This is a genomic window from Pseudomonas sp. ICMP 3272 (assembly GCF_001466905.1).
Lineage (GTDB): Bacteria > Pseudomonadota > Gammaproteobacteria > Pseudomonadales > Pseudomonadaceae > Aquipseudomonas > Aquipseudomonas amygdali.
Window position 1 is genome coordinate 1 of record NZ_LKEK01000050.1, and the last position, 84,536, is coordinate 84,536.

Genomic DNA, 84,536 nt, shown 5'->3' on the forward strand with positions numbered 1-84,536 from the left:
GGACGCTCCGCGTCCTCTTGACGACGCAGAGCGTCGTGAACTGCACTCCCGCGCTGGAGCGTGAGGAACGATCACTTCAATTATCGTGCGACGCTCCGCGTCGCATGCCGTTTCTGGACGCTCCGCGTCCTCTTGACGACGCAGAGCGTCGAGAACTGCATTCCCACGCTGGAGCGTGAGGAACGATCACTTCAACTATCGTGCGGCGCTCCGCGTCGCATGCCGTTTCTGGACGCTACGCGTCCTCTTGACGACGCAGAGCGTCGTGAACTTCACTCCCACGCTGGAGCGTGAGGAGCGATCACTTCAATTATCGTGCGACGCTCCGCGTCCTCTTGACGACGCAGAGCGTCGTGAACTGCACTCCCACGCTGGAGCGTGTGGAACGAGAATCCCGACGATCGTGCCAACGCTCCGTGCAGTAGAGCCCGTCCACTAAAAGTTGACGGTGGCCGACAATCTTGCCGTTCTGGGTGCGCCCATGAATAGGTAGTCGTCACCCAGATACTCCCCGGCATCACGCCAGTAGCGTTTGTCGAAGAGGTTGTCGACGGTCAGGCGCAGGACCGTGTCGTAGCCGCTGATTCGGGTGCTGTAACGGCTGCCGATATTGAACAGTGTGTAGTCATTGACCTGCACGGAGCCTTCACGGTCAGCGTACTTGCTGGCGCTGTACTGCATCCCGCCGAGTAAGGCGAGCCCGGGCACCGGCAGGCTGTAGTCGGCTTGCAGGGTGCCACGGTATCTGGGCACGTTAAGGGCCTGATGATCGTCATAGGCCTCGGTGCCGCTGTCTTCAACGCGTGCCTGGATGGCCGCCGCACTGGCGGATATCTGCAGGCGGTCGGTCACCCAGCCACTCGCCCCCAGTTCAAGCCCGGTGTTTTTCTGCTCGCCTTGCTGCACATAGGTAAACGTGCCGTCATCGTTGGGCCTGGAATACTGGTAGGCCTGACGGGCCTGAAACACTGCTGCCGTCAGGCTTATACGCTGCCAGTCATACTTGATACCCGCTTCCAGTTGCCGAGACACGGTGGGCGCAAGGATTTCACTGGCATTGGTGGTGAACCACGCCGCTGTCCCGCCCAGCGACAGGCCTTTGCTGTAGCTGGTGTAGAGCGAAAGGTTGTCCACCGGTTTGTAGATCAATGCCGCCTGCGGCAGGAACACGTAACGCTCGGTGTGTCTGGCGTCGCTGCCATCTTCAGTAAACGCCTGCTCGTCGAGCCGCACCTGTCGCCCGCCCAGCACGGTTTGCCAGTGCTCGTTGAAACTGATCCGGTCGGTGATAAACAGCCCGTACTGACGGCTGTCCAGACGGCGCTCGGTATGTGGCAGCGTCATAGGCGACGGTGCCACCGATTCAGGCGACTCGTTGATCGTGCCCGAGCCGACGAATTCATTGAAGGTCCCGCGCGTGTCCACGGTGCGGCGGTAGGCGCTGGAGCCGAAGGTCAGCTCGTGCCCCAGTGATCCGGTATTGAACGTACCGGACATTGCCGCTTCGACCTCGTCGTTACGGCGCGTGTCGTCCGGGCTGCGGAAGTCGTAGATGTCGTAGCCACCCTCGGCGCTGAAGTGGTTGGGTACCGCTTCGGCTGCGCAGCTGGCCGAGCCGTAACAGCCCCACGCAAAGGCGCTGTAGTCATCAATGACCACGCGACTGCGCGACGCACTCAGGCTGCCCTTCCAGCTGTCGTTGAACCGGTATTCGAAACGCCCGTTCATGTTCAGCGAGTCGATGCCCACCGGGTTGGACCAGTTTTGATAGCCCAGCAGCTTGCGTGGCGAGGCGTCGTGAGGCAGCACCGTGCCGCCGAGCAATTGATAACCGGGCACCGAGCGCTGCTCTTTGCTCTGATACTCGATGTCGAGTTGCAGCAAGGCGCGCTCGCTGATATTCCAGTCGAAGGCCAGCGAGGCGAAATCACGCTGGCCATCGGCGTGCTCGACGTACGAGCGAATGTCTTCATGGGCCAGGTTGGCGCGCAGCCCGAACTGCTGTTCGCTGCCGAACCAGCCGCCGACATCGGTCGCGAGGTAGCGCTCGCCGTGTTCGTTGGTAGATACCGTTACCGACCGGACATCCTGCGCGCGCTTGGTCTGGTAGTTGATTACACCACCGGGCTCTGAAACGCCGCTCTGCAAGCCGGACAGCCCCTTGAGCAACTCGACCTGCTGCTTGTTCTCCAGCGCCACGTTCTGCTCGCCGGCAATGCTGCGGCCGTTGATGCGATAACTGTTGGCCGCGTTCAACGAGAAGCCGCGCACCACAAAGTTTTCGTAATAGCCTACCGGCGCATAGCCGTCGCCGACCGAGGCATCGTTGCGCAGCACGTCACTCAGCAGTTTTGCCTGACGGTCCTTGATCAGCGCTTCGCTGAACACTGAAACCGAGGCAGGCGTGTCCAGCAGCGAAGCCTGATCAAACCCGTAAATCGACGCCCGACCAGCTTTATAGTCGCTGGCACCTTCCTGTTCGCTGAACCCGGTCACGTTGACCGCGTCCAGAGTGAGCGGATCCGCAGCCATTAGCGGCGAGGCAACAGCCATGCCCAACGGTAACAATCGCCAGGCATGACGCATGGCAGGTCGGTAGGGCGTACTCATCGATCAGACTCCGCAAGGACAGGTGCCTGGACAGACGCGATGCACCTTCCGGCAGGGGGCCAACCTTTTACGTTCACCGCCGGTTTTTTTCAACCTTTACGTGACGGTCTGCCGGTAAACGAATGACGCGGAAAAACTCTACTTACGTATCAGGGGAAAGAAGCCACCGCAAAAAACGTAGCGCACCGGAATAATTAAGCGTGAATTAAGTAAGTGTGGCTAATCTGAATTCAACAAAACCGCTGAACCAATCAGCGTGTCACGAATCCATTGAAACAGATCAATCAGAAAGGAATACCCTATGAAACTTATGCCTGCCGTCTTCGCCGCTGTTGCCCTCACTGCTGTTGCAGGTGCCGCCCAGGCCGACGTTGGTCCCGATGAAGTGATCCGCCTTTACAAGTCTCAGGCATTGGGTGACTTTGAACAGTTCAACAAGCAGGCCGTTGCCAAGCACACAGGCTTCACGGTCCACGATACCGAGCTGGAAAAAGAACGCGACGGCCGCCTGGTCTATAAAATCGAACTGAAAGACGCCAAGGGTGTGGAATGGAACTACGACGTCGATGCCAAGACGGGCGAAGTGGTACGTGACGCAAAGGATAACTGATCCGACTGCCCTAACAGTTATCGCACCGAGAAACCATAAGAAAACTCCCACTACATTGTGGGAGTTTTCTTTTTCAAAGGTTTAACAGGCTATTATTGAGCCAACCCGACTTTCAGTAACTTACCCTCGTCTTCATCCGTCAACAAATACAAGTAACCGTCCGGCCCCTGACGCACATCGCGTATCCGCTGTTTCATGCCTTTCAACAGCCGTTCTTCATGAACGATCTTGTCGCCATCAAATTGCAGCCTGATTAATTCCTCAGTGGCCAGCGCGCCGATGAACAGATTGTGATCCCACGCCTTGAACAGGCTGTGGTCATAGAACGCCATACCGCTGATGCCCGGTGACACTTCCCAGACCTGAAACGGTACTTTTGTGCCTTCGACAAACTTGCCTTTGGCTTCCGGAATCGGCTCGCCCGAATAATTGATACCGTGGGTCGCAATCGGCCAGCCGTAATTCTGGCCACGTTCGATGATGTTCAATTCATCGCCGCCCTTGGGCCCATGCTCGTTGGTCCACAACGTACCGGTCCACGGGTTGAGCGCTGCGCCCTGCTGGTTGCGATGGCCGTAGGACCAGATCTCGGGCCGGACGTTTTTCTGCCCGACAAAAGGGTTGTCTTTCGGCACACTACCATCCGGGTAGATACGTACGATCTTGCCTTGCAGCTTGTCCAGGTCTTGCGCAGTAGGACGATCATTGTTTTCGCCAAGCGCGATAAACAGATAACCGTCGCGATCGAATACCATCCGCGCGCCGAAGTGGTTGCCCACCGATAGTTTTGGTTGCTGACGGAAGATGACTTCAAAATCTTCCAGACGGGTCATGTCTTTGGACAGACGACCACGCCCTGCCGCAGTACCCGCAGTATCTCCCTCGGCGGCGGTTTTGCCACTGCCTTCGGAGTAGGTCAGATAGACCATGCGGTCCTTGGCGAAGTCCGGGGAAAGCACAACGTCGAGCAGACCTCCCTGCTTTCTTGCCCAGACTTGCGGCACACCGGAAAGCGGCTCGGATAATTTGCCGTCCGCCGACACGATACGCAGGTTGCCGGAGCGCTCCGTCACCAGAATGCCCTGCTTGTCAGGCAGAAATGCCAGTGCCCATGGGTGATCCAGACCTTCGGCAACCGGGGTGACCGTGACGGTGCCTTGTTCGCTTTTGTAGGTTTCCGGGGCGGCGCTTGCCGTCAGCGGCAGGCTCAGAATGGCAGCAGCACACCAAGTGGCGATCAGGGTTTTTCTAAGCATGAGCGTTTCCTTATGCATTGAGTCGACGTCCCGCGATGAAACGGGCTCGCTTGGTTGAAGATTCAGTTGGCGCGGCTGGGGTCGGTTGTCGGCGTAGAGGGACGCGGAGCATTCTGGCGCGTGGGGTAGCCGTTGCCGATACCGCCGTTCTCCAGCGTAGGCCTGCGTACAGGCGGCGCAATATTGGAGCCGGGCGCGCGGGGCGTTATTGACTCGGTGCCCTGACGGCTGTTGGGATTTGAGCGCTTGATCGGGCTGTTATAGGGGTTGCTGCTGGCGCCGTTGTTGAGTGTGCTGTTTGGCAGTGTCTGCGCCTGAACAGCACTGATGCCACATGACGCAACCAGCACGCCCCCTACAAGATTGCGCAAAAAACTGTTCATCACTACCTCTTGGCAAAGGAGAAACTGCGGGGTAACCGTGAAGACTCAGGCCTTTGACGGCAGCCCAGGCCTCAGGTTCGACCCGACAGTGTCGATGAGCAAGCATAGCGGTGTGAGAGTTTGTAACAAGGATGGTCAAAGCGCATACCTTCAGCCATGCGCGACGCCACGCAGGCTTGGCCCTGGCGCAGGGCAAGGAAGCGCCACGCACAGGTCACACATCGTGGTTTGCGGGCGTATCTACGCCGACTTCAAAGGCATCCTGAACGTGAAGACAGTGCCCTGCTCTTGTGTCGAGCACACTTCAAGCGTACCGCCATGCGCCACGGCTATCTCGCTGGCGATATAGAGCCCCAGGCCTAGCCCGGCTTGCGGCTCGTCGGTGATTGGCCGTGAGTAAGGGAGGAACAACTGCGAACGAACGGACTCGGGTATCGGCTCGCCCTGATTGGTAACGCTGAGTAGAAACAGATCACCGCGCACGCCCGCTGTCACCTCGACCGGGCTTTGGGGATCGCCGTGACTGATCGCGTTGGACACCAGATTGGACAGCAATTGTGCGATCCGCTCGTGGTCGCAGCGAATACGCTCCAGCATCTTTATATCCGACTTGATCAGCCGGGACGGGTGAACGCGGCGTATCTCTGACACAACATGCTCAAGCGTTTCATCCAGCCCGTGTGCATCGTGCATGCTCAGCGGAATACCATGTCCCATGCGGCCACGGGCAAAGTCGAGCACGTCGTCGACCAGTTGCGAGGCGCGTTTGCCAGACGTCAGGATGTGTTGCACGACTTGCAGGGCCTTTTCATCCAGTGGCCGACGCAGCAGCAATTCGGCACTGGCATTGATGGCAAACAAAGGGTTGCGCAGGTCATGCCCCAGAACGGCGATGAACTGCTCGCGCAGCTCTGCCACCTCACGCTCGGCCAGAAGGTCTTCACGCACTTGCTGCAGGTTTTCTTCGGCCTCGATCTGCAGTGCCAGAAGACGCGCAAAAGACGCCATCATCGACTCGATGGGGGTACCCGTCAGCTTGGCGGGTTTGGGGTCCAGCGCACAGATAGTGCCGAAAAAGGTGCCATTGGAGAGGAAGATCGGCACCGATATGTAACTCTGGAAGTTGTATAACCGCGGCGTATGGTGCTCACAAAACAGCGGATCCTCAGCGACATGATCAATCACCACAGCCTTGTGGGAGCTGCGAATCTCGTGGCAGATTGTGCTGCTGAGTTCCAGCTCGCCGCCGGGTTTCAAACCAAAATCCAGCTTGTCCAGAACCGCGCAGGCCATCCAGGTACTTTCGGTGACACGCGCCACGGCGGCAAAGCCCAGGCCGGTTGATTCGGTGATGACTTGCAGGATGGCCGGAACCGCGCTGATCCGGCTTATCTTGGCTACATCATTTGAAATGGATTGCCGCATGGAGAACCTGTACCAGCCTTGAGGTAATAGCGCAGCGTTTAGTTTAGGTCTGTAACGATCATTGTGCACCCGTGAATACGCCACGTTGACCGAAAAAAACCTGGCCGCACGTTCACTCATGCAGGAGGGCGCGGGAAGGCCACCGTGAACGTTGTACCCTCCTCAACCGACGAGCGAACCGTCACCTCACCCAGATGGGCTCGAACAATCTCACGAACAATGAACAGGCCAAGCCCGACTGTGCGGGTTTCGTCACTGTCGCTGACCACCCGTACGACCGGTTCGTACAGGTCGTCCACCTTCTCCATCGGTATGGGTTCGCCGACGTTGTGCACCGACAGCTTGATCAGCCAGGTATCGAAGGACGACGTGATCAAAACCTCGCTGCCGTCCGTGCCATAGTTGATGGCGTTGCTCACCAGATTGCCGAGCATTTGCAGGAGACGATCCGGATCCGCCGAGCACGCACCCTGTCCTTCGCTGCGATGCGTCAGCACCCTGTGCGGGAAAACCTGGCGCAGCTCTTCGACGCCTCGGGCAACAACCGCGTGCAGATCGATAGCCTGAGGGACCACAGCAATACCGCTGCCGACGCGGGCATGAGTAAAATCCAGCAGATCCACAATCATGCGGTCGGCCCGATCAGTGGAGTGGTGGATGTGCCCGAGGATTCGTTCTTGTCGCGACTCGAGTTGCGTGCGCTCCAGCAGCCCGGCCGCCATCTTGATTGCCGCCAGCGGGTTACGCAGGTCGTGGCTGACGATGCCAATCATCTGCTCGGCAAAAATGGCCCGTATTTCAGCCTCGGCATGAGCCAGACGCAGGCGATTGCGTGCCGAGGTAAGTTCTGTCTGAACAGTCATCTGTTGCTGCAACAGCTCTTCGGCGATCTTGCGCGCAGCAAGCAGTTCACGTTCGTACTTGTTGCGCTCCTCGGCCATGAACACCGCCACTTCATGCAAAACCCCGGTCGGATGCTCGCGGCGTACGGCATTGAGCATCATGGGGATGGCGCGGCCATCGGCATGAATCAATTCGACCTTGACCTCGGCAATTGACCCCTGAGTCTGCAAGAGCGGTGCCCAGTGGGTTTGCAGGAAGACTTTGCCTGCCACATTCAACAGGTCTTGAAAACGGCGCCCTAGAACAGCTTCACGCCCAAGGCCCAGCCAACGGCAGAACGTCAGATTGGCACGCTCAATGGTGCCATTGGGCAAGGTAACCAACAGACCGCAGGCCGCATGTTCGTACAGGTCTTCTGTCACTGGCAGACTCACCTGTTCAACCGTCATGTGCAGCGCTCTCGTAAGACGCCAGAAACTGATTCATGGCGGTTATGCATTCCTGCGGCGCGCTCATGTGCGGGTAATGCCCCACGTTGTCGATCATGTGCAAGGTGCTGTCGGCAATGACACGGTGCAGGTACTCGCCAACCTGCACCGGCACCACCAGATCGTCACTGCTTTGCATGATCAGCGTCTTGCTTTTGAGTTTCGCGACATCGGCACGATGGTCGGAAAGGAAGGTCACGCGGGCAAACTGCCTGGCGATCTCGGCGTTGGTACGACAGAAGCTGCTGGCGAGTTCTTCACCCAGTTCAGGCCGGTCAGAGGCCCCCATGAGTGTCGGTGCCATGGTGCTCGACCAGCCCAGGTAATTGCTTTCCAGCGTCTCAAGCAACGAGTCGACATCGGCGCGAGTGAAGCCGCCCACGTAATCACCGTCGTTGAGGTAATGGGGCGATGGACCCACCATGATATGACCGGCGAACCGGCCGGGCGACTGAAGCTCGGCAAGCACTGCAATCATGCAACTGACCGAATGACCGACATGCACAACCGGGCCGTTTCCGGCGAACTCGTCGACCAGTTCCAGCAAGTCGCTTGCATAGCCCTTGAGCGACGCATATTTGTGCGGGTACCAGGCCGATACGTCAGAATCTCCGCTGCCAACCAGGTCGAACAGCACAACCTTGAAGCGTTCGGCAAAGTGCGGAGCCATGAAGCGCCACATGTGCTGATCGCAGCCGAATCCATGAGCAAAAATCAGGGTGGTCGGTCCGTCGCCCACGATATTGACGTTATTGCGCTGTTGGACCGACATATCGGGCTCCGAAAATAATCAGGCACACGGCCTGTTGTGCATACCGTAATGATGATGAGAGGAGATTATCACCGTTAAAGGCACACTAGTGGCACAAACAGCACTTTAAGTCCGGGGCGGAAGAAGATTATTGATCGATGATCAGGATCGGGCCATTGAGGCCTGAGCGTCGGCTAAGCGCGCTGCCTCGCCAGGCTGAGGATGTGTGACGCAGAACGTCACCAAAGGCATGTCAACGCAGAGCATTGGCACGGCAGGCAAGTATCGCGATGACTATTGTGTCAATTGCACTGGCCCGAGCCCGTTCTCGGGCTCATGACCTGGAGGTTTAACCCCCCTTACTCGCCGATATCTTCGTTCCACAACTCAGGCTTGCTGGCGATGAAGCCCTGCATCATGTGCTTGCAATCCTGGTTATCAAGCACCTCGATCTGCACGCCACGCGAGCGTAGCAGTTCCTCCTCGCCCATGAACGACTGGTTCTCGCCGACGATCACCTTGCGAATGCCGTAAAGCAGGATAGCTCCGCTGCACATCGCACAAGGAGACAGCGTGGTATAGAGCACCGCATCACGGTATACGCTGGCCGGTTGGCGGCCGGCGTTTTCGAGAGCATCCATTTCGCCGTGCTTGGTTGCACTGCCCTCTTGCACACGGCGGTTATGCCCCCGACCAATGATCTTGCCATCGTGAACAATGACCGAACCGATGGGGATTCCACCTTCCTTCAGCCCTAGTTGTGCCTCATCGATTGCAGCCTGCATGAATGCGTCCATGGTTTTGCCTCATATCATCGAATGGATGTCAGCGTTGCAGTGCTGCCTGAGCGTTGCCCAGCGCACGACTTACGAATTGTCCCAGCAGCTCCGAGGACCGGGCTTTCATGTCGGCGCTGACCTGGGTGTTTCTGGCTCTGAATCTGCTCACCAGGGAAGGCGAGTCCTCGCCCTGATTGAGCGAGCGCAATTCCTCGGCCGTAAATGAATGGGCATAGGCCGCTGCCAGATTGCGGTCCCATTGCGCTTGATACTCAGGTTGCAGGCGCTGCAACTCTTTTTGCACCAGTTCCTGAGCTTCGGTCTTGCCAATTGCCTGCACGATACCGGCAAACGTCGCTGTGCGCGAGGCGACCTGATAACCCAGCCAGGCCAGACCTTCGCCCAGATTTCGCTGTTCCACCAACGCCAGCGCCATGTCATCCGCTTCTTCGGCGTTGACCGGGTGCATCGCGTCCAGGCACAGGCAAGCCATAAGCGCCAGACAGGTCTGCCACGCACCTCGCGAGCCCTGGATGTGATCAGCCATGGCTCCTCCTGAGCATGAATTGACTGAGCCCTGAACTTAACAGCTCGGCAGGGCTTTACCACCCGGCACGTCGTATACCGGCCATTGATGACGTTATCAGCTATGCCACGTCCATGATCCTTGCAGCGCAACGGTCAAAGGCTGTGACTGACTTTGGCGGCAACATCGGCTGGCAACCAGGCTTTCCAGACCTCGGGGTGCTGCTTGAGGAACCTGGCGGCGGCGACGCTGGGGTCCTCATGTTTGTCACTCATTTCACCCAGTGTCCGGTTGAGCAGATCAATCGGAAAATCGACGTTTTTGAAGACACTCACCAGCTCAGGGTATTGCTTGCTGAATTCTGCCGACACACCGATAGACAGCGTCGCCGCCAGCGAAGAAGTGCCACGCGGGTTGGGGTTGCTGGCATCGGTCAGGGTTTTCCAGGCTTCTGCATCGAAAGCGGGCTCTTCCAGCTTGATCAGCTTGTACTTGCCCAGCAAGGGTGTGGGTGACCAGTAATAGAACAGCACTGGCTTGCCACGGCGGATGGCCGATGCGACTTCAGCGTCCAGCGCTGCGCCCGAGCCGGTGCGAAAGTTGACGAAGCTGTCTGTCAAGCCATAAGCCTTGAGCTTCTGGGTGTTGACGATCTCCGAGGTCCAGCCGCTCGGGCTGTTCAGAAAACGGCCCTTGTCGGGCGATTCAGGGTCTTTGAAAACGTCCTTGTAGCGCGCCAGGTCAGCGACAGACTTCAGATCGGGCGCTACTGGTTTGATGCCTTTGGCGGCATCGCCCTTGATTACGTACTCAGGCACCCACCAGCCTTCAGTCGCGCCTTTGACGATGTTGCCCAGGCCGAGCACCTTACCGTCAGCTTCAGCCTTGACCCACACCGGGCTGCGTCCTGTCCACTCTTCAGCGATCACCTGAATGTCATTTTTCGCCAGCGCAGTTTCCAGACTGACGGTGCTGCCGGGCAAGGTATCAGTACGGTAGCCATAGCCTTTCTCGACGATGGTACGCAGCACCTCGGTGATCAGGCTGCCACTTTCCCAGGTGAGCGCACCGAACTGGATAGGCGCGTTTTTTTCAGCCGCCCCTGCTGTCTGCCCAAGCAGCCCCAGCGCCAGAAGTGAACAGCCCAACAGTCGTGTTATCGATTTCATGCTCACCTCAAATGGCGCGGGAAAAAACGGGTCTGAACCTATCGACAGCAGCCCGTAGCGATTAGTTGTGACGGCTTTAGCCTCTGTATGATGCGAAGCCCACGTTCCGAGCCCGTCCGCGATGTCTGAAATCCGCTTTTACCCGTTACCCGATGCGTGCCGCCCGCTGTTGGGCAAGTTTTACCGTGAGCACCAGTCGTCAATGCGCGCGGCCGCCAAGGGACAGGCGTGGGTGGCAAAGGAGGCAGAAATCATCGGCGCCTTGTGCCTGACGCCCGTCGCTGAGGGGCATTGGCTGACCGGGCTGTTCGTGGCGCCCTCCATGCGCGGGAAAACAGTGGCGCGAAGCTTGATCGACGCAGCGCTGCAGCCGCTGAACGGGCCGGTGTGGCTGTTCTGCCATCCGGATTTGCTGGGGTTTTACCAGCTCGCCGGGTTTGAGACAGCACAACGTCTGCCACACACCCTTGGCGAGAAATTCATGCGCTACAGCCGCAGCAAACCGCTGATTGCGCTTTGTCGGGAAGCCTGACGGTTTTGCAGAGCGGTTAGACGATCATTCATCGGCATTGGGGTCCATGTCCGGGAACATTACGTCCATGAAGCCGAACTTGCTGAAGTCGGTAATGCGCGACGGGTAGAGACGACCAATCAGATGGTCGCACTCATGCTGCACGACCCGCGCATGAAACCCATGGGCAACACGCTCGATCGGCTGGCCATCAGGGTCGAAACCTTCATAGCGAATGCTCTGGTAACGATTCACCATACCCCGTAACCCCGGCACCGACAGACACCCTTCCCAACCTTCTTCCAGGCTCGGGTTCAACGGGGTAATCAGCGGGTTAAGCAGGATGGTCTGAGGGACAGCCTCGGCCTGAGGGTAGCGCTCACTGCGCTCGAAACCGAAAATGACCAGTTGCAGATCAATGCCGATCTGCGGTGCGGCAAGGCCCACACCGCCCACGCTGTGCATGGTCTCGAACATGTCGGCAATCAGCGTATTGAGTTCGCTGCTGCCGAACATGTCTGCGGGCACCGGAGGGGCGATGCGCAACAGGCGCTCATCGCCCATTTTCAGGATGCTACGGATCATGGCTGCGTTGTTCCTTGCCTAAAAAGCAATCTTGCCACAGAACGCGATCAGGTTTCGTCAGCCTTCTGCAGTGGCACCGAGTGATCGCGGCCCAGACCGGAAACATGCTGTTTGCCTGTTTCGCTGCTTTCCTCGCCCAGCCCGTCGCCTGCTTCCTTCTCGCCTGCGTCCTTGCCTTCGGCGGACATATGCTCGATCACCGCATTCATTTCAGCCCCAAGCAACAGCACGGCAGCCGAAATGTAAAAGTACAGCAGCAGGACAATGATCGCGCCGATACTGCCGTACATGGCGTTGTAATCGGCAAAGGTCTTGACGTAAAAACCGAAGGCCAGTGAAGCAACGATCCATACCACCACCGCCAGCACCGAACCTGGGGTAATAAAGCGAAACTCCTGTTTGACGTCAGGCATCACGTAATAGATCAACGCCACCGCAACCATCAGCAGAATGATGATCGCCGGCCAGCGCAGGATGGTCCACAGCGTCACGATGAAGTCTTCCATGCCGATCTGGGCTGCAATCCAGTTCATCACTTGCGGCCCCAGTACCATGAAAGCCGCTGCCGCGAGCAACATGCCGGCAATGCCTACGGTGTACAGGATCGAAAGCGGGAGGCGCTTCCAGATAGGCCGCCCTTCGACCACGTCGTATGCAGCGTTCATGGCACTCATCATCAGGCGCACACCCGCCGAGGCGGTCCATAGCGCGATCACGATACCGATGGACAGCAAGCCACCCTTGGACTGTTGCAACTGGTCGATGACCGGGTTGACCTGCTCGAGCGCCTGGGGCGGCAGGAGGAATTCCGATTGCAGCCGCAACCAGGAAAAAAAGTCCGGCAGGTGCAGAAAGCCGATCAATGCGATCAGAAACAACAGAAACGGAAACAGAGAGAACAGCATCTGATAAGCCAGTGCCGAAGCATAGGTCGACATCTCGTCGTCGAGGAACTCGTTGACGGTGCGCAACAGCACTTTACCAACTGGCAGTTGACGCAAATGGGGGAAAATCATGGCGCTTCCTCTCGCTCCCTTACTGGAAAACCTCACATCCTGAAAACCGGTACTTCATGCATGCAGTGTCCCGCATGTGGCGCTGAGATGCGAATACCGATGGCACATTGACTGGACAGGTCGTGAAAGGTTTCAGTCCCGCAGAGCAGAAAGCATAACGGCCATCCGTGGATGGCCGTTATCAGTCTTGCCTGATCCCGGCATGAAAGCGCCGGGACCACTCGACTCAAGCCTTGTCCACGCCCTTCTTGATCGCGTCCTTGGCTTTACCTTTGGCTTGCTGGCCTTCGCCTTTCAGCTCTTGCGCCTTGCCTTCAGCCCGCAGTTTGGTGTTGTCGGTAGCCTTGCCAACAGCCTGCTTGACGTTACCAACTGCTTCGTTGGCCATACCTTTGGCTTTATCGCTGGTGCTGCTCATCGTGAATCTCCTGGGTCTGAAGACCGCGCTGGAATCGGATGTCGTACTCGACAAAACGGTTGACCTGCGCCTGTTGCGAAGAGTTTCAACTATTTTCTGGCCGGCTGATGCCGCTCGTCTGCCATTTGCAATGGCGCGCTTTTCGCCCGCCGACGGCGAGTTTGCATCGAAGTTTGTGCGAGAATGCGCGCCACTGTTGTCCGGCAGGGCCGACACGCTGAACAAACCGATTCACAGGAACGTTATGAAACTTGATAAAAAGCTGGCCATTGCACGCAGAAACCAGGACCTGGGCGGCGCGGTGCTCGGCGTCAATAACACGCACTTCGCCGTGCTGGACCGAAAAAGAAACATCTGGTGGTTCGACCTGCCTGTACCGCGCCTGCAAGTTGGTCAGTACGAATGGCTGCACTTGCTGCTGCACACACCTGAAACCGACCAGTTGCTGCACCTGAAAGTGACCACGGTATTCATGCGTGATCACATGGAAGGCCTTGAAGTGCGCAATGCGGACAAACGCAAGCCGACCGTCAGTCTGGAGCTGAGCGCCGACAAGGATTCATTCCTCAAGGACATGCGCCCCAAGGGCAGCAACCTGGGTTTTGCCGCCTTCTTGCAAAAATAGCTGCACCAGCAGTCGCCACGTTCCCGCACGGCTCGGGATGAAAGTTGCCAATCGGCAACCTCATCCCGGCCTGCCGCTTCACGTAAACCGACGCACCGCCAGATACCCCGCCGTCCCGGCCAATGCCGATACCACCGTGCCCCACGCAAGGTCCACCAGCGCCAGTTGCGCAGGCCAGCCCTGCAAGGTGGCCCAGTTGGTCAGGTCATAAGTGCCGTAGGCAACCAGCCCCAGCAGGCCACTGAACAAGGTCGCACGGCTCAGTCGCTGCTCCCTGACCGCGGGCATTACGCCGAAAACCACAACGCCTGCCCCGTAGAGCAGATAGAACGCTATTGCAGGTCCTGCCACGGGCGTGGCAAGCATCAGCGGCCCGAGCCATTCACGGTAGGTCGGCCCCATGAGCACGCCAAGCCACAACCCGTCGAGGATCAGAAACGCCAGTAACGTGCCGAGGTAAGCGGTGAGTATTCTTTTCATGGGACGTCCTTGATGAAATTCCGGGCCCGGGCGATATATCAGACCAGGTCGATACGGTCAGCGTGAATCACGATCTGCCCCTGTTTGTACAACGCACCGATAGCTTTCTTGAAGTTACCTTTGCTGACCCCAAACAGGCCGCTGATGACCTGCGGATCGCTTTTGTCGCTGACTGGCAATGTACCGTTGTTCTCACGCAGCTTTGAGAGAATTTTCGAATTCAGGCTGCTCGCTGCTTCTGCGCCCACCGGCTGCAGGCTCAGGCTGATATTGCCGTCGGCACGGATTTCCTTGATGTAGCCCTTTTCCTGCTTGCCGGCGCGCATGAACTTGAACACTTCGTTCTTGTGAATCAAGCCCCAATGCTTGTTGTTGATAATCGCCTTGAAACCCATATCGGTCGCTTCGGCGACCAGCAGGTCAACCTCCTGGCCGACGCTGTAACTGGCCGGGGTTTTGTCCAGATAGCGATCCAGGCGCGCGGTGGCGGTGATGCGCCGCGTGTGCTTATCGAGGTAAACATGAACCACACAGTATTCACCGGCCTGCAAGGTACGCTTCTCTTCGGAGTACGGCAGCAACAGGTCCTTGGGCAGGCCCCAGCCGAGGAACACGCCGATGCTGTTGACTTCAACCACCTTGAGGCTGGCAAACTCACCGACCTGCACTTTGGGTTTTTCAGTGGTGGCGATCAGCTTGTCTTCGCTGTCCAGATAGATGAACACATTGAGCCAGTCTTCATCTTCAGTAGGAATATCCTTGGGGATGTACCGATTGGGCAGAAGGATTTCACCATCCTGCGCACCGTCCAGATACAGACCGAAGTTCGTGTGCTTGACGATTTGCAAGCTGTTGTAGCGCCCGATTAAAGCCATTTCCAGATACCCTCATTGCGTGGGCGGCATTCTACCCGACTTTAACGCCGGGTTCGCGCCGCGTGGCAGAAGGTGCCGACATGGCTTCCACTCGTCAGTTTCCCCGATCGAAACGGCTTGACGCGCTCGGGCAGCACAAAGGCTACCAGTCATAAACTTGTCTTTTAAAACAGAGTGTTAGATTTAAATCGCGCAGAGCCCAGGCAGCTCCGCCAAACGGCCGACCTCGGGCGAATGCCATATTTGCCAAGCAATAATCAAGCGTTTCCTGTACTCTGGCTGGCCGTATTACGTTTATGAAGGTAAATGGCAGCCATGCGTATCAAAGCATCCCACTCGAAAGCCAAACCCGCCCCAGCCGTTGAAACGAGCGATTCGATCAACGCGCAGATTGCAGCTTTCCTGAAGTCCGGCGGTGAAATCCAGCAAATTGCCAAAGGCGTGAGTGGCCAGACCTTCGCACCTTCCAAGCAGATCAATCTCGGTAAAAAGTAAAACCGCGCCCTGCCTGTCGATCTCTATGCGCCTTGACGCTCAAGGCGCTAGATTGACGATCCTTCGCTGGATATTCTTCCGGTCACGCTGCTACTCTCTCCTCTGATATCACTATGACCACGAGCTGGATCACGCTCTGGACGTTATCTTCTTTGTGGAATGCTCGAATGAAGAACTGGATGCTTTTCGGCGCACTTGTCTACCTTGGCGGCTGCGCATCGCACCACTGCGAAAACGGTCCCAATGACAGTCAGCTCACCGACAGCCCATGCCGGGCGGGGCATCTGCTTTATCAGAACGACATGCTCCAGGCCAAGTTGCTGATCAGCGAAGACGACCGCGAAAACTACGAACTGGCCGAAGCCATGTTGCGCCGTGCCGCACTTGACGACGCATCAGGCGAAGCCGAGTTCTATCAGGCCGTACTGTTGATCCGTCAGCAGGCCGATCAAAAACAGATTATCGAGCTGCTGCAGACTGCGGCAAAACACAAGCATCCACTGGCCATCGCCCTGCTCTCGCAACAGCTGAGCGTCAGCGACCCGAAACTTGCTGAACGTTACCAGGCCGAGTACTCCCAACTGGACGTCGCCAAGAGCGGCTACCCGTCGTTTCAACAGGCGCTGGTAGTGATTCGCGGCCTGGTCATCCCCTCGGCGCGCACCACTGCGGCTAACTGACACACAACGGATCGACGAACGGTGCGCCCTCGGCCAATTTCAACGGTATCCTTGCGAGGCTCTAGCTCGCGGCTTGTGTCGGCTCCTGAGCCATTTTCGATACGCCATCCCTGACCACACTCCTCGCAGATCAAGGAGTGAGCCATGCTCAGCCCTCGCTTACATGTGCTGTCTTTCAGCGCCATGCTTGTCTGTCAGTCCGTCTCTGCCCAGGTTCTGGAGCGGGACTTGGGCGACTTCGACCTGAAACTGGCAACTACGCCCACGCGCAGCATGGCGCAAGGCCTGGTGACGCCGAGCGGCGGCTCGGGCTCCTTTCATGGCGGGCTGGACCTGACCCACGAGAGCGGCTTCTACTTCGGCCAGTGGGCACCGAACATGGGGTTTGCTTCCGATTCCGGGATGGAACTTGACTCCTACATGGGCTTCAAGAAACCCTTCGATAATACCTTGGGCTATGAACTGGGGATGATTCGTTACAGCTACCCCGATACCAGCCAGATCGACAGTCACGAGTTCTACGCCGGACTGCGCATGCGAGACAGCCGCATCGGCGCAGCATTCAGTAACGATGTCGGCACACGCGACAGCACGGTATTTGTCGACCTGGGGGCTATCGAGCAACTGGGTGTGGGCGTGCGCATGCAGTACGCCAATCATCAGTTTGATACCCCGCAATCTTCCGCCGACGGCGGGTTGATCAACGGTTTCAACGACTGGTCGCTGAACCTGTCACGCCCCTGGCTGGGCATTGACATGAACCTCATCTACAGCGGCTCAAGCCTGAGCGGCGGCGATTGCAGTGTCTACAGCGGCCACAACGCTCGCTGTGAAGGGACGTTTACGCTCAAAGCGGTGCGCTCGTTCTTTTAAAGGCTCAAACCGGTTGAACTGCCAGACGCTACACTCCTCTACTGCACGTCAGTACGCCAAGGAGTTGTCATGCAGTCTTTATTCAAAGCCCTCATCACCCTGTTGATGACCGTTGCGCTGCTTGCAGGATGCAATCAGGTTGGACTGGCGTATCGCAATCTCGACGTCATCATCCCGTGGACGCTCAGCGACTACCTGGACATGAACTCGGAACAGAAAAGCTGGCTGGATGTGCGGCTCAAGCAACACTTGAGCTGGCATTGCAGTACCCAGTTGCCGGAGTATCTGACCTGGCTGGACAAGCTTGAGGACATGGTCAAAACCGACCAGATGACGTACGAGGGGCTGGAGGCCCGCACTCGCGAAGCCAAAGAGGCGATAGCGAAAATATCGAAGGAAATTACCCCGTCTGCTGTGGAATTGCTCTCGCGCTTTGATGACAAGCAAGTGCAGGAGATGCAGGAGTCGTTCGCCAAGGATCAGCGCAAACGTGAAAACAAATACCTTGAGCAACCACTGGAACGCCAGGTTACCGAGCGCGCCGACCGCATGCAAAAACGCCTGACGCCGTGGATCGGCAAGCTGAATCAGGCGCAGAAAGATCGAATTCAGGCCTGGTCCGCCTCGCTTGGCGAGCAAAACAAGGCGTGGATTGAAAACCGTACTCGCTGGCAGAACCTGTTTCTGGCTACTGTGCAACAGCGTCAGGCCAGCGATTTCCCGCAGCGCATCGCCGCACTGTTGCAAGACCGTGAGACCTTCTGGACGCCCGAATATCGCAAGGCCTATGACCAGACCGAGAAAGCGGCGATATCGCTGATTGTCGACGTTACCGCCATGAGCACACCGGAACAGCGTGCAAAACTGCTGAGCCGCATCGCCGACATGCGCAAGGACTTCACTGATCTGGATTGCCTGAAGTCACAACAGTGATCCGATAGCACTCCCACCATCGCGCCCACGCCCTCCTGCTATCGTGCCCATGCTCCGCGTGGGCATGCCTTTCCGGACGCTCTGCGTCCTGTCTTGATTGCGCGATACGGCGCAAAATCGTGACGCGGAGCGTCACCCAAGGCATTCCCACACGGGAGCGTGAGGAACGATCAGCAGCTAACGCGCCCATGCTCTGCGCCCAGACATGCGTGTGCGGTGCGGTGCAAAATCGCGACGCGGAGCGTCACCCACGGCATTCCTGCGCTACGACAACCATCTCACCACAACTATCGTGCGACGCTCCGCGTCGNTGCGTCTGGTGTTGAATCGGCACGCAGAGCATCTCGGGTATCAGGCAATCTGTGGCTTTTTAGCGATGGTGTCGAAGAGCGCGGGGTCAAGCGGGTCGCCTGCCTGCTCATTCAGTACCTGCCGTGGGTGATCATTTCCCGGAATGCTGCTGTCGATCAAAGAAAGCAGGCTTGCGCCGCGCTTTGTCAGCATGTAGCTCGAGCCATCACCGCCCTCCTCGCCAGGACGAGGTTCGATGTAACCGCGATTAAGCAGTGTCTCAAATTCAGTGGCTGTCGATTTGGCGCCGTCGTTCTGCACTTCGTGCAACAAACGCTCGATAAGGTCCCAGTTGTAAGTCATTTTTCTAAACCTCCGTCCAACATGGATTGATCGCCCATGACATCCAGCCACAGGCATACGACTCAGAAAATGTGACCTGCGGGGTTTGTCGCGGTTCAGAGAAGCTGCTGGAAGGTATAACGGGGGGTTGTTCTGCACAGGTGGCAGACAGAGGAGAAGCTGACCGCTCCCGCCTGCGCGGGAGCGATCATGGCAATCACTCGGCAGCCGGGGCCGGGGTGCTGCGTTTTTTCAGCGGCGCCATGCCGTCCTGGCTGACCAGATCGGACTTGGGACGGTTGACCGTCTTGCGCTTGGTCGGCCCCTTGGCCGCTGTCTTTTTCTTGTCGCCCTTGGCGTCAGTCTTTTTCTTCTTCACGCCTACAGCCTTGCCCGATGCCTTGACCTTCTTCGGCCCGCCGTAAGTGCCTTTGACTTCCTTGATGACACGACGCTCAAAGCTCTGCTTGAGGTAGCGCTCGACGCTCGACATCAGGTTCCAGTCGCCATGACAGATCAGCGAGATCGCCAGACCGTCGCTACCCGCACGGCCGGTACGACCGACGCGGTGGACGTAATCGTCACCGCTGCGCGGCATGTCGAAGTTGATCACCATGTCCAGACCTTCAACATCAAGACCGCGAGCCGCCACATCGGTCGCGACCATGATCTTGGCACCGCCCTGCTTCAGACGGTCGATGGCCGCCTTGCGGTCCTTCTGGTCCTTGTCGCCGTGCAGTACGAACGCTTTATATTCCAGTGCAACCAGACGGCCGTACAACCGATCGGCCATCGCCTTGGTATTGGTGAAGATAATGGCTTTCTGGTAAGTCTCGTTGGCCAGCAGCCAGTTGAGGACCTGCTCTTTGTGCACATTGTGGTCGGCGGTGATGATCTGGTGGCGTGTGCCGGAAGCCAGCTCACTGACGCTGTTCACTTGCAGATGCTGCGGATCCTTGAGCACCTTGCCGATCATTTCGCGCAGGCCGGCACCACCGGTAGTTGCGGAGAACAGCATGGTCTGCTCGCGACCTGCACATTCGCCGGCCAGACGCTCGACGTCTTCGGAGAAGCCCATGTCCAGCATGCGGTCGGCTTCGTCCAGCACCAGCACTTCAACGTGCTTGAGGTCGAGGTTGCCTGCGTTCAACTGCTCCAGCAGACGACCCGGCGTGCCGATCAGAATGTCCGGCACCTTGCGCAGCATGGCGGCCTGAACCTTGAAGTCCTCGCCACCAGTGATCAAACCGGCCTTGACGAAAGTGAACTGCGAGAAGCGCTCGACTTCCTTGAGCGTCTGCTGAGCCAGCTCACGGGTCGGCAGCAGGATCACCGCACGGATGTCGACGCGAACCTTGGCCGGGCCGATCAGACGGTTGAGGATCGGCAGCACAAATGCGGCGGTCTTGCCGCTACCGGTTTGCGCAGTCACCCGCAGGTCGCGCCCTTGCAGTGCGAGCGGAATGGCGGCCGCCTGCACGGGCGTAGGCTCGACAAATTTAAGCTCGGCCACAGCTTTAAGCAGGCGTTCGTGCAGGGCGAATTCGGAAAACACGGGTGCTACCTCGACGAAAAACAAAAATACAGCTGCATAGCGTAACGGTTTCGAGCGCCGGGGCCGAGTTTCTTTACCACCAAAGGCCGATTTTGTTTATAAATTGCCCGGTGAAGCACCGCCGCAAGCAGCACAATCGAACCGCTGAAGGTGATCAACCAGCACGCCTCAGCACACCGGCAGCACAATATCCACCACCAACCCACCGCCCGGCCGATTGCGCGCAGCAATCTGGCCACCGTGCATTTCAGCGGCACGCAGCGCGATGGCCAGGCCCAGACCGAAGCCTTGCGCGGTATTGTCGGGGCCACGCTCAAAGGGCTGAAAAATACGTTGCAGGCAATCGGCATCCACGCCCGACCCCTGATCAATGACATTGACCGTCAAGCCCGGCGGCTGCGCCTGAACATTGGCGACCACCACCACATCAGTGCCTACCGCCGTGTGGCGAACCGCATTACGGATCACGTTTTCGAAGGCCCGGTAAAGCAATTCGCTGTCGACCTGTGCCACAAAAGGTTCGGGGGCCTGCAGCCTGACCCGACACTGTTTCAGGCCAGCCTCGAACCCGGCGTCTTCGACGATGGCGGCCAGCAGGCTGATGACATCGACCGTCTCTCGCTCCAGGCTTTCGGCATCGCTTTGCATGCGCGCCAGGGTCAGCAGCTCTTCGATGAGTGCGTCCATCCGTTCCGACTCGCGTTCGATCCGTTCGAGCATGTCCAGTTGCGTCGGTGCCTGACGCAGCAACCCGATAGCGGCACTCATGCGCGTCAGCGGTGAACGCAGCTCATGGGAAATGTCATGCAATAGTTGCTGTTGAGAGTCGGCCATGACTTTGAGCTGATTGGCCATACGGTCGCAGTCCTCGGCCAGATCAACGATTTCATCGCGCCGTCGGCCCATATCGGGTTTCACCCTGGTGTCGAAGCGACCTCTGGCGACCTTGCCCATCGCCTCACGCAACTTAATCAGCGGTGCCACCAGATAGGCACTGAGGAACCAGCTGAACAGCGCACTCATGATGGTGCCGGTGATCAGCGGGTTAAGGTGGGAAGGCCGGTCTTCGTGGTTGGGTCGCTGGGTGGCCCTGATGTTTACAACTGCGCCCTCCCGCGTGTGCACGGCCAGTTCGAAACGGGGGTTATCTACCGGCTTGCCCGCCAGCAACCGGCCCTTTTCATCGTACAGCCCGACCCGGTCCTGCCCGTCAGGCTGCCAGGCATCGAGCAACGCCTGCCCTGCGGGAATGCCCGACTGCTGAAGCATGCGCACTTCGTTGTCGAATACGGTGCTGAACGAGGGATCACCCGGTCCCGACCGGGACAGCATGAACAAGCCCGCACCGACCATGAAAGTCATACTGGTCGCCAGCCAGAACGCCAGAAACAGCTTCCAGAACAACCGGCTCGGTCTCATGGCGTGATCAACATATAGCCCAGATTGCGCACGCTCTGTATCCAGCTCTGGTTATCGTTGCGCGGCCCGAGTTTGTGGCGAATGCTGCTGATGTGCACATCGATGCTGCGATCGTAGCGGGCCAGCGGCCGCCCCAGTGCGTTCATTGACAGGTTCTGCTTACTGACCAGTTGCCCGGCATGACGCGCCAGCTCCTCCAGCAGGCAGAACTCGTTGCCGGTCAACTCCAGCGTGACGCCCTGCCAGCGCGCTTCACGCTTGCCTGGCCAGAGCGTCAGGTCACCGGCCTGAATCACCTCTCTGACCGTCTCGACCACCGGCACCGCCCTCACCCTGCGCATGATCGCCCGCAGGCGCGCCACCAGTTCGCCCGGTGAACTGGGCTTGGGCACGTAATCGTCAGCGCCCAGTTCCAGCCCGGAAATACGGTCGATATTGTCGCCACGGGCCGTCAGCAGAATCACCGGCACCTGGCTTTGCGCACGGATCCTCCGCAGCACCTCAATGCCGGAGATGCGCGGCATCATGATGTCCAGCACGACGATGTCGTGACGCCCGGACAAGGCTTCAACCTCGCCCTCTTCAGCGCTGTTGGTGCAGGTCACGTCGAAGCTTTCACGGGTCAGGTACTGGCTGAGCATTTCGGTCAGCTCCCGATCATCGTCGACAAGCAATACGCGAGTCATGGCAGGCCCTTGATTGGTGGTTGCCGATTATCCCGGCGGCGCTGCGGCGTGTCAGCCAGGCCTGATGATCTTTACCTAACCTTACACCGCGTTAACCGTCCCCAACATGCCATCCCCCTATGCTGCGCAGCCAACAGCGCCCGCCGGACCGGCCCTTTCTGGCGTGTCATCGGCAGCGCTCAAATGCCTTTGTCGCCGCTTTCTGGAAAGGGTTTGATGATTTCTTCGCGTCTGCTTCTCTCGTTCTGCCTGTTATTCAGCGCCCCGCTGGTACACGCCGACACTTTTTCCATCTCGGACATCCGCGTCAACGGCCTGCAACGCGTGTCTGCCGGCAGCGTATTCGCTGCGCTGCCGCTCAATGTCGGCGATCAGGCCGATGAACAGCGTCTGGCCGACGCGTCGCGCTCACTGTTCAAGACCGGTTTCTTTCAAGACATCAACGTTGCCCGCGACGGCAACGTGCTGGTGATCAATGTCGTCGAACGCCCGTCCATCGCGAGCATCGAGATTATCGGCAACAAGGCAATCAGCACGGAAGACCTGATGAAGGGGCTGAAGCAGTCGGGGCTCAGTGAAGGTGAAATCTTCCAGCGCGCAACCCTGGAAGGTGTGCGCAATGAACTGCAACGTCAGTACGTTGCTCAAGGCCGCTACAGTGCCGCGGTCGATACCGAAGCGTTACCTGCACCGCGTAACCGCATCGCGCTGAAAATCACCCTCGATGAAGGCACCGTGGCGTCTATCCAGCACATCAATGTGGTCGGCAATACGGTGTTTTCAGATGAGGAGCTGGCCGACCAGTTTCAGCTCAAGACCAGTAACTGGCTGTCGTTTTTCAAGAACGATGACAAGTACGCCCGCGAAAAACTTTCCGGCGACCTGGAACGACTGCGCTCCTGGTACCTGGACCGCGGCTACATCAACATGGATATCAACTCGACGCAGGTGTCGCTGACGCCTGACAAGAAAGGCGTGTTCATTACCGTCAACATCACCGAAGGCGACCGGTACACCGTGGGCAGCGTCAAGCTGGGTGGCGATCTGAAAGTGCCGCAGGACCAGCTTGAACAACTGATTCTGGTTAAACCGGGCCAGGTGTTTTCGCGCAAGGTCATGACCGATACCACCAATCTGATCACCCGCCGCCTGGGCAACGATGGCTATACCTTCGCCAACGTCAACGGTGTGCCGAAAGCCAACGATGCCGACCATACCGTAGACATCAGCTTTATGGTCGACCCCGGCAAGCGGGCCTACGCAAACCGCATCAACTTTCGCGGCAACACCAAGACCGCCGATGAGGTACTGCGTCGTGAAATGCGTCAGATGGAAGGCGGCTGGGCCTCGACCTACCTGATCGACCAGTCGAAGGTGCGCCTGGAGCGTCTCGGTTTCTTCAAGGAAGTGAACGTCGAAACGCCAGCGGTCCCCGGCACCGACGATCAGGTGGACATCAACTACGCCGTCGAAGAACAAGCCTCGGGCAACATCACCGCCAGCGTGGGCTTTTCGCAAAGCGCCGGGCTGATACTGGGTGGCTCCATCTCGCAGAACAACATCCTCGGCACCGGCAACTTCGCCAGCCTTGGCATGACTCGCTCCGAGTATCAGACCAAGTACAACTTCGCGTTCACCAACCCGTACTTCACGCCTGACGGGGTGAGCCTGGGCTACAACGTTTTTTACAACGCCACTGATTACAGCAAGTATTACGATGACAGCGACGAGGTCTCCTACTACTCGCTCAACAGCGTCGGTGCGGGGGTCAACCTCGGCTATCCGATCAGCGAAACCTCGCGCCTGACCTACGGTTTGTCGATCCAGCACGACACCCTCGACCCCGGCAGCTACAGCGCCGACGAGATCTATGACTTCATCGAGCGTGAGGGTGATGCGTTCACCAACCTCAAGGCCAGCGTCGGCTGGTCGGAATCGACCCTCAACAAAGGCGTGCTGGCCACTCGCGGTCACTCACAAAGCCTGACCCTGACCAGCACCGTGCCGGGCAGTGACCTGCAGTTCTACAAACTCGACTACAACGGCCAGACCTTCCTGCCGCTCAGCGACACCACCTCGCTGCGCCTGCATACCAAACTCGGCTACGGCAACGGTTACGGCGACACCGATGGCCTGCCCTTCTACGAAAACTATACGGCGGGCGGCCAGGCCACCGTGCGCGGCTTCAAGGACGGCACGCTGGGGCCACGCAATACCCCCGCCACCGGCACCTACGCCAGTCAGGGGCAAATCTACTATTCCGACCGCGACACCGAAGCGCTGGGCGGCAACATCCTGATCACCGGCGGTATGGAATACCTGTTCCCGATGCCTTTCGTCAAAGACCAGAAATCCCTGCGCACCTCGCTGTTCTGGGACTTCGGCACGGTCTACGCGGACAAGTGCTACCTGAGTACCACGCAGAACTGCGGCAACATCAATATCGACCAGATGGCCAGCTCGGTCGGCGTCGGCGTGACCTGGTACTCGCCGCTCGGGCCGCTCAGCTTCGACCTCGCCGTACCGCTCAAAAAGCCTGAAGACGCCGAGACCCAGGTGTTCCAATTCTCGCTGGGCCAGACTTTTTGAGGCGGACCTTTTACAGCATGAACAAGGCGGTCTTTACCCAGCATTACCTGGCCCGGACCGCACTTAACATCCAGCCATTGAATACTGCCTGGCACCACGAATCAGTTCAGGAGCTGCTACATGAGCCGCGAAGTCAGGCAGATCACCCCCGATGTGCAGGAAATCATCCAGCACGCCCTGCGCACCCTGCTGGGCAAAGGTTTCGTCATCGCACTGTTCGGCAGCGAAGACGCCACCGGGGCGATGCATTACCACTTGCGCATCGACCACGACGCAACAGGTCTGGGCATCGAGCATCACGACCACGTCGAAGACGGTTTCATCGACGACATCTTTCTGCTGGCCACGCGCATGAAGGCCATGCTCAAACAACGTGAAACTCTGAATCGCATGCACGGCGGCAGCCAGGCTACGAGTCAGGTGCGGATGCTGACCTGGATCACCGAAGACAGCAGCCATACGGTGCTGCAAACAGCCGAGGACGCCGGGCGTGAATGTATGAGCGCGTTGCGGGAGCGGCGCATGGCGGGTTGATACGGGCTGCTCCGGCTAATCATGGTGACAAAAACTGTCCCTGTCGCTGTGTACTGTCATTTCCACACTCACCGGGGGAGATGACTGATGCAGCGGATTCAATACAGCAAATACGGAGGGCCGGAGTTGATGCGGCTCGATAATTTCGAGTTGTCCGCGCCCGGAAAAGGCGAGGTGGCTGTACAGGTAAAGTTTGCGGCTATTAATCCAATCGACTGGAAACTGCGCAACGGCATGATGAAGATCGTCACGGGCAACGCGTTTCCCCGGGCGATGGGCATGGACTTCTCGGGTACCGTCATCACGGTTGGCGCGGATGTCACTCGGCTCAAGGTAGGCGACGCGGTGCTGGGGCTTGCACGTTTCAAGGAAAGCGGCGCATTTGGTCAGGCGGTCGTGACAAAAGAAACATTTTTGGCTAAAAAACCCGAGTCGCTCTCTTTCGAAGATGCAGCCTGCATCGGCACGCCGGGCATCACCGCCTGGAATGGGCTGATCGACAAAGCGAAGCTGCAGGCAGGCCAGCATGTGTTCATCAACGGCTGCTCGGGAGCGGTCGGCGAAGCAGCGGTGCAGATCGCGCGTTACTTCGGCGCTACGGTTTCAGGCAGTTGCAGTGCCGGGGATTTCGACCGGGCGAAGGCGCTGGGGGTGCAGAATGTTTACGACTATAGAACCACCCACGTATCGGCTATTCCCGCACGTTTCGACGTGGTATACGACACCGCCGCCACGCTGACGGTATCGGAAGGCGTTGAGATGCTACGACCGGGCGGAGTGTTTCTGGACCTGAATCCTGGCCCCGGCAAGTTCATACGCGCCCTCTTCGATCGCAGGCTCAAGCCCATCATAGGTTCGCCACGCGTCGAGATTCTGGATAAGCTGGCCGAAGCCGCCAGCAGGGGCACCTTCAAGATTCCGGTGGGTGAAGTGGTTCCCTTGAGCAGCGCAATCACACTGATCAACGAACTTGAGAAAGGTCGCAAGCTCGGTGGCAAAGGTGTTATCGCGATGGAGTAGGCATGGCCAGAAGTCATCGTTTGTTTGAATTGATGCAAGCGCTTCGTCGGCATCGCAGAACGGTATCAGGCGCGTCTCTTGCGCAGGAACTGGGCGTTTCACTGCGCACCATCCGCCGCGATGTTGCGACCCTGCAAGGCATGGGTGCTGATATCGACGGCGAGCCGGGCCTGGGGTACATCCTCAAGCCCGGTTTTCTATTGCCTCCATTGTCGTTCACGGAGGAAGAAGTGCAGGCGCTGATGATCGGCGCGCAGTGGGTCAGTCGCCAGACGGACGACAAGTTCGCCTTCGCCGTAAAAAATGCCCTGGCCAAAATCAGCGCCGTTTTGCCTGTAGAGATGCGCCCGACACTGGAAGACGAAACGTTCTACATCAGCAAACCGCTCAGCGTTGCAACAACCATCGACCTGAGCGAAATTCGCCGTGCGCTGCGCGACCAGTGCAAGCTGAGCATCACGCTTTCGATAGAGCACGCGCCCAAGGACCCGCAGATCATCTGGCCGATCATGCTCGGCTTCATCGAGTCCAGGCGTCATTTGGCGGTCTGGTGTGAGGGCGACAGCCGTTACCGGGTGATCGACATGGATGACATCGCGCAGGCGCACGTGCTGACTGAACGCTACACGCGCAACCGCCGCCAACTTATCAAAGAGTGGCGAGCACTGGAGATTCTGCCGTGCAACGTCCGGGGCGAGACCTGCTGATACAAGCAGCCGCCCTCGCAATCTTCGCCCCGCCAGACACAGGCCGCGACCCGGTGTTTTGATCAAGCCAGCGTAATGACGAGCTTGCCGGTCACGCGCCCGGCGGCGCTGATCGCCTGAGCATTGGCAACTTCCCCGAGCGAAAAGGTTTGCTCGATACGCAGATCTAGCGCTCCCATCTCATACAAGCGCGCCGCTTCTTTAAACGCCCGCTCGGGATGGTCGAGCGATTTCGCGGAGAAAACCACGCCATGCTGCGGGGCCGACACATCAGAAATGGACACGACCCGGCTGGCATCACCGACAATGGCAACCAGTTCAGGCACGCTGCCAGCTCCGGCCAGGTCCAGCGCGGCATTGACGCCGTTGGGTTCCAAGGCCTGGACTCTGGCGGCCAGGCCGGGTTCGTAGGTGGTCGGCACAGCGCCCAGGCTGCGAAGGTACTCATGCTTGGGAGCACTCGCCGTACCGATCACGATGGCACCGCGATGCAGTGCCATCTGGATGGCGGCAGACCCGACACCACCTGCCGCGCCCGTTATCAGGAGTGTTTCGCCGGCTTTGATATTGACGTGATCGAGGATGCGGGTCGCAGTTTCAACAACGACAGGCAAACCACCTGCCACCTCGATTGGCATGTTGCGCGGCACAGACGCCCAACTTCTCAGGACTGCCTGTTCCGCCAGAGTATTTCGTCCGTAGCCGAAAACGACGTCACCGACGGCAAATCCTGAAACACCCTCACCGACCTCATCAATGATGCCTGCCGCCTCTGAGCCGACACCGGCGGGAAAGGTCACGGGCATGAAGTCATCAACATACCCCGCGCGTATTTTCCAATCGATGGGATTGACACCGACCGCCTGCACTTTAATGCGCACCTCACCCGGCCCCGCGTGCGGAGGGTCTATGTCGACGATCTTCAATACATCGGTGCCACCGTATTCGTTGAACTGAACGGCTTTCATAAGTAGTCCTCTTACTGCGTAAATAACTACCGGGACAGGATTCCCGTCGCTAGGCTGTGCATAAATTCGCTACAGCGACTTTTTGAAACAGATGCGGGCGAAATACCGCCGATGGCGGATGGGCCTTGGTGATCTCGCGGAAGTCAGGGTGTTTGAAAGCAGTGCGCCAGGACTGCGCAGACTCGAACACTGCGTAGTTGAGATACGTTGGGCTGTCTCCCAGCGCGCGATGCAGCTGCGTCGAGATGAAGCCAGGCTGTTTTTTCATGAACGCAGCGTCAGTTGCCCACGCGATGAGAAAGGCTGCTTCGTCCTCAACTGACATCGTGCAGACGTTGATTAATACGATGGGGGCAGCATCGATTCCCATCTGTTGGCTTAATGGAAACGACGGATCAAGCGGCTCAACACTGGACATGGTGATCTCCTCAATCAGCTACTGATTCGATTGCCAAGGCAACAACAGTCTCCGCTGCGTCAAGCGCTCATCAAGGGCTTTGCCTTGTCTGTGCCATGGTAAGTGGGGAGAGGGACAGTTTCTGTCACCAGGGTGCAGTGGCGGTCAGATTTGAAGTCGCAAAAGGCTGACGACGAAAAAGGCCCTGCTGTTGCAGGGCCTTTTGAAGTATTCAGGACGGGCTGATTACTTCAGGTTTTTCTTGAAGAACTCACCCAGCTTGTCGAACGGGGTGAGATCGACCCGATCATAAAGGTCCACATGCCCCGCGCCCGGTACGATAATCAGTTGCTTGGGCTGACCGGCCAGTTTGTAGGCCTCTTCGCTGAACTCCAGAGAGTGCGCAACCGAACCGGCAATGAACAGCATCGGGCGTGGCGATATCGTCTCGATGTCGTTGAACGGATAGAAGTTCATGAACTTGACGTTGCTGGTCAGCGTCGGGTGAGTGGTCAGTTCGGGGGACTGACCTTCAGGCGTGAACTCGCCCCGTGGCGTGCGATAGAAATCATAGAACTCGCGTTCGATCGGCCCGGATTTGTCAGTCAGTTTGTATACAGTGCCGCTGGTGTAGGCCGTATCGCCACCGCTGTATTCCACGTCGCGTTGCAGTGCCGCCTGCTCAATGATCTTCTTGCGCTGAGCCAGGGTTTGCGAATGTTTCAGACCATTGCGATTGGCGGCACCCATGTCGTACATGCTGACGGTGGCGATAGCTTTCATGCGCGGGTCGATCTTCGCGGCACTGATGACAAAGCTGCCACTGCCGCAGATGCCCAGGACCCCGATGCGATTCTTGTCCACAAAGGACTGGGTGCCGAGAAAGTCCACTGCGGCGCTGAAGTCTTCGGCGTATAAATCGGGTGAAACGGCGTTACGCGGCTGGCCTTCGCTCCCGCCTCAGGACGACAAATCCAGCGACAAAGTGATAAACCCCTGCTCTGCCAGTTTCTGCGCGTACAGATTGGCGCTTTGCTCCTTCACCGCCCCCATCGGATGGCCGACGATGATTGCCGGAGCTTTAACATTCGGGTTCGAGCCTTTGGGTATAAACAGGTTGCCCGCGACTTTCATCTTGTACTGGTTGTTGAACAGCACTTTTTGCGCAACGACCTTGTCGCTTGTGTAGAAATTATCAGCACCGTGAGACATGTCTGCTCCTGTCGCAGCGTATGAGCTTATTAAAAGCCCCAACATCAAAAGAAACTTTTTCATGGCGTGTTCCCTTGTTAAGTGATTGACCCGCGTTTTTTTCAGCACTTGGTTGTGACTTTATCGATCAGTACGAGCATTGCCTCGCGCCGTTGCGGCAAGTGCGGCTGAACCCGCCAGCACCACGCCACCGAACGCGAACGGGCTCCACCAGCCAAGGTTGTCGAACAGTGCACCACCGATGCCTGCTCCCGCGGTGATCGCGAGTTGAATGGTTGCAACCATCAAGCCGCCACCTGCCTCAGCATCGTCGGGCAGCGTTTTACTCAGCCAAAGGCCCCAGGCAACAGGCGCAGGCGTGGCGATCAGCCCCCAGGCGGCAAGCACGATGGCGACGGCCTGTGGCGAATGGCCGAGACCGGTGAGCAACCCGGCCAGCACCGCCATCAGCAGCGGAATGCCGATCAGGCAGGCATACAGGCCTTTGTGCAGCAGCCTGCCGATCAGGTAGGTGCCGGCCAGCCCGCTGGCCCCCAGCGCCAAAAGCATCAGGGACAGGGAGTTGACGCTGACCCCGGTGATCTCTTCCAGAAACGGGCGCAAATAGGTGAAGACGGCGAACTGGCCCATAAACAGCAACAGGATGGCGGCCATGCCGATGGCCACTTGCGGGTTACCCAGCAGGCGAAACGGATTGCGCGCCCGCTTGCCCGGCTGGCTGTTCATTGCCGGAAGGCTCAGCCACTGCCAGGCAAACGCCAGAGCAGCGAGCGGAATAACCAGAAAAAACGCGCCACGCCAACCGATGTATTGGCCCATGAAGCTGCCCAACGGCGCTGCCACTGTGGCCGCCAGCGCATTACCGCCGTTGATCAGTGCAAGGCCCTTGGAAACAGACTCTTCGGGCACCAGCTTCATTACGGTCGCCGTCGACATCGACCAGAAACCGCCAATGGCAATCCCGAGCAACGCACGGCCCGCCATGAACAACCAGCCGTTGGACGCCAGCGTGACGATCACCCCGGACACCAGCAACAGCAGGCTGAAGCCCAGCAGCACCGGTTTGCGGTCAAGATGCCCGGTCAGCGGTGTGTTCAGCAGGCTGGTCAATACTGCAAAGAAACCCGAGATCGAGATTGCCTGCCCTGCCTGGCCTTGGCTGATGCCGAGGTCCTGCGCGATCGGCGTCAGCAGGCTGACCGGCATGAACTCTGAAGCAATCAGCACCACCACACACAGCGCCATCGAAAATACAGCGCCCCATGCAGGGGGATGCGCGGCACTGGAGGGCTGCTGCAGGGTTGAATCAAATGCTTGCATGCTTCCTGACCTGGCGACGTTGAAAATAGTCGGCACAGGTTAGGGCAAAGGGATTAGGATTATTAGACGCCGTAATTTCCACGCGCTTGTGAGAGATACTCAGCAATGAGCACACCGAAACTCAATGACCTGCAAGCCTTCCTGCTGGTGGCCCGGGATCAGAGCTTTACCAAGGCCGCGACCAAACTGGGCGTTACGCCCTCGGCCCTGAGCCACAGCATGAGAGGGCTTGAAGAGCGCATGGGCCTGCGCCTGCTGGCCAGAACCACACGCAACGTGGCACCGACCGAGGCCGGTGAAAGGCTGATGCGTTCGATCGGGCCGCTGCTGGATCAGATTGCCGCAGAAGTCGAAGTGTTGGGCGAACTGCGCGACAAGCCCGCCGGCACCATTCGCATTACCTGCTCCGATGACGCCGCCGAAGGCATTATCCGCCCAATGCTTGCAGGGTTTCTCGCACAGTACCCGGATATCCAGATCGAGATCTGCATCGACTACGGCTTCACCAATATTGTCAGCGAACGTTTCGATGCAGGCATCCGCTTGGGTGAATCCATCAGCAAGGACATGATCGCCGTGCGTCTCGGGGCTGACTGGCGCTTGTCAGTGGTCGGGTCGCCTGCCTACTTCGAGCGACACCCCGTTCCCCTTCAACCACAGGACCTGACCCAGCACACCTGCATCAACATCCGCCACTCGCCGAACGGCAGCTGCTATGCCTGGGAGTTCGAGAAGGACAGCCGCAAGCTCAACATACGGGTCAACGGGCAATTCACGTCGAACAGCATGATCCACGTCCTCAACGCTGCACTGGACGGCGTAGGCCTGGCCTACGTGCCGGACTCCATGGCCGAGCCGCACATCGCCAGCGGCCGTTTGAAAGAAGTGCTGGTCGACTGGAGCCCTTATTTCGAAGGCTTTCACTTGTACTACCCGAACCGGCGACAGGCGTCGCCGGCGTTCAGTGCGTTTGTCGAGGCGGTGAGGTATCGGGGGTAATCAGGAGGCGACATTCAGATCCACCCATTGCGTTTGCAACCGACGTCAGCGGCGCATCAGAAGATGAGGTTGGTTCACAATGCGGGTAAATCAATATAAATAAAATGCGGGTGCTTCACCACCAATTCGGACTGACTGGCACCAGCGTTATATTTAAAAGAGCCATAACAAAACAGATAGACTTTTTGGGCCAAATCAAACGTATTCAGCTGGTTCAGCAATGCGCGCCCGGCTGCTCCCACCTCAAAGACTTCTGACTTTAGCACGACAATCTTCGGAGCTTGCCCAAGGGCTTTCTCTTGTAGACCTAAATAAAAATCTCCCCCGACCTTATCTACGGAAATAACTGGAGCAGTAAATATCTTGGTGCCCACTTTCCCAAGAAATTTGGTGCTATTGAGTTCAAACGAGTAAAAAGCAGAATCGTAGGTGCCTTCAGGATTCCATGGTGCTTTCAAGGAACTCATTCTTCTGGATTGAGCATTCATTTCCAGCCACGCCCTGGCAAATCTCTTTACCATTTCTGAGCGACCTTCACTGGCACCAAAGCCGTCCTTGGAGCGCCCGCCAACTCCTGATCCTGTCCGTTGATCTTGGGTCGCAGAAGCAAGCGAGCTTCCAGACTCGTTCACTGCTGTACTTGATGGATCTATCCACACCTGCGGAAAATCTTTTTTCACTGGATTCGCTTTGAGCTGCGAGGATGCGCTGGTAGTTGCTGTAGCTGAGGTCTGGGGCTTTCTATCACACCCCGCAGGGTGGCGCCCTCTGAAGTGAGCAGAGGGTGAAGTTTTTCTGCCTGCTTTTTCCTTGTCTGGTATGACGATGCTTACCTTGACGCCACATGAGGAATTAGCACATTTCACTTTGACAGCATTATTGGCTGATACCGATGTCTTGTATAACTCTTCGATTTGGTCTATTCCGACTAACGCACCGACATTTCCAAGACTTGGATGATCTTCTGTCAACAACGCTTGTTCATGCATATTTGAAATTCCTATAGAAATTAACTATATCTTCCATGATAGCCAGCATGGAATTCAACCCTTAGCGAGATTGGAACAGGCCTCTATGCCTGTTCCCTTTTTGAATTTGAATTCTAACGTATCGGCGGAGCACGAGACAGACTGGCGGGATCAAAGAGTTCGACCGACCATCATGACAGCGATTATTGTGTGTCCTGTCATAAGGGGCTCGCTCCTTCTGATCCGTAAGTGCTTTAATCGCGCCCCCTCTTCGCTCAACGGGCCCGATGCTTTTATGGATATTCACTCGCTTTGGCTCAAGACCCAGGAACTCTGGGACATGCTCGACCAGCACCCGTGGGTACGTACCGGGCTGGCACTGGTCCTGTTGCTGACCGCCGCACTGGTGCTTGGCCGCGTGGCGCGCTTTCTGGTGCTGTACGCCGTCAGGATGCTCGGCCGTCAGCCGTCCCTGCACTGGGTCAACGACTTCCGCCACAACAAGGTCTTTCACCGACTGGCGCAGATGGTGCCGTCACTGGTCATTCAGTTCGGCCTCACGCTGGTCCCGGGCCTGAGCACTGCGGGCCGGAACGTGATCGGCAACATCGCCATGGCGTTCACCATCCTGTTCATGACATTAGCCATCGGTGCCCTGCTCAACGCCCTGCTGGACATCTACGCGCGCACCGAACACGCCCGCACGCGCTCCATCAAGGGTTACGTGCAACTGTCGAAGATGATCCTCTACGTCTTCGCCGGGATCATCATCGTCGCCACCCTGATCGACCGCTCGCCCCTGCTACTGCTGTCCGGCCTCGGCGCCATGTCGGCGGTCATCCTGTTGGTCTACAAGGACACCCTGCTCTCCTTCGTCGCCAGTGTGCAGCTGACCAGCAACGATATGCTGCGCGTCGGCGACTGGATCGAAATGCCGCAAGTGGGCGCGGACGGCGACGTGGTGGACATCACCCTGCACACCGTCAAGGTGCAGAACTTCGACAAAACCATCGTCTCCATCCCCACTTGGCGCTTGATGTCCGAGTCATTCCGCAACTGGCGCGGCATGCAGCAATCCGGCGGACGGCGCATCAAGCGCAGCCTGTTCATCGACGCCAGCGGCGTACGCTTCGTGCGCGACGATGAAGAACAACAACTGATGCAAATCCACCTGCTCACCGACTACATCGGCCGCAAACAGGCCGAATTGCTCGCCTGGAACCAGGCACAAGGCAACGTCGCACAAATGTCCGCCAACCGCCGACGCATGACCAACATCGGCACCTTCCGCGCCTACGCGCTGGCTTATCTGAAAAGCCACGTCGACATCAATCCAGGCATGACCTGCATGGTTCGTCAGCTCGAACCCACCTCACAAGGCATTCCGCTGGAAATCTACTGCTTCACGCGCACGACGGTGTGGGTTGAGTACGAGCGGATACAAGGGGATATTTTCGATTATCTGATTACGGTGATGCCGGAGTTCGGGTTGAGCTTGTATCAGCAGCCTAGTGGGGCGGATATGCGGGTGGGGTTGCGAGGGGAGACTGTGCGGGTGGGGGCTACACCGCTGGTAGAGCCGTTTCCTACAGAACATTCAGGCTGAACGACGCAGACAATGCGCAACTGAATGCTCAATATGAGTTCACACCCCGTATGAGCTGGATCATGAGTGCTCGAATTTCTGTAGTCGTGTCGGAGTTTGATCAATCCGAAACACGTGCAAAATTGGCACTGCTGATTAGTCCTTTTGAGGTGAGGTCTCGGAGCTGCTCAATCAGTTTGCCTCGCTCGGCCCTGGACGTGACCGGATCGACAATTTGGTATTGCTCCTCGCACCACAAGTCGACTCGTTTAGCCCAAAGAGTTTGTGCAGCGGGCTCTGCAGTTAACCGTGCGAGTAAGTAAGCTACTTGCTGCCATTGCGGACGCAGTCGCATAAGGGCATGGCGGCGCTTTTCGGATAGCTCATGCCAATCCTTGTCCAATTTGGCATCTAGCCCGGTTTTTAATGAAGCCCAAGAATGCGTGTCCAGTTGGGCAACTGCAGCAAGAAATACGGTGCTCGATGGATCGTCGAGCGCGTTGAGCAGCTCAACCGAATGTCCCTCGCCCAGATGGCCCATAGTGGCTTGCCGTACGGAGGGATAATTAGATCCTGCTGCTGCCGTCAACCAGCTGTGTTCGAGTTCGACATCAAGTTCTGCTGCCAGCCCCAGGATACCCAGCCAATCGCGTTTTGCTGTGGGCAAGCCCTGCGTCAGTCGTTCGGCCAGAATGGCCAGCGCATCAATATCGTATTTCGGCGCTAGCCAGAGGGCCAGGGTTCGGATGGACCGCGAGTCATCCAGTAAGGCCGTACACAACAACGGTTGTGGATTTTCCAGCAATGGCAGCAGCGCACGCATTACGCAGACTCGCACCTTGGCCCCTGGGCGAAACAGGGCTTCGCGTAGCAATGGCAGTGCTTGCGCCGTTGGCAACGCTTGGCAAGCGGCCACGGCTGCAAGGCGAACAGTTAACTCTCGGTGGGCCAGTGAATCTCGTAGAAGCGCCTGTGGATCGACACTTTTTTCCAGCAACAACGTGAACAAGTAGCGTGCCGGACCGCTTTGTCGCGCCAGGAAGTTTGCGTAGACATCATCGTGAATCTCGGCCGTCTGAAGGACCTTGCGCACGGCCATCAGCGTAGGACCATGATCTGCCCTTTGACGCGAAGCCAGCGCCATGAGCGGTTCGAGCACGAACAACAAGGCCTGAACATAAGACGGCGATAGATAATGATTTAGGCTTTCTGCTGCCAGCTCACGAATTTGTGGAACCCAATCGTTCAACCGATCGATCAATGCTGCTAATGCTTCAGGAGAAGGTTGGTCACGTAGTGCCCTTACCGCTACTTCGCGAATGAAACCGTTGTAGTGGGTGGTCAGCGCTATCCAGTCGCCACTCTCTTCTGCGTTGCCGAGCAAACGCGCAGCTTCCTCACGGCGCTGAGCCTCCCATTGCGTGACGGGCGCCTCGTGATTTTTCAGTCGAGTTAACCATCCCCTTATGGATACCATGCTTCAATCCTTTCGTAACATTTCCATCTGATCCGAAAATATACAGCAGTATTGGTCGCGGATGGCAGGGCATCAGGTGTAGCGTTTTGACAGTCGCCTTTGGCCTGTAGCTACCTGAGACGAAGGCCCGCAATCGGCCAGAAGTGGACGTTCATGGAGGCCCGCTACCTGCCAAAAGCGGACCCAAAGGTGTATAGGAATATCGAGGCGACTCATATCATCGAGTGAGGCATAGCCGGGGAAGCAGGCCATTCCTAGACGCCGTGGTTTATATCCGCTACTTTGCAGGGAATCCAGCCAAGCGCTCGACTGGTGTAAAGTCGATACCTTGCTGCAGTCCAATTCAATGGAAGAATAACTTGGATATCGTCTCAGAGTTTATTGCCCGTTACCGAAAAGAGTACGACTTCTACGAACAAGCCTGTCGTATGGTCGCACAGAGCCTAGAGGCTAATTTGCGTTCGGCGGGCGTCCGAGCCATTGTCACCTCGCGAGCGAAAAACCCGACCCGCCTAGAGGCAAAAGTCAGGCAACGCGCGCTGAAGCGTCGCTATGAGAGCGTTTCTGCAATTTTTGACGACATTGTGGATCTGGCAGGAGTTCGGGTTGCCTTGTACTTTCCCGGAGAGCGGCAAGAGGTAGGACGAATAATTGAAGGGTTATTTGATCTGACGGAGACACCAAAAGAGTTTCCAACTGCTGCAGCGCCGTCGTATAAAAAACGCTTTTCGGGATACTGGGCTACGCACTACCGTGTAGTTCTGAAAGAGGCGACACTTCATGACTCCAATCAGCGTTATGCTGAAGCGAAAGTAGAAATTCAGGTCGCCTCTGTACTCATGCATGCATGGTCGGAGGTGGAACATGACTTAGTATACAAGCCGCTTCAAGGTGAGTTGTCAGTTGAAGAATATTCAATTTTAGATGAGCTTAATGGCTTAGTGCTGTCGGGCGAAATTGCGCTGGAAAGGTTGCAGAAAGCAGGAGAGCAACGAGCGTCTACTCAAGGGCGTAAGTTCTCTAATCACTATGACCTGGCGGCGTCACTAATAGAGCTTGCTAGAGCCGCTCTAGGCGAGGCAACGGTGACAGAGGCTGCCATTGGTCGGGTCGATATACTATTTGATTTGTTGAAGTCGTTGGACTTAAACAAGCCCGAAAATCTTGCACAATACGTTCAACCCCTGCATAACGACTTTGAAAAGCGTCCATTGTCTGAGCAGGTGATAGACCAAATTCTGATAGAGGATCCGAGCCGGTACGCTATGTATGAGCATATTCGACGAGTTGAGCCTACACCTTCGGTATCTTTAGTCACGGGCGAGACTCGTCAGCAGCGGGAGGCAATCGGTGAATTCATTCAGCTTTGGGTAGAGTATGAGCAAATGCTCACTAAGCTATGGAAAGATAAACAGCCCGGTGAATCCGGCCCATGGGCGCCCATGCGCATGGTTTCGATGCTTCATCAATATTACCCTAAGACCGGGCCTTCGCTTGGCCAAGCAGCTAAGCGGATTCAAGACTTTCGTAATCGGCTCGTCCATGGGATTGATATGCCGAAGTATGAAAGAGTCAAGGTGGCTTCAGAAGAGCTACGTGAACTGACGAAGCAATTGAAATTAATATTGGGATCGACGCGTCCCCTCGATGAGGATCAGGACCAAGAGGCGGGATGAATGCTTCAATCTATCTACTTGCGGCTAGTGGCAGAGCGCGACAGATAATTTTAGATTCGAGCCAATAGCTATTTTACAAGGGTTGTCAGCAGTTACCGGTAGCGCGACAACTGCTTTGTCTGAGCAAGCTTTCACTAAGTCAGTGGAAGTCCCGCCTCAGCTTCTTTAATGTGTCTGCGCAAGGACGTAGCATTGAAATTAGAAAAAGTCGAATTCATACCAACTTTAAATGAATATGTTGAGCTACACAAAGACAGCTCAGACCCAAAAACCAAAGCACTAGTTGGCGATTTTCTTGAGTTCCCCTCCAGCGAAAATCAAAAGTGTGAGACTCGGAAAAAATTCACTCACCAATTAAGCGGGCTGCGACAAGCTGTCATTAATCGAATTGATGACGTAATTATGTGTAACAGGTATGCGGTAGCCCAATACAACCATAACGTTGAGGTGCTAGCTCCCAAGCTCGCCGAATACGATCAGCACTATGATGGCATGTTCAGCCAAATTATCGAATCCGGACATGAGGACTATCACCCTCATGCCCGGCTCGGGTTTAAGCCTTTCGATATGTATTGCGAAATAAAAAACGCCAAGACCATTGCCAATGAAGGTCTTATCATCCACTTGTGGGTGACCATTGAGCAACACGTTAAGCAGGCCATCATACTCAAAGACAAGTCGCAGACGGGACTTCCACATGAGTGGGATAAAATTCTTGGTTGTGCAAGACGGGCTGGAATAGATTTGAGGCGCCTATCTTCTTTCAAGATAATTGACGAAATTAGAGTGGTTAACAACAAGATCAAGCATCTTTACATTGTCGACCAGAAACTTTGCAAGTACAAAGGGTTCACTCAGCATAAGGGTAAGAAGATGAACGCCGTCGACTATCGAGTCCATGAATATGCTATTGGAGCGCATCATTTTATGAACAGAGTGATCAGCTCAATGGGGCCGACGGTTAGATACTAGTGCCATTCAGATCCGCTAGGCTCTGAAAATGAGCCTCTAGGACGCTTCCGCCTCTGCAAGCACCTCCAGTTCTAGATCATTTACCCTCAATATCATGCTACTAGCAAAACGATATCCGGTCCATGTAGGTCTGGTACCTTTGTTCCTTATCATTTACGACCTCACTTCAAGAGCTGACCCCGGTATCGATTCCGATCGAGATGCTCGTCGATCTCTCAGAAGATACCGTGCTTAACGTATAAATTTTGAGCTGAGGTGAATAGATATCATCACCGCACACGGCACAACCGCCCTTAGCAACCATGATCAACGATAGTTTTCAAACTCGAAGAAATGAATTTACATTGAAAAAATCACAACAATGAGCCCGCCCCCTTGGAAAAGCAAAGCAAGACCCTGCTTATATCTCAGTCAGGCGAGAGACCCCGTTAGCCATTGGCTTATCAATAGGCTAGACTTAGCTCCACTGCGAAAACTAAGCTCGAAACGGTTAAGCATATTCCGGCAAATTAAAAAAATGGTTTTATTTTTATGAAAATAGCAATATCTTCTCTCGAGTCTACAGTTGACAGCTTCATTAAGCTGGCTACCGGACTTTTTAAACTCAGCATCAGCTTGGGAAGTATCTGCGTAGTTATGTATGCGCTGAAAATCGGACACTTCCCTCAAGGCCTTGCGCTAGGGGATGGACTTTTATTTCTGGTAGCAGCTGCATGCTTTGGTTTCGTCTACGTAATGTTTGCTATATGTATGGGTTCAATTGGTATTTTTTGCTCCCCGGTAATCCGACGAATCATCCGCGGGCTAGTTTGGATAGCATGCAAAGTAGCTAAAAGCCAGCAAGATATCAAATATCAACTAGCACCGTTCCACTGGATGTCAATCCCACTTGCAGGAATAGGGGGATTGTTAATTTTCTGGATGGGTAAACGTGACCCCACGGCCTACATGAACCTAGCGTTACTCCCTATAGCTATATATTTATTCTACTCTTTTGCGCGCTCTGCCGGCGCTGACTACCGGCGAGAAGAACGTTTGGCACGCTCAGCTATCGTCACGACAGAATCAGAAAGATTGGCTCACGTAAACAGGGCCGACGGACATAAGACTACTTATTTTGTGAGTGCATCCATTCTCATCTTCCTACCATTGCTATTTGGAGGTGTTACGGGACAATTAGCGGACGGAGCAATGCGCCTTGCGCAGGTGCGTGTCGAAAAAGCGGTGGTCTATGTGAAGGCACCGTTAAGCACCCTGCTTCCAGAACAGTTGCATGCGGCTGATGTTCAGGCGCCTGAAGGCTACAAGGCGTTTCGAGATGTCACTGTGTTGTTCCAAGGATTCGGCACTACGACATCCATCGGCTTCAAGGACAATGATCGGAGCCGCCAAGTGGCTCTGCCTAACGACAGTCTCATTGTAGAGAAAGAACGAAAACAGCCCATCTAACGATGATTACATTCGTCTGAACCATCTGAATGGCTTCACCATGCTCCAAGGAACCCAGCCTCTCGACAGGCCAGATCAGCATACTTACAAGGCTCAGGGCTCCCTGGCTCCGCTCGCTGTCGGTGGATCAGCGACTATCCGACTGGCCTGTGATCTGGGCATTACAGTTGAGAAATGTCCGTACTACGTAGAGCTCAAGGTGCTCCAGGTTAATTAAGCCTGAGCTCTCCTTAGGCCCGGTGATCCACAATTTGCTGCGTGGATCACCAAGGGAGACAGCAGACGAGCTAGAGGTTGGAGAAGTACCTACAAACCTCAGATTTTTTTGTTTGCAGGTACCAACGAGTGAAATAGATAACGAGAGGGTGTGTTCTCGGAACGCTTAAGAATTCATGATAACCGAGCTACCTGCGGGCTATGCCTGAAACCTTTTGATCTGTACAAGTCATTGCTATCAGAGCATCAAAAGCCATCGATAAAAAAAGAAAAATTGGGGGTAAAGATGAATCGCCTATTTCATGCTGCAGCGTTTGCAAGCTCCATGATGATCGTTGCAGCACCTGCCCAAGCCCGTATCACACAACTGGAGATCCTGCGGACCGAGCCCGCTTTCGGAGGCGAAAGCTTCGGTAATACAGGCACTTACGAACGCGTCTTTGCGCGCGCTCATGGTGAGTTAGACCCAGAAGCTTCTGGAAACAAGATTATTCAAGACATCGAACTTGCCCCCCGTAACGGTCGTGGGATGGTTGAATACACGACTGATGTTGCAATCCTGCGTCCCGCTGACGTGGCCAAATCGAATGACATTCTTCTATTTGATGTGCCAAATCGAGGCTCTAAGCGCGCGATGTTATTGTTCAATGCTGATATGCGGGGTAGTCCAGCAGCGTTCAACAACTTCGAAGTCGCTGGGGACGGTTTTCTACAGCGCCAGGGTACGACGCTGATCGCGTTTGCCTGGCAGGGTGACGTTGCGCCGGGTGAAAACCGCATGATGGTGCAACTGCCGACGGCCATAAATGCTGATGGGGCGCCGGTAACAGGTGTGGTGCGCAGTGAGTTGACCACGCTCTCAGCGACCGCCAGCCTTAACCTGTCCGCAGGTTGGTTCACCTCCACGCCGCCTCATACGACCTACAAATCGGTTGAAACCGACAACACCAAAGTGCTCGCGGATGGCTTTCGTCCGACGTTGACGGTGCGTTCGCGGGCAAATGCGCCCCGACAGGAAATTCCAGTGAATGACTGGAAGTTTGGCGATTGCAATACGCCGAACGAAACCCAAATATGCCTACCCGCTGGTTTTCAGCCCGGCAAGCTTTACGAGCTGATTTACCGGGCCAAGGAGCCGGCGGTAATGGGTATTGGTTTTGCTATCGCACGGGATGTTGGTGCGTTCTTTCAGCAGGCTGAGCATGACGATAAAGGCGTGCCCACCCCTGTAGTGCATGGGCCTAAGGTCAAGTCGATTATCACTGGCTCATCACAATCCGGCCGATTCATTCGCAGCATGATCGCGCTGGGGTTCAACCGTAGCGAGGAAGGTCATCGGGTCTATGATGGTGCGATGCCGCATATCGGTGGCGGCCTGATGCCGCTCAACATCCGATTTGCTCAGCCTGGCCGGGCGTGGGGCCAGCAGGTCGATCATGACTACCCTGCTTACGATTTTCCGTTTACCTATGGCCGGGAAACCGATCCGATTACCGGACGCTCGCAGGGTTTGCTGGATCGCTGCAACGATAACAATACTTGCCCTCTGATTTTCCACATGGCAACGGCCCTTGAACTTTGGGAGGGACGCCAGTCGCTTGGCCTTACCGATCCACTCGGCTTGCGCGATGCACCTGAACCGGAAAACGTCCGCACTTTTATTATGGCAAGTACGCAGCATGCACCGCCGTCTTTGCCACTCCCGGCTAATCCACCCTTTGGGCTTTGTCAGGTTCAATCAAATCCAAATCCACACACCTGGACAATGCGCGCAGCGTTCATCAACCTCGTTGGCTGGGTTCGTGATGAGACAACACCGCCCGCTTCGATAAAGCCCTCTGTGGCGGACGGCACACTGGTGCCGGCGGACAGGGTCAGTTTCCCGCTTATCTCCGCGACCAATTATGGCGGCGTCACGCGCCCCGCGCTCCGCTACACCGGTGCCGTCAATAGCCTGCAAGTGCTTGATTTTGGACCTGGCTTTCGTCCCGAAGACAGCTCTGGCATTCTCACAAACGAGCCGCCGAAATCGGGGGTTGGCAGTTACGGCCTCCTGGTGCCTCAAGTGGATGCAGACGGAATTGATGTGGGTGGCGTTCGGGATGTGTATCTGGGTGCTCCCATCGGGACTTACACGGGTTGGAACACTTTCAGGCCCGAGTTTTTTGATGGCGGCTTTTGTAACTTCCAAGGCAGCTTCCTCCCGTTTGCCGCGACGAAGAAAGAACGAATCGTGGCCGGAGACCCTCGCCCTTCCCTGGAGGAACGCTACCCCACGAAGGAGGCTTATGTGTCTGCAGTGAGTAAAGCTGCAGACTCGCTGGTTGAAGCGCGGATGCTACTTCCTGAAGACCGTGAGCGGCTGGTAAAGGAGGCGCAGGAGAAAGGTGTGCGTGTAGGGCCTTGAGCAGGGGTGATCTGTTGTAGTGGTTTAGTGATTCCGGACACGACGTTAAGTCTTTTTACTTACGGAGCGGATGTTCGCGATCAGAGCCCAAGCCATAGGAGCGATGGTGTCCGATCAATTTAATCGGACATTATCGCGCTATCGTAGAGCATCATCATTGATGCCAACAAACAGGCTCGATGTTCGCTTTTGGCTAGAATTGCATGAGATTGCCGGCTGCAATTGGCAAATAGCACACGTGCGCAGTCTAGGTCGTTATGCTAAATAAAAGACTTGTCGTAAAAGCTGAATCATCATGAAAAGGTTCGCCATGGAAAGCGATGTAACGCTACAGACTTCAGCCACGCCGAAATCAATCGCTAACGCCTTTCCGCCCTACATGAAATTGGAGGCAGCTCATCTGAGCTTGGCCATGGGCGATACCCGATTTGCTGATCATCGAGGCATAGAGGTCACAACAGACAAGAATCGTGTGGTCATTCCATACCGAATCCACCACGAGGGCAGCGAGCAGGATGATAGGTCTCTAAGCCGGACTCAAAGCATTATGTACTCTTGCCTATTGACCAGACACCACAATGGATACGTGCGCCAGCGCCAACTTGAGCGCATCCTTCCGGTCTCCGAACCCTGGGTTGTTCCATTCGTTGTTCAGCTCACTGGCGAGTATGTGATCGAGATACTCGACAAGTGCGAATCCCACTTTTCCCTGCTTGACCCTGTGCTTTACGGCTCCTTCATCAGAGACAACCCGAAGTATTTTCAGGCCACACGAGACCGAATGATCAGCTACTGGGATTGCTATTATCGGTCGCTATACAAGCGTAAACCTGACTATGTCGGGTTCAGACTGTTCGACCAACTCCAGAAGCTTGCATCTCACCTGTGAATACCGAGCCGCCCCCGGGCTTTCTTAAACACCGCTGAGCGTCAGCTATGGGTCGAAAGCTGTCCGTCGTGGAGTCAGCGCTGCGACTCTTCGGCAAATGGTGGTACAAACTGAGCATATGACGACATGGATAGAGGTGAAATGAATCAGCTGAGTCCCGATCTGCGTGAAGACCTCCTCGAAGTGCTGGATGAGGTCTCTACACTGATGTCCGCTGAATATGCGCAGCTTGGCCCCTTGCCTGATGATCATCCACTGGCACAGTCAGGTCTTGAGAATGGGGCAGAAATCGTTCTGGACTACATCGCGCACGGCGAAGCGGGTGTCGCACTCGATCATCTGTTCTACATGATCAAAGAGCCTCCTCTCGCTATCTCTGCCAGATCTGCCGAGAAGCTGGCTCGGCTTGCCAAAGTGTTCGAAATGCCCTTGAGCTGGAGGGCATGAGGTCTGATCGGAGAGTAGAACAGGACGCGCCATTGTCGGAGCGGACGACCGCTATCGGCCAGGAGCAGGCATCGGCTAGAAGCCATCATTTCGCTGATGCACGATAACTCTGTATCGGCCCTAAGCTGATGACCGGCCACGTTCAGACACTAGGAATAAGACATGGAATATCGGATTCAGATTGCTTCGGACGTGATCCGTGATGGCCTAGGATTAGAGCTTATCAACACTACCAATCAAGTATGCGCTGAGGTCTTCAGGTGTGATGCTGATAACACATTGAAAATTTCGCTATTCGCTGAGGATCTGCCATTCGTACAGGTTGAAAATTTAGTGCTGATCGCCCGAAAAGAGTTGTCTCGCTATGAAGATGGCACACCCTTGCCCCCTGCTATCCCACTCCAAAGCTCATAGACCAAAGCCTCAGACAGTCACTTCCCGACCATCCCTCTAGCCATTGATGGCCTTCAGGTGCGGAAAGTGATCCTGGGAAAATACGTGGTTAGCACCGGCCGCTATCGGCCCAGAGTGTGTAAAAACGCTTCGCCAAAATTGAAGTGTGCGCGTCTACGTTAAATCTGAAACGTATCGGCACGTCAGCAGATGTAGGTTTCGCGTAGAAGCGCGATTTGCAGTCCCGTGGTGAGTACCTGACGTGCTCGAAAACGTTTTTACTCAGCCTCGGCCAGAAGCGGACGGACCGTGAATGTCAGAAAGCGACCGGTCCTTGACCGACCCGAAGAATCAGCGCCTAGTCCCCGGGCGCACTGATCAGGGTGTTGTCAGTTACCGAAAATGCGTGAGTCTGGAGGGAATCGCATAGCTCTGACAGAAGCCCTTGAACGACGCTGAAGGATGAGTCGGACCGACAAGCGCCGAACTTAAGTGATAAATGGATGGACGTCACCGGCTTTCCTGAAAGGCTGCCCTCAATTGTGAAGGATTCGTCCTTCACAAACACCCCTTGAATGCATCCCGGGAGCACCAGCGCTAAGGACCTGAGGACCTGAGGACCAATGCTTCATCCCCGATATCCAGGATTTCACCAACGTCTGCTAAATTATCAGTGCGGGAGCCCACCGGCTTTAAGATGATGATGTCATAGCTCATACGTTTCCTGTGGCCCATCCCGCACGCATGATTCATCTCCCCCGTTAGAGGGGATAAGCAAGTGACCGAAAAATGCAGGCTGGTCGCTGCTAATCCCAGTCCATTTTAATGTTCTCTTGTTTTCGGAACGCGTCCAGCACGCTCTGGAACTGGGAGCGTTCAAAAGTCAGGCTCGGGATTGAGTCGTACCAATCAACAGCAGGGGTTTGCAGGGTGATCAAATCCCTCAGCAAGCCAAATCGATGCCACCGGACATGGCACTCACCGGCATGCTGCTCGGCGACAATGACGGTACAGGTCAGATCCAAATCATCAGGGCATACCAGCAGGGGAACCAAGGTCCGCCACCCCGGCGCCGTGGAATAAATCCGGTCCCATATCAAACAGGTGTCGTCATCGCTGTGCAAGCCTGAATGAGCGGCTACGAGGTGTAGCTCAGCTTCTCGATTATACCCGGGCAGCCAAACCTCCAGAGGTACTCCGTCAACGGCAAAGGTCGGGTAGAAGCCGAGGCTGTGTTTAGATTTATGGCTTGCAATGGATAGCAGATTATTCATTCCGATCCTCGAATCCCTGAAGTTTACAGAGATTACTTTTCCTAGATGCGGATGTCTTCTACTTGCCTTTAGCTGACTTCCATGAACGACTGCTTTGGGTCGTTAGCGGCCGACCGCTATCGACCCAAAGCGGTCATTAAAAGCATTCCTGCCCAAAGGAGAGTTCGAAGGACAGACCCTCCTAACCCAGTCGCTACTACCACCCATCAGAATCGATCTCCTCCCATGGCCCTGAATATCGTAAGAAAAGTCCTAGAATACCGGGTACGCCGGATGGCCTCTGGTTAGCCAAAATGAAGTTATGGCGCTGGCTTGGTCGAGGCGCACATACGTGAATGGCGCCTCAAGAATGATCAGGATTTCTGAGCGCTTCGGCGTTAGATCTAATCGACCATAACCGCCATCCCGCCAGCCAAAGAATTCGGTTCCCGTCTGCGGATACCGCAAAGGCATCATTATTGCGTACGCCAGCGGGGAGTGGCTTTCACGAACCAAGCCTTGGTGAAGCCACCGGCTCGGTCTTTCGAGGCGTCATCCCGCGCGCTGCCCTTGCCATGCCTATGTGGACAGGGCTTCAGGAGTAATCAGCCAACCCACTATCCCCACACGAACCAACGCCATTTCCTACAAACAATTAAGGCCGGAAGGCGCAGACAATAGACAGACTAACGCCTACGATAAACCCATCCACACTGGATACGATCAAGTTACTAATGAAGCATGCACCTCGCTTAATAACGAGATAACAAGCAACACATTTCTTGCTACACACTAGATAGCCATATGCAACCAACTAGCGGACTTGGGAAACAAGCTCGCTCGGCCTAACGGCGTAAAAATCCTACACACACGCTTATATACACATCAAGAATTAAATCTTTAATTAAAGGAACATCATGAAAAAGGTATTAATCAGCGCTGCAATCGCGACTTCCCTGCTGGGCATGTCCCTGACCTCTCAAGCGGCAGAAAACTGCCCTGCCGTGGAGAAGATCGAGCAGGTCTCACCCGGTGTATACCGGGCGAGCGGCAATGACGGCGAGTGGACCGGCGTGCTGCAAGGCGTTGTAACAAAGAAAATGCCTGTGCAGTCCTTTGAACTGGCCATCACTATTCAAGAGGGCGCAGACGCGCCTCAGATGCTGCAATACTGTACCTACAACATCGGTGGGCGCGAGATGCTGGACATGCGCTTCACCGCTAAAAACAATAAGGATTTCACTGTAAAAACTGCAGGCAGTACCTGGAAAAAAGAAAATGGTTTTTTGGGTCTCGTCTATAACGTATGTGAAAAAACATCACCTGAAAACTGCAAGTTCACCGTTGTTAAGTAAAACAAGGTGAGCATGTCGCTCTTCAGCGGGCCTGCAATGGCCGGCTGAAGAGTCACTCACGTCAGATCATGCAAATCCTTGCCCAACCTCGAAATGAGAGAACACCACCTCCAGCGCAGCCCGTCGCTGGAGTGCTGAATACGCAGCACATGCAATGAGTGGTGAAACCATTCGCCAACGAGATACCTGGCACACGCTTCACGTGCACCACGGTATGGGTCTGATTACGGTGGAGCCAGAGTTGGGCGTTGAGTATGTATCATCAACCCAGCGGAGTGTTTCAGTATAGGCCTGTTAAAGCCCACACTCCTTCCTTACAGGCTCGACCATGAGCGAAGCTGGCGGCTTCCCTGTCTGCCGATCTATCACCGCTAACGAACATTCGCCTTCGAAAGCTGACGGAGTCACCTTATAGGTCGCTCCCTCCTTAGGAATGAAGCTGCTGACGTTCAAACAGCTTATCTGCACCCAAGTCCGGTTGCGATCCTCTAGTCGTTTGCCCCCTACAATGAGTGAATTCAGATAAATGCGTTTCTCGGGCTTAATCAGAAAGCGATTCTTTTCAGGGTCGGTTTGAGAGACACCACCCAGAGCGCCGGTCTCATCTGTGTCTTGGCAACGACTATCGTAGTAAGCCCAGTACCCTTGAAACCCTTCGTGGAGAAAGTCAGTTTTACCCCACGCGGCCTCTATCGTGGCGTGGGGCTCCGTCAACTTAGCTTGCTGATAGTGGCCCACACATCCGGTAAGAAAAGCCAAGCAAAAAATCAGGACAGGTCTATTCAAGGTCACATCCAAGCAAAGAAGAAAAGCACCTGAAGGTATCGACTGCCTATAGCTAAACTACAGCTACTTTCTGTAGAAAGTTAAGGCGGAGGAATTAGAACTATGCGCAACTGAAGTCCGAAGGTAGACCCATGCACAGCCAGCAGTGGCCGGTAAGAGCCTACCGGTGAGTCACTCACGTCAGATCATGCAAATCCTTGCCCAGTGCAGGCATGACCTCGAAATGAGAGAACACCACCTCCAGCCCTCCCCGTTCCGGACTGCAACACATCGGCCCTACGGCATAAGACTCACTCACGGGAAATGGTGCCAGGCGCAGCAGCGGCCAGCGTAGCCCGTCACTGGAGTGCTGGATACGCATCACGCCCTTGGCAACGGTGACTCGCAGCCAGAGGCCGGATGATGATTCATCAAACGCACCCGTCGCCCAATCCGATTGCCCGCAGGTTAGAACGCTGCCCAGCATCAGGGCTCCGTCGCTGACTTCAACGCCGGTTTTGCCCCAGTTGCGCTCGTCAATGCGGACCATCAAGCCCGCCTGATCGTAAAGCGTCTTGAAATCCCCCTGCACATGCACTTGCGCAGTGAAATCGCCCGTCACCGAAACACCCAGAAAATGACCGGTGTCGCGGCAGAAGCCGTAGTGCGTCTGTTGCCAGAAATCGGTTTGCGGATCTGTGGTGACTGTCAGGCGCTCTTCCGCCACGTTCCAGTGTCGGGGTTGGTTCAGCCAGATGCCTTTGTCGAACATGTTGCCTCCAGTGTAGGGTTGTCGAGGGTGATGGAGGCGTTACCTCATCTAACCCATGCAGATGGGCGCGCTTCAATAATAAACATCAACCGACAACACACTATCTGAACACAACCTAAAACCTAACGCATCGCAGCCGCCCCAAAAAATGCCGTTTCCTACGCTTCAGCCCCACACCCTCGTCCTCCGTCACAGCCATATGCTGCGTCAGTGGCTGACGCATGAGGTGCTGACGGTGTTGCATGATCAGCAGAACGTGACGCTGGATAACCCCAGAATGAGCCAGTTGCAGTGGCCGGGCACCTCGCTGAGCGTGCTGCACTGGCGCAGTGAAACCTGGATTCGCTTGCGGGACATGCCGACTGTGGTGACCGAAGCAAAACCCCGGCCGAAGCGGGCGCTGTGGCGCAGGGTCTTGAAGCGGATTAGCCACAAGAGTTCTGCGGCCTGACACCGGACAAACAGCGTTGACACCCCGCCCGCCAAAAAACATGATGCATCCACCCTCAAAAACCGGAACGCACTCATGAGCGACAAGAAAAAGCTGTTGCTGACTGGCGCAAGCCGGGGGATTGGTCATGCCACGGTCAAGCATTTCAATGCCGCGGGCTGGGAAGTGTTCACGGCGTCCAGGCAGAACTGGGTGGATGACTGTCCGTGGGCTGAAGGCCTGCTCAATCATATCCATCTGGACCTGGAAGACATCGACAGCGTCAGCGCGAGCATGGCGGCGATCAAGGACAAGCTCGGCGGGCGTCTGGATGCGCTGGTGAACAATGCGGGGGTTTCGCCGAAGACGGCGGAAGGCGGTCGCATGGGCGTTCTGGAGTCTGATTACAGCACCTGGATCAAGGTGTTCAACGTCAACCTGTTCTCCACGGCGCTACTGGCTCGCGGTCTGTTTGACGAGTTGAAAGCGGCCAAGGGCAGCATCATCAATGTCACCTCGATTGCCGGCTCGAAGGTTCACCCGTTTGCCGGGGTCGCCTATGCCACGTCCAAGGCGGCACTGTCGGCGCTGACCCGGGAAATGGCTTTCGATTTTGGCCCGCACGGGATACGGGTCAATGCCATCGCACCGGGCGAGATCGATACGTCGATCCTGTCACCCGGCACTGCGGAAATTGTCGAGCGGCTGGTGCCGATGCACCGGCTGGGCAAGCCCGAGGAAGTCGCTTCGCTGATCTATTTCCTGTGTACGGCTGGCGCGTCCTACGTGAACGGTGCGGAGATTCACGTCAACGGCGGTCAGCACGTCTGACTCAACGGGTGCCGGAAACGCTCTCCGGCACACGCCGCACGCCCAGGCGACTGATCCACACAGACGCCACAATCACCCCGCCGCCGATCAGCAGGCGGGTGAAGTCCTCATGCTGGTTCCAGATCAGCAGATTGATCAACAGCCCCAGCGGCACATGCAGGTTATTCATGACTGCCAGTGTGCCGCCATTGACCATGCACGCGCCTTTATTCCACCAATACATGCCCAGCGCGGTCGAACACAGGCCGAGGAATAGCAGCACGATCCATTGGGTCGGTGCTTCGGGCAGGTGTTGCGGATTGCCGAACATCAGGAACGCGGGCAATACCACCGCCAGTGCACCCAGGTAGAAATAGCCGAAACGTCGGTAATGCGGCAGATCGCTGGGGTGGCGCGCCACCAGATGTTTGTACAGCACCTGCCCGGCGGCGTAGGTGAAGTTGGCCAGTTGCAGTAGCAGGAAACCGCCGAGGAAGTCGCCGTCCAGGCCATCGTAACGAATCACGCCAGCGCCCAGCACCGCGACCACCGCCGCGAGCAAGGCCCAAGGGTTGAAGCGCCGGTTCAGCGCGTCTTCGATCAGCGTCACGTGCAGTGGCGTGAGGATGGTAAACAGCAACACTTCCGGCACGGTCAACACCCTGAAACTCAGGTACAGGCAGACATACGTGACGCCAAATTGCAGCGCGCCGATCAGCAGCATGCCCCGCATGAATCGCGGTTCAACCTGACGCCAGCGGGTCAGCGGGATGAATACCAGACCGGCGAGCACCACGCGGATCAGCACCGCGAAATAACTGTCGACGTGCCCGGCCAGATAGACACCGATCAGGCTGAACGAAAACGCCTGAATCAGTGTGACGATAAGTAGATAACCCATGCCTGCCCCCATTTTTGAAGGGCGCGACCATAGCGGCTGCGTCACTCACTGTCCACTCGACGACCGCCGCTTTTTGACGCCAACCCGTCGCCGCGCCCCGCGTTACCCGTCACAAATATGACAGCCGCATTATTGACGCACATGTCGTCGGTTTCGACGAAAATATAGCCCATATCAAGCAACTTTTCCTGAACAAAAGGTCTTATCATCCGGACGCTGCAATATTGACTAAATTCATCCACATTCGTCGCCGCCTGGAGTAACACCATGATATTCAACACAAAAGACTTCGGAGCAGTGGGCGACGGCGTCACTGACGATACGGCCGCCATTCAGGCAACTATTGATGCGGCTGCAGCGGCGGGTGGTGGGGAAGTTGTGCTGGCAGCCGGGACCTACATTGTCTCCGGTGGCGAGGAGCCTTCCGACGGCTGCCTGATGCTCAAAAGCAACGTGACCCTGTCGGGCGCGGGCATGGGCGAGACAGTCATCAAGCTTGCGGATGGCTCGGACACAAAGGTCACCGGCATCGTGCGTTCCGCCTACGGCGAAGAGACCCACGACTTCGGCATGAAAAATCTGACACTGGACGGTAACCGTGACGCCACCACCGGCAAGGTGGACGGCTGGTTCAACGGTTACATTCCAGGCTCTGACGGCAAGGATTCGAACGTTACGCTCGACAGCGTCGAGATCAAGGACTGCTCGGGCTACGGCTTCGACCCGCACGAGCAGACCGTCAACATGGTCATCAAAAACAGCGTGTCGCATGGCAACGGCCTGGACGGCTTCGTGGCCGATTACCTGAGCGACAGCGTGTTTGAAAACAACGTTGCGTATAACAACGATCGTCACGGCTTCAACGTGGTGACCAGCACTCACGATTTCACCCTGAGCAACAACGTTGCCTACGGCAATGGCAGCACCGGCATCGTGGTGCAGCGCGGCAGTGAAAACATCCCCTCGCCTGCCAATATCACCATCACTGGCGGCGCGGTCTATGGCAACGGTGCCGAAGGCGTGCTGATCAAGCTGTCCAGTCAGGTATCTGTCAGTGGCCTGGACATTCACGACAACGGCAATGCCGGTGTACGCATCTACGGCAGTTCCGGGGTGGATGTTTTTGATAACACCCTGAGCAACAACTCCCTCGGCGCCCCGGTGCCGGAGATTATCATCCAGTCTTACGACGACACCTCGGGCGTTTCCGGCAAGTATTTCAACGGCAGCGACAACCTGATCCGCGGCAACACGATCACCGGCAGCGACAACTCCACCTACGGCGTTGCCGAGCGCAATGAAGATGGCACCGATCGCAACAGCATCGTCGGCAACACCATCAGCCATACCAGCAAAGGGCTGACCCTGGTGTATGGCGATGGCAGCTTTGCGGGCGATGCGTTCCCGCTGGTGACCGTCAATGGCACCGAGGCCAACGACGTCATCAACGGTGGCGCGGCCCACGAAATGATCTTCGGCCTGGCGGGCAAGGACACCTTGAACGGCGGTGCGGGTGACGACATCCTGATTGGCGGTGCGGGAGCCGACAAGCTCACCGGCGGCGCGGGTGCCGATACCTTTCGCTTCGATCAACTGACCGACAGCTATCGCACGGCGACCACCAGCGCCACCGATCTGGTCACTGACTTCGACGTCAGCCAGGACCGCATCGACCTGTCAAACCTGGGCTTCAGCGGGCTGGGCAGCGGCAAGGGCGGCACGCTTAACATCAGCTACAACGCCACACTCGACCGCACTTACGTCAAATCACTCGACGCCGATGCCAGCGGCAACCGATTCGAGCTGGGCCTGAGCGGCAACCTGAAAGACACGCTCAATGCCAGCCATTTCATCTTCCAGCGGGTCGTGGAAGGCACTGCGGGCGGCGATACGCTGACCGGCACTGACGGCAATGACGTGATCAACGGTAACGCCGGCACGGACCGTATCGATGGCGGCGCGGGCGCAGACACGATCACCGGTGGAGCCGATGCCGACACCCTGACCGGTGGAGCGGGCGCGGACCTGTTCATCTACAACTCGCGTCTGGACAGCTATCGCAATTACACCGCCAGCGGCACCAAGCAGAGCGACACGATCACCGACTTCAACCCGGCCGAAGACCGCATCGATCTGTCCAGCATCGGCCTGCGCGGCCTGGGCGATGGCAGCGCCAACACCATTTACCTGTCCGTCAATGCCGACGGCAGCAAGACCTACATCAAGACCGATGCGGTCGACAGCACAGGCAATCGCTTCGAGATCGCCTTGCAAGGCAACCTGGCCGACAAACTGAGTGCGTCCAACTTCATCTTCTCTACAGCCTCAGCCGCCAATCAGGCACCAGTGCTCAATACGCCGCTGATGGACCAGAACGTCACCGAGCTGAAAGCATTCTCCTACGCAGTACAGCCGGGCAGCTTCAGCGACCCGGACAGCAACACGCTGACCTACAGCGCGACCCTGGCCGATAACAGCGCCCTGCCCGAATGGTTGAAGTTCGACAGCAAGACCCTGACCTTCAGCGGCACACCGGGCGGCACGGCATCGGGGCTTTATTCGGTATTGCTGACCGCGAGCGACGCCACCGGCGCTTCGGTGGCCGACAGTTTTGCCATCAATGTGGGCAACGTGACGCCGGGGACCCTCACCGGCACCGAGAACGCCGAGGCACTGTATGGCACCGAAGGCAACGACACGATTCTGGGCCTGGGCGGTGACGACACGCTGCGCGGCGATACCGGCGCCGACATCATCAACGGTGGCGCAGGACGCGACGCCCTTTACGGAGGAGCCGATGCCGACACGTTCGTCTACAGCGCCCTGACCGACAGCTACCGCGATTACGACGCTGGCGGGCTGACCGCCACCGACACGATCTATGACTTCACCCCCGGCCAGGACAAGATAGACGTCTCCGCCTTGGGCTTTCTGGGGCTGGGCAACGGCGAAGATCACACGCTGTACATGACCCTCAACGAAACGGGCGACAAGACTTACATCAAGTCCGCCACGGCGGATGCCGACGGCAATCGCTTCGAAATCGCCCTGAGCGGCAACCTGATTAACACCCTGACCGATGCGGACTTTGTGTTCGGCCAGCGCGAGGCGCAGGAGATTCTCTATCTGCCGACGCTGGGCCAGTCCAACGCGCGCCTGCTGCGCATGACCGAAGACGACAACCAGTCCGGCACCTCGGAAATGGTCAAGGACCTGACCCGCTACACCGATTATGACGTGCGTAGCCAGTTCACCGACGCCAACGGTGATGGCATCGACCTGGCCGTAGGCGGCAGCACCGTGGTCGGCTACTCGACCGGCACGCAGGAAGAACAGCGTGTTTCGTGGTGGCTGGTGGATACCGATCAGCCAGGCCCTGCGCTGCTGCGTGCGACCGAACTGCTCAAATCGCAACTGGCGTCGCTGACGGCTATCGATAAAGTGACCACCGGGATTATCTGGGGTCAGGGTGAAGAAGCCGCGCAGGAAATAGCCCGCGCCACGGACAAGCAGGCTGCAGCCGACCTGTACAAAGCCTCGACCCTGAAGGTGTTCGATTACCTGCACGCGCAGATCGGCGACTTCACCGTGTACATGGCCGAAACCGGCCACTATCAGACCGAAGCGGCCAAGGCGCGCGGCTACACCGAAGAAAAGATCAACGCTATTGTCGAGGGTGCCGGATACGTCAGAAACGCTCAGGAAGCCATCGCCAATGAGCGTGCCGACGTCAAGCTGGCAGTTGACTACACCGACCTGCCCTTGCGTTACGAGGTCAACCCGCTGGTCTACCCCGATGACGTCTGGCACTTGCACGAAGAGTCCGCCGAAATCGTCGGTCAGCGCCTGGCCGACTTCATTGCCGATGACTTGGGCTTTCGTGGCGATGCCAGCGACAACAACGACCCGGCCGCCATTTTCGAGGGTGGCCAGAACGAAGGCGGCAACATCTTCGGCACCAGTGACGACGACACCCTGGTGGGCAGCGCCGGCAATGACGTGCTGGATGGCGATCAGGGCGCAGATGACATGAGCGGCGGCGATGGCAACGATATCTACGTGGTCGACAACGCTTTCGACACCGTCACCGAAAGCAACGACTCGCCCTCGCAGGTCGACACCGTGGTGTCGTCTGTCAGCTGGACGCTGGGCGCAAACCTGGAAAATCTGGTGCTTACCGGCGTGTCTGCCATCAACGGCACCGGCAACGCCGTGAAGAACGTCATCATCGGCAATGCCAGCAACAACATTCTTGACGGTGCTGCAGGTGCTGACATGATGACCGGCGGCGATGGATCGGACAGTTATTACGTCGACGATGCCGCCGACCGGGTGGTCGAGACCAACGCAGATCAGCAGGTGGGCGGCATCGACACGGTGTTCAGTTCGCTGGCCAGCTACACGCTGGGGGCTAACCTGGAAAACATCGTCATCACCGGCACAGGGGCGGCGAACGCAACCGGTAACGCCCTTGATAACCTGATCTACGCAGGCGCTGGCGACAACGTCATGGACGGTCGTGATGGCAATGACACGGTGTCTTATCTGTTTGCCACGGCAGGCGTTACGGTTGCGCTGAACACCAGCGCTCAACAGGCCACCGGCGGCTCCGGGCTGGACACGCTCAAGGGTACAGAGAACCTGACCGGCAGCCTGTTTGCCGACACGTTGACCGGCAACAAAAACGCCAACGTCCTGAACGGCGGCAGTGGCAACGACACCTTGTCCGGTGGCGCGGGTGATGACGTGCTGATCGGCGGGTCAGGCGCTGATACGCTGATTGGCGGAACCGGTGCTGACCGTTACGTGTTCAACAACAGCAACGAGACAGGTCTGGGTGGCCTGCGCGATATCATCAACGGCTTTAAGGCAGCCGAAGGCGACAAGCTGGACTTCACAGGCTTCGATGCCCGACCGCTGACCGATACCCACGATGCGTTCGTGTTCATCGGCAACGCGGCGTTCAGCGCCAACAACACCGGCGAGCTTCGCTTTGCCGATGGGGTGCTGTACGGCAATCTCGATGACAACATCGGCGCGGACTTTGAAATCCAGCTGACCGGCGTGCAGAGTCTGCAAGCGGCCGATATCATCGTCTGATTACGCTGAGCGTATTGCACAAGTCCTGAGAGCTCGGAATGCCGAGTTTTCAGGCTTCTGCGCGAAGGGCGTGGGAGCGAAGCGGCGACGCTTCGCCTGTTCGCGAAGACGGTGTTTCAGCCGATGCATTTTCGGCGATCATACCAGCCCTTTCGCGAACAAGTTCGCTCCCACGGTCTCCGGCCAGAATTGCGTATAACGCAACGGGAACGCCGTTATAAAATCGATTTATCGATTAAAGACTTCAACACCCTCGCTCAACCCATCCATAAATTTGTTTTATCCATAAGAGCGCTCTACTCTCAGGCTGGCTGGCAGGTGAGCCTGATTCGCAACTTGATGATGCTGCGATTGAACGTGGATGAAGCGTCGACACTCTGACCTGCGCCAACCTGCACACGCCGGGTCCGCGGTGCCTCTGGCCCGTTGACGAACACCACCGAACATTTGGCGTCTACATCCCCGTAGTTGCTGACGGTGATTGACCCGATGTTGTGATAGACGTCGTGCGTCACATAATCAATCTTCACGCCCTGATACTGCTTTTCCACCTCGATGGGGTACGCGAAAGCTGTCACAGGCAACATGACCAGCAGTACACAGCACAGTCGATTCATTCGGCGATCTCCAAAGCGGGATTGTCAGAGTAGAACAAATAGCCAGCACATTAAGAGGAATTACAGCATGAAAGCGCCCCGCGTGACTCTCGACCAGTGGCGCACATTGCAAGCCGTAGTCGACCACGGTGGCTTTGCTCAGGCCGCCGAGGCGCTGCACCGGTCGCAATCATCAGTGAGTTACACCGTGGCACGCATGCAGGAACAACTCGGCGTGCCATTGTTACGCATCGACGGACGCAAGGCTGTGCTGACCGAGGCCGGTGGTGTACTGCTGCGCCGCTCACGGCAACTGGTCAAACAGGCCAGCCAACTGGAAGACCTCGCCCACCATATGGAACAGGGCTGGGAGGCAGAAGTGCGGCTGGTGATTGATGCGGCCTATCCTTCGGCACGCCTGGTCAGGGCGTTGACCGCATTCATGCCGCAAAGCCGCGGCTGCCGGGTGCGGTTGCGTGAAGAAGTGCTTTCGGGTGTCGAGGAAGTGTTGCTTGAAGGCGTCGCGGACCTGGCCATCAGCGGCTACAGCATTGCCGGGCATCTGGGCACCGAGATGAGCTCGGTCGAGTTCGTCGCCGTCGCGCATCCGGACCACGCCCTGCACCAGGCCAATCGCGAACTGACCTTTCAGGACCTGGAAAGCCAGTTGCAGGTGGTGATTCGCGATTCAGGCAGACAGCAACCGCGGGATTTCGGCTGGCTGGGCGCAGAGCAGCGCTGGACGGTCGGCAGCCTCGGTACAGCCGCCACCTTCGTCAGCAACGGCCTGGGTTTCGCCTGGCTGCCTCGCCACATGATCGAACGTGAACTGCGCGAGGGGCTGCTCAAGCCGCTGCGCCTGGACAAGGGCGGCAGCCGCAACCCGACCTTCTATCTTTACTCCAGCAAGGACAGGTCGCTGGGCCCGGCCACGCAGATTCTGATCGACCTGATCCGCACGTTCGACACCGCACCACTGACCACGGCACTCACTGCTCCCCAACACGCCTGACAGGAGTAGGCACATGGCTTTTTTCGAACACGACGACTGCTCGCTGCACTACGAAGAGTATGGCCGGGGCGAACCCGTCCTGTTGCTGCATGGCCTGGGTTCGAGCTGTCAGGACTGGGAATATCAGATCCCGGCACTGGCCAGGCAATACCGCGTCATCGTCATGGACATGCGTGGCCATGGTCGCTCGGACAAACCCTACGGGCGCTACAGCATTCAGGCCATGAGCAATGACGTGGAGGCGTTGATCGAACACCTTCATCTGGGTCCGGTACACCTGATCGGCCTGTCGATGGGCGGGATGATCGGCTTTCAGTTGGCGGTCGATCAACCGCACCTGCTCAAGAGCCTGTGCATCGTCAACAGCGCGCCACAGGTCAAGGTCAGAAGCGCAGGCGACCTTTGGCAATTAGCCAGACGCTGGACCCTGTCACGCATCGTCAGCATGCAGACCCTGGGCGAGGCGCTGGGCAAGCTGTTGTTTCCAAAGCCGGAACAGGCCGACCTGCGGCGCAAGATGGCCGAGCGTTGGGGCAAGAATGACAAGCGCGCCTATCTGGCCAGTTTCGATGCCATTGTCGGCTGGGGCGTGGAAAACAAACTGGGGCGCATTACCTGCCCGACGCTGGTCATCGCGGCCGAACACGATTACACACCGGTCTCGCTCAAGGAGGCTTACGTCAAACGCCTGCCCAATGCGCGGCTGGTAGTCATCAACGACTCCCGGCATGCCACTCCACTGGACCAGCCCGAGCAATTCAATCGCACGCTGCTGGAATTCATGGCCAGCATCGGAGTCTGAAAACCTTGTGCAGCCCGTAGGTGCGCTGGCTGATTGCATGAAGCCGCGCAAACCCTCTAACACGCTGGGCAAAGAACGCCAAACGTGGTTACCTTGCCGGTCACAGTCGATATCTCTTACCGAAGGACCTGTTGCCACATGCTGAAAAAAATCGCCCTCACCGCCTGCTCCGTATTGTTCGCTGCCAACCTGATGGCTGCCCCGGATAAAGCCACGCACGTGGTACTCGATACCAGCTTCGGCCAGATTGAAATCGAGCTTGCGGACGCCAAGGCACCGGTCAGCACCCAGAACTTTCTGGGTTACGTCGACAGCGGCTTCTACAGCAACACCATTTTTCACCGTGTGATTCCGGGCTTCATGGTGCAAGGTGGCGGTTTCACCCAGCAGTTGGTTCAGAAGCCGACCAAGGACCCGATCAAGAACGAAGCACAGAATGGTCTGCACAACGTGCGTGGCACCATTGCCATGGCCCGTACTTCGGACGTTAACTCGGCCACCAGTCAATTCTTCATCAACACCAACGACAATGCCATGCTCGACAACGGCACACGTGACTTCGGTTACGCGGTGTTCGGTAAAGTCGTCAAGGGTATGGACGTGGTCGACAACATCGTCAACGCCCGCACCACTACTCAGAAAGGCATGGAAAACGTGCCAATCGACCCGATCCTGATCAAGTCCGCCAAACGCGTCAACTGATCGGGAAACCTGCACCGCATGGAGCCTTCGGGCTTCGTGCGGTCCGGACGGGAGAGCCTCCACTTATCAAGGAGAACCCACGTCGCGTGGGTGTGATAGCCAATGCTTTATCGTCGTTTCGAAAAACTGATCGATATCTTCAAAGACGCTCCTACACCTGCCCCGCCCAACACCGTCTTCGCGTTTTACATGTATTACCTGCGTCAGGTATGGCCGACGTTTCTCGCGCTTCTGGTCGTGGGACTGATCGGTGCGCTTATCGAGGTGTCGCTGTTCAACTACCTGAGCCGCATTATCGACCTGGCGCAAACCACGCCGCCCAAGGATTTTTTCAGCGTGCATGGCCCGGAACTGATCTGGATGGTGGTGGTAGCCCTGCTGCTGCGCCCGATCTTCGTCGGCCTGCACGACCTGCTGGTGCACCAGACTATCAGCCCCGGCATGACCAACCTTATCCGTTGGCAAAATCACAGCTACGTGCTCAAACAGAGCGTCAACTTCTTCCAGAACGATTTCGCCGGGCGTATCGCCCAGCGCATCATGCAGACCGGCAACTCGCTGCGCGACTCGGCGGTACAATCGGTGGATGCGCTGTGGCATGTACTGATCTACGCGATCAGCGCCATGGTGCTGTTCGCCGAGGCCGACTGGCGCCTGATGATCCCGCTGGGCACCTGGATCGTGGCGTTCATACTCTCGCTGATGTACTTCGTCCCCAGGGTCAAACAGCGCTCGGTGGAGTCGTCCGATGCGCGCTCCAGACTCATGGGCCGGATAGTCGACGGCTACACCAACATCACCACATTGAAACTGTTCGCGCACACCAATCATGAGCAGCAATATGCGCGTGAAGCGATGCGTGACCAGACCGAGAAAAGCCAGTTGGCTGGCCGTGTCGTCACGTCGATGGACACCACCATCACCACCATGAACGGCGTGCTGATTGTCACCACCACCGGGCTCGCCCTGTGGTTGTGGACCCAGTCGATGATCTCGGTGGGTGCCATCGCGCTGGCCACAGGCCTGGTGATTCGTATCGTCAATATGTCCGGCTGGATCATGTGGGTGGTCAATGGCATTTTCGAGAACATCGGCACCGTGCAGGACGGCCTGGAGAGCATCTCGCAGCCTGTCACAGTGAATGACCAGCCCGGCGCCCTGCCGCTGAAGATCGAAAACGGCGGCGTCCGGTTCGATGGCGTTGATTTCCATTACGGCAATGGCAACGGGATCATTCATAACCTCAATCTGGACATAAAACCGGGCGAGAAAATCGGTTTGATCGGGCCTTCAGGCGCAGGTAAGTCGACGCTGGTGAACCTGCTGCTGCGCATGTATGACGTTCAAGGCGGCAGGATCCTGATCGATGGTCAGGATATTTCTGAAATCACCCAGGAAAGCCTGCGTGCGCAGATCGGCATGATCACCCAGGACACGTCGCTGCTGCACCGTTCCATTCGCGAAAACCTGCTGTATGGCAATCCTGACGCCACTGACGAACAGCTCTGGGAATCGATCCGCAAGGCCCGTGCCGAAGAGTTCATCCCGCAGTTGTCGGACTCCGAAGGCCGTACCGGTTTTGATGCCCATGTGGGAGAGCGCGGCGTCAAGCTGTCTGGCGGCCAGCGCCAGCGTATCGCGATCACCCGTGTATTGCTCAAGGACGCGCCGATCCTGATCATGGATGAAGCCACCTCGGCACTTGACTCGGAAGTTGAGGCAGCCATTCAGGAAAGCCTGGAAACCTTGATGCAAGGCAAGACCGTCATCGCCATCGCGCACCGCCTGTCGACCATCGCCCGTATGGATCGTCTGGTGGTACTGGAAAAAGGCCAGATCGCCGAAACCGGCACCCACGCCGAACTGCTGGCCCGCGGCGGGCTGTATGCGCGGTTGTGGCAGCATCAGACGGGTGGGTTTGTAGGGGTGGATTGAAGATGGGCCTCTTCGCGAGCAAGCTCGCTCCCACAGGATCTTCAGAGGCCAGTGATCTACCCGCCGCCATTTATACCCATGACTATCGTGCCAATGCTCCGCGTTGGCATGCATTTCGTGACGCTCCGCGTCACAAGTCTGCGCCGCTCCGCACAATCAAGAGCGGACGCAGAGCGTCCAGAACTGCACTCCCACGCGGAGCGTGAGGAACGAGATTCAAGTCTCGCGCCGATGCTCCACGCGCGAAGGCCTATCCTCCGCTAGTCCGCCTGCCGGTACGGCAACGCACTCCTCGCCTCATCAGCATACGCCAGTACGCCGACGCGTTCCTGCTCGAGAAACTCGCTGACCGCGTCTTTCAACCCTGGGTGCATCAGGTAATGCCACGACCGGGTGATCTGCGGTTCGAAGCCGCGAATCAATTTATGCTCACCCTGAGCGCCTGCATCGAATCGTTGCAGGCCGTGGGCGATGGCGTAGTCCATGCCCTGATAGAAACAGGTCTCGAAATGCAGTCGGTCAAACTCAGCCAGACAGCCCCAGTAGCGCCCATAGAAACTGTCGTCGCCGATCAGGCTGAACGCCATCGCCACAGGCCTTGAGCCCTGCAAGGCGATGACCACGCGAATCGATTCGGGCATGCGCTCGGCCAGCAGGCTGAAGAATTCGCGTGTCAGGTATGGCGCCTGCCCGCGAATTTCGTAGGTGTTGGAATAGCAGGCATAGACGAAGTCCCACAGCACTTCGCTCATCTGCGCGCCTTCTAGCCATTCAAACTCGATGCCCTGCCCCGCTACCTGTTCACGCTCCTTGCGCATCTGCTTGCGCTTGCGCGAACTCAATGTGTCCAGAAAGTCCTGAAAGTCGCGGTAGCCCCGGTTATGCCAATGAAACTGACAACCAAAGCGCTGCAGCCAGCCCGGTTGCGACTCAAGCAAGACATCGGCAGCCGGGTCGGTGAAGTTCACATGGGCGCTCGACAGCCCCTCACTCTGCAGATAGGCCGGCAGCTCGCTGAGTAGCTCGATGCCGCCTTGAGGCGTTGCACTCAGAATGCGTGAGCCGCCGACCGGGCTGAACGGCACCGCTACCAACAGTTTGGGGTAATAGGCGATTCCAGCGCGGCGGCAAGCATCTGCCCAGGCGTGATCGAACACGTATTCGCCGTACGAGTGCCACTTCCGGTAGGCCGGCAATGCCGCAACCAGTTGATCGTTTTCGTAGTGCAGCACATGTTCGGCACGCCAACCGGAGCGTGGCCCGAGGCTGCCGCTGTCTTCCAGCGCGCTGAGAAAGGCATGCCGCAGGAACGGCTGATTGCCCGGCACCAGTGCGTCCCATTGAGCAGGCGCAACGGTGCTTAGGTTGTCGATAACGTGAACGGGCATGCAGATTCCCCGGATTGTCAGGCGTTATGGAGAGTATCCCTTATTGAGGCCCTGCGCTCACAGCGTCCGAAAGCTGTATGGAAAGTTTGATCGCACACGCCTTGATCGCACGCATGCGTTCCTTGGTGATCTGTTTTACCCGGTCAAGGTATTGTTGATCGGATTGCATGTCCGGCGACAGCTCATCCAGAACGGCGAGACGCTCAGCAAAAGGGCGCTTTACCGGCTCAAACTCGTGGGCGTAGCGGATTTCCAAATAATCCATCCAGAACTCCCTGGCAATCAGTGATTCGAAAAACGCAGGAGTACTTTCACGCGCAATTATCTCGCGGTAGGCGGAATCCAGATCGGCGTCACTCACCCCCGCCAGAGTCCTGAACAGCATGGATCTGGACCGGCTGGCCAATCCAAGCCGTACCTGCAAACCCGTTCGATAGGCCAGTCGTACTTCGGCTTCATCTACCGTTTTATTGCTTGTCATCCTAAGAGCAATATCGCAACGGGCAATTTTTTCCACCTCATCGAGACGGTCGAGACTGCGGGTCATCTTGAACAGCTCCAGTGGCCGTGCGGCTTCCGGCGTGGATGACGTAATCGCGAACACCCCAACGCGAACTTCCATGTCCCCGAATACTAACGCCAGACCATCGCCACAGGTTTGAGGATGGGCGGCAAGATCAAACAATTGCCGACGCAGCTCCCCATTTTCAGCAGCCGCTTCCATCATCGTCCAGACCCGTGTCGTGAGCGCTTTACGATCATTGAAAAAGTCTGCTGAAGTGGTCAGGTCGCTCAGCACCTGAAAAAAATCCGTAGAACCGGAACAGTCCTGCACGTTATGCCAAAGCTCTGTCCGTGCAGCCAGTTGCTCACCACTCGCACCGCCAAGCCAGGTCTTAAGGGCAGGCGTTTCCTGATGCAACAAGCGATTATGGCTGATACCCAAACGGGACTGATACCTTTGCTCACGCAGCACTCTGATCCGTTCATGCGTCTGCACACTCAGCGGATTACCATTCAAATGTATATTCAGACGATTATCGCTGAGGGAGCGATCAATAAGGGCGAGCGCCTGGGTAGTTATGTCCGAGATATGGTTGTCACGAAGGTCGAGAAGCATCAGATCAGAACTGCGCCAGTTCCACTCTGGCACCCTTTCAATACCTGTAGATCGTAAAAAAAGCATGCGCAGTGCGTTGAGCGGACTCAGCCGCGTGCTCCGCCCAAGCGAGCAAAAACTGAGGTCCAGAACTTCCAGTCGGCTCAGATTGCGCAAACCGGCGTTGCACTGGTCGGTCCAGACCAGCGGGTTGTGTCTGAGTGACAACTCTCTGAGTTGAGTCATCCGCCCTATCGACTCTGGCAGGGATTGCAGCGCATTGAAATCCAGGCTCAATGAATGCAGGTTGCTGAAATGCTTAAGTAATACATCAGCCTGTGAATGGGTAAGCCGCATGTTTCGAGCGTTTAAAACCGCCACATGACTGAAGTCAGCCAATACCTGCGGCATGTTTCCTATCCGTAGACCCTCCAGATCAAGCGAATACCCCAAAAACTCACCCTGATAGTTTCTGCAGTGAGCGCTCAGGCGCCTCCAGCAATTGCGAATTCGCAACGCCGCGATTGCCCTCGGTCTAAGCATTGACGAGGGCTCAGCTTGCAGTACCCAACTGTCCAGGCCGGTTTGCAAAGTGCTCAGTTCCTGAGCGAGGCCTTGCAGCCTTTGTCGAACAAAGTTCGTCAATTGCGAGGCAGAACCTGTGTGCTCTGCACGCAGAGCCTGAAGAAACGTCGTAACCTGCTCTTCGGAAAAATCCGGATACAGGCTTTTTACCGCAAGCTCCGGCGAGTGGCTGGGCGCACCAATGCCGAGCCTGCGGAAGAGGCCACGCAAACGTCCACTCAGGGGATACCCCACACGACCATCGTGCAGTCGTTGCGGCCATTTGATGCCCGGCTTGATCGGCTGCAACTGCAGGATTTCCGCTATCCGCTCGCGTCTGTCAGAGGCGATACGACACAAAAGACTGCGCAGGTGCTGCTCATCCGCATTCACTGGCAACTCGATGTTGACACGCACCTCATCAGGAAGCGCGTTGAGCAGAGCGCTGAAAAAGCTCTGACCGGCCTCACCTATAGACTCACCCAACTGATTGAAGGGCTGAAATACCTCTTCGGTTCGGATCAGAACCCGATGCACGACAGTCGTCTGGTCACTTTCAAGGCTCGCGATCTCATCGCCCTCCAGCGTGTCTTTGAGCAGATCGATTGAAACGTCTCTACGCCAGCCCGGCGTGTACGGCAACATGCCAAGCCCAGCCGCACAGGTGTCCGGATTGCCCGACGAGCGTCGGTAGAAGCCTTCGATGGCCCTGTTTATCCGCAGTTGCTGCTGATACTCGCGAGCATGCTCGGCAAGCCCAAGAGGGATGCGTTTTTCCGAGGTCATCCGTGCGGTGTCTGCATCGCTCGCCATCTCGATGAGTTCCAAAGCGATGCTGTCCGGCACACTGCTGAAATCGCGTTGTATCAGCTTGACCAGCGGCTCACTGCTGCGGTTGTGCAGGGCATAAACCTCGTCAAGCAACGAACCCATGTGAAGTTGCGCACAGTCGGCCAGATAACGTTTGAAACCTTGAACCTGCGAAGTTTTATCTGCACCGCCGGTTCCCGTCAGATGACCGACTTCATCGGGTGTCAGCCCTCCCAGCAATTGGCCGAGCGCCTGTGTGAGGTCTCCTGTCGCACCCACGACACTGGAAGAAAATGTCATATGCGCCCCCACGTTCCAGGCATCCAGCATGGTTCCGTCTGCGTCTAACACTAACAATCCGCGGCTCTTGTGCCAGCGCGGCGACGACACCAGCAGCTTCATCCATGGCTCGATATGAGTGACAGGCACTGGCGAAGACTCTTCTGCCTTGAGGGCTTCTATGCAGGCTTGCAAGCCCCGCTCGATTTCCATGCGCTGGATGGCATCTCTCAGCAGAGCCGGAAGCGGGTGACTTTCGACATGTATCTGACGCAACAAAGCCTCGTTGCTGCCCGTAATGCTCAAGACCCGCGAGATCTCTTCTTCGGTGAACGCATTACACGTCACATTAAGCCGCCTGAATGCCGTGACTTCATCCCAGCCCATGGGGGTTTCCCACTCGTGACGCCAGGCACCGGCCCCGTTGTGTTCAAGCTTAGGCGAGTAGGCGTGCTGATCCTGCGGGTGCCTGATACGCCAGTTTTTTCCGGTTGCGTCTGCTTCAACGCGGTACAGCTTGCCGCTCATTGGCAGCCACGTCTTGCTGTCGAATTCGTAAAGCCCCAGCGGATTGGCACGCAAACCGTCAGGCAACGTAATCGTATCCGCATAACCGTCAACAGTTGGCTTTCCAAGACGAACCGATCCATCCACCCTCTTCTGCACCAGGCTTTCGATAAACATCGACGGTTCCAGCCGATTGAGCGCGCCAATGGCGCTGCCCACTACCACTGTCTGAGCGACGTTTTCCGCGATGTTGTAAACATGTTGCATGGCCTCTTCCACTTCCCCGTGCGTCCAGTCTTCGTAGGCAACGAACGCTTCGCGGACAAGCTGATAGAGAGCAACCACGGCCATGACTTCACCCAGCACAGGCACAAAGAGCCCGGCCGCATTGAGTATGTCCATCCCACTGTTTTTCAGGTTGTCGAGCAGCGCATCCCTGGCTAGCTGATCAGCCTGCGCAGACGGCACCGCTATGGTCCGTGAATCAGCGTAGGTTTTGGCCAGCAGGTGGTCGTAAAGCAACTCGAACGGGGGCTTCGAAAATGGCTGCGCCTGCAACACCAGGTCGGCATTGACGTCCAGCGTGTGCTCCTGGACCGGGTAGAGCCGCGATTTCAGCTTCGCAAAGAATTCCGGACTTTGGTCAAGCCTGACGAAGCGGCTGAAATAGCGCCTGTAACTGTCACTGTCGAGCGCTGCCACGAGGCTGTCGTTGAACGCCCGGAGTGAGGCGAACTGTTTGAGCGGGTGTGACGGCTCTGAAGGCATATAGACAAGACAAGGCCCACTGTCAGGGTCAGCAATATCCTGCTGAATCAGCAAAGCCCCGTGTAACAGGCAGCCCGAAAAAGCGTAGGTATCGAGCATATGCAACTGACAATAGCGCAACCCCCTGCCCCCCCATTGCGCATGGACGTCGGGCTTCACTACGCTCAACAGCATCTGGTAAGCGGCTTCGCTGATATCGCCCTTCATCATGGCAATGTGCGCAAGCACCTCGACAGAATCGCGCTCACCGTCGATAAAAACAGTGGCAACCGCTTTCGCGGCACCTGGCGTGGAAGGTTTGAATACACTGTCCAGATGCGCCTGATACTGACCACCAAGATCCAGTTCATGACAAAAATCAGCGAATTGCTCAAGGTCGATATCAAGACGGTCCTTGTATTCCACCTTGTATCTGCGCTGAGCACTGTCGATAAGCCAGTAACGCAGGCCTCCAGTACGAAGTATTGCCGAGTACGGATCGAAGCGGCTTCGGTTACTGGAGGCGAAGTTCTGCAAGGCGGCCTGCAACAGCGTCTGTTCAAGGGGATTCGGCTTCCAGGAACCGTCATAACGCCAGGTCATCAGTTGAAAGGCTTCGACATCCAAGGGACGTTCGAAGCGTTCGAAAAACGCTTGCGTCAGCAGAGGCGCTGCGAATGCTTGTGCTGATAAAAGACGATTGCGAACGGGCCCAAGCGCATGGGTGGAACGCAGGGTTTTCTGATGACTGGCGTGCAGTGCCTGGCGCAAGGTCGCCGGGGCGTTCAAATACCAGTCAGGCAGGTTGCCTCTGATGAATCCGGCATTTGGATGCTCCACGTCGAATGGCGCAGAGTCGAGTTGTCGTGAGGCAGACAAGGAACCAGACGATACTGGCGTTTCAGGCGTGGTGTAGGCGTTGAACATGATCGATACCCGTGATGGCTTCGGAAAAAGCCAACACGATAAAGATCCGCCGGGGTGCAGGTGACATAACGGGATATGACAGGCAGCGTCTGATATCCAGACGCTGCCCATAAAGCGCTATCAGCGCTTGCGCAGAATCACGCTGCCAATCGAGTAACCGGCACCGAACGAGCTGAGCACGGCGAGCGCGCCCTTGGCCAAGTCATCCTGATAGGTATGAAACGCAATGACCGAGCCTGCCGAGCTGGTATTGCCATAAGTGTCGAGAATCACCGGCGCTTCCTCGACCGTGGCATCGCGACCCAGCAGTTTCTTGACGATCAACTGGTTCATGCTCAGGTTGGCCTGATGCAGCCAGAAGCGTTTGACGTCAGTGATGTTGATGTCGTTGTCCTGCAAATGCGCAGCGACCAGCTCGGCGACCATCGGGCAGACCTCGCGGAACACCTTGCGGCCTTCCTGCACGAACAGCTTGTCCGGCGCATTCTGGCCCTCGTCCGAGGTACGGTTGAGGAAACCGAAATTGTTGCGGATGTTGTTGGAGAATTTGGTCAGCAAACGGGTGCTGACGATATCGAACTGGTAAGGCGAGGTGGCGAGGTCTGCACGCTCGACCACAACGGCTGTGGCCCCGTCGCCGAAGATGAAATGGCTGTCACGGTCACGGAAATTAAGGTGCGCGGTGCAGATTTCCGGGCTGATCACCAGCAAGGCGCGGGCCTGCCCCAATTGCACACTGTTGCAGGCTGCCTGAATGCCGAAGGTCGCCGAAGAGCAGGCCACATTCATGTCGAAACCATAGCCCGCGACACCCAGCGCTTCCTGAATCTCGATGGAAATCGCCGGATAGGCGCGCTGCAGGTTGGAGCAGGCAACGATTACACCGTCGATGTCGGCAGCGGTTTTGCCTGCACGTTGCAAAGCCTGTTCGGCCGCAGCAACCCCCATCTGGCAGAGGATCGACCATTCATCATTGCCGCGCTCCGGCAGGTTGGGCTTCATGCGCTGCGGGTCGAGAATGCCTTGCTTGTCCATGACAAAGCGGCTTTTGATGCCCGATGCTTTTTCGATGAACGCGGCGCTGGATTCACTGAGTGCTTCCACTTCACCACGTTCGATAGCCGCTGCGTTGTCGCTGTTGAACTGTGCGACATAGGCATTGAAAGACTGCACCAGCTCTTCGTTGGAGATGCTGTTGGCCGGGGTAAACAAGCCTGTGCCGCTGATGACGACGTTGTGCACGGTCGTTCCTCTCTTATTGAGTTGCAGGTAAACACCTGCTCAGGCACGGTTTCCGGAGGCCCACTGTTTTTGGGACCAACGTACCAGTGCGACTGTAAAAGCTGCCCGCAACAGAGAGCAGCATTTCATGACACGGTGAAGACAGGCGCGGAGTGTGCCACAGAGCCCGGTTTTGGCGCTATCGGGCCAATGAATATAGGCCCGATAGCGGCAATTGACTGTACTGAGGGCCGACGCAGGATCAGCCCTCCACCTGACTCCACTGCTTGCTCAACCGTTTGTCCGACACCGGCATTTTGGTGCCTAACTGCTGAGCGAACAGCGACACGCGGTATTCCTCCATCCACCAGCGATACAACGCCAGTTCCGGGTCACGCTTGCCTTCCTGAGCGTGCTTGTCGGCACGTGCCTGGTATTGCGTCCACAGGCCTGCCAGCTCGATGCTCCATACCCGGTCTTTCTGCACCTGACCTGGCAGTTTTTCCAGACGCATCTCGATAGCCTTCAGGTAACGCGGCATTTCCTTAAGCCACACCGCCGGGGTTTCACGCACGAAACCGGGGTACACCAGCTTGCTCAGTTGTGCCTTGATATCGTTGAGGGCAACCGCCTGCGACAGGTCAATCTTGCCTTTGAAGCGCTTTTGCAGACCGTGCCACAGCTTGAGGATTTCCAGTGTCAGCTTCGCCAACCGCTCGGCATGCTCGGTCCAGTCGGCGCGCTTGCGCTCAGCCAGTGACAACAGACCGGCACCGTCGCGCGGCAGCTCGGCCTCGCCTTCCAGTACGCAACTGTCGAGGCTAGCCAGCAGGATGTCCTCGATCAGCGCATCGATGCGGCCCAGCTCGCGGTGCAACAAGGCCAGCTCGGTCTGCCCCGGCAGTTTGTTACGCAGAAACTTCGCCGGTTCAGCCAGCTGTTGCAGCAGCAAACGCTGCAACGCACGGCGATGCTGATATTCAGCTTCGGCCTGCGTGGAGAACCGGCCTTCCTTGACCGCTCCGCCCTCTTCGACCAACGCGGGATAAACCGTCATCGACAACCCGGCGATGTTCTGCTGAGTCTTTTGCGCCACCGCAGCAAAGGCCTTGGCCTGCACCGGCTGCTGGCTTTTCGCGGTTTGAGGTACGGCCAGTGCGGCCTGGCTCGCCTCGGCAAAGCGCGCCGTCAGCTCGGCCAGATCACGCCCCTCACCGAGAAACTTGCCACTGCCATCGACGATTTCCAGGTTCATCTTCAGGTGGCCTTCAAGCTGCTGCGCGGCTTCGGCCCAGCCCTCGTCGCTGACCCGCACGCCGGTCATGCGCAGAAGCTCACGCCCCAGCGCCTGGGGCAATGAGCCCTCGCCGAAGGTAATACGTTGCAAAGCGGCCTTGATGAAATCCGGGACCGGCACGAAGTTCTTGCGCACCGCCTTGGGCAGGTTGCGCACCAGCGCAATGCTCTTGGACTCGAGCAAGCCAGGCACCAGCCACTCCAGGCGCTCGGCAGGCAGCGACAGCAACAGGGGCGCAGGGACGCGCAAGGTCACGCCGTCACGTGGGTGGTTGGGCTCGAAGTGGTAACTCAGCGACAGACTGAGGTCGCCCAGGTGCAAGGTATCCGGATACTGCGCGGCGGTAACTTCACTGGCCTCGCGGGCCAGCACATCCTCTTCGCGCATGATCAGCAGTTGCGGGTTCTTCTGGCTTTCGGTCTTGTACCAACTGTCGAACGTGGCCGTCTGATGAATCTCGGCCGGGATTCGCGCCTCATAGAAGCTGAACAAGGTGTCTTCGTCAGCCAGAATATCGCGACGTCGAGCTTTGGCCTCCAGCTCATCGAGTTGTTCCAGCAGGCGGGTATTGGCACTCAGGCATTTGGCCCGCGACAGGATGTCACCGCGCACCAGGCCTTCGCGAATGAACAGCTCGCGCGACACCACCGGGTCAATCGGCCCGTAATGCACCGGACGGCGACCAACCACGATCAGGCCGAACAGGGTGATCTGCTCGAACGCTACGACCTGCCCGCGCTTCTTCTCCCAGTGCGGCTCGAAATGATTTTTCTTGATCAGGTGGCCAGCCAGCGGCTCGATCCAGTCCGAATCGATCTTGGCCACCATGCGCGCGTACAGCTTGGTGGTTTCCACCAGCTCGGCGGTCATCAACCACTGCGGGCGCTTCTTGCCCAGCCCGGAAGACGGGTGAATCCAGAAGCGCCGCTGCCGTGCACCAAGGTAGTCACCCTCTTCGGCCTTTTGCCCGATCTGGCTCAGCAGGCCGGAGAGAATGGCCTTGTGAAATTTCGGGTAATCGGCCGGTTCCTTGTTGACCGTCAGTTGCAGATCGCGACAGATCAGGCTCAACTGCCGATGAGAATCACGCCACTCGCGCAGGCGCAGGTAATTCAGAAAATTGCGCCGGCACCAGTTACGCAGCGGGCTGGCCGTCAGGGTCTGGCGCTGCTCTTCAAAACCGCGCCACAGATTGACCAGCCCGGCGAAGTCCGAGTCGGCGTCTTTCCATTGCGCATGGGCCTGATCAGCCGCCTGCTGACGCTCAGGTGGACGCTCACGCACATCCTGCACGGACATGGCACTGGCCACGATCAACACTTCCTGCAGGCTGCCCTGCTTCGCAGCTTCCAGAAGCATGCGGCCCATGCGCGGGTCTACAGGCAGGCGCGCCAGCTGACGGCCCAGCGGGGTCAGCTGATTTTCGCGATTGACTGCCGACAGCTCCTGCAACAGGTTGAAGCCGTCGCTGATCGCCTTGCCATCCGGCGGCTCGATGAACGGGAAATCGGTGATCTCGCCCAGACGCAGGTGCAGCATCTGCAGGATAACCGCTGCCAGGTTGGTGCGCAGTATCTCGGGGTCGGTGAATTCAGGTCGACCGTTGAAATCTTCTTCGCTGTACAGACGCACGCATAAACCGGGCTCGACACGCCCGCACCGGCCTTTGCGCTGGTTGGCGCTGGCCTGCGACACGGCTTCGATCGGCAGGCGCTGGACCTTCGCGCGATAGCTATAGCGGCTGATACGTGCAGTACCGGTATCGATCACGTAGCGGATGCCCGGCACGGTCAGCGAGGTTTCCGCAACGTTGGTGGCCAGCACCACACGACGACCTGGATGGGACTGAAAGATACGCTGCTGTTCGGCAGGCGAAAGGCGTGCGTACAGCGGCAGAATTTCGGTGTGCCTGAGCTGCGCCTTGCGCAGTACCTCGGCGGCATCGCGAATCTCGCGTTCGCCGGGCAGAAACACCAGCACGTCACCCGGGCTCTTGCGCTCGCTACGCTCAAAGGCCGCCAGCTCATCCAGCGTGGCCAGAATGGCCTGATCGACTGTCAGGTCTTCTTCGACGCTGTTGCCTTCCTCGTCCTGCTCGCTGGTCAGCGGGCGGTACCAGAGGTCGACAGGGAAGGTACGACCGGACACTTCGATCACCGGCGCATCGTTGAAGTGCTCGGAAAAGCGCTGCAGGTCGATGGTCGCGGAGGTGATGATGACCTTCAGGTCCGGGCGACGTGGCAGCAGGGTTTTCAGGTAACCGAGCAGGAAGTCGATGTTCAGACTGCGTTCATGAGCTTCGTCGACGATGATCGTGTCGTAGCGTTCAAGGAAGCGGTCATGCTGGGTTTCGGCCAGCAGAATACCGTCGGTCATGAGTTTGATCAGTGTGTTGCTGTCGCTCTGATCTTCAAAGCGCACCTGATAACCGACCAGAGCGCCCAGCGGCGTGCCCAGCTCATCGGCCACCCGGCTGGCCACGCTGCGTGCGGCAATCCGGCGCGGCTGGGTATGGCCGATCAGACCGTGCTGACCACGACCGATTTCCAGGCAGATTTTCGGCAATTGGGTGGTCTTGCCGGAGCCGGTCTCACCGGCAATGATCAGCACCTGGTGCTTGAGCAAGGCCTCCTTGATCTCGTCGCGCTTGGCGGCGATGGGCAGGTTGTCGTCATAACGGATCGTCGGCACGCTCTCACGCCGCGCCGTCACCTGCGCACAGGAGGCCTGAACCCGCGCTACCCACTGCGCCAGCTTCGCCTCGTCAGGCTTTTTGCGCAGGTCATGCAACTGACGGCGCAGGCGATGACGTTCGCTGATCATCGCCTGGTCGAGGTTTTTCAGAAGTTGGTCGATAGAGGGCGATTCGTCGGTCATCAGGCGTGCAGGGTCTTTTTTCAAATGGCAGGTGCGGATTGTCGCAGATTGTGGCGGGTCGTGACGAATGGCCTGAGTGTCAGGCTATCCATTGCGGTCATGACGCATCAATTCTGCTCTTGCGCTGACAACCACAAAAAGACCAAAATAATACCCTAAATGGAGTACTAAATTATGCAAAGCATACTTGCGGACGTAGCGGTCAGCGTTTCTGAACTCAAGAAAAATCCTTCGGCCGTCCTGAGTGGCGCTCATGGTTTGCCCGTAGCGGTGCTCAATCACAATAAAGTCATGGGGTACATGGTGCCTGCCGAGGTATTTGAAGCAATGATGGAGAGGCTTGATGACCTTGATCTGGCCGACCTGATCAAGTCTCGCCAACATGAAAAGCCGGTATCGGTAGATATCGATGACCTTTAAGCTCGAGTTCCTGCCTTCAGCATTGAAAGAGTGGAAAAAACTGGGTCATACCGTTCGTGCTCAGCTCAAGAAAAAGCTGCTGGAACGACTCGGACTACCCAGAATTGCAGGAGATGCGCTTCATGGCATGCCAGACCACTACAAAATCAAGCTGCGCAGCGCGGGATACAGACTCGTCTATCGAGTTGAAGAGGATCGGGTAGTAGTGACCGTAGTCGCAGTAGGCAAGCGCGAGCGCGGGGATATCTACGACGCGGCCAAGGACAGGCTGTCTCCTTGAGTCGCTCCTTGCATTACAAGCTGCATGCCAATGCGGGGCATTGGCATGAGAGTCAGCAAGACTTACGGTAACGATAGGCGCGCGCTAAATAAAACCCTACTTCTTCACGCCCAGCTTCTTCAATTCCTCATCACGCAGCTCGCGACGCAGGATCTTGCCGACGTTGGTGGTGGGCAGGACCTCCCGGAATTCCACGCTGCGCGGCACCTTGTAGCCGGTCAGGTTGGCGCGCATGTGCTCCATGACCTGTTCCTTGGTGAGGGTAACGCCCGGCTTGGCCACGACGAAAACCTTGATGGTCTCGCCCGATTTCTCGTCCGGTACGCCGATGGCCGCGCATTGAAGCACGCCGGGAAGTGTCGCCAGCACGTCTTCCAGTTCGTTGGGGTATACGTTGAAACCGGAGATCAGAATCATGTCTTTCTTGCGATCGACAATCCGGATGTAGCCATCGGGCTGGATGATCGCGATGTCACCGGTCTTGAGCCAGCCATCACTGTCGAGCATTTCATCGGTAGCTTCCTGGCGCTGCCAGTAGCCTTTCATGACCTGAGGGCCCTTGATGCACAGCTCGCCGGTTTCACCGAACGCCAGCTCGTTGCCAGCATCGTCGATAACCTTGCACAGCGTCGACGGCACAGGAATACCGATGGTGCCCATCTGCACGTCTTTAGCGGGGTTGACCGTAGCCACCGGGCTGGTCTCGGTCATGCCATAGCCTTCGCAGACCTGGCAGCCAGTGACCTGCTTCCAGCGTTCGGCAGCGGACTGCTGCAAGGCCATGCCGCCGGACAGGGTAACTTTCAACGCCGAAAAGTCGAGATTGCGGAAACCCTCGTTATTGCACAAGGCCACAAACAGCGTGTTAAGGCCGACAAAGCCGCTGAACTTCCATTTCGAAAGCTCCTTGACCATCGCCGGCAGATCACGCGGGTTGCTGATGAGGATGTTGTGATTGCCGAGCAGCATCATCGCCATGCAATGAAAGGTGAAGGCGTAGATGTGATACAGCGGCAGCGGCGTGATGATGATTTCACACCCTTCGCCAAGGTTTGAAGCCATCAGCGCCCGACACTGCAGCATGTTGGCGATCAGGTTGCGATGAGTCAGCATTGCGCCCTTGGCCACGCCGGTGGTGCCGCCGGTGTATTGCAGCACAGCAACATCGACGCTGCCGGGCGACACGTCGGTCACTGGCTGGCCACGCCCCTTGCCGAGCACATCGTTGAATTTGACGGCTTTGGGCAAGTGATAGGCCGGGACCATTTTCTTCACGTATTTGATGACGCTGTTGATCAGCAACCGCTTGAGCGGCGACAGCATGTCGGCCACTTCAGTAACGATGACATGCTTGATCTGCGTTTTGGGCACGACCTTTTCGGCCAGGTGCGCCATGTTTGCCAGACACACCAGCGCCTTGGCGCCGGAGTCGTTGAACTGGTGTTCCATTTCCCGCGCGGTGTACAGCGGGTTGGTGTTGACCACGATCAGCCCGGCGCGAATGGCACCAAAGACGGCAATCGGGTACTGCAACAGGTTGGGTAACTGCACGGCGATGCGATCACCCGGCTGCAGGTCGGTATGTTGCTGGATCCAGGCAGCGAACGCGCCGGACAGCTCATACAGTTCGCCGTAGGTGATGGTCTTGCCCAGATTGCTGAACGCCGGTTTGTCGGCGAAGCGTTGGCAGGACAGCTTCAGGACAGCCTGGACATTGGGATATTCGTCAGGGTTGATATCGGCGGGGATACCAGACGGATATTTGTCCTTCCAGAAGTTTTCAATCATTCAGTCGGCTCCGTAGCGATAGCGAATTCTTCACATCGCCTGAAGCGATGATTTTCTTGTGCTTGGAATTATGCAGTAGACGCTTTTTTCGCTTTATGACTGATCAAAAAGCGCGCCGAGAGTAGCAGCTTTGCCAAACGTCGACCAGAGGCATAAGAAGGCCGAACAGTCACCAAACAGACCATAAACAAAAAATAAGTCATTTTTAAAACTTTAAAAGGATATTTATTATTACCTTGAAAGCACCAGAACAGAGCGGTCGCCCCCCATAATTAAGGGTTTTTCAAAAAACAAGACCCCGCATGCAGCAGTCTGCAAGCGGGGTCATGTACACAAATAGAGACGATTAGGTGACTCAGGCGATGTCACGAAGCTCCCGGCGCAGAATCTTGCCTACCGGCGTCATCGGTAACGATTCCCGCAGGACAATATACCTGGGCACCTTGTAAGCCGTGAAATTCTCCTTGCAGAAGGCCTTGAGCTCTTCAATGCTCAACCCCGGCTCGCGCGCCACCACAAACAGCTTTACAGCCTCCCCCGAACGCTCGTCCGGCACACCGATACAGGCGCAGTTGGCGACTTTCGGGTGGGCCATGACCACGTCTTCGATTTCGTTGGGGTATACGTTGAAGCCGGACACGATGATCAGGTCTTTCTTGCGGTCGACAATACTGACGAATCCGTCGGCACCAATCACCGCAATGTCACCAGTCTTGAACCAGCCTTGCGCATCCAGTGACTCGGCGGTGGCAGCCGGCTGGTTCCAGTAGCCCTTCATGACCTGCGGCCCTTGGATACACAGCTCGCCTCGCTCGCCGAAGGGCAATTCGGCACCGTCGTCGTCAATAACCTTCATCGCAGTGCCCGGCACCGGAATACCGACCGTACCCAGACGAGCCAGAGCACCGTAAGGATTGGCACTGGCGACAGGCGAAGTCTCGGTCAGGCCATAACCTTCAACGATTGTGCAACCAGTGATCTGCGCCCAGCGCTCGGCCGTGGCCTTGACCAGCGCAGTACCGCCGGAATTGGTGCTTTTCAGCGCCGAGAAATCCAGACTCCTGAACTGCGGATGGTTCATGAGCGCCACGAACAGTGTGTTAAGGCCGATCATGGCGGTGAACTTCCACTTGCCCAGCTCCTTGATGAAGCCGCCAATATCGCGAGGGTTGGTAATCAGGATGTTGTGATTGCCGCTGATCATCATGCACATGCAGTTCGCCGTGAATGCATAGATGTGATAAAGCGGCAACGGCGCGATCATTACCTCTGTGCCCTCCTCAAACAGCGAGCCGCCTTCGGGACGCTGCTGGCGCATGCAGGCATAGACTTGTTGCATGTTGGCGACCAGATTACCGTGAGTGAGCATCGCGCCCTTGGCCAGCCCCGTGGTGCCGCCGGTGTATTGCAGCACGGCAACGTCGTCCAGACCTCGCGGCACGACCTGCATCCGGCTATCACGCCCCAGGCGAAGCGCACGCTTGAAGCCGACGGCCTGGGGCAAATGGAATGGCGGGACCAGCTTTTTGACCTTGTCGACGATGGTATTGACCAGCCACCCCTTGGCAGGTGACTGCATGTCGCCCATCTTCACTTCGATCAGGTGTTCAATTGCAGTGTCGGGGAGCACTTCCTGCACCAGCTTGCCGAACAGGTTGAGGTACACCAGCGCCTTGGCACCAGAGTCCTTGAATTGATGGCGCATCTCGCGTGCGGTGTACAACGGATTGGTGTTGACCACGATCAGGCCGGCGCGCATCGCACCAAATACGGCAATCGGGTATTGCAGGATGTTGGGCATCTGTACGGCAATACGGTCACCCGGCACCAGTTGTGTGTGCTGCTGCAGATAACCTGCGAAGGCGGCAGAGTGACGCTCAAGTTCGGCGTAGGTCAGGGTCACGCCCATATTGCTGAATGCGGGTCGGTCGGCAAACTTTCTGCAGCAGCGCTCAAATACCTCAATGACCGACTGATAGGTCTGTAAGTCCACCTCGGAGTCGACACCTGCCGGACGCTTGTCATCCCAGAAATCACTTTGCATTATTTTTATCCTCTTCCCTGCGTAGGCCTGGCCCGACGTTAGCAGTTAAAACGTCTCAGGCAAATAATCGGCCGAGCGTCATTAGCAGCATGAATCTTGCCTCCGTTCAGACTGAAATCTGCCGACGACGATACACTGCCAATTGCAGGCGGCCCGCTAATCAACAGGCTCTCGATACCGCAACAGCAGTATTCTCATGACATTCGCTTATTATTTGCCTTGAATGTGATCCGGGCAGCCCCGGCAAGCGTCTGAATGATCTTGTCCGCGCAATGGCGGCGGCAGGTCATCAAGTGTTACAAATCAAGGCTAAGTCGGATTGCACGAACCGGCCCGCTTCAATCCATTTTTATTGTCAGGACAGCCACATGACTCAAGTCACCAACACGCCTTACGAAGCCCTTGAAGTCGGTCAGACCGCCAGCTATAGCAAGACTGTGGAAGAGCGTGACATTCAACTGTTCGCCGCCATGTCCGGCGACCACAACCCGGTTCACCTGGACGCCGAATACGCCGCCAAGACCATGTTCAAGGAGCGCATCGCTCACGGCATGTTCAGTGGCGCGTTGATCAGTGCGGCCGTTGCGTGCGAGCTGCCTGGGCCGGGCACCATTTACATCGGTCAGCAGATGACCTTCCAGAAACCGGTAAAACTGGGCGACACCCTGACTGTGCGCCTGGAAATCCTGGAAAAACTGCCAAAGTTCCGAGTGCGCATCGCAACCCGCGTTTTCAATCAGAACGATGAGCTGGTTGTGGACGGCGAAGCCGAGATCCTCGCCCCACGCAAGCAGCAGACCGTCGACCTGACCGTATTGCCCGAGATCACCTTCGGCTGATACCGCGCATGGGCGTGCGCCACACTATGCGCACGCAGACTCGCCAGTGGCTTGAACAAAAAATTCATGATGCATCCGGAACTGCTTTCCTGCGCTTTCCACTCAGGAAACCAGCGGCACTCTCTATCCGGATCACGAATTGTTCATCCCACAGGCGGGGAAATCAGCCATGAATATGATCAACAGAAACTATTACCCCGTCTCCGGGATTCCTGCGCAGGATGCCACTGCACAGACTGATCAAGCGCAGTCGCAAGGCCAGGGCATCAAGCCGGGCCACAATAGCAACCTGATCGACTTCGGCCTGATACAACAGGCCAACGGCCCGCACTCCTCGTTGAACACACTAAGCTCCAGAGTCCAGCCGACTGATACAAGCGCGTCTTCAAACATGCTGGGCGGTAACGGTGAGCAGGTACTGAACAAACTGGTGGCAGCCATTCGTAGCTTCCTCAAGGAACTGTTCTCTCTTTTACGCGGCAATCAGCAACAGGACGCTACACCGCCTGCACAGACTCAACGCGAACAGACACCGACGCTCGCTCAATCGCCCTCTTCCTCATCGTCGCCTTCGACGCCTCAGGGCAACGCAGAAAAACCCTTTGTGGTGCAGAACGATCACCCATCAGAAAAACCTGTATCACTGCAAAAAAATACAGAGCCGACGCCCACTGCACCTTCACAAATAGCACCTTCACAAACACCACCGTCACACGCAGCCCCTCGCACCGCCGAGCGAAGCAGTGTCCCTCCAGACAAGACACCGACCAGGCCCGATGCGGTAAAACCAGCAGTGGTCCATGACCCTGCGTTGCCGAAAACCTCGACGACCACCACCGCCACACCGGATAACACAGTCAAAGCAGCAAAACCCGCCACACCGGCCGCACACGGCCCGGGCGCGGACATGTCAGGTATTGTGGGTTTCGCCAAAGGCGCAGGCACGACCGGCGGTAACGGCGGCCAAGTGGTCACTGTGAATACCGTGGCGGAACTCAAGGAAAATATGGAAGACGACACCGCCCGTACGGTGCGTCTGGGAGCTAACCTGTCTGCCGACAGCAAAGTGACCATCAATTTCGGAGCCAACAAAACCCTGCTGGGCACCGACAAGGGCAACACTCTGCACAACATCTATCTGGCCAGTGGCAAAACCGCGAGCAACGATATTTTCCAGAACCTCAACTTCAACCACGACAGCCGTTACCGTGAAAACGGTGACATGCAGATGTTCATCAGCAACGGCAAGAAGTACTGGATCGATCAGAACACCTACACCGGCACCAAGGATCAGAACCCCAAAGGGCTGGATAAGCTGCTCTACGTGGGCGGGACGGCGGATAAAGTCAGCCTGACCAATTCAAAGTTTCAGAACAACGAATATGGGGTGATTCTGGGCCAGCCCGATGATTCTCCGGCTGCCAAAGCCGCCTACAAGGGCTATCCGCAGATGACCATTGCCAACAACGTCTTCAGCAACCTGGATGTCCGGGCCCCAGGCCTGATGCGTCACGGACAATTTCATGTGTACAACAACTCCATCGACAAATTCCACCTCGGCTTCACTGCGACGGGGGATGCAACGATTCTGTCGCAGTCCAACTATTTCGCAAAAGGCGTAGATGTTTCCAACAAGGCAAGTAACTCCGGCGTGCTGGATGACTACGGCGACGCCCACTTCAAAGACATCGGCAGTAACGTCAGTTTCACCCAGAAATCACCGCTGACCGCCTGGTCGCCGAGCTATAACCGGGACGTGAAAACAGCCGAAGAAGCCCAAGCCTACAACCTGACTCATGCCGGCGCAAAAACAGTGGCCTAAAGGCCTGGACTGAAATACGGACGAAAAAAAGGGCGACCTGGGTCGCCCGAAATGCCTTGCGTGCTCACTGACAGAATGACTGGCCTTGGCCAGTCGTTCTTTTTTGTGCCGCCGATACTGCGCTGGCGACGACTGGCTGGTCGTCGTGTTGCGCCGTATTCGATGGCATCAGGTTAAACGTGGTTGCACGGAGGCACCTTGATCCAGATCAATGATGCAGAAAGGGAGTATCAGCGTTTTTTAGGCTTTTTCTTTGGCTTTTTGCTGCTTAAAGGCATTGCCTGTTCGAAGGCATTGCGCACTTCGTTGAGGCGTTTGTCGTTCAAATCGTGAACGCGCCTGGCGCGCTCTGCGCCCAGGTCGATCAATTTTTCATCGTCGCTCATGGCTTGCCGCTCTCGAACACTGGAAATCAGTGCCAATAATGCTTAATCGCAGCGGCCATGACCAGCGAAGAACCGGGCTTTCCCGCTTATCAGATCTGAATATCCACCCAGAGGCCCTGGCGCGGCTCGTCGTCGATGAGCGGTACCACAGGGACAGTGTTGTCAGCGTTCAGAGAATCCCCTGGAACGACCAGCCCCTGATATTCCTCGGCCTCTTCAGAGGTTCGACCCTGCTGCTGTTGCTGACGCTGCTGTTCTTCACGCAACAACAAGGCGCTGCGTTCGGTATCTTCGTTGCGCAGGTCGATGGAGGTCTCGTTGGAGCTTTGCTGCACCGGTGCGACAGGCGGGATGTCCGGCATGCGTTTGGCCGGGTCCATCTGTGATGTCACAGGCACCACACTTAGCGGAAGCATAGGTTGCAGCATGGTTTTATCTCCTCTTACCGGGGTGTCGGCCGTGCACGAGGCAACTTGAACCGGGCTAAAATAGTCAGCAAATGTTTATAAGATCTTTTTCGACCGCTGACAGTGAAATTAGTGTCATGGAACTAAAAATTCGATGGGTTATCAGCGCTGACGATGAGTTTTTTCACGCTGCCTTTGGCCTTCGGTGCGCGTTCCGTTAACATACTCAGCTTTTTCAAGCGGGAGACAGGCAGCATGGCGCAGCAGTATCAACCGGGGCAACGCTGGATTAGTGACAGCGAAGCCGAGCTGGGTTTAGGCACCGTTCTGGCACAGGACGGCCGCTTGTTGACCGTGCTCTATCCGGCCACTGGCGAAACACGTCAGTACGCACTGCGTAATGCGCCGTTGACCCGCGTGCGCTTCTCCCCAGGCGATGTGATCACACATTTCGAAAACTGGAAGATGACCGTACGCGAAGTCGACGATGTCGATGGCCTGCTGGTCTACCACGGCCTGAACGCGCAGAACGAAGTGGTGACACTGCCGGAAACCCAGCTGTCGAACTTCATCCAGTTCCGCCTGGCTACCGACCGTCTGTTCGCTGGCCAAATCGACCAGTTGTCCTGGTTTTCGTTGCGCTACAACACGCTGGAGCACACCAGCCGCCAATTGCAGTCCTCTCTGTGGGGCCTGGGTGGCGTGCGGGCACAGCCTATCGCCCACCAGTTGCACATCGCTCGCGAAGTCGCGGACCGTATCGCGCCGCGCGTTCTGCTGGCCGACGAAGTGGGTCTGGGCAAAACCATCGAAGCCGGTCTGGTGATCCATCGCCAACTGCTGTCGGGCCGCGCCAGCCGCGTGCTGATTCTGGTCCCGGAAAACCTCCAGCACCAGTGGCTGGTGGAAATGCGTCGCCGCTTCAACCTGCAGGTCGCACTGTTCGACGCCGAGCGCTTCATGGAAAGCGATGCAGGCAACCCGTTCGAAGACACCCAGCTTGCACTGGTTGCCCTGGAATGGCTGGTCGAAGACGAAAAAGCCCAGGACGCCCTGTTTGCGGCAGGCTGGGACCTGATGGTAGTCGACGAAGCGCACCATCTGGTCTGGCACGAAGACAAGGCCAGCCGCGAATACTCGCTGGTCGAGCAACTGGCCGAAGTCATTGCCGGCGTACTGCTGCTGACCGCGACCCCTGAACAGCTGGGCCAGGACAGCCACTTCGCCCGCCTGCGCCTGCTGGACCCGAACCGCTTCCACGACCTCAAGGCCTTCCGCGCCGAAAGCGAGAACTACCGTCCGGTGGCTCAGGCCGTTCAGGAGCTGCTTGATAAGGGCAAGCTGTCCGCTGCGGCTCAGAAAACCATTCATGGCTTCCTGGGTGCCGAAGGCGATTCCCTGCTGGCAGCTGTGAATACCGGCGACGACGAAGCCAAGGCGCGCCTGATTCGCGAACTGCTGGACCGTCACGGCACCGGCCGCGTGCTGTTCCGCAACACCCGTGCCGCCGTGCAGGGCTTCCCGGAGCGCAAGCTGCATCAATACCCGCTGCCCTGCCCTGTGGAATACCTTGAGTTGCCGGTTGGCGAACACGCCGATCTTTACCCGGAAGTCAGCTTCCAGTTGCAGTCGGAAGTCAGCGAAGAAGAGCGCTGGTGGCGCTTCGACCCACGCGTCGACTGGCTGATAGACACGCTAAAAATGCTCAAGCGCGTCAAGGTGCTGGTCATCTGTGCCCACGCCGAAACCGCCATGGACCTGGAAGACGCGCTGCGCGTACGTTCCGGCATTCCAGCCACGGTCTTCCACGAGGGTATGAACATCCTTGAGCGCGACCGCGCGGCGGCCTATTTTGCAGACGAAGAATTCGGCGCTCAGGTCTTGATCTGCTCGGAAATCGGCAGTGAAGGCCGCAACTTCCAGTTCTCTCACCATCTGGTGCTGTTCGATCTGCCATCGCACCCGGACCTGCTGGAGCAGCGTATCGGGCGTCTGGACCGGATCGGCCAGAAACACACCATTGAGCTGCACGTACCTTTCCTGGAAACCAGCCCACAGGAACGCCTGTTCCAGTGGTATCACGAGGCGCTCAATGCATTCCTCAATACCTGCCCGACCGGCAACGCCCTGCAGCATCAGTTCGGCCCGCGCCTGCTGCCGCTGCTGGAAAGCGGTGACGACGACGAGTGGCAAAGTCTGATCGACGAAGCCCGCACCGAGCGCGAACGCCTGGAAAGCGAACTGCACACCGGTCGCGACCGCTTGCTGGAACTCAATTCCGGCGGTGCCGGCGAAGGCGAAGCGCTGGTTGAAGCCATTCTGGAACAGGACGACCAGTTCAGCCTGCCGATCTACATGGAAACCCTGTTCGACGCCTTTGGCATCGACAGCGAGGACCATTCGGAAAACGCCCTGATCCTCAAGCCAAGCGAGAAGATGCTCGACGCCAGCTTCCCGCTGGGCGACGACGAAGGCGTGACCATCACCTACGACCGTAATCAGGCGCTGTCCCGCGAGGACATGCAGTTCATCACCTGGGAGCACCCGATGGTTCAGGGCGGCATGGACCTCGTGCTGTCAGGCTCGATGGGCAACACTGCGGTGGCACTGATCAAGAACAAGGCGCTCAAGCCGGGCACTGTTCTGCTGGAACTGATCTACGTCAGCGAAGTGGTTGCTCCTCGCTCGTTGCAGCTGGGGCGCTACCTGCCTCCCGCCGCGCTGCGTTGCCTGCTCGACGCCAATGGCAACGATCTGTCGAGCCGTGTGTCGTTCAACACCCTCAATGATCAGCTCGAAAGCGTGCCTCGTGCCAGCGCCAACAAGTTCATCCAGGCGCAACGTGACCAGTTGACCCCGAGAATCAATGCGGGCGAAGAGAAAATCACCCCAAGACACGCAGAACGTGTGGCCGAAGCACAGCGTCGTCTGGCAGCCGACACTGAAGAGGAACTGGCTCGCCTGACGGCATTGCAAGCGGTCAACCCGACCGTACGCGACAGTGAACTGGTCGCCCTGCGCACCCAGCGCGAACAAGGCCTGGCCATGCTTGAAAAAGCAGCCCTGCGCCTGGAAGCGATCCGGGTACTGGTAGCGGGCTGAAGCCTTGATACGCTCCGCGTTATCCATAAGCCTTTAGATGACTATCGTGCCGACGCTCTGAGTCGGTACGCCGTTCTGGACGCTCCGCGTCCAATCTTGCATTTGCGGCGCGGCACACATCTGTGACGCAGAGCGTCACGCACGGCATTCCCACGCGGAGCGTGCGGAACGGCAATACAACTATCGTGCGACGCTCCGCGTCGCATGCCTTTCTGGACGCTCCGCGTCCGATCTTGCGTTTGCGGCGCGGCGCAGATTTGTGACGCAGAGCGTCACGCACGGCATTCCCACGCGGGAGCGTGCGGAACGATAACCTCAACTATCGTGCGTCGCTCTGCGTCGCATGCCGTTCTGGACGTTCTGCGTCCGATCTTGCGTTTGCGGCGTGGCGCAGATTTGTGACGCAGAGCGTCACGCACGGCATTCCCACGCTGGAGCGTGCGGAACGAT

Annotated in this window: 68 protein-coding genes and 2 pseudogenes; 33 read left to right on the plus strand and 37 right to left on the minus strand. The window is 57.1% G+C overall.

Going from position 1 to position 84,536, the window contains the following annotated elements; all coding sequences use genetic code 11:
* Positions 1–435: 435 nt before the first annotated feature.
* A complete protein-coding gene (locus AO068_RS12335) occupies positions 436–2,610 on the minus strand; it encodes a TonB-dependent siderophore receptor (protein WP_058408490.1) in 2,175 nt (724 codons plus the stop codon).
* 301 nt (positions 2,611–2,911) lie between these two features.
* Here AO068_RS12335 and AO068_RS12340 point away from each other — a divergent pair, with 301 nt between their 5' ends.
* The gene (locus AO068_RS12340) at positions 2,912–3,220 is read left to right on the plus strand and encodes a PepSY domain-containing protein (RefSeq protein ID WP_004657615.1); all 309 of its coding nucleotides are present in this window, start codon (positions 2,912–2,914) and stop codon (positions 3,218–3,220) included.
* A 92-nt stretch (positions 3,221–3,312) separates the two neighbouring features.
* Here AO068_RS12340 and AO068_RS12345 read toward each other — a convergent pair whose 3' ends face one another.
* The 8 genes from AO068_RS12345 to AO068_RS12380 form a co-directional block, all read right to left on the minus strand.
* A complete protein-coding gene (locus AO068_RS12345; protein WP_057424199.1) occupies positions 3,313–4,476 on the minus strand; it encodes a PQQ-dependent sugar dehydrogenase in 1,164 nt (387 codons plus the stop codon).
* Positions 4,477–4,538: 62 nt separating this feature from the next.
* A complete protein-coding gene (locus AO068_RS12350) occupies positions 4,539–4,859 on the minus strand; it encodes a hypothetical protein (protein ID WP_058408491.1) in 321 nt (106 codons plus the stop codon).
* A gap of 240 nt (positions 4,860–5,099) precedes the next feature.
* Entirely contained in the window at positions 5,100–6,284 is a 1,185-nt protein-coding gene (locus AO068_RS12355; protein ID WP_058408492.1) for a GAF domain-containing sensor histidine kinase, read from the minus strand.
* A gap of 116 nt (positions 6,285–6,400) precedes the next feature.
* On the minus strand, positions 6,401–7,576 hold the full coding sequence (locus tag AO068_RS12360; protein ID WP_058408493.1) for a PAS domain-containing sensor histidine kinase: 1,176 nt from the start codon (positions 7,574–7,576) through the stop codon (positions 6,401–6,403).
* A complete protein-coding gene (locus tag AO068_RS12365; protein WP_058400136.1) occupies positions 7,566–8,387 on the minus strand; it encodes an alpha/beta fold hydrolase in 822 nt (273 codons plus the stop codon). The genes AO068_RS12360 and AO068_RS12365 overlap by 11 nt, the downstream gene beginning before the upstream one ends.
* A gap of 338 nt (positions 8,388–8,725) precedes the next feature.
* Positions 8,726–9,163, minus strand: coding sequence for a nucleoside deaminase (locus AO068_RS12370; RefSeq protein WP_058408494.1), 438 nt, complete (start codon positions 9,161–9,163; stop codon positions 8,726–8,728).
* A gap of 28 nt (positions 9,164–9,191) precedes the next feature.
* On the minus strand, positions 9,192–9,692 hold the full coding sequence (locus AO068_RS12375) for a hypothetical protein (RefSeq protein WP_058400134.1): 501 nt from the start codon (positions 9,690–9,692) through the stop codon (positions 9,192–9,194).
* 134 nt (positions 9,693–9,826) lie between these two features.
* Positions 9,827–10,840: an ABC transporter substrate-binding protein gene (locus AO068_RS12380; protein WP_058408495.1), complete on the minus strand. Its 1,014-nt coding sequence runs from the start codon at positions 10,838–10,840 to the stop codon at positions 9,827–9,829.
* 121 nt (positions 10,841–10,961) lie between these two features.
* Here AO068_RS12380 and AO068_RS12385 point away from each other — a divergent pair, with 121 nt between their 5' ends.
* The gene (locus AO068_RS12385) at positions 10,962–11,372 is read left to right on the plus strand and encodes a GNAT family N-acetyltransferase (protein WP_058408496.1); all 411 of its coding nucleotides are present in this window, start codon (positions 10,962–10,964) and stop codon (positions 11,370–11,372) included.
* 24 nt (positions 11,373–11,396) lie between these two features.
* Here the strand turns inward: AO068_RS12385 and def are convergent, their stop codons facing one another.
* From def to AO068_RS12400, 3 genes are all read right to left on the minus strand, one after another.
* Positions 11,397–11,936 carry a peptide deformylase gene (def, locus tag AO068_RS12390; RefSeq protein WP_058400131.1) on the minus strand — a complete coding sequence of 180 codons (540 nt, stop codon included), beginning with the start codon at positions 11,934–11,936 and terminating at the stop codon, positions 11,397–11,399.
* A gap of 47 nt (positions 11,937–11,983) precedes the next feature.
* Positions 11,984–12,952 carry a YihY/virulence factor BrkB family protein gene (locus AO068_RS12395; protein WP_058400130.1) on the minus strand — a complete coding sequence of 323 codons (969 nt, stop codon included), beginning with the start codon at positions 12,950–12,952 and terminating at the stop codon, positions 11,984–11,986.
* Between the two features lie 226 nt (positions 12,953–13,178).
* Positions 13,179–13,370 carry a CsbD family protein gene (locus AO068_RS12400; RefSeq protein WP_002554399.1) on the minus strand — a complete coding sequence of 64 codons (192 nt, stop codon included), beginning with the start codon at positions 13,368–13,370 and terminating at the stop codon, positions 13,179–13,181.
* 244 nt (positions 13,371–13,614) lie between these two features.
* Here AO068_RS12400 and AO068_RS12405 point away from each other — a divergent pair, with 244 nt between their 5' ends.
* Positions 13,615–13,995, plus strand: coding sequence for a hypothetical protein (locus tag AO068_RS12405; protein WP_058400191.1), 381 nt, complete (start codon positions 13,615–13,617; stop codon positions 13,993–13,995).
* A gap of 78 nt (positions 13,996–14,073) precedes the next feature.
* On the opposite strand, the gene AO068_RS12410 is transcribed toward AO068_RS12405, so the two are convergent.
* Positions 14,074–14,475, minus strand: a complete 402-nt coding sequence (locus AO068_RS12410) for a DUF2177 family protein (RefSeq protein ID WP_058400129.1) — start codon at positions 14,473–14,475, stop codon at positions 14,074–14,076.
* Positions 14,476–14,513: 38 nt separating this feature from the next.
* Complete coding sequence (locus AO068_RS12415) at positions 14,514–15,350, minus strand: CvfB family protein (RefSeq protein ID WP_058408497.1); 837 nt, start codon at positions 15,348–15,350, stop codon at positions 14,514–14,516.
* A 306-nt stretch (positions 15,351–15,656) separates the two neighbouring features.
* Here AO068_RS12415 and AO068_RS12420 point away from each other — a divergent pair, with 306 nt between their 5' ends.
* From AO068_RS12420 to AO068_RS12435, 4 genes are all read left to right on the plus strand, one after another.
* A complete protein-coding gene (locus AO068_RS12420) occupies positions 15,657–15,845 on the plus strand; it encodes a hypothetical protein (protein WP_002554403.1) in 189 nt (62 codons plus the stop codon).
* A gap of 167 nt (positions 15,846–16,012) precedes the next feature.
* Positions 16,013–16,525 (plus strand): hypothetical protein, encoded by a 513-nt coding sequence (locus AO068_RS12425; RefSeq protein ID WP_004657591.1) that lies wholly within the window; start codon positions 16,013–16,015, stop codon positions 16,523–16,525.
* Between the two features lie 144 nt (positions 16,526–16,669).
* Positions 16,670–17,398, plus strand: a complete 729-nt coding sequence (locus tag AO068_RS12430; protein WP_058408498.1) for a TorF family putative porin — start codon at positions 16,670–16,672, stop codon at positions 17,396–17,398.
* A gap of 69 nt (positions 17,399–17,467) precedes the next feature.
* Positions 17,468–18,331: a DUF6279 family lipoprotein gene (locus tag AO068_RS12435; protein WP_058408499.1), complete on the plus strand. Its 864-nt coding sequence runs from the start codon at positions 17,468–17,470 to the stop codon at positions 18,329–18,331.
* Positions 18,332–18,682: 351 nt separating this feature from the next.
* Here the strand turns inward: AO068_RS12435 and AO068_RS12440 are convergent, their stop codons facing one another.
* The 4 genes from AO068_RS12440 to AO068_RS12455 form a co-directional block, all read right to left on the minus strand.
* Positions 18,683–18,985, minus strand: a complete 303-nt coding sequence (locus AO068_RS12440) for a hypothetical protein (RefSeq protein WP_005734009.1) — start codon at positions 18,983–18,985, stop codon at positions 18,683–18,685.
* Positions 18,986–19,181: 196 nt separating this feature from the next.
* Positions 19,182–20,519, minus strand: a complete 1,338-nt coding sequence (locus AO068_RS12445) for a DEAD/DEAH box helicase (RefSeq protein ID WP_002554408.1) — start codon at positions 20,517–20,519, stop codon at positions 19,182–19,184.
* 168 nt (positions 20,520–20,687) lie between these two features.
* Complete coding sequence (locus tag AO068_RS12450; RefSeq protein WP_058408500.1) at positions 20,688–21,923, minus strand: HAMP domain-containing sensor histidine kinase; 1,236 nt, start codon at positions 21,921–21,923, stop codon at positions 20,688–20,690.
* An 11-nt stretch (positions 21,924–21,934) separates the two neighbouring features.
* Entirely contained in the window at positions 21,935–22,624 is a 690-nt protein-coding gene (locus AO068_RS12455; RefSeq protein WP_058408501.1) for a response regulator transcription factor, read from the minus strand.
* 216 nt (positions 22,625–22,840) lie between these two features.
* Between AO068_RS12455 and bamA the strand changes: the two genes are divergently transcribed.
* The 4 genes from bamA to AO068_RS12475 all read left to right on the plus strand — a co-directional run bounded on the left by bamA (position 22,841) and on the right by AO068_RS12475 (position 27,474).
* Positions 22,841–25,213: an outer membrane protein assembly factor BamA gene (bamA, locus tag AO068_RS12460; protein ID WP_058408502.1), complete on the plus strand. Its 2,373-nt coding sequence runs from the start codon at positions 22,841–22,843 to the stop codon at positions 25,211–25,213.
* Between the two features lie 120 nt (positions 25,214–25,333).
* Positions 25,334–25,747, plus strand: a complete 414-nt coding sequence (locus AO068_RS12465; protein WP_058408503.1) for a hypothetical protein — start codon at positions 25,334–25,336, stop codon at positions 25,745–25,747.
* Between the two features lie 87 nt (positions 25,748–25,834).
* The gene (locus tag AO068_RS12470; RefSeq protein ID WP_058408504.1) at positions 25,835–26,767 is read left to right on the plus strand and encodes an NAD(P)-dependent alcohol dehydrogenase; all 933 of its coding nucleotides are present in this window, start codon (positions 25,835–25,837) and stop codon (positions 26,765–26,767) included.
* Positions 26,768–26,769: 2 nt separating this feature from the next.
* Complete coding sequence (locus AO068_RS12475; protein WP_058408505.1) at positions 26,770–27,474, plus strand: helix-turn-helix transcriptional regulator; 705 nt, start codon at positions 26,770–26,772, stop codon at positions 27,472–27,474.
* A 62-nt stretch (positions 27,475–27,536) separates the two neighbouring features.
* On the opposite strand, the gene AO068_RS12480 is transcribed toward AO068_RS12475, so the two are convergent.
* From AO068_RS12480 to AO068_RS12495, 4 genes and pseudogenes are all read right to left on the minus strand, one after another.
* Positions 27,537–28,442, minus strand: coding sequence for an NADP-dependent oxidoreductase (locus AO068_RS12480; RefSeq protein WP_058408506.1), 906 nt, complete (start codon positions 28,440–28,442; stop codon positions 27,537–27,539).
* A 49-nt stretch (positions 28,443–28,491) separates the two neighbouring features.
* Positions 28,492–28,860: an antibiotic biosynthesis monooxygenase family protein gene (locus AO068_RS12485; protein WP_058408507.1), complete on the minus strand. Its 369-nt coding sequence runs from the start codon at positions 28,858–28,860 to the stop codon at positions 28,492–28,494.
* Between the two features lie 225 nt (positions 28,861–29,085).
* A pseudogene (locus AO068_RS12490) lies at positions 29,086–30,114 on the minus strand (alpha/beta hydrolase).
* A 57-nt stretch (positions 30,115–30,171) separates the two neighbouring features.
* Positions 30,172–31,371, minus strand: coding sequence for an MFS transporter (locus AO068_RS12495; RefSeq protein ID WP_058408508.1), 1,200 nt, complete (start codon positions 31,369–31,371; stop codon positions 30,172–30,174).
* Between the two features lie 105 nt (positions 31,372–31,476).
* Here AO068_RS12495 and AO068_RS12500 point away from each other — a divergent pair, with 105 nt between their 5' ends.
* Positions 31,477–32,370, plus strand: a complete 894-nt coding sequence (locus AO068_RS12500; protein ID WP_058408509.1) for a LysR family transcriptional regulator — start codon at positions 31,477–31,479, stop codon at positions 32,368–32,370.
* Positions 32,371–32,444: 74 nt separating this feature from the next.
* Here AO068_RS12500 and AO068_RS28205 read toward each other — a convergent pair whose 3' ends face one another.
* Positions 32,445–33,359 carry a hypothetical protein gene (locus tag AO068_RS28205; protein WP_147467844.1) on the minus strand — a complete coding sequence of 305 codons (915 nt, stop codon included), beginning with the start codon at positions 33,357–33,359 and terminating at the stop codon, positions 32,445–32,447.
* Between the two features lie 274 nt (positions 33,360–33,633).
* Between AO068_RS28205 and AO068_RS12510 the strand changes: the two genes are divergently transcribed.
* Positions 33,634–34,944 carry a mechanosensitive ion channel family protein gene (locus tag AO068_RS12510; protein ID WP_058408511.1) on the plus strand — a complete coding sequence of 437 codons (1,311 nt, stop codon included), beginning with the start codon at positions 33,634–33,636 and terminating at the stop codon, positions 34,942–34,944.
* A gap of 100 nt (positions 34,945–35,044) precedes the next feature.
* Here AO068_RS12510 and AO068_RS12515 read toward each other — a convergent pair whose 3' ends face one another.
* On the minus strand, positions 35,045–36,400 hold the full coding sequence (locus tag AO068_RS12515) for a PBS lyase (protein WP_058408512.1): 1,356 nt from the start codon (positions 36,398–36,400) through the stop codon (positions 35,045–35,047).
* Positions 36,401–36,759: 359 nt separating this feature from the next.
* Between AO068_RS12515 and AO068_RS12520 the strand changes: the two genes are divergently transcribed.
* The 7 genes from AO068_RS12520 (at position 36,760) to AO068_RS12550 (ending at position 44,870) form a co-directional block, all read left to right on the plus strand.
* Positions 36,760–38,076: a GTP pyrophosphokinase gene (locus AO068_RS12520; RefSeq protein ID WP_058408513.1), complete on the plus strand. Its 1,317-nt coding sequence runs from the start codon at positions 36,760–36,762 to the stop codon at positions 38,074–38,076.
* 192 nt (positions 38,077–38,268) lie between these two features.
* Complete coding sequence (locus AO068_RS12525) at positions 38,269–39,048, plus strand: hypothetical protein (protein ID WP_058408514.1); 780 nt, start codon at positions 38,269–38,271, stop codon at positions 39,046–39,048.
* A gap of 531 nt (positions 39,049–39,579) precedes the next feature.
* Positions 39,580–40,497: a hypothetical protein gene (locus AO068_RS12530; RefSeq protein ID WP_058408515.1), complete on the plus strand. Its 918-nt coding sequence runs from the start codon at positions 39,580–39,582 to the stop codon at positions 40,495–40,497.
* 502 nt (positions 40,498–40,999) lie between these two features.
* Positions 41,000–43,120: an alpha/beta hydrolase domain-containing protein gene (locus AO068_RS12535; RefSeq protein WP_058408516.1), complete on the plus strand. Its 2,121-nt coding sequence runs from the start codon at positions 41,000–41,002 to the stop codon at positions 43,118–43,120.
* Between the two features lie 295 nt (positions 43,121–43,415).
* Positions 43,416–44,009 carry a hypothetical protein gene (locus AO068_RS12540; RefSeq protein WP_147467843.1) on the plus strand — a complete coding sequence of 198 codons (594 nt, stop codon included), beginning with the start codon at positions 43,416–43,418 and terminating at the stop codon, positions 44,007–44,009.
* A gap of 141 nt (positions 44,010–44,150) precedes the next feature.
* Positions 44,151–44,456, plus strand: a complete 306-nt coding sequence (locus tag AO068_RS12545) for a hypothetical protein (protein WP_039011496.1) — start codon at positions 44,151–44,153, stop codon at positions 44,454–44,456.
* A gap of 162 nt (positions 44,457–44,618) precedes the next feature.
* Positions 44,619–44,870 (plus strand): hypothetical protein, encoded by a 252-nt coding sequence (locus AO068_RS12550; RefSeq protein WP_058408518.1) that lies wholly within the window; start codon positions 44,619–44,621, stop codon positions 44,868–44,870.
* A 785-nt stretch (positions 44,871–45,655) separates the two neighbouring features.
* Here AO068_RS12550 and AO068_RS29250 read toward each other — a convergent pair.
* On the minus strand, positions 45,656–46,123 hold the full coding sequence (locus tag AO068_RS29250) for a hypothetical protein (RefSeq protein ID WP_235592573.1): 468 nt from the start codon (positions 46,121–46,123) through the stop codon (positions 45,656–45,658).
* An 896-nt stretch (positions 46,124–47,019) separates the two neighbouring features.
* Between AO068_RS29250 and AO068_RS12565 the strand changes: the two genes are divergently transcribed.
* The gene (locus AO068_RS12565) at positions 47,020–47,457 is read left to right on the plus strand and encodes a DUF3757 domain-containing protein (RefSeq protein WP_058408519.1); all 438 of its coding nucleotides are present in this window, start codon (positions 47,020–47,022) and stop codon (positions 47,455–47,457) included.
* 961 nt (positions 47,458–48,418) lie between these two features.
* On the opposite strand, the gene AO068_RS12575 is transcribed toward AO068_RS12565, so the two are convergent.
* Positions 48,419–48,994: a DUF1349 domain-containing protein gene (locus AO068_RS12575; protein ID WP_058408520.1), complete on the minus strand. Its 576-nt coding sequence runs from the start codon at positions 48,992–48,994 to the stop codon at positions 48,419–48,421.
* Between the two features lie 202 nt (positions 48,995–49,196).
* On the opposite strand from AO068_RS12575, the pseudogene AO068_RS12580 reads away from it, so the two are divergent.
* Positions 49,197–49,445, plus strand: a pseudogene (locus AO068_RS12580) (BRO-N domain-containing protein); the annotation flags it as partial.
* Between the two features lie 75 nt (positions 49,446–49,520).
* Complete coding sequence (locus AO068_RS12585; RefSeq protein WP_058408521.1) at positions 49,521–50,255, plus strand: SDR family NAD(P)-dependent oxidoreductase; 735 nt, start codon at positions 49,521–49,523, stop codon at positions 50,253–50,255.
* A gap of 1 nt (position 50,256) precedes the next feature.
* Here AO068_RS12585 and AO068_RS12590 read toward each other — a convergent pair whose 3' ends face one another.
* Entirely contained in the window at positions 50,257–51,135 is an 879-nt protein-coding gene (locus AO068_RS12590) for a carboxylate/amino acid/amine transporter (protein ID WP_058408522.1), read from the minus strand.
* Positions 51,136–51,176: 41 nt separating this feature from the next.
* Positions 51,177–51,416, minus strand: a complete 240-nt coding sequence (locus AO068_RS12595; RefSeq protein WP_227449374.1) for a hypothetical protein — start codon at positions 51,414–51,416, stop codon at positions 51,177–51,179.
* Here AO068_RS12595 and AO068_RS12600 point away from each other — a divergent pair.
* Positions 51,403–56,235, plus strand: coding sequence for a M10 family metallopeptidase C-terminal domain-containing protein (locus tag AO068_RS12600; RefSeq protein ID WP_058408523.1), 4,833 nt, complete (start codon positions 51,403–51,405; stop codon positions 56,233–56,235). The two genes, AO068_RS12595 and AO068_RS12600, sit on opposite strands and share 14 nt — an antisense overlap.
* 302 nt (positions 56,236–56,537) lie before the next feature.
* Here the strand turns inward: AO068_RS12600 and AO068_RS12605 are convergent, their stop codons facing one another.
* On the minus strand, positions 56,538–56,852 hold the full coding sequence (locus tag AO068_RS12605; RefSeq protein ID WP_005743256.1) for a hypothetical protein: 315 nt from the start codon (positions 56,850–56,852) through the stop codon (positions 56,538–56,540).
* Positions 56,853–56,919: 67 nt separating this feature from the next.
* Between AO068_RS12605 and AO068_RS12610 the strand changes: the two genes are divergently transcribed.
* From AO068_RS12610 to AO068_RS12625, 4 genes are all read left to right on the plus strand, one after another.
* A complete protein-coding gene (locus tag AO068_RS12610) occupies positions 56,920–57,843 on the plus strand; it encodes a LysR family transcriptional regulator (RefSeq protein ID WP_058408524.1) in 924 nt (307 codons plus the stop codon).
* A 13-nt stretch (positions 57,844–57,856) separates the two neighbouring features.
* Positions 57,857–58,645, plus strand: a complete 789-nt coding sequence (locus tag AO068_RS12615; RefSeq protein WP_058408525.1) for an alpha/beta fold hydrolase — start codon at positions 57,857–57,859, stop codon at positions 58,643–58,645.
* Positions 58,646–58,783: 138 nt separating this feature from the next.
* Positions 58,784–59,347 (plus strand): peptidylprolyl isomerase, encoded by a 564-nt coding sequence (locus AO068_RS12620; protein ID WP_058408526.1) that lies wholly within the window; start codon positions 58,784–58,786, stop codon positions 59,345–59,347.
* A 102-nt stretch (positions 59,348–59,449) separates the two neighbouring features.
* Positions 59,450–61,282 carry an ABC transporter ATP-binding protein gene (locus AO068_RS12625; protein WP_005732280.1) on the plus strand — a complete coding sequence of 611 codons (1,833 nt, stop codon included), beginning with the start codon at positions 59,450–59,452 and terminating at the stop codon, positions 61,280–61,282.
* Between the two features lie 260 nt (positions 61,283–61,542).
* Here AO068_RS12625 and AO068_RS12630 read toward each other — a convergent pair whose 3' ends face one another.
* The 4 genes from AO068_RS12630 to hrpA all read right to left on the minus strand — a co-directional run bounded on the left by AO068_RS12630 (position 61,543) and on the right by hrpA (position 72,998).
* A complete protein-coding gene (locus AO068_RS12630; protein ID WP_058408527.1) occupies positions 61,543–62,670 on the minus strand; it encodes a GNAT family N-acetyltransferase in 1,128 nt (375 codons plus the stop codon).
* A 40-nt stretch (positions 62,671–62,710) separates the two neighbouring features.
* Positions 62,711–67,603, minus strand: coding sequence for an NEL-type E3 ubiquitin ligase domain-containing protein (locus AO068_RS12635; RefSeq protein ID WP_058408528.1), 4,893 nt, complete (start codon positions 67,601–67,603; stop codon positions 62,711–62,713).
* 120 nt (positions 67,604–67,723) lie between these two features.
* Complete coding sequence (locus AO068_RS12640) at positions 67,724–68,845, minus strand: beta-ketoacyl-ACP synthase III (RefSeq protein ID WP_058408529.1); 1,122 nt, start codon at positions 68,843–68,845, stop codon at positions 67,724–67,726.
* Positions 68,846–69,086: 241 nt separating this feature from the next.
* On the minus strand, positions 69,087–72,998 hold the full coding sequence (gene hrpA / locus AO068_RS12645) for an ATP-dependent RNA helicase HrpA (protein ID WP_058408530.1): 3,912 nt from the start codon (positions 72,996–72,998) through the stop codon (positions 69,087–69,089).
* Positions 72,999–73,172: 174 nt separating this feature from the next.
* Here hrpA and AO068_RS12650 point away from each other — a divergent pair, with 174 nt between their 5' ends.
* Positions 73,173–73,418 carry a type II toxin-antitoxin system Phd/YefM family antitoxin gene (locus AO068_RS12650; protein ID WP_058400097.1) on the plus strand — a complete coding sequence of 82 codons (246 nt, stop codon included), beginning with the start codon at positions 73,173–73,175 and terminating at the stop codon, positions 73,416–73,418.
* Positions 73,408–73,698, plus strand: a complete 291-nt coding sequence (locus tag AO068_RS12655) for a type II toxin-antitoxin system RelE family toxin (protein WP_058400096.1) — start codon at positions 73,408–73,410, stop codon at positions 73,696–73,698. The genes AO068_RS12650 and AO068_RS12655 overlap by 11 nt, the downstream gene beginning before the upstream one ends.
* A 96-nt stretch (positions 73,699–73,794) precedes the next feature.
* On the opposite strand, the gene fadD1 is transcribed toward AO068_RS12655, so the two are convergent.
* A complete protein-coding gene (fadD1, locus tag AO068_RS12660) occupies positions 73,795–75,486 on the minus strand; it encodes a long-chain-fatty-acid--CoA ligase FadD1 (RefSeq protein WP_058408531.1) in 1,692 nt (563 codons plus the stop codon).
* Between the two features lie 355 nt (positions 75,487–75,841).
* Positions 75,842–77,530 carry a long-chain-fatty-acid--CoA ligase FadD2 gene (gene fadD2 / locus AO068_RS12665; RefSeq protein ID WP_058408532.1) on the minus strand — a complete coding sequence of 563 codons (1,689 nt, stop codon included), beginning with the start codon at positions 77,528–77,530 and terminating at the stop codon, positions 75,842–75,844.
* A gap of 368 nt (positions 77,531–77,898) precedes the next feature.
* Here fadD2 and AO068_RS12670 point away from each other — a divergent pair, with 368 nt between their 5' ends.
* Positions 77,899–78,369, plus strand: coding sequence for a MaoC family dehydratase (locus AO068_RS12670; protein WP_005743244.1), 471 nt, complete (start codon positions 77,899–77,901; stop codon positions 78,367–78,369).
* 169 nt (positions 78,370–78,538) lie between these two features.
* On the plus strand, positions 78,539–80,191 hold the full coding sequence (locus AO068_RS12675; RefSeq protein ID WP_058408533.1) for a pectate lyase family protein: 1,653 nt from the start codon (positions 78,539–78,541) through the stop codon (positions 80,189–80,191).
* A gap of 230 nt (positions 80,192–80,421) precedes the next feature.
* Here the strand turns inward: AO068_RS12675 and AO068_RS29020 are convergent, their stop codons facing one another.
* Both AO068_RS29020 and AO068_RS12680 read right to left on the minus strand, forming a co-directional pair.
* Positions 80,422–80,577 (minus strand): hypothetical protein, encoded by a 156-nt coding sequence (locus AO068_RS29020; protein WP_005743242.1) that lies wholly within the window; start codon positions 80,575–80,577, stop codon positions 80,422–80,424.
* A gap of 89 nt (positions 80,578–80,666) precedes the next feature.
* Positions 80,667–81,005: a hypothetical protein gene (locus AO068_RS12680; protein WP_005743241.1), complete on the minus strand. Its 339-nt coding sequence runs from the start codon at positions 81,003–81,005 to the stop codon at positions 80,667–80,669.
* Between the two features lie 234 nt (positions 81,006–81,239).
* On the opposite strand from AO068_RS12680, the gene rapA reads away from it, so the two are divergent.
* Positions 81,240–84,086: an RNA polymerase-associated protein RapA gene (gene rapA, locus AO068_RS12685; RefSeq protein WP_058400190.1), complete on the plus strand. Its 2,847-nt coding sequence runs from the start codon at positions 81,240–81,242 to the stop codon at positions 84,084–84,086.
* Positions 84,087–84,536: the final 450 nt, after the last annotated feature.

Bases quoted from the DNA above. Each gene is read 5' to 3' on its own strand.
- AO068_RS12335 (WP_058408490.1), bottom strand. From the start codon at position 2,610: ATGAGTACGCCCTACCGACCTGCCATGCGTCATGCCTGGCGATTGTTA.
- AO068_RS12340 (WP_004657615.1), top strand. From the start codon at position 2,912: ATGAAACTTATGCCTGCCGTCTTCGCCGCTGTTGCCCTCACTGCTGTT.
- AO068_RS12345 (WP_057424199.1), bottom strand. From the start codon at position 4,476: ATGCTTAGAAAAACCCTGATCGCCACTTGGTGTGCTGCTGCCATTCTG.
- AO068_RS12350 (WP_058408491.1), bottom strand. From the start codon at position 4,859: ATGAACAGTTTTTTGCGCAATCTTGTAGGGGGCGTGCTGGTTGCGTCA.
- AO068_RS12355 (WP_058408492.1), bottom strand. From the start codon at position 6,284: ATGCGGCAATCCATTTCAAATGATGTAGCCAAGATAAGCCGGATCAGC.
- AO068_RS12360 (WP_058408493.1), bottom strand. From the start codon at position 7,576: ATGACGGTTGAACAGGTGAGTCTGCCAGTGACAGAAGACCTGTACGAA.
- AO068_RS12365 (WP_058400136.1), bottom strand. From the start codon at position 8,387: ATGTCGGTCCAACAGCGCAATAACGTCAATATCGTGGGCGACGGACCG.
- AO068_RS12370 (WP_058408494.1), bottom strand. From the start codon at position 9,163: ATGGACGCATTCATGCAGGCTGCAATCGATGAGGCACAACTAGGGCTG.
- AO068_RS12375 (WP_058400134.1), bottom strand. From the start codon at position 9,692: ATGGCTGATCACATCCAGGGCTCGCGAGGTGCGTGGCAGACCTGTCTG.
- AO068_RS12380 (WP_058408495.1), bottom strand. From the start codon at position 10,840: ATGAAATCGATAACACGACTGTTGGGCTGTTCACTTCTGGCGCTGGGG.
- AO068_RS12385 (WP_058408496.1), top strand. From the start codon at position 10,962: ATGTCTGAAATCCGCTTTTACCCGTTACCCGATGCGTGCCGCCCGCTG.
- def (WP_058400131.1), bottom strand. From the start codon at position 11,936: ATGATCCGTAGCATCCTGAAAATGGGCGATGAGCGCCTGTTGCGCATC.
- AO068_RS12395 (WP_058400130.1), bottom strand. From the start codon at position 12,952: ATGATTTTCCCCCATTTGCGTCAACTGCCAGTTGGTAAAGTGCTGTTG.
- AO068_RS12400 (WP_002554399.1), bottom strand. From the start codon at position 13,370: ATGAGCAGCACCAGCGATAAAGCCAAAGGTATGGCCAACGAAGCAGTT.
- AO068_RS12405 (WP_058400191.1), top strand. From the start codon at position 13,615: ATGAAACTTGATAAAAAGCTGGCCATTGCACGCAGAAACCAGGACCTG.
- AO068_RS12410 (WP_058400129.1), bottom strand. From the start codon at position 14,475: ATGAAAAGAATACTCACCGCTTACCTCGGCACGTTACTGGCGTTTCTG.
- AO068_RS12415 (WP_058408497.1), bottom strand. From the start codon at position 15,350: ATGGCTTTAATCGGGCGCTACAACAGCTTGCAAATCGTCAAGCACACG.
- AO068_RS12420 (WP_002554403.1), top strand. From the start codon at position 15,657: ATGGCAGCCATGCGTATCAAAGCATCCCACTCGAAAGCCAAACCCGCC.
- AO068_RS12425 (WP_004657591.1), top strand. From the start codon at position 16,013: ATGAAGAACTGGATGCTTTTCGGCGCACTTGTCTACCTTGGCGGCTGC.
- AO068_RS12430 (WP_058408498.1), top strand. From the start codon at position 16,670: ATGCTCAGCCCTCGCTTACATGTGCTGTCTTTCAGCGCCATGCTTGTC.
- AO068_RS12435 (WP_058408499.1), top strand. From the start codon at position 17,468: ATGCAGTCTTTATTCAAAGCCCTCATCACCCTGTTGATGACCGTTGCG.
- AO068_RS12440 (WP_005734009.1), bottom strand. From the start codon at position 18,985: ATGACTTACAACTGGGACCTTATCGAGCGTTTGTTGCACGAAGTGCAG.
- AO068_RS12455 (WP_058408501.1), bottom strand. From the start codon at position 22,624: ATGACTCGCGTATTGCTTGTCGACGATGATCGGGAGCTGACCGAAATG.
- bamA (WP_058408502.1), top strand. From the start codon at position 22,841: ATGATTTCTTCGCGTCTGCTTCTCTCGTTCTGCCTGTTATTCAGCGCC.
- AO068_RS12465 (WP_058408503.1), top strand. From the start codon at position 25,334: ATGAGCCGCGAAGTCAGGCAGATCACCCCCGATGTGCAGGAAATCATC.
- AO068_RS12470 (WP_058408504.1), top strand. From the start codon at position 25,835: ATGCAGCGGATTCAATACAGCAAATACGGAGGGCCGGAGTTGATGCGG.
- AO068_RS12475 (WP_058408505.1), top strand. From the start codon at position 26,770: ATGGCCAGAAGTCATCGTTTGTTTGAATTGATGCAAGCGCTTCGTCGG.
- AO068_RS12480 (WP_058408506.1), bottom strand. From the start codon at position 28,442: ATGAAAGCCGTTCAGTTCAACGAATACGGTGGCACCGATGTATTGAAG.
- AO068_RS12485 (WP_058408507.1), bottom strand. From the start codon at position 28,860: ATGTCCAGTGTTGAGCCGCTTGATCCGTCGTTTCCATTAAGCCAACAG.
- AO068_RS12495 (WP_058408508.1), bottom strand. From the start codon at position 31,371: ATGCAAGCATTTGATTCAACCCTGCAGCAGCCCTCCAGTGCCGCGCAT.
- AO068_RS12500 (WP_058408509.1), top strand. From the start codon at position 31,477: ATGAGCACACCGAAACTCAATGACCTGCAAGCCTTCCTGCTGGTGGCC.
- AO068_RS28205 (WP_147467844.1), bottom strand. From the start codon at position 33,359: ATGCATGAACAAGCGTTGTTGACAGAAGATCATCCAAGTCTTGGAAAT.
- AO068_RS12510 (WP_058408511.1), top strand. From the start codon at position 33,634: ATGGATATTCACTCGCTTTGGCTCAAGACCCAGGAACTCTGGGACATG.
- AO068_RS12515 (WP_058408512.1), bottom strand. From the start codon at position 36,400: ATGGTATCCATAAGGGGATGGTTAACTCGACTGAAAAATCACGAGGCG.
- AO068_RS12530 (WP_058408515.1), top strand. From the start codon at position 39,580: ATGAAAATAGCAATATCTTCTCTCGAGTCTACAGTTGACAGCTTCATT.
- AO068_RS12535 (WP_058408516.1), top strand. From the start codon at position 41,000: ATGAATCGCCTATTTCATGCTGCAGCGTTTGCAAGCTCCATGATGATC.
- AO068_RS12540 (WP_147467843.1), top strand. From the start codon at position 43,416: ATGAAAAGGTTCGCCATGGAAAGCGATGTAACGCTACAGACTTCAGCC.
- AO068_RS12545 (WP_039011496.1), top strand. From the start codon at position 44,151: ATGAATCAGCTGAGTCCCGATCTGCGTGAAGACCTCCTCGAAGTGCTG.
- AO068_RS12550 (WP_058408518.1), top strand. From the start codon at position 44,619: ATGGAATATCGGATTCAGATTGCTTCGGACGTGATCCGTGATGGCCTA.
- AO068_RS29250 (WP_235592573.1), bottom strand. From the start codon at position 46,123: ATGAATAATCTGCTATCCATTGCAAGCCATAAATCTAAACACAGCCTC.
- AO068_RS12565 (WP_058408519.1), top strand. From the start codon at position 47,020: ATGAAAAAGGTATTAATCAGCGCTGCAATCGCGACTTCCCTGCTGGGC.
- AO068_RS12575 (WP_058408520.1), bottom strand. From the start codon at position 48,994: ATGTTCGACAAAGGCATCTGGCTGAACCAACCCCGACACTGGAACGTG.
- AO068_RS12585 (WP_058408521.1), top strand. From the start codon at position 49,521: ATGAGCGACAAGAAAAAGCTGTTGCTGACTGGCGCAAGCCGGGGGATT.
- AO068_RS12590 (WP_058408522.1), bottom strand. From the start codon at position 51,135: ATGGGTTATCTACTTATCGTCACACTGATTCAGGCGTTTTCGTTCAGC.
- AO068_RS12600 (WP_058408523.1), top strand. From the start codon at position 51,403: ATGATATTCAACACAAAAGACTTCGGAGCAGTGGGCGACGGCGTCACT.
- AO068_RS12605 (WP_005743256.1), bottom strand. From the start codon at position 56,852: ATGAATCGACTGTGCTGTGTACTGCTGGTCATGTTGCCTGTGACAGCT.
- AO068_RS12610 (WP_058408524.1), top strand. From the start codon at position 56,920: ATGAAAGCGCCCCGCGTGACTCTCGACCAGTGGCGCACATTGCAAGCC.
- AO068_RS12615 (WP_058408525.1), top strand. From the start codon at position 57,857: ATGGCTTTTTTCGAACACGACGACTGCTCGCTGCACTACGAAGAGTAT.
- AO068_RS12620 (WP_058408526.1), top strand. From the start codon at position 58,784: ATGCTGAAAAAAATCGCCCTCACCGCCTGCTCCGTATTGTTCGCTGCC.
- AO068_RS12625 (WP_005732280.1), top strand. From the start codon at position 59,450: ATGCTTTATCGTCGTTTCGAAAAACTGATCGATATCTTCAAAGACGCT.
- AO068_RS12630 (WP_058408527.1), bottom strand. From the start codon at position 62,670: ATGCCCGTTCACGTTATCGACAACCTAAGCACCGTTGCGCCTGCTCAA.
- AO068_RS12635 (WP_058408528.1), bottom strand. From the start codon at position 67,603: ATGTTCAACGCCTACACCACGCCTGAAACGCCAGTATCGTCTGGTTCC.
- hrpA (WP_058408530.1), bottom strand. From the start codon at position 72,998: ATGACCGACGAATCGCCCTCTATCGACCAACTTCTGAAAAACCTCGAC.
- AO068_RS12650 (WP_058400097.1), top strand. From the start codon at position 73,173: ATGCAAAGCATACTTGCGGACGTAGCGGTCAGCGTTTCTGAACTCAAG.
- AO068_RS12655 (WP_058400096.1), top strand. From the start codon at position 73,408: ATGACCTTTAAGCTCGAGTTCCTGCCTTCAGCATTGAAAGAGTGGAAA.
- fadD1 (WP_058408531.1), bottom strand. From the start codon at position 75,486: ATGATTGAAAACTTCTGGAAGGACAAATATCCGTCTGGTATCCCCGCC.
- fadD2 (WP_058408532.1), bottom strand. From the start codon at position 77,530: ATGCAAAGTGATTTCTGGGATGACAAGCGTCCGGCAGGTGTCGACTCC.
- AO068_RS12670 (WP_005743244.1), top strand. From the start codon at position 77,899: ATGACTCAAGTCACCAACACGCCTTACGAAGCCCTTGAAGTCGGTCAG.
- AO068_RS12675 (WP_058408533.1), top strand. From the start codon at position 78,539: ATGAATATGATCAACAGAAACTATTACCCCGTCTCCGGGATTCCTGCG.
- AO068_RS29020 (WP_005743242.1), bottom strand. From the start codon at position 80,577: ATGAGCGACGATGAAAAATTGATCGACCTGGGCGCAGAGCGCGCCAGG.
- AO068_RS12680 (WP_005743241.1), bottom strand. From the start codon at position 81,005: ATGCTGCAACCTATGCTTCCGCTAAGTGTGGTGCCTGTGACATCACAG.
- rapA (WP_058400190.1), top strand. From the start codon at position 81,240: ATGGCGCAGCAGTATCAACCGGGGCAACGCTGGATTAGTGACAGCGAA.